The organism is Caldimonas tepidiphila (assembly GCF_003569765.1).
Classification (GTDB): Bacteria; Pseudomonadota; Gammaproteobacteria; order Burkholderiales; family Burkholderiaceae_C; genus Caldimonas; species Caldimonas tepidiphila.
In genome coordinates this window covers 1-91,160 of the sequence record NZ_QXMG01000019.1, presented here as the reverse complement: position 1 = coordinate 91,160, position 91,160 = coordinate 1, and the positions used below count along the sequence as shown (strand labels likewise).

Annotated in this window: 85 protein-coding genes and 2 pseudogenes; 42 read left to right on the top strand and 45 right to left on the bottom strand. The window is 71.7% G+C overall.

Annotated features, from left to right (window positions below):
- Window positions 1-143 precede the first annotated feature (143 nt).
- Window positions 144-1,094, top strand: coding sequence for a sodium-dependent bicarbonate transport family permease (locus tag D3A59_RS13980; RefSeq protein WP_119155552.1), 951 nt, complete (start codon window positions 144-146; stop codon window positions 1,092-1,094).
- Between the two features lie 2 nt (window positions 1,095-1,096).
- Window positions 1,097-1,408 (top strand): P-II family nitrogen regulator, encoded by a 312-nt coding sequence (locus D3A59_RS13975; protein ID WP_119155551.1) that lies wholly within the window; start codon window positions 1,097-1,099, stop codon window positions 1,406-1,408.
- Between the two features lie 149 nt (window positions 1,409-1,557).
- On the opposite strand, the gene D3A59_RS13970 is transcribed toward D3A59_RS13975, so the two are convergent.
- Window positions 1,558-2,058, bottom strand: coding sequence for an RNA recognition motif domain-containing protein (locus tag D3A59_RS13970; RefSeq protein ID WP_119155550.1), 501 nt, complete (start codon window positions 2,056-2,058; stop codon window positions 1,558-1,560).
- 448 nt (window positions 2,059-2,506) lie between these two features.
- On the opposite strand from D3A59_RS13970, the gene tldD reads away from it, so the two are divergent.
- The 5 genes from tldD (at window position 2,507) to D3A59_RS13945 (ending at window position 7,311) form a co-directional block, all read left to right on the top strand.
- Window positions 2,507-3,970 (top strand): metalloprotease TldD, encoded by a 1,464-nt coding sequence (gene tldD / locus D3A59_RS13965; RefSeq protein ID WP_119155549.1) that lies wholly within the window; start codon window positions 2,507-2,509, stop codon window positions 3,968-3,970.
- Window positions 3,971-4,284: 314 nt separating this feature from the next.
- The gene (locus D3A59_RS13960; RefSeq protein ID WP_119155548.1) at window positions 4,285-4,737 is read left to right on the top strand and encodes a hypothetical protein; all 453 of its coding nucleotides are present in this window, start codon (window positions 4,285-4,287) and stop codon (window positions 4,735-4,737) included.
- A gap of 268 nt (window positions 4,738-5,005) precedes the next feature.
- Entirely contained in the window at window positions 5,006-6,124 is a 1,119-nt protein-coding gene (locus D3A59_RS13955; RefSeq protein WP_119155547.1) for a 3-deoxy-7-phosphoheptulonate synthase, read from the top strand.
- Window positions 6,125-6,473: 349 nt separating this feature from the next.
- The gene (locus D3A59_RS13950) at window positions 6,474-6,785 is read left to right on the top strand and encodes a hypothetical protein (protein ID WP_119155546.1); all 312 of its coding nucleotides are present in this window, start codon (window positions 6,474-6,476) and stop codon (window positions 6,783-6,785) included.
- 118 nt (window positions 6,786-6,903) lie between these two features.
- Window positions 6,904-7,311 carry an EF-hand domain-containing protein gene (locus tag D3A59_RS13945; RefSeq protein ID WP_119155559.1) on the top strand — a complete coding sequence of 136 codons (408 nt, stop codon included), beginning with the start codon at window positions 6,904-6,906 and terminating at the stop codon, window positions 7,309-7,311.
- A gap of 56 nt (window positions 7,312-7,367) precedes the next feature.
- Here D3A59_RS13945 and D3A59_RS13940 read toward each other — a convergent pair whose 3' ends face one another.
- Window positions 7,368-7,943 (bottom strand): cob(I)yrinic acid a,c-diamide adenosyltransferase, encoded by a 576-nt coding sequence (locus D3A59_RS13940; RefSeq protein WP_119155545.1) that lies wholly within the window; start codon window positions 7,941-7,943, stop codon window positions 7,368-7,370.
- Window positions 7,944-8,070: 127 nt separating this feature from the next.
- Here D3A59_RS13940 and D3A59_RS13935 point away from each other — a divergent pair, with 127 nt between their 5' ends.
- Window positions 8,071-9,492: an FAD-binding oxidoreductase gene (locus D3A59_RS13935; protein ID WP_119155544.1), complete on the top strand. Its 1,422-nt coding sequence runs from the start codon at window positions 8,071-8,073 to the stop codon at window positions 9,490-9,492.
- A gap of 11 nt (window positions 9,493-9,503) precedes the next feature.
- Window positions 9,504-10,091, top strand: coding sequence for a methyltransferase domain-containing protein (locus tag D3A59_RS13930; RefSeq protein ID WP_119155543.1), 588 nt, complete (start codon window positions 9,504-9,506; stop codon window positions 10,089-10,091).
- A 78-nt stretch (window positions 10,092-10,169) separates the two neighbouring features.
- On the opposite strand, the gene D3A59_RS13925 is transcribed toward D3A59_RS13930, so the two are convergent.
- The 9 genes from D3A59_RS13925 to mnmG form a co-directional block, all read right to left on the bottom strand.
- Window positions 10,170-11,696 carry a SpoVR family protein gene (locus tag D3A59_RS13925; RefSeq protein ID WP_119155542.1) on the bottom strand — a complete coding sequence of 509 codons (1,527 nt, stop codon included), beginning with the start codon at window positions 11,694-11,696 and terminating at the stop codon, window positions 10,170-10,172.
- Window positions 11,693-12,973 (bottom strand): YeaH/YhbH family protein, encoded by a 1,281-nt coding sequence (locus D3A59_RS13920; RefSeq protein WP_119155541.1) that lies wholly within the window; start codon window positions 12,971-12,973, stop codon window positions 11,693-11,695. The genes D3A59_RS13925 and D3A59_RS13920 overlap by 4 nt, the downstream gene beginning before the upstream one ends.
- Before the next feature lie 37 nt (window positions 12,974-13,010).
- On the bottom strand, window positions 13,011-14,933 hold the full coding sequence (locus D3A59_RS13915; protein ID WP_119155540.1) for a PrkA family serine protein kinase: 1,923 nt from the start codon (window positions 14,931-14,933) through the stop codon (window positions 13,011-13,013).
- 474 nt (window positions 14,934-15,407) lie between these two features.
- Window positions 15,408-16,322, bottom strand: a complete 915-nt coding sequence (locus D3A59_RS13910) for a ParB/RepB/Spo0J family partition protein (RefSeq protein WP_119155539.1) — start codon at window positions 16,320-16,322, stop codon at window positions 15,408-15,410.
- A gap of 24 nt (window positions 16,323-16,346) precedes the next feature.
- On the bottom strand, window positions 16,347-16,916 hold the full coding sequence (locus D3A59_RS13905) for an RBBP9/YdeN family alpha/beta hydrolase (RefSeq protein WP_119155538.1): 570 nt from the start codon (window positions 16,914-16,916) through the stop codon (window positions 16,347-16,349).
- 4 nt (window positions 16,917-16,920) lie between these two features.
- A complete protein-coding gene (locus tag D3A59_RS13900; protein ID WP_119155537.1) occupies window positions 16,921-17,691 on the bottom strand; it encodes a ParA family protein in 771 nt (256 codons plus the stop codon).
- 200 nt (window positions 17,692-17,891) lie between these two features.
- On the bottom strand, window positions 17,892-18,503 hold the full coding sequence (locus tag D3A59_RS13895) for a LysE family transporter (protein WP_119155536.1): 612 nt from the start codon (window positions 18,501-18,503) through the stop codon (window positions 17,892-17,894).
- 21 nt (window positions 18,504-18,524) lie between these two features.
- Window positions 18,525-19,193, bottom strand: a complete 669-nt coding sequence (gene rsmG, locus D3A59_RS13890; RefSeq protein WP_240636057.1) for a 16S rRNA (guanine(527)-N(7))-methyltransferase RsmG — start codon at window positions 19,191-19,193, stop codon at window positions 18,525-18,527.
- 73 nt (window positions 19,194-19,266) lie between these two features.
- The gene (gene mnmG, locus D3A59_RS13885) at window positions 19,267-21,255 is read right to left on the bottom strand and encodes a tRNA uridine-5-carboxymethylaminomethyl(34) synthesis enzyme MnmG (RefSeq protein WP_119155535.1); all 1,989 of its coding nucleotides are present in this window, start codon (window positions 21,253-21,255) and stop codon (window positions 19,267-19,269) included.
- Window positions 21,256-21,507: 252 nt separating this feature from the next.
- Here mnmG and D3A59_RS13880 point away from each other — a divergent pair, with 252 nt between their 5' ends.
- The 5 genes from D3A59_RS13880 to D3A59_RS13860 all read left to right on the top strand — a co-directional run bounded on the left by D3A59_RS13880 (window position 21,508) and on the right by D3A59_RS13860 (window position 24,007).
- Window positions 21,508-21,861: a hypothetical protein gene (locus tag D3A59_RS13880; RefSeq protein ID WP_119155534.1), complete on the top strand. Its 354-nt coding sequence runs from the start codon at window positions 21,508-21,510 to the stop codon at window positions 21,859-21,861.
- Window positions 21,855-22,136, top strand: coding sequence for a YkgJ family cysteine cluster protein (locus D3A59_RS13875; RefSeq protein WP_240636056.1), 282 nt, complete (start codon window positions 21,855-21,857; stop codon window positions 22,134-22,136). The genes D3A59_RS13880 and D3A59_RS13875 overlap by 7 nt, the downstream gene beginning before the upstream one ends.
- A 91-nt stretch (window positions 22,137-22,227) precedes the next feature.
- On the top strand, window positions 22,228-23,037 hold the full coding sequence (locus D3A59_RS13870; protein ID WP_119155533.1) for an SDR family oxidoreductase: 810 nt from the start codon (window positions 22,228-22,230) through the stop codon (window positions 23,035-23,037).
- Window positions 23,038-23,123: 86 nt separating this feature from the next.
- Entirely contained in the window at window positions 23,124-23,726 is a 603-nt protein-coding gene (locus tag D3A59_RS13865) for a hypothetical protein (RefSeq protein WP_119155532.1), read from the top strand.
- Window positions 23,727-23,779: 53 nt separating this feature from the next.
- Window positions 23,780-24,007 (top strand): glycine zipper domain-containing protein, encoded by a 228-nt coding sequence (locus D3A59_RS13860; protein WP_119155531.1) that lies wholly within the window; start codon window positions 23,780-23,782, stop codon window positions 24,005-24,007.
- 73 nt (window positions 24,008-24,080) lie between these two features.
- On the opposite strand, the gene D3A59_RS13855 is transcribed toward D3A59_RS13860, so the two are convergent.
- The 4 genes from D3A59_RS13855 to otsB all read right to left on the bottom strand — a co-directional run bounded on the left by D3A59_RS13855 (window position 24,081) and on the right by otsB (window position 29,179).
- On the bottom strand, window positions 24,081-25,037 hold the full coding sequence (locus D3A59_RS13855; RefSeq protein WP_240636055.1) for a mechanosensitive ion channel family protein: 957 nt from the start codon (window positions 25,035-25,037) through the stop codon (window positions 24,081-24,083).
- The gene (gene otsA / locus D3A59_RS13850) at window positions 25,034-26,458 is read right to left on the bottom strand and encodes an alpha,alpha-trehalose-phosphate synthase (UDP-forming) (RefSeq protein WP_119155530.1); all 1,425 of its coding nucleotides are present in this window, start codon (window positions 26,456-26,458) and stop codon (window positions 25,034-25,036) included. Before otsA ends, D3A59_RS13855 begins: the two co-directional genes overlap by 4 nt.
- A gap of 118 nt (window positions 26,459-26,576) precedes the next feature.
- Complete coding sequence (locus D3A59_RS13845; RefSeq protein WP_119155529.1) at window positions 26,577-28,406, bottom strand: glycoside hydrolase family 15 protein; 1,830 nt, start codon at window positions 28,404-28,406, stop codon at window positions 26,577-26,579.
- A complete protein-coding gene (gene otsB, locus D3A59_RS13840; protein WP_119155528.1) occupies window positions 28,403-29,179 on the bottom strand; it encodes a trehalose-phosphatase in 777 nt (258 codons plus the stop codon). Before otsB ends, D3A59_RS13845 begins: the two co-directional genes overlap by 4 nt.
- Before the next feature lie 260 nt (window positions 29,180-29,439).
- Here otsB and D3A59_RS13835 point away from each other — a divergent pair, with 260 nt between their 5' ends.
- The 10 genes from D3A59_RS13835 (at window position 29,440) to D3A59_RS13790 (ending at window position 39,191) form a co-directional block, all read left to right on the top strand.
- Complete coding sequence (locus tag D3A59_RS13835) at window positions 29,440-30,138, top strand: Crp/Fnr family transcriptional regulator (RefSeq protein WP_119155527.1); 699 nt, start codon at window positions 29,440-29,442, stop codon at window positions 30,136-30,138.
- Between the two features lie 171 nt (window positions 30,139-30,309).
- Window positions 30,310-31,881 carry a methyl-accepting chemotaxis protein gene (locus tag D3A59_RS26705; RefSeq protein WP_119155526.1) on the top strand — a complete coding sequence of 524 codons (1,572 nt, stop codon included), beginning with the start codon at window positions 30,310-30,312 and terminating at the stop codon, window positions 31,879-31,881.
- Between the two features lie 95 nt (window positions 31,882-31,976).
- Entirely contained in the window at window positions 31,977-32,174 is a 198-nt protein-coding gene (locus tag D3A59_RS13825; RefSeq protein ID WP_119155525.1) for a YgaP family membrane protein, read from the top strand.
- 91 nt (window positions 32,175-32,265) lie between these two features.
- Window positions 32,266-32,571: a hypothetical protein gene (locus D3A59_RS13820; RefSeq protein ID WP_119155524.1), complete on the top strand. Its 306-nt coding sequence runs from the start codon at window positions 32,266-32,268 to the stop codon at window positions 32,569-32,571.
- A gap of 181 nt (window positions 32,572-32,752) precedes the next feature.
- Window positions 32,753-33,556 (top strand): enoyl-CoA hydratase/isomerase family protein, encoded by an 804-nt coding sequence (locus D3A59_RS13815; RefSeq protein WP_119155523.1) that lies wholly within the window; start codon window positions 32,753-32,755, stop codon window positions 33,554-33,556.
- 45 nt (window positions 33,557-33,601) lie between these two features.
- The gene (locus tag D3A59_RS13810; RefSeq protein ID WP_119155522.1) at window positions 33,602-34,162 is read left to right on the top strand and encodes a hypothetical protein; all 561 of its coding nucleotides are present in this window, start codon (window positions 33,602-33,604) and stop codon (window positions 34,160-34,162) included.
- Between the two features lie 50 nt (window positions 34,163-34,212).
- A complete protein-coding gene (locus D3A59_RS13805; protein WP_119155521.1) occupies window positions 34,213-35,748 on the top strand; it encodes a malonate--CoA ligase in 1,536 nt (511 codons plus the stop codon).
- A gap of 425 nt (window positions 35,749-36,173) precedes the next feature.
- The gene (locus D3A59_RS13800; RefSeq protein ID WP_119155520.1) at window positions 36,174-38,339 is read left to right on the top strand and encodes an ATP-binding protein; all 2,166 of its coding nucleotides are present in this window, start codon (window positions 36,174-36,176) and stop codon (window positions 38,337-38,339) included.
- Between the two features lie 17 nt (window positions 38,340-38,356).
- Window positions 38,357-38,731: a response regulator gene (locus tag D3A59_RS13795; protein ID WP_119155519.1), complete on the top strand. Its 375-nt coding sequence runs from the start codon at window positions 38,357-38,359 to the stop codon at window positions 38,729-38,731.
- Between the two features lies 1 nt (window position 38,732).
- Window positions 38,733-39,191, top strand: a complete 459-nt coding sequence (locus D3A59_RS13790; protein ID WP_119155518.1) for a chemotaxis protein CheX — start codon at window positions 38,733-38,735, stop codon at window positions 39,189-39,191.
- Between the two features lie 25 nt (window positions 39,192-39,216).
- On the opposite strand, the gene D3A59_RS13785 is transcribed toward D3A59_RS13790, so the two are convergent.
- The 3 genes from D3A59_RS13785 to D3A59_RS13775 all read right to left on the bottom strand — a co-directional run bounded on the left by D3A59_RS13785 (window position 39,217) and on the right by D3A59_RS13775 (window position 41,882).
- Window positions 39,217-39,981, bottom strand: coding sequence for a TSUP family transporter (locus tag D3A59_RS13785; protein ID WP_119155517.1), 765 nt, complete (start codon window positions 39,979-39,981; stop codon window positions 39,217-39,219).
- A gap of 517 nt (window positions 39,982-40,498) precedes the next feature.
- Window positions 40,499-40,924, bottom strand: coding sequence for a hypothetical protein (locus D3A59_RS13780; protein WP_119155516.1), 426 nt, complete (start codon window positions 40,922-40,924; stop codon window positions 40,499-40,501).
- A 67-nt stretch (window positions 40,925-40,991) separates the two neighbouring features.
- Window positions 40,992-41,882: a phosphoribosyltransferase gene (locus D3A59_RS13775; RefSeq protein ID WP_119155515.1), complete on the bottom strand. Its 891-nt coding sequence runs from the start codon at window positions 41,880-41,882 to the stop codon at window positions 40,992-40,994.
- Window positions 41,883-42,225: 343 nt separating this feature from the next.
- On the opposite strand from D3A59_RS13775, the gene glf reads away from it, so the two are divergent.
- The 4 genes from glf (at window position 42,226) to D3A59_RS13755 (ending at window position 46,857) form a co-directional block, all read left to right on the top strand.
- On the top strand, window positions 42,226-43,473 hold the full coding sequence (gene glf, locus D3A59_RS13770; protein WP_170162347.1) for a UDP-galactopyranose mutase: 1,248 nt from the start codon (window positions 42,226-42,228) through the stop codon (window positions 43,471-43,473).
- On the top strand, window positions 43,470-45,761 hold the full coding sequence (locus tag D3A59_RS13765; RefSeq protein WP_119155513.1) for a sugar nucleotide-binding protein: 2,292 nt from the start codon (window positions 43,470-43,472) through the stop codon (window positions 45,759-45,761). The genes glf and D3A59_RS13765 overlap by 4 nt, the downstream gene beginning before the upstream one ends.
- Window positions 45,762-45,789: 28 nt before the next feature.
- Window positions 45,790-46,224 carry a DoxX family protein gene (locus tag D3A59_RS13760; RefSeq protein ID WP_119155512.1) on the top strand — a complete coding sequence of 145 codons (435 nt, stop codon included), beginning with the start codon at window positions 45,790-45,792 and terminating at the stop codon, window positions 46,222-46,224.
- Between the two features lie 69 nt (window positions 46,225-46,293).
- Window positions 46,294-46,857: an NADPH-dependent FMN reductase gene (locus D3A59_RS13755; RefSeq protein WP_119155511.1), complete on the top strand. Its 564-nt coding sequence runs from the start codon at window positions 46,294-46,296 to the stop codon at window positions 46,855-46,857.
- Between the two features lie 61 nt (window positions 46,858-46,918).
- Here D3A59_RS13755 and D3A59_RS13750 read toward each other — a convergent pair.
- Window positions 46,919-48,568, bottom strand: a pseudogene (locus tag D3A59_RS13750) (GMC family oxidoreductase); the annotation flags it as partial.
- Window positions 48,569-49,041: 473 nt separating this feature from the next.
- On the opposite strand from D3A59_RS13750, the gene D3A59_RS13745 reads away from it, so the two are divergent.
- From D3A59_RS13745 to D3A59_RS13735, 3 genes are all read left to right on the top strand, one after another.
- Window positions 49,042-49,287: a hypothetical protein gene (locus D3A59_RS13745; RefSeq protein WP_119155509.1), complete on the top strand. Its 246-nt coding sequence runs from the start codon at window positions 49,042-49,044 to the stop codon at window positions 49,285-49,287.
- Window positions 49,284-49,667, top strand: coding sequence for a hypothetical protein (locus D3A59_RS13740; protein ID WP_119155508.1), 384 nt, complete (start codon window positions 49,284-49,286; stop codon window positions 49,665-49,667). The genes D3A59_RS13745 and D3A59_RS13740 overlap by 4 nt, the downstream gene beginning before the upstream one ends.
- Before the next feature lie 80 nt (window positions 49,668-49,747).
- Complete coding sequence (locus D3A59_RS13735) at window positions 49,748-51,007, top strand: cation:proton antiporter (RefSeq protein WP_119155507.1); 1,260 nt, start codon at window positions 49,748-49,750, stop codon at window positions 51,005-51,007.
- Between the two features lie 21 nt (window positions 51,008-51,028).
- Here D3A59_RS13735 and D3A59_RS13730 read toward each other — a convergent pair whose 3' ends face one another.
- The 5 genes from D3A59_RS13730 to D3A59_RS13710 form a co-directional block, all read right to left on the bottom strand.
- Window positions 51,029-52,117, bottom strand: coding sequence for an NAD(P)H-dependent flavin oxidoreductase (locus D3A59_RS13730; RefSeq protein WP_119155506.1), 1,089 nt, complete (start codon window positions 52,115-52,117; stop codon window positions 51,029-51,031).
- Between the two features lie 111 nt (window positions 52,118-52,228).
- Window positions 52,229-52,789 (bottom strand): hypothetical protein, encoded by a 561-nt coding sequence (locus D3A59_RS13725; protein ID WP_240636054.1) that lies wholly within the window; start codon window positions 52,787-52,789, stop codon window positions 52,229-52,231.
- Window positions 52,790-52,806: 17 nt separating this feature from the next.
- Entirely contained in the window at window positions 52,807-53,976 is a 1,170-nt protein-coding gene (locus D3A59_RS13720) for a zinc-dependent alcohol dehydrogenase (protein WP_119155505.1), read from the bottom strand.
- A gap of 87 nt (window positions 53,977-54,063) precedes the next feature.
- Window positions 54,064-57,264: an EAL domain-containing protein gene (locus D3A59_RS13715; protein ID WP_119155504.1), complete on the bottom strand. Its 3,201-nt coding sequence runs from the start codon at window positions 57,262-57,264 to the stop codon at window positions 54,064-54,066.
- A 69-nt stretch (window positions 57,265-57,333) separates the two neighbouring features.
- A complete protein-coding gene (locus D3A59_RS13710; protein WP_119155503.1) occupies window positions 57,334-57,591 on the bottom strand; it encodes a hypothetical protein in 258 nt (85 codons plus the stop codon).
- 208 nt (window positions 57,592-57,799) lie between these two features.
- On the opposite strand from D3A59_RS13710, the gene D3A59_RS13705 reads away from it, so the two are divergent.
- Both D3A59_RS13705 and D3A59_RS13700 read left to right on the top strand, forming a co-directional pair.
- The gene (locus D3A59_RS13705) at window positions 57,800-61,390 is read left to right on the top strand and encodes a PAS domain S-box protein (RefSeq protein WP_119155502.1); all 3,591 of its coding nucleotides are present in this window, start codon (window positions 57,800-57,802) and stop codon (window positions 61,388-61,390) included.
- Window positions 61,391-61,486: 96 nt separating this feature from the next.
- Window positions 61,487-62,014, top strand: a complete 528-nt coding sequence (locus tag D3A59_RS13700; RefSeq protein ID WP_119155501.1) for a hypothetical protein — start codon at window positions 61,487-61,489, stop codon at window positions 62,012-62,014.
- Window positions 62,015-62,087: 73 nt separating this feature from the next.
- On the opposite strand, the gene D3A59_RS13695 is transcribed toward D3A59_RS13700, so the two are convergent.
- Together D3A59_RS13695 and D3A59_RS13690 are read right to left on the bottom strand one after the other, a co-directional pair.
- The gene (locus D3A59_RS13695; protein WP_119155500.1) at window positions 62,088-62,297 is read right to left on the bottom strand and encodes a hypothetical protein; all 210 of its coding nucleotides are present in this window, start codon (window positions 62,295-62,297) and stop codon (window positions 62,088-62,090) included.
- A 155-nt stretch (window positions 62,298-62,452) separates the two neighbouring features.
- Window positions 62,453-63,235 carry an SDR family oxidoreductase gene (locus D3A59_RS13690; protein ID WP_119155554.1) on the bottom strand — a complete coding sequence of 261 codons (783 nt, stop codon included), beginning with the start codon at window positions 63,233-63,235 and terminating at the stop codon, window positions 62,453-62,455.
- A 142-nt stretch (window positions 63,236-63,377) separates the two neighbouring features.
- On the opposite strand from D3A59_RS13690, the gene D3A59_RS13685 reads away from it, so the two are divergent.
- The 3 genes from D3A59_RS13685 (at window position 63,378) to D3A59_RS13675 (ending at window position 66,031) form a co-directional block, all read left to right on the top strand.
- Complete coding sequence (locus D3A59_RS13685) at window positions 63,378-63,755, top strand: hypothetical protein (RefSeq protein ID WP_119155499.1); 378 nt, start codon at window positions 63,378-63,380, stop codon at window positions 63,753-63,755.
- Window positions 63,756-63,893: 138 nt separating this feature from the next.
- Window positions 63,894-65,063, top strand: a complete 1,170-nt coding sequence (locus D3A59_RS13680; protein WP_119155498.1) for a hypothetical protein — start codon at window positions 63,894-63,896, stop codon at window positions 65,061-65,063.
- A 29-nt stretch (window positions 65,064-65,092) separates the two neighbouring features.
- On the top strand, window positions 65,093-66,031 hold the full coding sequence (locus D3A59_RS13675) for a ferritin-like domain-containing protein (protein ID WP_205665196.1): 939 nt from the start codon (window positions 65,093-65,095) through the stop codon (window positions 66,029-66,031).
- A gap of 134 nt (window positions 66,032-66,165) precedes the next feature.
- Here the strand turns inward: D3A59_RS13675 and D3A59_RS13670 are convergent, their stop codons facing one another.
- The 3 genes from D3A59_RS13670 to D3A59_RS13660 form a co-directional block, all read right to left on the bottom strand.
- Window positions 66,166-67,038 (bottom strand): methylated-DNA--[protein]-cysteine S-methyltransferase, encoded by an 873-nt coding sequence (locus D3A59_RS13670; protein ID WP_205665195.1) that lies wholly within the window; start codon window positions 67,036-67,038, stop codon window positions 66,166-66,168.
- Window positions 67,031-67,933 (bottom strand): DMT family transporter, encoded by a 903-nt coding sequence (locus tag D3A59_RS13665; protein ID WP_119155497.1) that lies wholly within the window; start codon window positions 67,931-67,933, stop codon window positions 67,031-67,033. The genes D3A59_RS13670 and D3A59_RS13665 overlap by 8 nt, the downstream gene beginning before the upstream one ends.
- A 143-nt stretch (window positions 67,934-68,076) precedes the next feature.
- Window positions 68,077-69,597, bottom strand: coding sequence for a CoA-acylating methylmalonate-semialdehyde dehydrogenase (locus D3A59_RS13660; protein WP_119155496.1), 1,521 nt, complete (start codon window positions 69,595-69,597; stop codon window positions 68,077-68,079).
- 105 nt (window positions 69,598-69,702) lie between these two features.
- Between D3A59_RS13660 and D3A59_RS13655 the strand changes: the two genes are divergently transcribed.
- Complete coding sequence (locus tag D3A59_RS13655) at window positions 69,703-70,665, top strand: LysR family transcriptional regulator (protein ID WP_119155495.1); 963 nt, start codon at window positions 69,703-69,705, stop codon at window positions 70,663-70,665.
- A gap of 354 nt (window positions 70,666-71,019) precedes the next feature.
- On the opposite strand, the gene D3A59_RS13650 is transcribed toward D3A59_RS13655, so the two are convergent.
- Window positions 71,020-72,339 carry a D-amino acid dehydrogenase gene (locus D3A59_RS13650; RefSeq protein ID WP_119155494.1) on the bottom strand — a complete coding sequence of 440 codons (1,320 nt, stop codon included), beginning with the start codon at window positions 72,337-72,339 and terminating at the stop codon, window positions 71,020-71,022.
- A 227-nt stretch (window positions 72,340-72,566) separates the two neighbouring features.
- Between D3A59_RS13650 and D3A59_RS13645 the strand changes: the two genes are divergently transcribed.
- Window positions 72,567-74,141, top strand: a complete 1,575-nt coding sequence (locus D3A59_RS13645) for an alkaline phosphatase D family protein (RefSeq protein WP_119155493.1) — start codon at window positions 72,567-72,569, stop codon at window positions 74,139-74,141.
- 174 nt (window positions 74,142-74,315) lie between these two features.
- On the top strand, window positions 74,316-74,519 hold the full coding sequence (locus tag D3A59_RS25415; RefSeq protein ID WP_157991530.1) for a hypothetical protein: 204 nt from the start codon (window positions 74,316-74,318) through the stop codon (window positions 74,517-74,519).
- Window positions 74,520-74,571: 52 nt separating this feature from the next.
- Here the strand turns inward: D3A59_RS25415 and D3A59_RS13640 are convergent, their stop codons facing one another.
- The 3 genes from D3A59_RS13640 to D3A59_RS13630 all read right to left on the bottom strand — a co-directional run bounded on the left by D3A59_RS13640 (window position 74,572) and on the right by D3A59_RS13630 (window position 76,857).
- Entirely contained in the window at window positions 74,572-74,994 is a 423-nt protein-coding gene (locus D3A59_RS13640; RefSeq protein WP_119155492.1) for a universal stress protein, read from the bottom strand.
- A 145-nt stretch (window positions 74,995-75,139) separates the two neighbouring features.
- Window positions 75,140-75,898: a metallophosphoesterase gene (locus tag D3A59_RS13635; RefSeq protein WP_119155491.1), complete on the bottom strand. Its 759-nt coding sequence runs from the start codon at window positions 75,896-75,898 to the stop codon at window positions 75,140-75,142.
- Complete coding sequence (locus D3A59_RS13630) at window positions 75,895-76,857, bottom strand: LysR family transcriptional regulator (RefSeq protein ID WP_119155490.1); 963 nt, start codon at window positions 76,855-76,857, stop codon at window positions 75,895-75,897. Before D3A59_RS13630 ends, D3A59_RS13635 begins: the two co-directional genes overlap by 4 nt.
- Before the next feature lie 133 nt (window positions 76,858-76,990).
- Here D3A59_RS13630 and D3A59_RS13625 point away from each other — a divergent pair, with 133 nt between their 5' ends.
- Both D3A59_RS13625 and D3A59_RS13620 read left to right on the top strand, forming a co-directional pair.
- Window positions 76,991-77,254, top strand: coding sequence for a hypothetical protein (locus D3A59_RS13625; protein ID WP_119155489.1), 264 nt, complete (start codon window positions 76,991-76,993; stop codon window positions 77,252-77,254).
- 119 nt (window positions 77,255-77,373) lie between these two features.
- On the top strand, window positions 77,374-77,634 hold the full coding sequence (locus D3A59_RS13620; protein ID WP_119155488.1) for a hypothetical protein: 261 nt from the start codon (window positions 77,374-77,376) through the stop codon (window positions 77,632-77,634).
- A gap of 185 nt (window positions 77,635-77,819) precedes the next feature.
- On the opposite strand, the gene D3A59_RS13615 is transcribed toward D3A59_RS13620, so the two are convergent.
- The 3 genes from D3A59_RS13615 to D3A59_RS13605 form a co-directional block, all read right to left on the bottom strand.
- Window positions 77,820-79,685, bottom strand: a complete 1,866-nt coding sequence (locus D3A59_RS13615) for a phosphoenolpyruvate carboxykinase (GTP) (protein WP_119155487.1) — start codon at window positions 79,683-79,685, stop codon at window positions 77,820-77,822.
- Between the two features lie 505 nt (window positions 79,686-80,190).
- Window positions 80,191-81,027 carry a class III extradiol dioxygenase family protein gene (locus D3A59_RS13610; protein WP_119155486.1) on the bottom strand — a complete coding sequence of 279 codons (837 nt, stop codon included), beginning with the start codon at window positions 81,025-81,027 and terminating at the stop codon, window positions 80,191-80,193.
- Between the two features lie 2 nt (window positions 81,028-81,029).
- A complete protein-coding gene (locus D3A59_RS13605) occupies window positions 81,030-81,377 on the bottom strand; it encodes a protocatechuate 4,5-dioxygenase subunit alpha (RefSeq protein ID WP_119155485.1) in 348 nt (115 codons plus the stop codon).
- Window positions 81,378-81,485: 108 nt separating this feature from the next.
- On the opposite strand from D3A59_RS13605, the pseudogene D3A59_RS13600 reads away from it, so the two are divergent.
- Window positions 81,486-82,178: pseudogene (locus D3A59_RS13600) on the top strand (LysR family transcriptional regulator); the annotation flags it as partial.
- Between the two features lie 235 nt (window positions 82,179-82,413).
- Here D3A59_RS13600 and D3A59_RS26700 read toward each other — a convergent pair.
- The 9 genes from D3A59_RS26700 to D3A59_RS13555 form a co-directional block, all read right to left on the bottom strand.
- The gene (locus D3A59_RS26700; RefSeq protein WP_272868073.1) at window positions 82,414-84,021 is read right to left on the bottom strand and encodes a methyl-accepting chemotaxis protein; all 1,608 of its coding nucleotides are present in this window, start codon (window positions 84,019-84,021) and stop codon (window positions 82,414-82,416) included.
- Window positions 84,022-84,334: 313 nt separating this feature from the next.
- Window positions 84,335-85,345: a Bug family tripartite tricarboxylate transporter substrate binding protein gene (locus D3A59_RS13590; RefSeq protein ID WP_119155483.1), complete on the bottom strand. Its 1,011-nt coding sequence runs from the start codon at window positions 85,343-85,345 to the stop codon at window positions 84,335-84,337.
- 112 nt (window positions 85,346-85,457) lie between these two features.
- Window positions 85,458-86,444, bottom strand: coding sequence for an aldo/keto reductase (locus D3A59_RS13585; RefSeq protein ID WP_119155482.1), 987 nt, complete (start codon window positions 86,442-86,444; stop codon window positions 85,458-85,460).
- A 123-nt stretch (window positions 86,445-86,567) separates the two neighbouring features.
- Window positions 86,568-87,527, bottom strand: coding sequence for a Gfo/Idh/MocA family oxidoreductase (locus D3A59_RS13580; RefSeq protein ID WP_119155481.1), 960 nt, complete (start codon window positions 87,525-87,527; stop codon window positions 86,568-86,570).
- Entirely contained in the window at window positions 87,524-88,384 is an 861-nt protein-coding gene (locus D3A59_RS13575) for a class III extradiol dioxygenase subunit beta (RefSeq protein WP_119155480.1), read from the bottom strand. The genes D3A59_RS13580 and D3A59_RS13575 overlap by 4 nt, the downstream gene beginning before the upstream one ends.
- Complete coding sequence (gene ligA, locus D3A59_RS13570; RefSeq protein WP_119155479.1) at window positions 88,384-88,788, bottom strand: protocatechuate 4,5-dioxygenase subunit alpha; 405 nt, start codon at window positions 88,786-88,788, stop codon at window positions 88,384-88,386. Before ligA ends, D3A59_RS13575 begins: the two co-directional genes overlap by 1 nt.
- Window positions 88,789-88,808: 20 nt before the next feature.
- Entirely contained in the window at window positions 88,809-89,741 is a 933-nt protein-coding gene (locus D3A59_RS13565; RefSeq protein ID WP_119155478.1) for an amidohydrolase family protein, read from the bottom strand.
- Between the two features lie 4 nt (window positions 89,742-89,745).
- Entirely contained in the window at window positions 89,746-90,678 is a 933-nt protein-coding gene (locus D3A59_RS13560; RefSeq protein ID WP_119155477.1) for a DUF1932 domain-containing protein, read from the bottom strand.
- 23 nt (window positions 90,679-90,701) lie between these two features.
- Window positions 90,702-91,160 (bottom strand): Bug family tripartite tricarboxylate transporter substrate binding protein (locus tag D3A59_RS13555; RefSeq protein WP_272868072.1); only part of this gene is annotated, 459 nt, incomplete at its 5' end.

The window sequence follows — 91,160 nt, the reverse complement described above, 5'->3', positions numbered from 1 at the left end:
CTGAGACCGCGTTCATTACACGCAATGCGCGTTGCTCAAAACAGGAAGTAGATGCTGGACAGGCCCTAACAGGACTGCTTTCGTTGCATGGCCGAGGCTTCAAGCGGAGAGAGTGCGTGTGCTCTATGGCATGCTCCGCCCCCATGATCGACATCGTGGTTTTTTTCTTCGTCCTGGGCGTGTTCGCGCGCCTCGTCAAAAGCGACCTGCGCCTGCCCGAGGCGCTGTACGAAACACTTTCCATCTACCTGCTGCTGGCCATCGGCCTGAAGGGCGGGCTGGAGTTGTCCAAGCAGCCGCTCGGCGTGCTCGGGCCGCAGGTGCTGGTGCTGGTGCTGCTGGGCTTCGCGATCCCCTGCCTGCTCTACCCGCTGCTGCGCCTGATGCGCCTGGGCTCCTCGGACGCGGCGGCGCTCGGCGCGCACTACGGCTCCGTGAGCGTCGTGACCTTCGCGGTGGTGACGGCCGAACTCGCCCGCCAGGGGATGAGCTACGAGAGCCAGGCGCCGCTGTGGGTAGCGGTGATGGAGGCGCCGGGCCTGATCGCCGGCATCCTGCTGGCGCGCATGTCGCGGCTCAAGGACGTGCGCTGGGGCGTGCTGATGCACGAGGTGCTGTTCGGCAAGAGCGTGCTGCTGCTGCTGGGAGGCCTGCTGATCGGGGCGATCGCCGGCGATGCGGGGATGGCTCCGATCAAGGCGCTGTTCGTCGACCCGTTCAAGGGCGTGCTGGCGCTGTTCCTGCTGGAGCTCGGCCTGGTCGCCGGCGCGCGGCTTGCCGAGGTGAGGCGCTTCGGCCTGGTGGTGCTCGTGGTGGGCCTCGGCGTGCCGCCGGTGCTGGCGCTGCTGGGCGCCGGCGCGGGGCTGATGCTGGGACTGAGCACCGGCGGCGTGGCCATTCTCGCGACGCTGGCAGCGAGCGCGAGCTACATTGCCGCGCCCACCGCGATGCGGCTCGCGGTGCCCGAGGCGAACTCGGCGCTGTCGATCACCGCAGCGCTGGGCATCACCTTTCCGTTCAACATCGTCGTGGGCGTGCCGCTCTACATCGAGCTGGCGCGCCGCCTGACCGCTTCCACCTTGCCGGGGGCCTGAGGATGAGCCTGATCAAACACCCTAAGCAGCTGCTCGTGATCATCGCCGAGGCGGTGCTGGAGAAGTCCCTCGTGCAGGACGTCAAGCGCCTGGGCGCGCAGGGCTACACCGTCTACGACGTGCGGGGCGAGGGCTCCACCGGCGGCGTACGCGAGGGCGCCTGGGAGGCGGACCGCACGATCGAGATGAAGGTGATCTGCGAGCCGGCGGTTGCCGACCAGATCGCCGAGCACGTGCTGCGCAACTACGCGCCGAACTTCGCCGTCACGATGTTCTTCGCCGATGTGGCGGTGCTGAGGCCGCAGAAGTTCTGATCCCGGGGCGGCGCTGGTGCTTGCGGCAGCACGCACCAGCGCGCGCATGAGCCGGAAATGAAAAAAGCGGCACGCCCCGAAGGCGTGCCGCTTTTTGCTGTCGCTGCTTGCGGGCGGAGTGCCCGCAAGACTTCAATCAGATGCAGTGCTCAGTAGCCGCTGCGGCCACCGCCGCCGTAGCCGCCGCCACCCGAACGGCCACCGCCGCCGCCGTAGCCGCCGCCACCCGAGCGGCCACCGCCGCCACCACCGTAGCCACCACCGCCGCCGCCGTAGCCGCCGCCACCCGAGCGGCCGCCGCCACCACCGTAGCCGCCGCCACCACCGCCGTAGCCACCGCCACCGCCGTAGCCGCCGCCACCCGAACGACCGCCGCCGCCGCCGAAGCCGCCCGGACGATCTTCACGGGGACGAGCCTCGTTGACGACGAGGGCGCGGCCCGACAGGGACTGGCCGTTCATGCCGTTGATGGCCGACTGGGCCTCGGCGTCCGTGGCCATCTCGACGAAGCCGAAGCCCTTCGAGCGACCGGTGTCGCGGTCCATCATCACCTTGGCGGAGGTCACTGCGCCGAACTGCGAGAACGCCTCGTTGAGGTCTTCGTCGCGAACCGTGTAGGGCAGATTGCCCACGTAAAGCTTGTTGCCCATGAGAGAGCCCCTTTCAATATCGATCCGTCATGGAGCTTCTACCCATCGTGAACCATTCAACCCTGAGCGCCGCATCCAAACCGTGAGTGGCCATTATGGTGTACGGCTTCGTCGGCGGGCGCCTGCCGGCGTCAAAAGTGTTGTTTCGGCGCCGCCCTTGAGGAAATTCCGCCTTTTCTGAGGCTTCTTCGCTCGATCTCGAGAGAAACTCCAAAGTTTCTTCTTGGAAGCCGCAGGTGCTGCGGCCTACTTTGTGCCCAGGGGCAATGCCGGCAGTCGTGCCGGCCGCAGGGGAAGGGCGCGCGCGGCCTCCGCCAGGCGCCGACGCCGCCGCCATCCCGCCCGATCCGGCATGGGACGGGCGCGGCGCGCACGGCGGCTTCGCGGCCCGCCCGGGGCCCCATGTCCATGTGCAGCGCAGGCCCGGCGCGCTCCCTACAATGCCCCGATGATCTCGCGCGAACCCACCCTCGAACGCCTGGCGGTTGCGAAGTCGCTGCTGCTGGACCCCTTCGGCCTCGACGAGGCGAAACTCGCCAACGCGCTTCGCGTGATCGGCGAGCACCGCATCGACGACGCCGACCTCTACTTCCAGTACACCCGCAGCGAGGGCTGGAGCCTGGAGGAGGGCATCGTCAAGAGCGGCAGCTTCGGCATCGACCAGGGCGTCGGCGTGCGCGCGGTGGCCGGCGAGAAGACCGCCTTCGCCTACTCCGACGACATCTCCGAGGCAGCGCTGCTCGACGCGGCGCGCACGGTGCGCACCATCGCCGCGGGCGGCCAGAGCCGCCGCGTGAAGGTCGCCGGGGCGCCGACGGTGGCCGGCAGCCGCGTGCTGTACGCACCGATGGATCCGATCGCGACGCTCGACAGCACGCAGAAGGTGGCGCTGCTCGAGCGCGTCGAGAAGATGGCGCGCGCGAAGGATCCGCGCATCGTGCAGGTGATGGCCGGCCTCGCGGGCGAGTACGACGTGGTGATGGTGGCGCGCGCCGACGGCACGATCGCCGCCGATGTGCGGCCGCTCGTGCGCCTGAGCGTGACGGTGATCGCCGAGCAGAACGGCCGCCGCGAGATGGGCTCGGGCGGCGGCGGCGGGCGCTTCGGCTTCGGCTACTTCCACGACTCGGTGCTTCAGGAGTACGTCGACGACGCGGTCAACGCGGCACTGACCAACCTCGAGAGCCGCCCCGCGCCGGCCGGCGAGATGACCGTGGTGCTCGGCCCCGGCTGGCCCGGCGTGCTGCTGCACGAGGCGATCGGCCACGGCCTCGAGGGCGATTTCAACCGCAAGGGCTCGAGCGCGTTTTCCGGTCGCATCGGCGAGCGCGTCGCGGCGCCCGGCGTGACGGTTCTCGACGACGGCACGCTTCCCGACCGCCGCGGCTCCCTCAACGTCGACGACGAGGGCAACGCCTCGCAGCGCAACGTGCTGATCGAGGACGGCATCCTCAAGGGCTACATCCAGGACTCGCTGAACGCGCGCCTGATGAAGGTCAAGCCCACCGGCAACGGCCGGCGCGAGAGCTACGCGCACGTGCCGATGCCGCGCATGACCAACACCTACATGCTCGGCGGCGACAAGACCCCCGAGGAGATCGTCGCGAGCCTCAAGCGCGGCCTCTACGCGGTGAACTTCGGCGGCGGTCAGGTCGACATCACCAGCGGCAAGTTCGTGTTCTCGGCGAGCGAGGCCTTCTGGGTCGAGAACGGCAAGATCCAGTATCCGGTCAAGGGCGCGACGATCATCGGCAACGGCCCGGACGCGCTCACACGCGTGAGCATGATCGGCAACGACATGCGGCTCGACACGGGCGTGGGCACCTGCGGCAAGGAAGGCCAGAGCGTGCCGGTCGGCGTCGGCCAGCCGACGATGCGCATCGACGGCATGACGGTCGGAGGCACCGCCTGAAAGGCGGGCGTTCGGCGAACCGCGCGCGACAAGAGGAGGGGCCTGCGGGCCCCTTTCTCTTTTGGGCGCGGCAAGGTGTCCTCCTTCCCGGCCCCCTGGCGTCGGGCTGCCGGGCCGGCACGGTCCCGGCTCGAAAGCGGCCAGCGTGAAGGATTCGGCGCCGCCTGCGAGAACTCGTGTCTTTTTGTTGCCCGGTGGCGGGGGGCGGGCTAACCTTGCCGGCCCGCCCGGCTCACCATGATGCAGGGCGCAGCGAACCTGTCCTGCCCTGAATGTCCGAACCCCCACTTTCCCCGGCCTCGCCCGGCGCACCGGTGCCGGCCGATCCTCAGCGGTCCCTGCAGGAGGGCCGCGGAGCCGAAGCGCGCCGGCTGCTGCACCAGTTGCGTGCCGCGCCGCCGGCGGCGCAGGCGGGACTGCGGCTGCAACTGCGCGACAACCTCGAAGCGTTCCGCGCCGCGCTGCTGGGGCGCTCCAGCCGGGTGCCGGAGGCGCTGCGCCACCACGCGGTGAGCCTGACGGAAGTGCAGTGGCTGCTCGATGCCTGGATCGCCGGCAGCGGAGGCGGGGACGAGGCGCAGCTTCGGCACGATTTCTTCGACGCGGCCTCGCGCCTGTTCGACGACGGGGACGAGGAGGCGCCCCTGCAGGCGCCGCGTCGCGCGCGCTGGTGGGCACGCTGGTGGACGGCCCTGAGGGGGCCGCGCCGCGCTGTCCCCGCGGACGGCAAGGACGAGGGCGCCGCGGCGCCGGCCCGTCCGCTGTGAACCGGGTGCGGCCCGCGCGCCACGGACAATGGGTGCGGACTTGACGGGGTCGCGGCCCCGCGTGCTACAGTGCCTTCATGCGTTTCGCTGCCTTCGCCTTCTTTTACTTTTGGTTCTCGCACCGCACCGGCGGAGGAGAGGCGAGCGCGTAGGCCAACAAGGCGCACACCGAATCCAGAAAACCGCCGGGGATCCCCCGGCGGTTTTTTTTTGCCTTCGGCCCGCGCGCCCTCCCATCACTGTCATCACGAGGAAGGAACCCTGCTCCATGAATGCCAAGTCCGCCACCGCCTCCGAGGGTTGGTATGCCAGCGTCGACAAGACCTCACAGACCGACGACGAAAGGATCAAGGCCGTGAACCCCTTGCCTCCTCCGGAGCACCTGATCCGCTTCTTCCCGATCCGCGGCACGTCGGTGGAGACGCTGGTGGCCGACACCCGGCAGCGCATCCGCAACATCATGACCGGGCAGGACGACCGGCTGCTCGTGATCATCGGCCCGTGCTCGATCCATGATCCGAAGGCGGCGCTCGAGTACGCCGCGCGGCTGAAGGCGCAGCGCGAGAAGTACGCTGACACGCTCGAGATCGTGATGCGGGTCTACTTCGAGAAGCCGCGCACCACGGTGGGCTGGAAGGGCCTGATCAACGACCCCTACCTCGACGAGAGCTACCGCATCGACGAGGGCCTGCGCATCGCGCGCCAGCTGCTGATCGACATCAACCGCACCGGCATGCCGGCCGCCAGCGAGTTCCTCGACGTGATCTCGCCGCAGTACATCGGCGACCTGATCGCCTGGGGCGCGATCGGCGCGCGCACCACCGAGAGCCAGGTGCACCGCGAGCTCGCCTCCGGCATCTCGGCGCCGATTGGCTTCAAGAACGGCACCGACGGCAACATCCGCATCGCCACCGACGCGATCCAGGCCGCGGCGCGCCCGCACCACTTCCTGTCCGTGCACAAGAACGGCCAGGTCGCGATCGTGCAGACCAAGGGCAACAAGGACTGCCACGTGATCCTGCGCGGCGGCAAGGCGCCGAACTACGACGCGGCCAGCGTCGGTGCGGCCTGCGAGGAGCTGGCCAAGTCCAAGCTGCCGGCGACGCTGATGGTCGACTGCTCGCACGCCAACAGCAGCAAGCAGCACGAGCGCCAGCTCGACGTCGCGCGCGACATCGCCGACCAGATCGCGCACGGCTCGCGCCAGGTCTTCGGCGTGATGGTCGAGAGTCATCTGCAGGGCGGCGCGCAGAAGTTCTCGCCCGGCAAGGACGACCCGGCCAAGCTCGAGTACGGCCGCAGCATCACCGACGCCTGCCTCGCCTGGGACGACTCGCTCCAGGTGCTCGACGTGCTGTCCGACGCGGTCAAGCACCGCCGCGGCTGAGCCCGGCGCCGAGGCCGCTCGCCCGCTGTGCAAGGGTGCGGACATGGCGTTTCGCAAGGGGCGTCATGGGCCGCAAGAGCGCTGGCAGCGGCCGGGCTGCGGCGCTGAAATGCGGCGATGCCGCCACCTTCCCTCGCCGCCCGGCACCCGCTTCCGGATCAGGGCAGGGCAGCCTCGGCCGCCGCGTCGGCCGTGCCGGCTGTCATCTCCCGGCCGGCCCGCTTCCTTTCGGCCCGCACTCTCCCATCGCCGGCCTCCGTGGCCAGCGGTTTCTCGTCGTTTTCCGCTATTTCTCGCCCCGTCTCCCCTTGCTAGCATCGCCGCGCAACCCTGGCAGAGGAGGCGAGGCATGCGTAGCGAGGTGATGGTGGAGTTCGGTCCCGAGGAACAGTTCCATCTGGGGCTCGACGGCGTCGCGCCGATGGGCAGCGAGGAGGCGCGGCGCTGGCTCGACGAGCAGTTCGTCGCGCTCGATTGCGAGCCGCTGCGCGCCACCGGCAAGGTGCTGCTGGCGGACAAGGTGCTGGCGGTGGCCAGCGCCGCGGGCGTCGAGAATTTCGCCAACCCGGCCTGGGCGCAGGCCTTCGCGCGTGCCGTCGAGGGCGCTCTGCAGAAGCCGCTCGTGCGGGTGGACGTTCCCGGCGTGACGGTCGCCTACTGAGGCGGGAAGGTCCCGCCGCTTCCCTGTAACCCCCGTAAAGGCCGGCAAAAGTGCTGGCAGGGGCCCTGCTCCCGAGGTGGAATGCCAGTCAGCATCCTCCGTTCGAGAGACCCGCCCCATGACCCCTCGCGCTTCGTCGTGCCGCTCCGTTCCCGCCACCGTCCCGGCCTCGGCGAGACGCTGGCGGACAGCCGGCTTCGCCCTGCTGGCGCTGACGGCGGCACTGGCCGTCCAGGCTCAGCAACCCGATTCCCAGCCCCTGCCTCCCGAGGCCGGGGCGATCGTGCGCGACGGGGATGCGAGCGGCCGCCTGCCCGACGACCCGACCGGGACGCCGCTGCCGCAGGGCGGGAGCACGGTCGAACGGGCCTTCGTGCGCTCGGATCTCGACGGCGACGGCCGGCTCACGCGCCAGGAGGCGGCACGGCTGCCGGCGATCAGCACCCGCTTCGACGCGCTCGATGCGGACGGCAACGGGCAGCTCGACCGCTCGGAGTTCGAGGCCGGCGCGTCCACCCCGCCCTGACTCGGGGCCGCAACACCCCGCGCCCCCCCGGCCGGGGCGTGCGGCCGCCGCCGGCCTCAGCGGCCGTCGCGCTGCAGCCGCTCGCTCTTCCAGTAGACGTCGTCGCCGCCGAGCCCGTCGAGGTTGGCTCGGTTGAGCACGCGCGCGAGCACGAACAGCAGGTCCGACAGGCGGTTCAGGTACTGGCGCGGCGCCTCGCGCACCGGCTCGCCGGCGCCGAGGCTCACGAGCGAGCGTTCGGCGCGGCGCGCCACCGTGCGGCAGACATGCGCGATCGCCGCGCTGCGCGTGCCGCCGGGCAGGATGAACTCCGCGAGCCGCGGCAGTTGCGCGTTGTGCTCCGCGAGCGCCTCGTCGAGCCGCAGCACCGCGTCCTCCTTCAGCAGCTCGAAGCCCGGCACCGAGATCTCGCCGCCGAGGTTGAAGAGCTCGTGCTGCACGGTGAGGAGCAGCTCGCGCACCGCCTCGGGCAGCGGCTCGGCGAGCAGCACGCCGATGTGCGAGTTGAGTTCGTCGACGTCGCCCATCACCTGCATGCGCAGGTGGTCCTTCGGGACGCGCGAGCCGTCGCCGAGACCGGTGGTGCCGTCGTCGCCGGTGCGGGTGGCGATCTGCGTGAGTCGGTTGCCCATGAATGCGGGATCCTGCTGGTGGGAAGGGGGCGCCGCGGGCATCCGCCGCACGGCGCCGCGGAGCGCTGCCTAGAATCATCGCATCGTAGTACAGGCGCCTTCCCGGCGCCGACACCGGAGACACCCGATGAATGCTCCCCTGCCCGCGCGGCTGCTGCCGCAAGCCGCCTCCCGTCCGGTGCCCGCCGCACTGATCGAGGCGCTCAAGGCGCGCTTCGGCGAGCGCTGCAGCACCGCGCAGGCGGTGCGCGAGCAGCACGGCCGCGACGAGTCGCCCTTCGAGGTGCGTCCGCCCGATGCGGTGGTGTTCGCCGAGAGCGCCGAGGAGGTCGCCGCGGCGGTGGCGCTCGCCGCCGCGCACGAGGTGCCGGTGATCCCCTTCGGCGTCGGCTCCTCGCTCGAGGGCCACCTGCTCGCGGTGCAGGGTGGCATCAGCATCGACCTCGGCCGCATGAACCGCATCGTCGCGCTGCAGCCCGAGGACCTGACGGTGACGGTGCAGCCCGGCATCACCCGCTCGCAGCTCAACACCGAGATCCGCCACACCGGCCTGTTCTTTCCGATCGACCCCGGTGCCGATGCGTCGATCGGCGGCATGGCGGCGACGCGCGCCAGCGGCACCAACGCGGTGCGCTACGGCACGATGCGCGAGAACGTGCTCGGGCTGCAGGTGGTCACCGCCTCGGGCGAAGTGATCCGCACCGGCACGCGCGCGCGCAAGTCCAGCGCCGGCTACGACCTGACGCGGCTCTTCGTCGGCAGCGAGGGCACGCTCGGCGTGATGACCGAGATCACGCTGCGGCTCTACCCGCTGCCCGAGGCGATCTCGGCCGCGATCTGCAGCTTCCCGTCGATCGACGCGGCGGTGCAGACGACGATCCAGACCATCCAGCTCGGCGTGCCGATCGCGCGCTGCGAGCTGCTCGACGCGCATGCGGTACGCGCCGTGAACCGCCATGACGGCCTGAGCCTGCGCGAGGGGCCGATGCTGCTGATGGAATTCCACGGCAGCCCGGCGGGCGTGAAGGAGCAGGCCGAGACGGTGCAGGAGATCGCGCGCGAGTTCGGCGGCGAGGACTTCCAGTGGGCGACCACGCCCGAGGAGCGCACGCGGCTGTGGACCGCGCGCCACCACGCCTACTTCGCCGCGCTGCAGAGCCGCCCCGGCTGCCGTGCCGTCACGACCGACGCCTGCGTGCCAATCTCGCACCTCGGCGCCTGCTTGGACGAGACGGTGGCCGAGGCCGACGCGGCGGGGCTGCCCTACTTCATCGTCGGCCATGTGGGCGACGGCAACTTCCACGTCGGCTACCTGATCGACCCGGCGGACCTGCGGGAGCGCGAGCTCGCCGAGCGCCTGAGCCACCAGGTCGTGGCGCGCGCGCTGCGCTTCGAGGGCACCTGCACCGGCGAGCACGGCATCGGCCTGCACAAGATGGACTTCCTCGTCGAGGAGGCCGGGGAGGGCGGGGTGGCGCTGATGCGCGCGATCAAGCAGACGCTCGATCCGCGCAACATCATGAACCCCGGCAAGATCTTCGCGCTCTGAGGGCCGCGGCGATGGAAGCGCTGCGCTGGGGCTGGGGGGTGGTGCACCGCAGCGTGCGCCGGGCGCTTGGGCTGCAGGTGACGGTGGACACGCCCGACCGGCGCGTGCTGGAGGGGCGGATCCTGCCGCACTACGCAGCGCGCGAGGACGTGCGCGAGGTGCTCTTCGTCGGCACGCGCTGGTACACGCAGCCCTACGAGCAGCTGTTCGCGCGCCAGCGCTACGTGACGCTCGAGATCGACCCGGACGCGGCCCGCTGGGGCAGCCGCACCGAGCACGTCACCGGCTCGGTGGCCGACGTGGCGCAGCTTTTCGCGCCGCAGCGCTTCGACGTCGTGATCTTCAACGGCGTGTTCGGCTGGGGCCTGAACGAGCGCAGCGAGGTCGAGCGCACGGTGCAGGGCTTCCAGCGCGTGATGCGGCCCGGCGGCGAGCTGGTGGTGGGCTGGAACGACATCGCGCTGCGCCGGCCCTTCCCCTTCGAGGAGGTGAAGGCGCTCGACGGCTTCGAGCGGTTCCGGTTCGCACCGCTCGGCGTCCCGGTCTGGCAGCACCCGGGGGGCACGCGCCATCGCTTCGAGTTCTTCCGGCGGCGCTGAAAAAGACCGCGGGGACCGGGCCGACCGGGCTGTCCCCGGTGGCGCCGATCCCCGCAGCAGGCGAGGGACGGGCGGTTCTCAGGCCGCCGGCGCCGCGGCGGTCCAGCGCCGCGTCGTGTGGCCGCGCGCGTCCACGCTCTCCAGGTGCACCGCGAAACCCCACAGCCGCGCGACGTGCTTGAGCACCTCCTGCGTGTTGTCGCCGAGCGGGCGGCTGTTGTGCTGCTGGTGGCGCAGCATCAGCGAGCGGTCGCCCCGCAGGTTCACGCTCCAGGCCTGCAGGTTCGGCTCGCGGCTGCCGAGGTCGTACTGGCGCGACAGCGCCTCGCGCAGGTCGCGGTAGCCGGCCTCGTCGTGGATCGCGCGCACCTCGATCTCGGGGTCGCTCTCCTCGTCGCGGATCGCGAACAGCCGGAAGTCGCGCATCAGCTTGGGGCTGAGGAACTGGCCGACGAAGCTCTCGTCCTTGTAGTTGCGCATCGCATGGTCGAGCGTCGTCAGCCAGTCGCTGCCGGCGATGTCCGGGAACCAGTGGCGGTCCTCGTCGGTCGGGCTCTCGCAGATGCGGCGCAGGTCGCGGTACATCGCGAAGCCGAGCGCGTAGGGGTTGATGCCGCTGTAGCCCGGATGCCCCACCGGCGGCTGGTAGACGACGTTGGTGTGCGACTTCAGGCACTCGACCATGAAGCCGTCGGCCAACTGCCCCTGGTCGTACATCGTGTTGAGCAGCGTGTAGTGCCAGAAGGTCGCCCAGCCCTCGTTCATCACCTGCGTCTGGCGCTGGGGATAGAAGTACTGCGCGATCTTGCGCACGATGCGCACCACCTCGCGCTGCCAGGGCTCGAGCAGCGGTGCGTTCTTCTCGATGAAGTAGAGCAGGTTCTCCTGCGGCTCGCTCGGGAAGCGCTTGGCCGTCTCCTCCTCGCTGTCGCGGCCGGCGCGACGCGGCAAGGTACGCCACAGGTCGTTGATCTGCTGCTGCAGGTAGGCCTCGCGCTCCTGGCGCCGCGCCTTCTCCTGCGCGAGCGACAGCTTCTGCGGGCGGCGGTAGCGGTCCACGCCGTGGTTCATCAGCGCGTGGCAGCTGTCGAGCAGGTCCTCGACCGCGTCCACCCCGTGGCGCTCCTCGCACTCGGCGATGTAGTTCTTCGCGTAGACCAGGTAGTCGATGATCGACGACGCGTCGGTCCACATGCGGAACAGGTAGTTGCCCTTGAAGAAGCTGTTGTGGCCGTAGGCGGCATGCGCGATCACGAGCGCCTGCATCGCCATCGTGTTCTCCTCCATCAGGTAGGAGATGCAGGGGTCGGAGTTGATGACGATCTCGTAGGCCAGCCCCATCTGGCCGCGGCGGTAGTGTTTCTCGGTCGCGATGAACTGCTTGCCGTAGCTCCAGTGGCGGTAGATGACGGGCATCCCGACCGACGCGTAGGCGTCCATCATCTGCTCGGCGGTGATGATCTCGAGCTGGTTCGGGTAGGTGTCGAGCTTGTAGCTGCGCGCGACCGCGTCGATCGCGTCGTGGTACTGGCCGATCAGCTCGAAGGTCCAGTCCGAGGGGCTGGGCAGCGGCTCCCGGACGCGCTTGGGTGCTTCGATCGTCATGCGGGGGTCCCCTCCTTGCGGAACAGCTCGCGGAAGACGGGATAGATCTCGTCGGCGCTCGCGACCTTGCGCATCGCGAAGTGCTTGTGGCCGGCCGCCAGGCGCATGTACTCGTCCCACAGGTTCTGCTCGGCCTCGGCCACCTGCACGTAGGCGTAGTAGCGCACCAGCGGCAGGATCTGGTTCTCGAGCAGCTCGCGGCAGCGGCCGCTGTCGTGGTGCCAGTTGTCGCCGTCGCTGGCCTGCGCGCCGTAGATGTTCCACTCGGCGCTGCTGTAGCGCGAGCGCACGATCTCGCTCATCAGCTGCAGCGCGCTCGACACCACCGTGCCGCCGGTCTCGGTCGCATGGAAGAACTGGTCCTCCGTGACCTCCTCGGCCTGCGTGTGGTGGCGGATGAAGACCAGCTCGATCTTCTCGTAGTGCTTGGTCAGGAACAGGTAGAGCAGCATGAAGAAGCGCTTGGACATGTCCTTGCGCGCCTCGTCCATGGAGCCCGACACGTCCATCAGGCAGAACATCACCGCCTTGGCGCTCGGCACCGGGACGCGCACCCGGTTGCGGTAGCGCAGGTCGAGCGGGTCGAGGAAGGGCACGTGCGCGATGCGGCGCTTGAGCACCTCGATGCGCTCCTCGAGGTCCGCGATCTCGCGGGGCAGCACGTCGGGGCTCTGGCGCGCGAGCTCGAGCCGCTCCTCGAGGTCCTTGAGCTCGCGGCGCATCGGCATGCCGAGCGCGATGCGCCGTGCCAGCGCCCCGCGCATCGAGCGCACGATGTGCAGGTTGGTGGGCGTGCCGTCGCTGACGAAGCCGGCACGGTGGCTCTTCCATTCCGGCACCTCGGCGAGCTCGGTGCGGATCAGGTGGGGCAGGGCGAGGTCCTCGAAGAAGACCCGCATGAACTCCTCCTTGGTGAGGTGGAAGACGAAGTCGTCCTCCCCCTCGCCGGAGTCGCTCGCCTGCCCGCGCCCGGAGCCGCCCCCGCCGCCTCCGGGCGGCTTGGGGATGCGGTCGCCCTTGACGTACTCGGTGTTGCCCGGGTGCACCGCTTCGCGGGTGCCGCCCTGGCCGTGGCCGAACACCGGCTCGGAGACGTCGCGCTTGGGGATGCGGATGTCCTCGCCCTGCTCGAGATCGCGGATGCCGCGCTGGTTGACGGCGCGGCGCACCGCCTCGCGGATCTGGTCGCGATAGCGGCGCAGGAAGCGCTCCCGGTTGCCGATCGACTTGTTCTTGCCCGACAGGCGCCGGTCGATGATCTGCTGGAACATCGGCATGTGTGTGTCGCCTTTCGCTTCTGAGCGGCCCGGCCGCTCAGGAGCTCTTGCGCACGCGCAGGTACCACTCGCACAGCAGGCGGACCTGCTTGGGCGTGTAGCCCTTCTGCACCATGCGGTTGACGAAGTCCTCGTGCTTCTTCTGCTCGTCGGCGCTCGACTTCGCGTTGAAGCTGATGACGGGCAGCAGCTCCTCGGTGTTCGAGAACATCTTCTTCTCGATCACCGTGCGCAGCTTCTCGTAGCTCGTCCACAAGGGGTTCTTGCCCGCGTTGTTGGCGCGCGCGCGCAGCACGAAATTGACGATCTCGTTGCGGAAGTCCTTCGGGTTGGCGATGCCGGCCGGCTTCTCGATCTTCTCGAGCTCGGCGTTGAGCGACGCCCGGTCGAAGATCTCGCCGGTGTCGGTGTCGCGGTACTCCTGGTCCTGGATCCAGTAGTCGGCGTAGGTCACGTAGCGGTCGAAGATGTTCTGGCCGTACTCGCTGTAGCTCTCGAGGTAGGCCGTCTGGATCTCCTTGCCGATGAACTCCGCGTAGCGGTGCGCGAGGTGCTCCTTCACGAAGGCGAGGTACTTCTGCTCCTGCTCAGCCGGGAACTGCTCGCGCTCGATCTGCTGCTCGAGCACGTACATCAGGTGCACCGGGTTGGCGGCGACCTCGGCCGGGTCGAAGTTGAAGACCTTGGACAGGATCTTGAACGCGAAACGCGTCGAGACCCCGTTCATGCCCTCGTCCACGCCCGCGTAGTCGCGGTACTCCTGCAGCGACTTGGCGCGCGGGTCGGTGTCCTTGAGGTTGTCACCGTCGTAGATCAGCATCTTGGAGAAGAGACTCGAGTTCTCCGGCTCCTTGAGCCGCGTCAGCACCGAGAACTGCGCCATCATCTTCAGCGTGCCCGGGGCGCAGGGCGCCTCGGCAAGCGAGGAGTTGCGCACCAGCTTCTCGTAGATCTTGATCTCTTCCGAGACGCGCAGGCAGTAGGGCACCTTGACGATGTAGATCCGGTCGAGGAAGGCCTCGTTGTTCTTGTTGTTGCGGAAGGCCTTCCACTCGCTCTCGTTGCTGTGCGCGAGCACCACCCCGTCGAAGGGGATGGCACCGAAGCCTTCCGTGCCCTTGAAGTTGCCTTCCTGGGTTGCGGTCAGCAACGGATGCAGCACTTTGATCGGCGCCTTGAACATTTCGACAAACTCGAGCAGGCCCTGGTTGGCCAGGCACAGGCCGCCCGAGTAGCTGTAGGCGTCCGGGTCGTCCTGCGAGTAGCTCTCGAGCTTGCGGATGTCGACCTTGCCGACGAGCGAGGAGATGTCCTGGTTGTTCTCGTCGCCGGGCTCGGTCTTGGCGATGCCGATCTGCTTGAGGATGCTCGGATAGCGCTTGACGACCTTGAACTGGCGGATGTCGCCGCCGTACTCCTCCAGGCGCTTGACCGCCCAGGGCGAGAGCACGCGGTTCAGATAACGGCGCGGGATGCCGTACTGCTCCTCGAGCAGCGCGCCGTCCTCGGTGGCGTCGAAGAGCCCCAGGGGCGACTCGTTCACCGGGCTGCCCTTGATCGCGTAGAAGGGCACCTGCTCCATGAGTTGCTTCAGGCGCTCGGCGATCGAGCTCTTGCCGCCGCCCACCGGGCCCAGCAGGTAGAGGATCTGCTTCTTCTCCTCCAGGCCCTGCGCGGCATGGCGGAAGTAGCTGACGACCTGCTCGATCGCGTCCTCCATGCCGTAGAACTCGCGGAAGGCCGGGTAGATCTTGATGACCTTGTTCGCGAAGATCCGCGACAGGCGCGGGTCGTTGCGGGTGTCCACCAGCGAGGGCTCGCCGATGGCCTTGAGCATGCGCTCGGCGGCGGACGCATAGGCCAGCGGGTCCCGCTTGCAGACCTCCAGGTATTCCTGCAGGGTCAGCTCTTCCTGCCGCGTGCGCTCGTAGCGAGCCGCGAAGTTGCTGATGACGTCCATCGCACACCTCCAAAGGTCTCAAATGGGTGTCGACTCACACTGGCTGCACCGTCGCCACCCTTGTGTTCTGCAGCCTCGACCACCGGTCTCCGCTGCCCCTTGCCACGTCCGAAAGTGCCAGCTCTTTCGAGCGTTGCTGTCACCATAGTGCAAAGAGCGTGCCCTGTGCGTGTGAAGCGGGCCCGGGGGCCCTTCACTGGGAGGGGTCTTGCACGGGAGGAGTTTCTCGGGATTTGCGCTGTCAACGTGCGCAGTGCCCGTACGTTCTGCGGCAAAGAGGGCCGCTTTGGTGCACGGGGGCGGCCGTGGGGCGGGCCGGGGCCGTTGAAGGTGCGCGGTGCGGCCGCAGCAGGCGCGGCGCGCAGGGCGCTCGCCCCCGGGATGGGGGGCGGCGATGCCGGGAAAGAGTGGCCCGGGATCTTCCCGGGGGAGGCCGCGGAGGGCCTGCAGAGGACGCCTGCAGGCGAGGGGGCTTCAGGCGGGCGCGAGGCCGAGCTTGTCGAGCAGCCCGTTGAGCTCCTCGAGCGAGCCGAAGGCGATCGCCACCTCGCCCTGCTCGCCGCGCCGGGTGCGCTTCTTCACGCGGATCTGCACCGCCGCCGTCAGCCGGTCGGACAGCTCCTCCTCGATGCGCACGATGTCGCGCGACTTCGGCGGCTCGGCGCGCGGCGACGGCTGCGTGCGGCCCTCGGCCATGCGCGAGGCCAGCTTCTCCGCCTCGCGCACGCTGAGCTTCTTCGCGACGATCTCGTTGGCGCCGAGGATCTGCTGCGCGGGCTCCAGCGGCAGCAGCGCACGCGCATGGCCCATGTCGAGGTCGCCGGCCATCAGCATCTGCTGCACCGGCTCGGCGAGGTTCAGCAGCCGCAGCAGGTTGCTCGCGGCGCTGCGCGAGCGGCCCACCGCCTGCGCCGCCTGCTCGTGCGTCAGGCCGAACTCGACGACGAGGCGCTGCAGGCCCTGCGCCTCCTCGAGCGGGTTGAGGTCCTCGCGCTGGATGTTCTCGATCAGTGCCATCGCGGCGGCGGCCTCGTCGGGCACCTCGCGCACCAGCACCGGCACCTCCTCGAGGCCGGCGAGGCGCGCCGCGCGCGAGCGGCGCTCGCCGGCGATGATCTCGTACCTCGCGCTGCGGCCGCGCCCGCCGCCGATCGGGCGCACCAGGATCGGCTGCATGATGCCCTGCGCCCTGATGCTCTCGGCGAGCTCGTACAGCGAGCCCTCGTCCATGCGCGTGCGCGGCTGGTAGCGGCCGGGCTGGATCTGCTCGAGCCGCAGCGTGCTCGGCGCGCCTTCGGCCGCCGCGGCGGCGTTCGGCGCATCGCTGACTTTCGGGCCGAGCAGCGCCTCGAGGCCGAGGCCGAGGCCCTTGGGTTTCTTGGTCGCCATGGTGTGTCGGGTGTCCTTGGAAATTCAGGAGGCTCGCTGCACGAGTGCGCGCAGCATCTGCAGGCCCTCGGGCCAGTCGCCGAGGCCGGAGTCGCCGTTGAGGTGGCCGCGCGGGCCGAGCGCGACGAAGTCCGCGCCCCAGTCGGCCGCGAGCCCGGCGGCGCGGGCGAGTTCGCAGTAGGGGTCGTCGCTGCTCGCGAGCACCGTGGCGGCGAAGGGCAGGCGCGGGCGGCGCATCGGGCGCCAGTTGAAGAGGTTGGGCGGCAGGTCCTCGCGCTCGGTGTCGGGCGGCGCGACCAGCAGCGCCGCGCGCACGCGGTCGGTGTGCCGCGAGTGGTCGGCCCAGCTCGCGACGAGCTGGCAGCCGAGCGAGTGCGCGACCAGCACCGCCGGGCGTGCGTCTTCCTGCAGCACCTCGTCGAGCCGCGCCATCCAGTCGCCGCGGCGCGGCCAGTCCCAGTCGGCCTGCTCGACGCGCACGAAGCCGTGCTGCTGCTCCCACAGCGTCTGCCAGTGCCCGGGGCCGGAGTCCTGCCAGCCGGGCAGCAGCAGCACGCGCAGCGACGCGTCGATCACGGGGGGGCTTGCGTTCATCGCCTCACATCCGGCGCACGCGCTCGACCATCTCGCGCGCGAAGTCCACGTAGGCGAGCGCGCCCTTGGCGTTCGGGTCGAACACGACGCCGGGCTGGCCGTAGCTCGGTGCCTCGGCCAGGCGCACGTTGCGCGGGATCACGCTGTCGAACACCTTGTCGCCGAAGTGCTGGCGCAGCTGCTCGCTGACCTGCTGCTGCAGCGTGATGCGCGGGTCGAACATCACGCGCAGCAGGCCGATGATCTGCAGGTCGGGGTTCAGGTTGGCATGCACCTGCTTGATGGTGTTGACGAGGTCCGACAGGCCCTCGAGCGCGAAGTACTCGCACTGCATCGGCACGATTACGCCGTGCGCGCTCACGAGGCCGTTGAGCGTCAGCAGCGACAGGCTCGGCGGGCAGTCGATCAGCACGAAGTCGTAGTCGGCGTCGGCGGCCTGCAGCGCGCTCTTGAGGCGGCGCTCGCGGCGCTCGAGCTCGACGAGCTCGACCTCGGCGCCCGACAGCTCGCGGTTGGCGCCGAGCACGTCGTAGCGCCCATGCTCGGAGCGCGCGCGCGCCTCGGCGACCGACGCCGACTCGAGCAGCACCTCGTAGATGCTCAAGGCGAGGGTGCGCTTGTCGATGCCGGAGCCCATCGTCGCGTTGCCCTGCGGGTCGAGGTCGACGAGCAGCACGCGCTGGCCGACCTGGGCGAGGCCGGCGGCGAGGTTCACGGCGGTGGTGGTCTTGCCCACGCCGCCCTTCTGGTTGGCGACGCAGAAAATCTTGGCCATGTCGGTTCGGGTTCTGTTTTCGGTTGCGGAAGGCCGTCGCTCGGGGGGCGGCATTCAGGGGAAAGCGGGGCCGGGCGCGGCGGGCTTCGCCGGGCCGCCGTCGCAGCGCATGCCCCTGCGGGGCGCCGGGGTCGGGATTCTCGGGCGGTCGGCGGAGGGCATCGGGAGCTCCTGGGCGTGCGGCCTCTTCGTGGCCTTGCTCATTGCGTGCCGAGGCGCAGGCCGAAGGCGATCAGCGCGACGCCGGCCAGCCGCTCGAGCCAGCGCGCCAGGCGCCGGTGCGCGCGCACCTTCTGCGCCACCGCCTGCGCGAAGGCACACAGCAGCAGGCAGTAGGCGAGCGTCAGGGCAGCGATCGTCGCCGCCATCACCGCGAAGGTGAGCAGCCCGCGATGCTGCGCCGGGTCGATGAAGAGCGGGAAGAAGGCCATGTAGAACACGATCGCCTTCGGGTTCAGCAGCGTGATCAGGAAGGCTTGGCGCGCGTAGCGGCGCGGCTCGATGCGGATCGGCGAGGCGCCGCCCTCGCGCGTGCGCAGCAGCTGCACCCCGATCCACGCGAGGTAGGCGGCGCCGGCCCACTGCACCGCGTGGAACAGCGTCGGGTGGGCCTTCAGCAGCGCGGCGATGCCCGCCACCGCCAGCCACAGCAGCACCTGGTCGCCGGCGATGAGGCCGAGCGTCGCCGCGGCGCCGGCTCGAAAGCCGCCCTTCGCGGTCGAGTTCAGCAGCGCGAAGGTGCCCGGCCCGGGCAGGGCCAGGAAGACGAGGATGGCCGCGCAGTAGGCGCCGAAGTCCGCGATGCCGAACATGGCGGGAGCCGGGGCGGGGGGTCAGCCGGCCGGGCGCAGCCACACGAGGCAGCGCTGCGCGTCGAGCCGGGGCACGGCGAGCGGCTCCACCTGGAGCACGCCGACGTCGGGGGGCAAGGCGGCAAGTTCGTCGTCCGGCACGCGGCCCTTGAACGCGAGCCAGACGCCGTCGGCGGCGAGGTGCTCGCGCGTGAGCGCGACGAAGTCGTGCAGCGACGCGAAGGCGCGCGAGGTGACGACCTGCGCCGCCGCGGGCTGGAGCTGCTCGACGCGCGCATGCTCGGCGCGCAGGTTCGGCAGGCCCAGCTCGGCCGCGGCCTGCCGGATGAAGATCGCCTTCTTCGCCACCGTGTCGACGCAGGTCACCGAGAGCTCGGGACAGGCGATCGCGAACACGACGCCCGGCAGTCCCGCGCCGCTGCCGACGTCGAGCACGCGCGCCGGCGCTCCCTCGGTGTGGCGGCGTAGCGGCGCGACGCCGGCGAGGCTGTCGAGCAGGTGCTGCGACAGCATGTCGGCGGGCTCGCGCACGGCGGTGAGGTTGTAGACGCGGTTCCAGCGCGCGATCAGCGCGAGGTAGGCGAGCAGCTGGCCGACCTGGCGGTCGTCCAGCGCGAGCCGGAGCTGGAGCAGGCCCTCGCGCAGCGGGGCTTCGAGACGCGCGACTTCGGGGGGCAGGGCGGCGGACAAGGCGGCACTCGGTCGGTGGCGAAAAATCGATTATCGACGCTCCGCCGCCCGCCGAGGCCGCACCGGCCGCGCCTCAGGCGGTTTCGCGTGCCGTTGTTGGCTCGGCGGCGCCGGCCTCGAAGCCCTTGAAGCGGCCCTTCTTCAGGTGCACGAGCAGCAGCGAGATCGCCGCCGGCGTGATGCCGGAGAGGCGCGAGGCCTGGCCGAGCGTGGCCGGGCGGTGCTTCGCGAGCTTCTGGCGCACCTCGTGGCTGAGCGCCGTGACCTGCGCGTAGTCGAGCTCGGGCGGCAGCGGCATCTGCTCGTAGCGCGCCGCGCGCTCAACCTCCTCGTTCTGCTTGTCGATGTAGCCGGCGTACTTGATCGCGATCTCGACCTGCTCGATCACCTGGTCGGCGAGCGCCTCGCCGAGCTCGGCGCGCAGCGTGGCGCGCGACGCGGTCGGCGCCTCGCTGCCCTTGGCGCGCTGCGCGATCGCGTCGGCCTCGGCGGTGACGTCGAAGCTCACGCCGGGACGGCGCAGCAGGTCGGCGAGGCTGTACTCGCGCTCGAGCGCCTTGCCGACGAGCCGCTCGGCCTCGGCCGCGGGCAGGATGCCGGGGTGGACCCAGCTGCTCTTGAGGCGCTGTGTTTCACGTGAAACGGCGTCGCGCTTGCGGTTGAACGCGGCCCAGCGCATGTCGTCGACGAGACCGAGCTCGCGGCCGATCTCGGTCAGGCGCATGTCGGCGTTGTCCTCGCGCAGCTGCAGCCGGAACTCGGCGCGGCTCGTGAACATGCGGTAGGGCTCGGACACGCCCTTCGTGATCAGGTCGTCGACCAGCACGCCCAGATACGCCTGGTCGCGCCGCGGCGTCCAGGGCTCTCGCCCCTGCGCCTGGAGTGCCGCATTCAGGCCGGCGAAGAGGCCCTGCGCCGCCGCCTCCTCGTAGCCGGTGGTGCCGTTGATCTGCCCGGCGAAGAACAGGCCCCGGATCGCGCGCGTCTCGAAGCTCGCGCTGAGCGCGCGCGGGTCGAAGTAGTCGTACTCGATCGCGTAGCCCGGGCGCAGGATGTGCGCGTTCTCCAGGCCCGCCATCGACTGCACCGCGGCGAGCTGGATGTCGAAGGGCAGCGAGGTGGAGATGCCGTTCGGGTAGAACTCGTGCGTGGTCAGCCCTTCCGGCTCCAGGAAGATCTGGTGCGAGTCCTTGTCGGCGAAGCGGTTGATCTTGTCCTCGATGCTCGGGCAGTAGCGCGGGCCCACGCCCTCGATCACGCCGGTGAACATCGGGCTGCGGTCGAAGCCGCTGCGGATGATCTCGTGCGTGCGCTCGTTGGTGTGCGTGATCCAGCACGGCACCTGGCGCGGGTGCTGCGACGCGTCGCCGAGGAAGCTGAACACCGGCACCGGGTCGAGGTCGCCCGGCTGCTCGGCGAGCTTGCTGAAATCGATGCTGCGGCCGTCGATGCGCGGCGGCGTGCCGGTCTTCAATCGCCCTTGCGGCAGCTTCAGCTCCTTCAAGCGCGCCGACAGGCTCACCGCGGGCGGGTCGCCCGCGCGGCCGGCGGCGTAGTTCTGCAGCCCGACGTGCACCTTGCCGTCGAGGAAGGTGCCGGCGGTCAGCACTACCGCGCGGGCGCGGAAGGCGAGGCCGATCTGCGTGACGGCGCCGACGACGCGCTCGCCCTCGACCAGCAGGTCGTCCACCGCCTGCTGGAACAGCCACAAGTTCGGCTGGTTCTCCAGGCGCCGGCGGATCGCGGCCTTGTAGAGGATGCGGTCGGCCTGCGCGCGCGTGGCGCGCACCGCCGGCCCCTTGGAGGAGTTGAGGATGCGGAACTGGATGCCGCCCTCGTCGGTCGCGGCGGCCATCGCGCCGCCGAGCGCATCGACCTCCTTGACGAGGTGGCCCTTGCCGATGCCGCCGATCGAGGGGTTGCAGCTCATCTGGCCGAGCGTCTCGATGTTGTGCGTCAGCAGCAGCGTCTTCACCCCCATGCGCGCGGCGGCGAGCGCCGCCTCGGTGCCGGCATGGCCACCGCCGACGACGATCACGTCGAATTCCTTGGGAAACAGCATCTTGCACTCCGGAAGTGGGCGCCGCGAAAAGAATGGGAAGGCCTGCGGCAGGCAAACCGGTCATTTTAGTTGGCGGCCTTGCTCCTGACGTCGGCAGGGACAGCCCCTGCGCGCCGCGCGGACGGCCGGTTACGGGCGATACACGCGCTTGCCGGAAACCGGGCTTTCCCGGTCTTCCTCGCCTTGTTGCAGTGCAAGAAGCTCGCCGACAATCCTCGTCTGACGCGGCGGCGTCGAGGGAGGAGCCGGACCATGGACCGCTTGATTGCCCCACCGAAGATCGACCTGACGATGGACGGCCTCGCCGAGCGGCTCGGCATGTTCCGCATCGACGCGCGCGACCTGGAGCAGGCCTGGCAGATCACGCACCGCCCCGGCGCGAGCTTGCTGTCCTGGGGGCAGCGCTTCCTCGTGCTCAGCAGCCTGTTCGAGGGGCGGCCGACCTCCTGGGTGCTCGCGCTCGAGGCGCGGCTGTGCGCGCTGGAGGCCTGGGCCGAGGCCCGCGGCGACCTGCCGCCCGACGCACACGCCTTCGAGACCGCCGCGCAGGCCGCGCTGCAACCGCGCGGCGCCGAACTCCAGTTTCCTCCCGACACGCCATGGTGAATTCCGTGCCGGGCGCGACGATGGCCTGCCGCCCCGGCTGCGCCGCCTGCTGCATCGCGCCCTCGATTTCCAGCCCGATCCCCGGCATGCCGCAGGGCAAGCCGGCGGGCGTGCCCTGCGTGCAGCTCACCGCCGAGCTGCGCTGCGCGATCTTCGGCCGGCCCGAGCGGCCGGCCTGCTGCGCCGGGCTGCAGGCCGCGCCCGAGATGTGCGGCGACGCGCGCGAGCACGCGCTGCACTGGCTGGCGCGGCTGGAGCAGGCGACGCAGCCCTGAGCCGGCTCGCGGGCCGCCGGGCCCGCTGCCCCGGGAGCCGCGGCGAGCGCCGCTATACGATCGCGCGTCTTCCCTTCCTGCGAGCCGCGCGATGAGCCGCCCGACCGATTCCCCGTCCCCGAGCCTGCACCCCTTCTCGCTGCGCGGCCGCCGCGCGCTCGTCACCGGCGCCGGCCGCGGCCTCGGGCTCGAGATCGCGTGCGCGCTCGCCGCCGCCGGCGCCGACGTGTGGCTCAACGGCCGCGAGCCGCGGGGGGTCGCGGCGGCGGTCGCGCGTGCCGCGGCCGCGGGCGCGGGGCAGGGCGGCACGGCGCGCGCCGCGGTGTTCGACGTCGCCGACGAGGGCGCGGTGCGGCAGTGGATGGCCGAGCGCGCCGCGCCCGGCGGCGGCGGGCTCGACGTGCTCGTCAACAACGTCGGCGTGCGCGACCGCCGGCCGCTGCTCGAGCTCGACACCGACGCGGTGCGGCGCCTCCTCGACGTGGACTTGGTCGCGCCCTTCATGCTCAGCCGCGAGGCGGCGCGGCTGATGCTGCCGCGCGGCAGGGGCCGCATCGTCAACATCACCTCGATCGCCGGGCCGATCGCGCGCGCCGGCGACGCCGCCTACACCGCCGCCAAGGGCGGGCTCGCGGCGCTCACGCGCGCGCTCGCCGCGGAGCTCGGCCCGCACGGCATCACGGTCAACGGCGTCGCGCCCGGCTACTTCGCCACCGAGACCAACGCCGCGATGGTGGCGGACGCCGACACCGCCGAGTGGCTGCGGCGGCGCACCTCGCTCGGCCGCTGGGGCCGCCCCCACGAGGTCGCGGGCGCGGTGGTCTTCCTGGCGTCGGACGCGGCGAGCTACGTCACCGGCCAGGTGCTCGCGGTCGACGGCGGCTACCTCGCGCATTTCTGAGCCGGCCGACGGGCCTGCCGTTTGCCCGTGTCCCCGAAACGCCGCGCGCCATCCGGGCGCGGCCGCAACACCGCAAGGAGAGCGCGATGTCACGGGTACTGGTTGGGGTCTTCGACCACATGCAGGAGGCAAGGGGCCTCTACGAGGAGCTGGTGAATCAGCACGGCTTCCATCCGCGCGAGATCCGCGTCACGGCCGCGAGCCCGACGGCGCACGGCATCGCCGGCGGCGAGCACGCGCCGAGCGTGCAGGAGGCGGTGGACCGCAGCAACTCGGTGCAGAGCTCGATCGGCGACCTGTTCCGCTCGCTGTTCGTGCGCATGGGCGGCAAGAGCGACGACGAGCGGCTGTACGACGAGGCGGTGCGCCGCGGCTCGATCGTCGTGATGGTGCAGGCCGACAGCGACGCCCGGGTGCGCGCGGTGTCGGAGGCGATGCAGCGCCACAAGGTGGTGGACATCGAGTCGCGCGGCGAGCCCGCGCGGGCCGGGCGCCGCGACGAGGCCGCGGCCGCCCCATCTGCGGAGGACGACGACGAGCGGCGCCGCGTCGGCCGCTTCATGTCCGGCGACCCCGATGTCGAGAGCATCGGGGGCATCCGCGTCTACCGCAGCGCCGCCCATCCCCAGGCCACGCCCGGCGGGCGCAGCGAGCCGCCGCCCCCGGGCTCGCGAGGCGGCGCCTCCTGAGCGGGGCGGGCACCGCGACGCAGGCTCATCCCCATGAAGAAAGGCAGGACCCCATGAAGAAAGTTCGTTGGACGGCGCTCGGCGCCACCGCGGTGCTGAGCGTGGCGCTCGCCGGCTGCGCCGGCATGAGCCATCGCGATCGCAGCACCGCCACCGGCGCGGCGATCGGCGGTGCCGCGGGCGCGGTGCTCGGCGGCAGCACCACCAGCACGATCGGCGGCGCCGCGGTGGGCGGCATCATCGGCAACCAGGTCGGCAAGGATCGCGACCGCAAGCGCTGAGGGTTCGACGCCGGGAGGAGGGGTCCCGCAGCCCCTCTTCTCCCGGCCCGGCCCGGGCGGCGCGGCGCCGCGCTCAGGCCCGTTCCGGCCTCGGTGTGTCGTTGGCCGCCAGCGTCGGCCGCGCCGGGTCGCGCACCATCTGCGTGCGGAAGGCCGGCGCGCTGCCATCCTTGCCTTCGCCCGCGTACAGCGTGAGGTGCGGGTAGGGGATCTCGATGCCACGCGCGTCGAAGGCCGCCTTGAGCCGGCGCAGGTACTCGCGCCGCACCGTCCACTGCTGGCCGGCGCTCACCTTGAAGCGCGCGCGCAGGATCACCGCCGAGTCGTCCCAGCGCTCGACGCCGACGATCTCGGTCGCGTCGAGCATCCTGTCCGCGAAGGCCTCCTCGGCGCGCATCGCCTCGCCCACCTCGCGCATCACCTCCAGCACCTCGTCGGCGTTCTCGCGGTAGGCCACGCCGACGTCGCACACCGCCTGCGCGAAGCCGTGCGTCATGTTGATGACCTCGGAGATGCTGCCGTTGGGCACGTAGTGGACGTGGCCGTCGTAGTCGCGCAGCCGCACGTAGCGCAGCGTCATCTCCTCGACCAGGCCCGCGTGCCGCTCGGACAGCCGCACCACGTCGCCGACGCGGATCTGGTTCTCCAGCAGCAGGAAGAAGCCGTTGAAGTAGTCCTTCACCAGGCTCTGCGCACCGAAGCCGACCGCGACGCCGACGACGCCGGCCGCGCCCAGGATCGGCGCGAGCGAGATGCCCATCTCGCCGAGCACGAGCATGAAGGCCAGTGCCGAGATCACGACCGCGACGATGTAGCGCAGGGCGCGGCCGAGCGTCTCGGCGCGCCGCTGGGCCTCGATGTCGTGCAGGTGCGTCGACAGGCGCAGCCGCACGAGGCGGATCATGCGCTGCAGCACCGCGATCGCGAGCCAGGCGGCGAGCAGGATCGCCACCACCCGCAGCGCGGTCGAGGTCACGCCGCCGAGCCCGCCCCAGCGCAGCAGCAGGCTGTTCCAGACATCCGCGTTCAACGTGCCTCCTCCGCCGGCTCGTAGGACTCCTCCGACGGGGCCGACACCTCGTCGCCCAGCGCGGCGAGGAAGCTGCGCCGCCACCAGTGCACGTCCTGCGCGCGGATGCCCGCCAGCAGCGCGGCGTGGCGGCGCTGGCGCTCCTCCAGCGGCATCTTCAGCGCCTGGTGGATCGCGCGGGCGGTGCCCTGCGTGTCGTAGGGGTTGACCAGCAGCGCCTCGCGCATCTGCTCGGCCGCGCCCGCAAAGCGCGACAGCACCAGCACGCCGGGGTCGGCCGGGTCCTGCGCGGCGACGTACTCCTTGGCCACCAGGTTCATGCCGTCGCGCAGCGGCGTGACCAGCGCGACGCGGCTGGCGCGGCACAGCCCGGGCAGCTTGCGCCGCGGCAGCGTCCGGTTGATGTAGCGCACCGGCATCCAGTCGATCTCGCCGTAGTTGCCGTTGATGTGGCCGCACAGGCCCTCGAGCTCGCGGCGGATCGTCGTGTAGGCGCGCACGTCCTCGCGCGTCGGCGACGCGATCTGGATCAGCGTGGCACGGTCGCGCGTGTCGGGATAGTCCTGCAGCAGGTTGCGGAAGGCGCGCAGGCGCTGCGGCAGGCCCTTGGAGTAGTCGAGCCGGTCGATGCCGACGAGCAGCTCGCGCCGCGAGTACTGCTCGCGCATCGTCTCGTACATCTCGCGCGCCTCGCGCATCTGGCCCAGGCGCTGGAACTCGTCGACGTCGATGCCGATCGGGAAGGCGCGCGCGACCACGCTGCGGTCGTAGCAGCGGAAGCGGTCGCTGGCGAGCTTCTCGGCCCCGGCCTCGTTCATCACGAAGCGCTCGAAGTGCGAGACGTCGGCCTGCGACTGGAAGCCCACCACGTCGTAGGCGAACAGCGCGCGGATCAGCCACTCGTGGCCGGGCAGCGCGGCGAGCACCAGCGGCGGCGGCAGCGGGATGTGCAGGAAGAAGCCGATGCGGTGGCGGCTGCCGAGCGCGCGCAGCTCGTCCGCGAGCGGGATCAGGTGGTAGTCGTGGATCCAGACGATGTCGTCGGGGCGCAGCAGCTCCATCAGGTGGCGCGCGAACATCTTGTTGACGCGCCGGTAGCCGCTGAGGAAGCCCGCGTCGAAGTCGGCAAGGTCGAGCCGGTAGTGGAACACCGGCCACAGCACGCGGTTGCTGTAGCCGAGGTAGTAGGCGTCGTGGTCGCTCTTCGTCAGATCGACCGTGGCGAGCGTCACGCGGCCGGCGGGCTGCACCTGCAGCCCGTCGTCGGGGGCGCGGGCGGCGTCCTCGACGACCTCTCCGCTCCAGCCGAACCACAGGCCGCCGCTCTGGTTCAGCGCCTCGCCGAGCGCGACGGCGAGACCCCCCGCCGCGGCCTTGCGCGGGTCGGCGAGCCGGTTGGAAACCACCACGAGTCGGGCCATGTCATCTCTCTCCATGTCAGCGGAGCGCCCGGCGGGCCGTCGCAGCGGCACGGATCGGGGCTCCTGGGGGGCGGGCTCTGCACCCGCTGCGGCTCGCGCCGCCGGGTGTCCGCCCGGTTCAGATCAGCGTGTCCCACGGCTGCGACAGGCGGGTCGCGCCGTTGATGATGCCGACCATCGAATAGGTCTGCGGGAAGTTGCCCCACATCTCGCCGGTGACCGGGTGCGTGTCCTCGGACAGCAGGCCGAGCGGGTTGCGCGTGGCCAGCAGCGTCTCGAAGATCTCGCGCGCCTGCCCCTTGCGGCCGATGCGCGCGAGCGCGTCGATGCGCCAGAAGGCGCAGATGTTGAACGAGGTCTCGGGCTTGCCGAAGTCGTCCGGCGCCTCGTAGCGGCGCATGTAGGGGCCGTCGCACAGGTGCGTCTCGAGCGCGTCCACGGTGGCGACGAAGCGCGGGTCGCGCGGGTCGATGAAGCCGACCTCGGCCATCAGCAGCACGCTCGCGTCGAGGTCGCGCCCGCCGAAGCTCTCCGCGAAGGCCTTGCGTTCCTCGCTCCAGGCCTCGCGCAGGATGTGCTCGCGCATGCGCTCGGCGTGGCCGCTCCAGTAGGCGGCGCGCTCGGGCAGCCTGAGCGCCTGCGCGATCTTGCCCAGCCGGTCGGCCGCGGCCCAGCTCATCAGCGCCGACGAGGTGTGCACCCGCGCGCGCGTGCGCAGCTCCCACATGCCGGCGTCGGGCTGGTCGAACACGCGCAGCGCCTGCTCGCCGACGAGCTGCAGCGCCTCGAACTCCGCGCGCCCGGCCGGGCGCAACAGCCGCTTGTCGTGGAAGGCCTGCGCGGCGCCGAGCACGATGTTGCCGTAGACGTCGTGCTGGAAGTGCTCGCAGGCCTGGTTGCCCACGCGCACCGGGCCCATGCCGCGGTAGCCGGACCAGTGCGGCACGATGCGCTCGGTCAGCTCCTTCTCCAGCCCGATGCCGTAGAGCGGCTGCACATGGCCGCCGTCGGCCTGCGAGACGACGTTGGTCAGCCAGCGCAGGTAGTCCTCCATCGTGCCGACCTCGGACAGGCTGTTGAGCGCGCGCACGACGAAGAAGGCGTCGCGCAGCCAGCAGTAGCGGTAGTCCCAGTTGCGCTGCGTGTGCGGCGCCTCGGGGATGCTGGTGGTCATCGCGGCGATGATCGCGCCGGTGTCCTCGAACAGCGACATCTTCAGCGTGATCGCGGCGCGGATCACCGCCTCCTGCCACTCCGCCTGGATACCGAGCCGCTTGCTCCAGGTGCGCCAGTAGTCGCGCGTGCGCATCTCGAAGTCGCGCGCGGTGTCGTGGATCGCGCTGCCGAGCGTCTCGTCGGGGCCGAGCAGCAGGCTCAGCGGGGTGTGCAGGACGAAGGGCGTCTCGTTGAGCACGTAGGTCTGCGGCGCGTCGGTGTTCAGCCGCAGCGACAGGCCGGGGCCGTGGTAGGTGACGTGATGGCTGCCGAGCGTCAGGCGCGGGCGCTGCTGGCCGTACTCGAAGGCCGGGCGCAGCCGGATGCGGATGCGCGGCGCGCCCGAGACCGGGCGCACGCGGCGCACCATCATCATCGGGCGGAAGGTGCGGCCGCGCTCGATGAAGCGTGGCGCGAAGTCGGTGATCTCGACCGACTGGCCGCGGTCGTCGTGCAGCCGCGTGTGCAGCACCGCGGTGTTCGGCTCGTACCACTGCTCCGAGCGCACCATGTTCTCCAGCTCGATTGCGAAGAAGCCGGCGCCGTCGTCGCCCGCGGGCTCGTGCAGCAGCGAATGGAACACGGGGTCGCCGTCGAAGCGCGGCAGGCAGCACCAGACGATGCGCCCGTGCGCATCGATCAGCGCGCTGTAGGTGCAGTTGCCGATCACGCCCACGTTCAGCGAGGCGGCGGGGCGGGAGGCGGCGGTGGCAGGGGACTCGAAGCTGCTCATCGGGGCGGGGCTTTCATGGCGGAGGTTGGCTCGAGGCGGGCCAGCGCGTCGCGCAGCCAGTCGCGCAGCGCCTGCGGGCCGTCGAGCCGCTGCGCGGCGATCGACTCGCCCGGACCCACCTTGATCGTCGTGCCGCCGCAGGCCTGCACGGTGGCGAAACCGGCCTCGTCGGTGACGTCGTCCCCGGCGAAGACCGGACGCCGGCCGGCGAACGGCGGCTCCTGCAGGAAGGCAGCAATTGCCGCGCCCTTGTTCGCATGGGAGGGCTTGGCCTCCAGCACCATCTTGCCGTGCAGCAGGTTCAGCTCGGGCGTGGCCTGCGTGATCTCGCGCATCGCCGCCAGGCACAGCGCCTCGAGCTGCGGCGCGCCGCGGTAGTGCAGTGCCACCGCGCCGGGCTTGGCCTCGACGAGCAGCCCGGGGTGCTCGGCGGCGAGCGCCTCGGCCCGGCGCCGGGCCTCGGCGACTGCGGCGAGCACTGCCGCCGGCGCGTCGCCCGGCGTGCTGCGCCGGCCCTGCGCGTCGCGGCGCTCGCTGCCGTGCACGCCGGCCAGCGGCAGCACGAGCGGGGCGAGGAAGGCGTCGAGCTCGTCGATCGGCCGGCCCGACACCACCGCCAGCGCGCCGCCGAGCCGCCGCGACAGCGCTTCGAGCGTCCGGACCAGCCCCTCGGGCACCCGCACCGCGTCGGGCCGCGGCGCCAGGTCGACGAGCGTGCCGTCGAAATCGAGGAACAGGGCGGAATCGGAATCAATCGGCGGCAAGGGCTGCATGTCGCTCCTTTTGTTGCAATCGGCCGCGGCATCGCCCGCGGGGCCATCCGGGAGGCGCGGCACCGGCCCTGGCTGCAGGGCGGTGGGCCTTCCTGTCGCACCGGGACGCCGGGCGGGATCTCGCCGGCGGCGGCAAGCTGCCGCGTCCGGGATCCGGGGGCAGGTGCCGCTTGCCGGTTTCGCCTCCCGGTTTCCATCCGCGACAGGTCCGGTATCCCGAACTTACACTCCTGACTTTGGGCCTGCCACTTGCAAAGGACATGGCTCTTCCATCTCTTCCCGCCGAATCGGCCGCCCGGCTCGACGCGCTGCTGCGGCATTACGCGTGCCTGCAGGGGCTGCCGCACGAGCGGCTCGTCGAGGACCTCGCCCGCGAGGCGCGCTGGCTGGAGGCGCCCGCCGGCACGCCGCTGTTCGACGAGGGCCGGCCCTGCGGCGGCTTTCCCTTCGTGCTCGACGGCGAGGTGCGCGTGCTGCGCGCCTCGGCGGGCGGCCGCGCGCTCGAGCTCTACCGCGTCGCGCCCGGCGAGGTCTGCCTGCTGTCGGCCTGCTGCCTGTTCGGCGCCGCCGTGCTGCCGGCGCAGGGCGAGACGACGCAGCCGACGCGGCTGCTGGTGCTGTCGCCCGCCGCCTTCGAGCGCTGGGCCGCGCATGCGCCCTTCCGCCGCTACCTGTTCGGCCTCTTCGCCGAGCGGCTCGCCGAGCTGATGGCGCTGTCCGAGGCTGTGGCCTTCCAGCGCCTCGACCAGCGCCTGGCCGCGGCGCTGCTCGGGCAGGGCCCCGCGCTGCACACCACGCACCAGCAGCTCGCCGAGCGACTCGGCACCGTGCGCGAGATCGTCTCGCGGCTGCTGGAGCGCTTCGAGCGCGAGGGCTGGGTGCGCCTCGGGCGCGAGCGCATCGAGATCGTCGACGCGGTCGCGCTGCGCCGCCTCGCGCAGGGGGCCTTGCCGTCCTGAAAGCGCGCGTGCCGCGCCGCTGCCCCGTCCTTTTTCACGGTTGCCAGCACAAATCCTCCTTGGATGCCAGCAAATGCGTCAAGTTTTCGGTCCTTGCGCCGAAGACAGACGCGATCGAGGTGCCGCGCATGGGGCGGGTGCCGTCGCGCATGGAAGAGAAAGAACATCGGCATGTTGAGAAGGATGAGCTTCGGGAGGCAGATCGCCCTGCTGGTGGGCGCGGCACTGGCCTGCGTGGTGCTGGTGACGCTGCAGTCGGCCTGGAGCAGCCGCCAGGAGGTGAGGGCGGGGCGCGAGGTCCAGTTGCGCTCGGCGGTGGAGGCGGCCTACAGCATCATCGCGGGCTACGAGGCCCGTGCCGCGAAGGGCGAGATGACGCTCGAGCAGGCGCAGCACGCGGCACGCGAGGCGGTGCGCACCGCCCGCTACGGTGGCGCCGACGGCCGCACCGAGTACTTCTACATCTGGCGCATGGACACGGTCACCGTCATGCATCCGATCCGGCCCGAGTGGGAAGGCCGGACCGTGGAGGTGAAGTCCAAGGGCGAGCCGCTGGTCCCCCTGTTCGTCAAGAGCCTGCGCGACAGCAGCGACGGCCGCGCCTGGGTGATGTCCTACTTTCCGCGCCCGGGCCAGACCGAGCCGGTGCCGAAGCTGCAGTACCTAATGGAATTCAAGCCCTGGGGCTGGATGGTCGGCTCGGGTCTCTACATGGACGATGTCGCGGCGCAGGAGCGCGCGAGCATGCTGCGCGGCCTGGTGACGGGCGCGCTGGCGCTGCTGGCGCTCGGCCTGCTCGGCTGGGGCGTGGTGCGCGGCCTGCGCTCGCAGATTGGCGGCGAGCCGGCGCAGGCGATCCGCGCGATGGAGGCGGTGGCGCGGGGCGACCTGTCGGTGCGCCTGCACGACGCGCCGCAGGGCAGCCTGCTGGCGGCGCTGCGCCACATGGTCGACTCGCTGCGCGGCACCGTCGGCGAGGTGCGGCAGGCGGCCGACGGCATCTCGACCGCCTCGGGCGAGATCGCCACCGGCAACATGGACCTGTCGGGCCGCACCGAGCAGGCGGCGTCGAGCCTGCAGCAGACCGCCGCGAGCATGGAGCAGCTCTCCGGCACCGTGCGCCAGAACGCCGAGGCCGCGCGCCAGGCCAACGAGCTCGCCTCCAGCGCCGGCAGCGCCGCGAGCCGCGGCGGCGAGGTGGTGGCGCAGGTGGTGCACAGCATGGAGGAGATCACCACCGCGTCGCGCAAGATCGCCGACATCATCGGCGTGATCGACGGCATCGCCTTCCAGACCAACATCCTCGCGCTCAACGCGGCGGTCGAGGCCGCGCGCGCCGGCGAGCAGGGCCGCGGCTTCGCGGTGGTCGCCGGCGAGGTGCGCACGCTCGCGCAGCGCAGCGCGCAGGCCGCGCGCGAGATCAAGGCGCTGATCGGCAGCTCGGTCGAGCGCGTGGACGCGGGTGCGACGCTCGTGCAGCAGGCCGGCGGCACGATGCAGGAGATCGTCGACGGCGTGCAGCGCGTCACCGCGATCATCAACGAGATCAGCGCCTCGGCCAACGAGCAGTCGGACGGCATCCGGCAGGTGAACCAGGCGGTCATCCAGCTCGACCGGATGACGCAGCAGAACGCGGCGCTGGTGGAGCAGTCCGCCGCTGCGGCTAGCTCGATGAGCGAGCAGGCCGCGCGCCTCGTGCAGGCGGTGGCAGTGTTCCGGCTGGAGTCGCGCCCGGCTGCGTGACCGGGGTCACAGACCGGACGGTCCCGGACCCCCGACACTGCGAACGCCGGCTGCGGGCCCCTGGCCCGCGCGGCGTTCCTTGCGGAGGTCCTGTCATGAAATCCAACGTCGGCGGCATCGACCGCCTCCTGCGCATCGTCGCCGGCCTCGTGCTGCTCGCGCTGACGCTCAGCGGCACGATCGGCCTCTGGGGCTGGATCGGCCTCGTGCCGCTGCTCACCGGCGCGCTCGGCTTCTGCCCGCTGTACTCCCTGCTCGGGCTCGGCACCTGTCCGCTGCGGCGCAGGGACTGAGCAACTGCGGGTCGCGCCCGCTGGCATGCGTTTCGCATGGTTACGTTCACCCCGCACCGCGGTGGTGCGGGGGCCGTGCAGAGACAGACGAATGCCTACTTCCGAACGAATCGCGATTGCCGCCCATCTGCATGTCCTGCTGCGCCGCAAGCTCGGCCGCATCACCGACACCGAATGGATGGCCTCCAACGACGAGTACGCCCGCTGCATCGTGCGGCTGTGCCACGAGCAGGCCGACGCGGACCTGCGCCTGTGGGCCGACCGGCTCGACGCGCACTACGCCGCCGAGCGCGGCCGCCGCCGGCCCGAGCCGTCCCCGGTGCCGGCGCCCGCGCCGGACGCGCTCCTGAGCTCCGCGCAGGCGATCGAGCAGCGCTACATCGGCCGCCTGCGCTGACGCGGCGGCGCCGACGGCCGCCCCGGGAGGGGCGGCTGCGGGCCTGCACCGATGCGGCGGGCGCCGAATCTGCGCAATACTGCCGGCCCCGCAAGCGCGCGCGGGCCGGCCCCGAGGGAAGCCGCCCGGCGCGGCGACACAATCGGAGCGCCCCGCGGCTCCGGCTCCGTGCCCCTCGTCCATGATCGATTCCCCTTCCTCCGGCCTCGTGCGCCTCGAGGCGCATGCCGCGCTGCCCGACGTGGCGGTGCTCACGCTGTCCAACCCGGCGCGGCTCAACGCGATCACGATCGCGATGTGGCGGCAGCTGCGCGAGCTTGCGGCGCAACTGCATGCCGACGCGCGGCTGCGCTGCGTGATCGTGCGCGGCGAGGACGGCCATTTCGCCGCCGGAGGCGACATCGCCGAGATGCAGGGCTTCCGCTTCGAGCCGGCGCGCCTGCGCGAATTCCACGAGGAGATCGTCGCCCCGGCGCTGCATGCGCTGCTCGGCTGCGAGGTGCCGCTCGTCGCGCAGATCGACGGCCACTGCATCGGCGGCGGGCTCGAGGTCGCGGCCTGCTGCGACCTGCGCGTCTGCGCTGCGGACAGCCGCTTCGGTGCGCCGATCGCGCGGCTGGGATTCCCGATGGCGCCCGGCGAGCTGGAGATCGTGCTCGGCGTGCTCGGTGCCGCCACCGCGGCCGAGATGCTGCTCGAGGCGCGGCTGCTCGATGCGGCCACCGCGCTGCAGCGCGGGCTCGTGCACCGGGTCGTGCCGGCCGGCGAGGTGGCCGCCGAGGCGCAGGCCAGCGCGGCGCGCATCGCCGCCGGGGCGCCGCACGCCGCGCGGCTGAACAAGCGCACGCTGCAGCTGCTGCGCCGCCCGGGCGGGCCGACCCCGGCCGAGCGCGCCGCGCTCTTCGACTACGCGCCCTGTGCCGATCACCGCGAAGGCGTGAACGCCTTCCTGCAGAAGCGCGCGCCGCGCTTCAGCGGCGCCTAGCCCGTGCCGATGTCCACCGCATCTCTGCCGAAGAGGGACCAGAACATGAAGAAGACCCTGTCCGCCGTCCCGGGCGCGCTGTGCGCCCTGGGTCTTGCCGTGCTCGCGCTGCCGGCCCTCGCGCAGCAGCCGCTCATCCACCGCTGCATCGAGGACGGGCAACCCGTCTACCAGCAGGATGCCTGTCCTGGCGGGGGCGAGCGGCTGGTGCCGGACCGCCGCGGCGAGCTGGTGCCGCTGCCGCCCGAGCCGGCACGGCCCCCGCGCCCCGCCGCCTCGGCGCCTGCCGCCGCTGCGCCTTCCGCTCCCGCACGGCCCCGTCCGCAGCCCGCGGCGTCCCGGCCGCTGTCCGCGGCGGAGCTGCGGGCCGAGGCCGAGGCCTGCCTCGAGTGGTACCGGGCGATGCTGCCCGACCCCCACACGGCCTACTCCTCCCGCCCGCGCAAGGAGGGCCGCGAGCTGATCATGATGATCCACGCGCCCGACGGCCAGGGCGGTTTCCGGGGCCGGGTGGCGAGCTGCGGCTTCGAGGCCGGCAGGCTCGACGCGGCCGAGACGCAGGCCCACGCGCAGCGTCGCGGCTGGACGACGGCGGCGCGCCGCTGAGCGCGCAGGGGCGCGGCACAATCGCCGCTCTTGTGCCGAGGAACCTCCCGATGAACGACAGCGCGAACCTTTTCGCGGCGCTGCGCGCCGCCTGGCCGGCCGACCTGGAGCTGCCCGCGCTCGAGACCGAGCACGGCGCCGTTTATTCCTGGCGCGACCTCGAGCGCGGCACCGCGATGATCGCCAACCTGCTCGCCTCGCTCGGCCTGCCCGAGGGCGCGCGCATCGCGGCGCAGGTCGAGAAGTCGCCCGAGGCGCTGATGCTCTACCTCGCGGTGCTGCGCGCCGGCTACGTCTACCTGCCGCTCAACACCGCCTACCAGGCCGCCGAGGTCGAGTATTTCATTCGCAACGCCGAGCCGGCCGTGGTCGTCTGCAGCGGACGAAACTTCCAGTGGGTCAGCCGCCTCGCCTTCACCGCCGGAACGAAGCATGTCTTCACGCTGAACGAGGATCGCAGCGGCTCGCTGCTCGAGCGCGCCGCGCACATGAGCGACGCGCACGAGATCGCCGTGAAGCAGCCGGGCGACCTCGGCTGCATCGTCTACACCTCCGGCACCACCGGCCGCAGCAAGGGCGCGATGCTCAGCCACGGCAACATGCTCAGCAACGCGCTCACGCTGAAAAGTCACTGGGACTGGCGGCCCGGCGACGTGCTGATCCACGCGCTGCCGATCTTCCACGTGCACGGCCTCTTCGTCGCGATCCACGGCGCGCTGCTCAACGGCAGCAAGATGATCTGGCTGTCGAGGTTCGAGCCGGGGGCGGTGGTCGAGCGCCTGCCGCGCGCCACCGTCTTCATGGGCGTGCCGACGCTCTACGTGCGGCTGCTCGCCGAGCCCGGGCTCACGCGCGAGGCCTGCGCGAACATGCGGCTCTTCGTCAGCGGCTCGGCGCCGCTGCTGCCCGACACCTTCAAGGCCTTCCGCGAGCGCACCGGCCACACCATCCTCGAGCGCTACGGCATGAGCGAGACGGTGATGCTGACCTCCAACCCCTGCAAGCCCGAGCACGGCGAGCGCATCGCCGGCACCGTCGGGCCGGCGCTGCCGGGGGTGGGCGTGCGCATCGTGCGCGACGACGGCAGCGCCTGCGCGGTCGACGAGATCGGCCACGTCCAGGTGAAGGGGCCGAACGTGTTCTCGGGCTACTGGCGCATGCCGGAGAAGACCGCCGAGGAGTTCACCGCCGACGGCTGGTTCCGCACCGGCGACGTCGGCCGCCTCGACGCGAAGGGCTACCTGACCATCGTCGGGCGCAGCAAGGACCTGATCATCAGCGGCGGCTACAACGTCTACCCGGCCGAGGTCGAGGGCTTCATCAACGAGCTGCCCGGCGTGGCCGAGTCGGCCGTGATCGGCGTGCCGCACCCGGACTTCGGCGAGGGCGTCGTGGCGCTGGTCGTGCCGCGGCCGGGCGCCGCGCTCGACGAGGCCGCGATCACCGCGGCGCTCAGGGAGCGCATCGCCAACTTCAAGCGCCCCAAGCGGGTCTTCCTCGTGCCCGAGCTGCCGCGCAACCAGATGGGCAAGGTGCAGAAGAACCTGCTGCGCGAGCAGCACGCGGCGCTGTTCGCGGCGGGCTGAGCCGCCCGAGGGCGCGATGCACCGTGCCGAGGCCCGCGCCGCACCGTTTGCGGGTGCGGCACGGGCCCGCCGCCCCTTGCTCCCGGTCAAGGTGCAGCCGGGCTCCTGAAACATTGGCATACATGTTGCGTTGATCCTCCTCGAGGGGGTCAATGGCGACCTCCCCGCGGATCGGCCACGGCGGCCCTTCCCTCCGGACAACGGCGTCCTTTCGTCCTGCCGGCGCTCGCGCGCCGCGACGGGCGGAAGGGCGTTTTTTTTTGCGCGGCGGCGCGGGCGGCCCACGGCATCCCGCGACCGGGGAAGTGCCGCGCACGGTGAGGCCGCCGCACGACCCGCTTCGACCCGAGCCCTTTCGAACCCCGACCGGCCCGGTCCCGCCGCCCTCGCGGGCGCAGACCCGGCACCTGACTGGAGCCTCATCGATGTCCGTCCCACTGAACGCGTCGCCGCCACCGCTGCTGGCGCCTCCTGCCGCCGATCCGCCGGGCCGCGGCTCGCCTGCCGAGCGGGCGAGCCGGCCGCGCCGGCGCGGCGCCCGCCTGCTCGGGAAGTACCGCGAGATCGTCATCGCGGTGGCCTTCTTCCTGATGTTCGACCTCGCCGTGCTGGTGCTGAACTTCTACACCTCGTTCCAGATCGACCAGGACACGGTGGCGATCAACCTCGCCGGTCGCCAGCGCTACGTGTCGCAGCGCATCGCGCGCACGCTGCTCGAGCTCGACGCGGCGCGCGCGGCCGGGCAGCCCTACCGGCCCGAGACGCTCGCCGAGTTGCGCAACGGCGCCCGGCTCTTCCAGCTCTCGCAGGGAGCCTTCGTCGCCGGCGGCGTGGTGCCGGGCGGCGACGGCAAGCCGGTCTACCTCGCCGCGGTGGAGTCCTCGCGCGGGCGCGAGCTGCTCGGGCAGGTCGAGGCGCTCTGGACGCCCTACCACGAGGCGCTGCAGCCGCTGCTGGCCGGCGACGGCTTCACCGCCGCGCAGCTCGGCGCCGCGCTCGGCTACAGCCAGGCGCAGAACCTGCGCCTGCTCGATACCGCGAACGACTTCGTGACCGAGACGCAGCGCATCGGCGCCTCGCGCGCCGCGGTGCTGCGCATGGTGCAGGCCGGCGGCATCGTGCTGGCGCTGCTGAACTTCCTGTTCATCCTCTTCAAGTTCATCCGCCGCATGAAGGCCTCCGACGAGGCGGTCGAGGCGGCCAACGAGGAGAACCGCCAGATCCTCTCGGCGGTGCAGGAGGGCCTGTTCCTGCTGACGCCGCAGATGCAGCTCGGCACGCAGATCTCCCGCTCGGTGAGCCGCATGTTCGGCCGCAGCGTGCGCGCGGGCGAGGACTTCATCGAGGTGCTGCGCCCGCTCGTGTCGGACAAGGTGCTCGAGGACGCGCGCTCCTACGTCGAGCTGCTGTTCTCGCCGCACGTGCGCGAGCACCTCGTGCAGGGCATCAACCCGCTCACCGAGGTCGAGCTGCAGGTGCGCGACCGGCTCGGCCAGCGCCAGCTGCGCCACCTCGCCTTCCAGTTCCGGCGCGTGCAGCAGGACGACGGCACGACCGGCCACCTGCTCGTCACGGTGCAGGACGTCAGCGCGCGCGTCGAGCTCGAGCAGCGCCTCGGCGCCGAGCGGCAGAAGGCGCAGCGCGAGTTCGGCCTGCTCGTGAAGGCGCTCGAGATCGAGCCCGACACGCTGCGCGGCTTCGTCGAGCGCTCCGAGGCCGCGCTGCTGGAGGTCAACGACGTGCTGCGCGGCATCTCCGCCGGCAGCGGCGAGCGCGAGGTGGCGCGCGGCCTCGACCGCATGTACCGCAGCATCCACGCCTTCAAGGGCGAGGCGGCGATGCTGGGGCTGGAGCTGCTGGCGGGCACCGCGCACCAATTCGAGTCGGTGCTGCGCTCGCTGCGCGAGGCCGACGCGCCGCGCGGCGAGGCGCTGCTGGGCATCCCGGTGCCGCTGGAGGAGCTGCTCAACCGGCTCCAGGCGCTCAAGCGGCTGCTGCAGCGCGCCCCGGCGGCGCGCGACGGCGCGGAGAGCGCGGAGCGCCTCGCGCAGCGGCTCGACGCGCTGGCGCGCCGCATCGCCCGCGACGGCGGCAAGCGCGTGAGGCTCGACGCGCGGCTCGACGGCTTCGAGGCGCTGCCGACCGCGACGCGCGTGAGCCTGGTCAATGTCGCGATCCAGCTCGTGCGCAACGCGGTGGTGCACGGCGTCGAGCCGCCTGCCTTGCGCCAGGCGGCGCGCAAGCCGCCCGAGGGGCTCGTGACGGTCAGCCTCGAGACGCGGCAGGACGAGGGCGGCATCGCGCTGGTGGTGCAGGACGACGGCGGCGGCCTGCCGATGGCGCGCATCCGCCGCCGCCTGGTCGAGCTCGGCTGGTTCACGCCGGCGCAGGTCGAGGAGATGGGCGACGCCCAGGTCGGCAACCAGATCTTCCGCCCGGGCTTCTCCACCGCCGAGCAGGCCGACGAGCATGCCGGCCGCGGCGTGGGGCTCGACGTGGTGTCGCAGCAGGTCAGGGCGCTCGGCGCGCGGCTGGTGCTGTCGAGCCGGCCCGGCGCGGGCACCGCGTTCCGCGTGTGCGTGACGATTTGAGGAGGAGGAAAGTGCAGATGAAACTGATGATCGTGGACGATTCCAGCATGGTGCGCGGGCGCGTCGCCCGCATCGTGGCGCAGGGCCGCCTGCCCGGCATCGCGCAGACCGCGCAGGCGCGCGACGGCCGCGAGGCGCTGCAGATCGCGCAGCGCCTGCGGCCCGAGCTGGTGACGATGGACCTGACGATGCCGGAGCTCGACGGCCTCGCCTGCATCCCGCCGCTGCTCGAGCTGCTGCCCGACGCGAGCGTGCTGGTGCTCAGCGCGCTCGACGACAAGTCCACCGCGATCCAGGCGCTGCGCCGCGGCGCGCGGGGCTTCCTCTCCAAGCCCTTCGGCGACGACGAGCTGGTGCTGGCGCTGATGGACCTGATGGACGGGAGGCGCTGAGATGGGAACCCTGAACGAAAGCGACCTGCGGCTCTTCGTCGACTCGGTGCGGCGCTACTTCCAGGTCACCACCCGCATCGAGCCGGAGATCACTTCCGCCTACCTCGCGGTGGAGGATCTCGAGGGCCACGAGTTCAACGGCATCGTCTCCTTCTCCGGCGCCTACAACGGCCACGTCATCGTCTCGATGCCCACCGCGGCGCTCAAGGAGCTGCTGGTGCTGCAGCAGGAGCAGGACCTGTCGGACTCGGCGCTGCTCGACGCGGTGGGCGAGGTCGCGAACACGCTGGCGGGCAACGCACGCAAGCATTTCGGGCCGGGACTCGACATCTCGGTGCCGGTGCGTATGCAGGGGCGCAGCGGCACGCACGCGCGCGTGCGCCGCCACCCCTACGTGATGACGCTGCGCTGGAACTCCTACCCGGCCACCGTCTGGGTGGACCTCGAGCGTACGCACTGAGGCGCGGGCAGCGGCCGGGACGCGCTCAGGGCAGCCGCAGCGCGTCCCAGCCGGTCTTGAGGATCAGCGCCGAGACCACGGCGATGAACATGCCGCGCACGAAGCCGGCGCCGTGGCGCAGCGCCAGCCGCGTGCCCAGCAGGCTGCCCATCACGTTGGCCACCGCCATCGGCACCGCGAGGTGCCACCAGACATGGCCCTTCGCGGTGAACAGCGCCAGCGCCGCGATGTTGGTCGCGGTGTTCAGCAGCTTCGCGCTCGCCGACGCGTGCAGGAAGTCGTAGCCGAGCAGGCGCACGAACAGGAACACGAAGAAGCTGCCGGTGCCGGGGCCGAAGAAGCCGTCGTAGAGGCCGATCACGCCGCCCACCGCCGAGGCGACCAGCGCCTCGTGCCGCCCGGCGAAGCGCGGCGCATGCGAGCGGCCCAGGTCCTTGCGCGCGAGCGTGTAGGCGAGCAGCGCGATCAGCACCAGCGGCAGCGCGCGGCGCAGCTGGTCCGCCGGCACCAGCGTCACGGCCCAGGCCCCGGCGAAGCTGCCGGCGAGCGCCGCGGCGGCCGCCGGCAGCAGCGCGTGCCAGGAGATGCTCACGCGGCGCGCGTACTGCGCGCTGGCCCAGGCCGTGCCCCATACCGCGGCGCCCTTGTTGGTGCCGAAGAGCGTGGCCGGCGCCGCGGCGGGGAAGGTGCCGAAGAGCGCCGGGGCGAGGATCAGGCCGCCGCCGCCGACGATGGCGTCGACGAAACCGGCCAGCAGCGAGGCGAGCGTGACGATTGCGAGTTCGAGCATCAGGACCAGGAGAGGGGGGGCGGGCGCGCTGCTTGCAAACCCTCTCGGGCGCCGCCGCCGGGCCGGCAGCCGCACCATCCATGCAGGGAGAGCGATGAGCACGAAGCCCCGAAATGACGAAAGGCGCTGGCCACGTCAGTGACCAGCGCCTTCGGTATTTTGGCATCCGCTCCAGGCAGCGCCTTTTATTGCTAGCTTATTTATGTCTCCTCGGACCCCCGCTTTGAGCGCCGTCCCTGGGGGGCGACGCTGCGAGTGACGTGAATGTACGGTCCGCGGCCAAGCCGTGCACTAGGGGTTTTCCTGCACCAATTTGCAGCATTTTCGACACTGACGACGAACTGAAAAGCCTGAAAAACCCCAATGAATATTGGGCACGGCATGCCGATCCCGGGAGGGCGTTACGGCCTGCAGACAGCGCATTCGCACACCCGGGAGGACGGCCTGCGGAGGCCTGCGCCTTACGGCGCCTGTTTCCCGGTGGCGGGGAGACGGTGAGCGCCTCGCCGGGGGCGGCTCAGCGGTGGATCGCGGCCTGGTGCGGCCCGTCCCGGTCGAGGCCGTTGCCGCCCGGGACGTCCGGGCCGCCGGACGGCGGCTCGTCGCCGTGCAGCTGCCGGCGCAGGTCGCGCACCTCGCGTAGCGCGTCGTGCAGCGCCGACTGCAGCCCGTGATCGGTCGGCGCGGCGCCGGCGGTGTCCGGGCAGGCCTCGCAAGCTTCCACCAGCGCCCGCTCCAGCTCGACGAGCTCCCTGCACAGCGGCGACTCCCCGGCCGCGAGCGTGAAATCGCGCTTGGCCCGGGTGGCGGCCGCATGCAGCGAACGCACGCGCTCGCCGGCCACGCGCTCGATGCAGGGATCGGCGCGGCACAGCAGGTCGGCCCGCTCCATCGCGTGCTCGGTCTGCGTCAGGTGCTGGTAGATCTCGCAGTCCATGTCCATCGCGTCCCTCCTCCTGGGTGCAAGGGCTACAGGCTAGTATGAAAAAACTGCGGCGGGCGCATCCCCCTCAGTGTGGAGGGTGCGGCGCGGGCGGTGCGGGCGGCTCGGAGTCGCGCAGCGGCCAGGGTTGCAGCAGCGCCGGCACCGGCTGCGGGCCGCGCGCCGGCAGGCTCGCCAGCGGCGAGCTCGGCTCGGGCTCCTCGTCGATGTCGGGCGCCACGTCGGGGTCGCCCCAGCGCTCGTCCCTGTGCCGCAGCTCCGGCGGTGCGGCATGCGCGGCCGGCATCGACGGCGGCGCTGCGGCGCGCGCGGCCTGCAGCAGCTCGATCACGCTGTCGTCGGGCACCTGCGTGAAGTCGCCGTAGCAGGCGCCCACCGATGCGAAGTGCAGCGGCGAGTGCAGGCAGACCAGGTCGTCGCAGGACTCCTGGAGCGACTCCAGCAGCTCGCGCGGCGCCACCGGCAGCGCCAGCACCAGGTGCCGCACGCCGGCGCGCGCGAGCGCGCGCAGCGCCACCCGCGCGGTGCCGCCGGTGGCGACGCCGTCGTCGGTGAGGATCACGGTGCGCCCCTCGACCGGCGTCATCGGGCGGTCGCCGCGGTAGTGGCGGCGGCGGCGCTCGATCTCCTCGAGCTGGCGCGCGGTCTCCTCGTCGAGGTAGACGTCCGAGGGCTGCACCGCCTCCATCACGCGGTCGTTGAGCACGCGCTGCGGGTGGCGGCCCTCCACCACCGCGCCGATCCCCAGCTCCGGGAAGCCCGGCGCGCCGAGCTTGCGCACCAGCAGCACGTCGAGCGGCGCCTCCAGCGCGCGCGCGATCTCGTAGCCCACCGGCACGCCGCCGCGCGGCAGCGCCAGCACCACGGGGTGCGCGTCGCGGTAGCGGGTCAGCGCCCGCGCCAGCTGGCGGCCGGCGTCGCGCCGGTCGATGAAGTGGGCGATGTGCAGTTCATCCATAGCCCTTCACACGGGCAGATGGCGTGCCCGCCGACGCTCCCCGCCCGTTCCGGGCGGCCTGCGGTGCGAGGGTGCGTGCCGCCCCTGCCTGCTGCCGCGCGGCACGGGTCGCCCGTCCGGCTCCGTGCGCCACGCCGCGGTGCCGGCCGCTCCACCCCTCGTTACAAGTCGCCGGCCGCGCCTGCCGCAAGCCCGGGATGCCTTTCGCGCCACCCGGCGACGCCGCAAGACCCCTGTTCCGGACGGCGGCACGCCCCAGGGCGGCACACCGCTTGCCCTTCCTGAGCCGGTGTCGCCGCAGTGCAGCAAAAGGAGATCGGCTTTGAGCGAATTGAACGGAATGATGGCTCCCGAAGGGGCCGCAGCGCAGGCCGGAGCGGAGCAGGGCTTCGACTACCTGATCGTGGGCGCCGGGTTCGCCGGCAGCGTCCTTGCCGAGAGGCTCGCCACGCAGCTCGGCCTGCGAGTGTTGATCGTGGACAAGCGCAGTCATATTGGCGGCAATGCTTACGACCGCCACGACGACGCCGGCATCCTGATCCACCCCTACGGGCCGCACATCTTCCACACCAACTCGGCGGACGTGTTCGACTACCTGTCGCAGTTCACGCAGTGGCGGCCCTACCAGCACCGGGTGCTGGCCAACGTCGACGGGCAGCTGGTGCCGATGCCGATCAACCTCGACACCGTCAACAAGCTCTACGGCCTGAAGCTCACCAGCTTCGAGCTCGAGGCCTTCTTCGAGTCGGTGGCCGAGAAGCGCGAGCAGATCCGCACCTCCGAGGACGTGGTGGTCGCCAAGGTCGGCCGCGACCTCTACAACAAGTTCTTCCGCGGCTACACGCGCAAGCAGTGGGGGCTGGACCCCTCGGAGCTCGACGCCAGCGTCACCGCGCGCGTGCCCACCCGCACCAACCGCGACGACCGCTACTTCGCCGACACCTTCCAGGCGATGCCGCTGCACGGCTACACGCGCATGTTCGAGAAGATGCTCGCTCACCCGAACATCAAGATCATGCTCAACACCGACTACCGCGAGATCCAGCACTGCATCCCGTGGAAGCACATGGTCTACACCGGCCCGATCGACACCTTCTTCGACTGCAAGTACGGCAAGCTCCCCTACCGCAGCCTGGAGTTCCGCCACGAGACGCTGCCCCAGGAGCAGTTCCAGGAGGTCGGCACCGTCAACTACCCGAACGACTACGGCTACACGCGCATCAGCGAGTTCAAGCACATCACCGGGCAGAAGCACCCGCACACCTCGGTGGTCTACGAGTACCCGCGCGCCGAGGGCGATCCCTACTACCCGGTGCCGCAGCCGCAGAACGCCGAGCTCTACAAGCGCTACGAGGCCGAGGCCGAGCTGCTGCCGCACGTGACCTTCGTCGGGCGGCTCGCAACCTACCGCTACTACAACATGGACCAGGTGGTGGCGCAGTCGCTCGCCACCTTCAAGAAGCTGCGCCAGCGCCACGAGGCCGACGCCGCGGTGCCGGCCGGCCTCTTCAGCAGCGCCGGCGCGACGCGCGCGGCCGCAGGCGCCGGCCTCGCCAGCCCGAACGCGACGAGCGCCAGCACGACGGCATGAGCGCGGGGCCGGAACTCTGGGTCGGGATCGAACCGACCGTCAGCCGCGTCGGCGACGCGTACATGGACCAGATCGAGCTCAGCGGCTTTGCGCAGCGGCTCGACGACCTGGACCGGCTCGCCTCGCTGGGCGCGAAGCGCATGCGCTTTCCGCTGCTGTGGGAGCGCACCTCCCCGCAGCCCGGTCGCTACGACTGGGACTGGGCCGACGGCCGGCTCGCGCGCATGCGCGAGCTCGGCCTCGCGCCGATCGCCGGCCTGCTGCACCACGGCAGCGGTCCGCGCCACACCGACCTGCTCGATCCCGCCTTCCCTGAGAAGCTCGCCGAGTACGCCGCCGCGGTGGCGCGGCGCTACCCGTGGATCGACATGTGGACGCCGGTCAACGAGCCGCTGACTACCGCGCGCTTCGCCGCGCTCTACGGCGTCTGGTACCCGCATCGCCGCGACGACCGCAGCTTCGTGCGCGCGCTGCTCAACCAGGTGCGTGGCACCGTGCTCGCGATGCGCGCGATCCGCGCCGTCAACCCGGCGGCGCAGCTGGTGCAGACCGACGACCTCGGCCACACTAGCAGCACCGAGCCGCTGCGCTACCAGGCCGAGTTCGAGAACGAGCGCCGCTGGCTGTCCTACGACCTGCTGTGCGGCAGGGTGGGGCGCAGCCACCCGCTGTGGAAGTACCTGACCTCCTCCGGCGCGGGCCCCTCCGAGCTCGACGAGCTGCAGCGCGCGCCGTGCCCGCCCGACATCGTCGGCATCAACAGCTATCTGACCAGCGAGCGCTTCCTCGACCACCGCCTCGAGCGCTACCCGGCGCACCTGCACGGCGGCAACGGCCGCGACCGCTACGTCGACACCGAGGCGGTGCGCGTGCTCGGCCGCCACATCGGCGGCTTCGAGGCGCGGCTGCGCGAGGCCGCGGTGCGCTACGGCCGCCCGCTCGCGATCACCGAGGTGCACCTTGGCTGCACCCGCGAGGAGCAGCTGCGCTGGCTGCTCGAGGGCTGGCGCGCGGCGCAGACGCTGCGCGGCGAGGGCGTGGACATGCGCGCCGTCACCGTCTGGTCCGCGATGGGCGCCTTCGACTGGGACAGCCTGCTGACGCAGGCGCGCGGCCACTACGAGCCGGGGCTGTGGGACGTGCGCGGCCCCGAGCCGCGGCCCACGGCGCTGGCGCGCGTGGCGCGCCAGCTCGGCCACGGCATCCGGCCCAACCACCCGGTGCTGTCGGTGCCGGGCTGGTGGCGGCGCGAGCTGCGGCTGATCTACCCGGCGCACGGCGAGGTGCAGGCCCGCGAGGTGCAGGGCGGGCGGCCGATCCTGATCACCGGCGCCACCGGCACGCTCGGGCAGGCCTTCGCGCGGATGTGCGCAGTGCGCGGCCTGCCGTTCCGGCTGCTGACGCGCACCGAGCTCGACATCGGCGAGCCGGCCTCGGTGCAGGCCGTGCTCGACCGCTGGCAGCCCTGGGCGATCGTCAACACCGCCGGCTTCGTGCGCGTTGACGACGCGCAGAACGACCCGCGCCAGTGGCGCGAGAACGCGGAAGGGCCGGCGGTGCTGGCGCGCGCCTGCGCGCAGGCCGGCGTCGAGCTGCTGACCTTCTCGTCGGACCTCGTCTTTGACGGCCGCCAGGACCGGCCCTACGTCGAGAGCGACACCCCGCGCCCGCTCAACGCCTACGGCGAGGCGAAGCACGCCGCCGAGCAGTGCGTGCTCGACGCGATGCCGCATGCGCTGGTGGTGCGCACCTCGGCCTTCTTCGGGCCCTGGGACCGCCACAACTTCGTCACGCTGGCGCTCGAGGCGCTGCGCCGCGGCGAGCGCTGGACCGCGGCCGAGGACCAGATCGTGTCGCCGACCTACGTGCCCGACCTCGTCGGCGCCTGCCTCGACCTGCTCATCGACGGAGAGCAGGGCCTGTGGCACCTCGCGAACGACGGCGCGGTGAGCTGGGCCGGTTTCGCGCGGCTGGCGGCGCGCATGGCGGGGCTGCCGCAGGAGCTGGTGCAGGGCGTGCCCTGCGCGACGCTCGGGCTGCCGGCGCCGCGCCCGGCCTACGCGGTGCTGGGCACCGAGCGCGGCCGTCTGATGCCCTCGCTCGAGCACGCGATGGCGCGCTACCTCCGCGAGGTCGACACGGGACTCGGCGCCGCCGCCCCCGAGCGGGTGTTCGGCTGCCTCACCCGCGGCGAGGACGTGCACGACGTGCGTCCGGAGCTCGGTCCCCGCGAGGCCGCGAACCCGCCGCTGCAGCCACAGCGTGCGCAGCGCGCGCAGGGCGGCTGAGCGACAGTCCCGCGAAAAGGAGCGAACCATGGCCAGAGTCACCCGGTCTCCTGCCTCCGCGCACGCTGGCGACGATGCCGGCAAGCTGGTGCTGCGCCTCACGGTTGGCCTGCTGATGCTGCTGCACGGCGTCGCCAAGCTCACCGGCGGCGTGACCGGCATCTCGGGCATGCTGGCCAACGTCGGGCTGCCCGGCGTGCTGGCCTACGGCGTCTACATCGGCGAGGTGATCGCGCCGCTGCTGATGATCGTCGGGCTGTGGACCCGGGCGGCGGCGCTGGTGGTCGTCGCCAACATGATCGTCGCGGTGGCGCTGGTGCATGCCGGCGAGCTCTTCACGCTCGGCAAGCAGGGCGGCTGGGCGCTGGAGCTGCAGGGCCTGTTCCTGTTCGGCGCGCTCGCCGTCGCGCTGCTCGGCGCCGGCCGCTACAGCGTGGGGGGCGCCAACGGGCGCTGGAACTGAGGCGAGGAGCGCGGGCACGCCCGCCTGCGGTAGAACGGGAGCCCCACCCGATCCAGGAGTCCTCCCCTCATGAGCGATCCCGTCCGCATCCTCGGCATCCCCGGCAGCCTGCGCCAGGGCTCGTACAACCGCCTCGCGCTCGAGGCCGCCAAGTCGCTCGTGCCCGAGGGCGCGACGCTCGAGATCCACCCGATCGACGGACTGCCGGTCTACAACCAGGACCTGGAGGTCTCCGCGCCCGAGGCGGTGCTGCGCCTGAAGGACGCGGTGCGCGCCGCGGACGCGATCCTGTTCGCGACGCCCGAGCACAACTACTCGATCCCCGCCGCGCTGAAGAACGCGATCGACTGGGCCTCGCGCCCCTACGGGCAGGCGGCCTGGACGGCCAAGCCTGCGGCGATCATGGGCGCGTCCACCGGCCTGCTCGGCACCGCGCGGGCGCAGTACCACCTGCGCCAGGTGCTGGTCTTCTTCGACATGCCGGTGGTCGCGCAGCCGGAGGTGATGATCGGCAGCGCCGCGCAGCGCTTCGACGCGCAGGGCCGCCTCACCGACGACAAGACGCGCGAGAAGATCGCGCAGCTGCTCGCGAAGCTCGTCACGCTGACTCGGACGCTGCGATCCGGGGCCTGAGGGCGCCGGGCGACGCGGCCTCCACCGACAGCGGCAGCTGCGGCCGGGCCGCATCGGCCAGGATCCATTCCGCGGCGCGCTCGGCGATCATCAGCGTCGGCGAGTTGGTGTTGCCGCTGGTGATCGTCGGCATCACGCTCGCGTCCACGACGCGCAGGCCCCGCACGCCGCGCACCCGCAGCCGCGTGTCCACCACCGCCTGGTCGTCGGAGGCAGAGCCCATGCGGCAGGTGCCGACCGGGTGGAAGATCGTCGTCGCGATGTCGCCGGCGAGCCGCGCCAGCTCCTCGTCGCTCTGGTACTGCACGCCCGGGCGGAACTCCTCGGGGCGGTAAGCGCTCAGCGCCGGCTGCGCGGCGATGCGCCGCGTCAGGCGCAGCGAGTCGGCCGCGACCTTGCGGTCCTCGGGCGTCGAGAGGTAGTTCGCGAAGATGCGCGGCGCGTCCTGCCAGCGCGGCGATCTCAACCGCACGTGGCCGCGCGACGTGGGGTTCAGGTTGCACACGCTCGCGGTGAAGGCGTCGAAGCGGTGCAGCGGCTCGCCGAAGGCGTCGAGCGACAGCGGCTGCACGTGGTACTCGACGTTGGGCCACTCGAACTCGGGCGAGGAGCGCGTGAAGGCCCCGAGCTGCGAGGGCGCCATGCTCATCGGGCCGCTGCGCCGCAGCAGGTACTCGAGCCCGATCATCCCCTTGCCCCACAGCGAGTTGGCCATCGTGTTGAGTGTCTTGACGCCCTGCACCTTGAACACGGCGCGGATCTGCAGGTGGTCCTGCAGGTTCTCGCCGACGCCGGGCAGCTCGTGCTGCGGCACGATGCCGTGGTCGGCGAGCAGCGCGCCGCTGCCGATGCCCGACAGCTGCAGGATCTGCGGCGTGCCGATCGCGCCGGCGGCCATCACGACCTCGCGCGCGGCGCGCACCGTCAGCGCCTCGCCGCGCTCGTCGATCAGCTCGACGCCGCCGGCGCGCAGCACGCCGTCGCCGTCGCGCTCCAGCACGAGCTTCGTGACCTGCGCCCCCGTCATCAGCGTGAAGTTCGGCCGCGCGTGGCAGGTGGGCCTGAGAAACGCCTTGGCCGCGTTCCAGCGCCAGCCGGCCTTCTGGTTGACCTCGAAGTAGCCGACGCCCTCGTTGGTGCCGCGATTGAAGTCGTCGGTGGCCGGGATGCCGGCCTGCACCGCGGCGGCGGCGAAGGCGTCGAGCACGTCCCAGCGCAGCCGCTGCTTCTCGACGCGCCACTCGCCGCCGTGGCCGTGCAGCGCCTTGAACTCCTCGCTCGCCTGCGCCGCCTGCTGCGGGTCGAGCCGCCAGTGGTTCTCGTGCTTCCTGAAGTAGGGCAGGCACTGCGACCAGCCCCAGCCGGCGTCGCCGCTGAGCCGCGCCCACTGGTCGTAGTCGCGCGACTGGCCGCGCATGTAGATCATGCCGTTGATGCTCGAGCAGCCGCCGAGCACCTTGCCGCGCGGGTAGCGCAGCTGCCGGCCGTTGAGCCCCGGGTCGGCCTCGGTCTTGTAGAGCCAGTCGGTGCGCGGGTTGCCGATGCAGTAGAGGTAGCCGACCGGGATGTGCACCCAGTGGTAGTCGTCCTTGCGGCCGGCCTCGATCAGCAGCACCCGCACCGAGGGGTCGCGGCTGAGGCGGTTGGCGAGCAGGCAGCCGGCGGTGCCGGCGCCGACGATGACGTAGTCGAAGGTGGGTGCGTCGCTCATGGACCTGTCCTCGGGGCACGGCGGCCGGATGGTGCCGATCTGGCCGCAGCATAGGCGCATGCCGGCCCGCTGCACAGGCCGGGGTCGCGATCACATTGTTCAGCGCCGTGAACAATCGGGGCCGGGCACGGCAGACGGTGCGGCGCAGTGCGCCGCGGACTGCTCCCAGCGCCGGGACCGGGGTGCTGCCGGATGCAGCTGCGGCCGGCACGGGTTTTGCCCGGCCGCAAGCCGCGCCCGGCCGGTACGCGCGACAATAGCGGTCTTGTCGCCGCCCGCCCCGGCCCCTGCAGCCCGCGGGAGGCTCCTGTCCATGGGGGACCGGGCGGCGGGCAGCGGGATGCGTGCGACGTCCCGCATCGGCCCCCCCGGGGCGCCCCGTCGTGACAGCGTGCCGGCTTGAACCGGCGCCTGCCGTCCCCATCTGCAGCGATCGCGCGCTTGCGCGCCTCGCAGTGAACACAAGGCTGAAGATGAAGAAACCCGTCACCACCCAGGTCCGCGACGACGGCCTGCGTTATCGCTCCAAGCCCGGCGGCTCGCCCTTCTCGGTGGGCGCCACGACGCGTTCGTGCTTCAAGTGCGGCAAGCACCGCACTGCCGACCAACTCCAGTCCAAGCGCCTGCTGGGCAAGAACGAGATGGTCTGCAAGCCGTCCTGCAAGGAGCTGGCCGTGCAGCTCGGCGAGGTCGTGCCCAGCGCCCCGAGCGAGGCGTGAGATTGCTGCGGCGGGTCTGGGCACTGCCCGCGAGCCTGCCGGGCCTGCTGCTGGCGCTGCCGATGTGTGCCGGCGGTGCCAGTGTGCGGCTGAGTGAAGGCACCCTCGAAGTCTGCGGCGGCACCCTCGGCCGCCTCGCCGGCCGGCTGCCGCCGGCCTGCCGTTTCGATGCCATCACCCTCGGCCATGTGATCCTCGCGCGCGACGCCCGCGCGCTCGACGCCTGCCGCGCCCACGAGCGCGTGCACGTGCGCCAGTACGAGCGCTGGGGCCTGCTCTTCTACCCCCTCTATCTCGGCGCCAGCCTGTGGCTGTGGCTGCGCGGCGGCCGGCCCTATCTCGACAACCCCTTCGAGCGCGAGGCCCGCGCGCTGAGCTGACGCGGCCCTCGCCGCCCAAGGCACCGTGATTGCTCTCCCGGTGCCATGAAGAACAATCCGCCCCGCTCCCGAGGTGCCGCATGGTGACCTGGTTCATCCTGGTCGGCGCCGTGCTGGTCGTGATGGCGCTGTCGCGCCGCATCGTCGAACGCCTGCCGCTGTCGCCGGCGCTGATCTATCTCGCGATCGGCTGGGGCATCAGCCAGGAAGGCTCGGGGCTGCTCGCGCTCGATCCGGTGCGGCACGCGAAGGTGCTGGAGGTGATCACCGAGATCGCGGTGCTGATCACGCTGTTCGCGGTGGGCTTGCGCATGCGCATGCCGCTGTCGGCGCCCCGCTGGCGCGCGCCGATCCGGCTCGCTGGCGCCGGCATGGTGGCGACGACCTTTCTTGCGGCGCTGGCGGGCTACGCGCTGCTCGACCTGCCGGTGGCGGCGGCGGTGCTGCTGGCGGCCGTGCTGTCGCCCACCGACCCGGTGCTCGCCTCCGAGGTGCAGGTCCACTCGCCCGACGACCGCGACGCGGTGCGGCTGTCGCTGACGGCCGAGGGCGGCATCAACGACGGCACCGCCTTCCCGGCGGTGATGCTGGCGCTGGGCCTGTTCGGCGTGCACGAGATCGGCGACTGGGGCTGGCGCTGGTTCGCGGTGGACGTGCTGTGGGCGATCGCCGCCGGCATCGGCCTGGGCTGGCTGTGCGGCATCGGCGTCGGGCGCGCCGTGGTGGTGCTGCGCGCACGCGGCCTCGCGATCGAGTCCGAGGAGTTCCTGGTGCTCGGCGTGATCGCGCTGACCTACGGCCTCGCACTGCAGATCCACAGTTACGGCTTCCTCGCAGTGTTTGCTGCGGGTGCCGGAGTGTTTCACGTGGAACGTCAGAGCCTTGCTGGGGTGATCGCGGCCGCGCCGCCGAGCGAGACCGAGGCGACGCACTCGTCGCGCCTGGTGCGCTTCGCCGGGCAGTGCGAGCACCTCGTCGAGGTGACGGTCGTGCTGCTGATCGGCGCGCTGCTCGCCACCGTCGAGTGGTCGCTGCTGCTGCTGGCCTATGCGGCGGCGATGCTGCTGGTGGTGCGGCCGTTGACGGTGCTGCTGGTGCTGCCGCGGCAGCTGATGCCCCCGCACCAGCGCCGGCTGGTGGCCTGGTTCGGCATCCGCGGCGTCGGCTCGATCTACTACCTGAGCTATGCGATCGCGCACGGCGCGCCGGCCGACTGGGCCCGCGAGGTCGCCGACGCCGCGCTGGTCACGATCGCGGTGTCGATCATCGTGCACGGCGTGTCGGCGACGCCGCTGATGGAGCGCTACCGCAAGCGCCGCGAGCAGGAGCAGGGCGCCTGAGGGGCGCCTGCCGCGCAGGCCTCAGCCCGCCGTGCGGTCCCAGCCTGTCGCGAGTTCGCGCAGGATCTCTGCCGCGGGCCGTGCCCGCGCGAGCCCCACCGCCTGGCCGGCCCACAGGCTCAGCAGCCCGGCACGGCCCGCCTTCGCGGCCGCCTGGCGCATCGGCCGCGTCAGCGCGTTCGGAAGCGGGAAGTCCGGCAGCTCGCCGCGCTCGGCCGCGCCTTCGAAGGCGCGCGTGAACTCGTTGCCGAGCCCGCGCGCCCAGCGTCCCGAGAACGCGGCCGTCAGCACGGTGTCGGCGCCGTCGGCGCCGAGCAGCGCCTCGCGGTAGGGCGCCGACAGCGGGCATTCGTCGGCGACGAGGAAGGCGGTGCCGACCGCCGCCGCGGCGGCGCCGAGCGCCTGCACCGCGCGCACGCCCCGCGCGTCGGCGATGCCCCCGGCGGCGATCACCGGCACTGGCGCGCGGCCCTGCGACTGCGCCGCCTCGGCCAGCGCGTCGACGAGCTGCGGCACCAGCGCGATCGTGCCGATCAGGCCGGCGTCGCGCGGGCCGATGAAGCTGCCGCGGTGGCCGCCGGCTTCCGCGCCCTGCGCGATCACGGCGTCGACGCCGCTGGCCTGCAGCCGCAGCGCCTCGGCCGCGTGCGTGGCGGTGCCCCAGACCTGCGCGCCTGCGTCCTGCAGCGCGCGGATGCGCCCGGCGCCGGGATCGCCGAAGGTGAAGCTCACGACCGCCGGCCGGGCCTCGAGCACCGCGGCGAACTGCGCGTCGAAATCCTCCTCGACGCGCCCGGGCAGCGCCGGCGGCGGCAGGCCGAGCTCTGCGAACCAGCCGGCGAGCCGCGCGTTGAAGGCCTCGACGCGCGCGGCGTCCACCGAGTGGGGCAGGGGGCAGAACAGGTTCAGCGCGAAGGGCCGCGAGGTGAGCGTGCGCAGCTCGGCCGCGAGCGCCGTGATGCGCGCCGGCGCCAGGTAGGCGACGCCGACGCTGCCGAGCCCGCCGGCCTCGCTGACGGCCGCCGGCAGCGCCGCGCAGCTGGCCTCGCCGGCCATCGGCGCGAGGATGATGGGGTGCTCCAGCCGGAGCCGTTTCAGGAGGTCGTGCATCGGGGCCTCGTGTGCGGGAGGAAGTGGGCGGAACGCCGATTCTCCTCCCCGGCACGGGGCCGCCGGAACGATCCCCCGCGGCCCGCAGGCCCGGGGATCGTCGGCTTCCGCTCAGGCGGTGCCGTAGGGCCGCATCGCCTCGGGCGCGCGCATGTCGCGCGGGATCACCCCGTCGTTGGCCGCCGCGCCGCGCATCTCGGCGGCGGGCTTGGGCAGGCCGCTGCGGTCGCTGTAGTCGCGCCAGACGGCGTTGCGGCGCTGCTGCTCGGCGGCGAGGCGCCGCTCGCAGTACCAGTCGAGCGCGGCGATGCCGGCCACCGCGGTGATCGCGGAGGCGGCGGTGAGGCGGCGCGGATGCAGGCCGCGCACGAGCGGCAGCAGCGTCGCGAGGTCGAGCGCGTCGCCGGCCATGCGGCCGATCACCCACGGGCGCGGGTTGTGGCTCGCGAGCAGGCCGACGCCGGTGGCGATCTCGCGCAGCCCGTAGGCGCTCACGAGGCGCGAGCGGTCGCGGCGCGCGCCGAGCGTGCGCGAGATCGCGCGCGGGAACAGCAGCTCGGCGATGCCGAGCCCGATGCTGAACCAGCCCAGGCGCCGCGCGAACGCGCGCGGCGGCGAGTTCGGGTTCTTCACCGGGCGGTAGGCGGGGTGGGAGGTGTAGGAGGTTTCCATGGCTCGGTCTCTCCGGTTCAGGGCTTGAGCACGACCTTGATGCAGCCGTCGTGCTTGTCGCGGAAGGTCTTGTACATCTCGGGCCCCTGCTCGAGGCCGACGCTGTGCGTGATGACGAAGGACGGGTCGATCTGCCCCTCCTGGATGCGGCGCAGCAGGTCCTCGGTCCAGCGGTTCACGTGGGTCTGGCCCATGCGGAAGGTCAGGCCCTTGTTCATCGCCGCGCCGAAGGGGATCTTGTCGACGATGCCGCCGTAGACGCCGGGGATCGAGATCGTGCCGGCCGGGCGGCACACGTAGATCATCTCGCGCAGCACGTGCGGGCGGTCGCTCTCGCTCATCACCGCCTGCTTGGCGCGGTCCATCACCGAGTCGAGCGAGCGCGTCACGTGCGCCTCCATGCCGACGCAGTCGATGCACTTCTCCGGGCCCTTGCCCTGGGTCAGCTCCATCAGCCGCTCGACCACGCTCTCCTCCTCGAAGTTGATCGGGATCGCGCCGCCGGCCTGCGCCATGCTGAGCCGGTCGGGCAGCCGGTCGATCATCACCACCTGCCTGGCGCCCAGCAGCAGCGCACTGCGCGCGGCGAACTGGCCCACCGGCCCCGCGCCCCAGATCGCCACCGTGTCGGTGGGCTCGATGTCGCACTGCACCGCGGCCTGCCAGCCGGTGGGGAAGATGTCGCCGAGGAAGAGCACCTGCTCGTCGGTGAGGCCGTCGGGGATCTTCACGTGCGTCATGTCCGCGAAGGGCACGCGCACGTACTCGGCCTGCCCGCCGGCATAGCCGCCGGTGAGGTGCGTGTAGCCGAACAGGCCGGCCGTGGTGTGGCCGAACACCTTCGAGGCGAGGTCCTTGTTGCGGTTGCTGCGCTCGCAGACCGAGAAGTTGCCGCGGCGGCACTGCTCGCATTCGCCGCAGATGATCGTGAAGGGCACGACCACGCGGTCGCCGACCTTCAGCTTCTTGTTGTCCGCGCCGACCTCGACCACCTCGCCCATGAACTCGTGGCCGACGATGTCGCCCTCCTTCATGCCCGGCATGAAGCCGTCGAAGAGGTGCAGGTCGGAGCCGCAGATCGCGCAGCTCGAGACCTTGATGATCGCGTCACGCCCGTGCTCGATGCCGGGGTCGGGCACCGTGTCGCAGCGGATGTCGTGCTTGCCGTGCCATCTGAGTGCTCGCATTTGTCGGTTCTCCCTGGGGTGGTTGAGAAAAGGGGGCGATGCACGAGCGCGAGGCAAACGGCGCGCCGGCCGCGGGGCGGGAGGGGCTCAGGCGCCGGCCTCGGTCTCGATCTCGGCTTCCAGCCGCACCGGCCGGCCCACGCCCCAGCCCTGCGCGAAGTCGATGCCCAGGCGCCGCAGCACCTCGAGCGTGGCCTCGTCGGGCACGAACTCGGCGATGGTCTGGCGGCCCATCTCGTGGCTGATGTCGTTGATCGCGCGCACCATGCTCAGGTCGATCGCGCTGGTCGCGAGCGACGTCACGAAGGAGCCGTCGATCTTGATGTAGTCCACCGGCAGCTGCTTCAGGTAGGCGAAGGACGCCATGCCGGTGCCGAAGTCGTCGAGCGCGAAGCGGCAGCCGATCCAGCGCAGCCGCTCGACGAAGGCCTGCGCGCGCGGCAGGTCGGCGATCGCCGCGGTCTCGGTGATCTCGAAGCAGATCTTGGCCGCCGGCACGCCGGTCTCGCGCAGCAGCCGCTCGACGTGCGCGGCGTAGCCGGCGTCGCCGAGCGTGCGCGCCGACAGGTTGATCGTGCACAGCTTCAGCTGCTCGAGGCGCCGGGGCATGCGCGCGAGCGCACGCAGCGTCTTGTCGACCACGCGCCGGTCGAGCTCGGGCATCAGGTCGTAGCGCTCGGCGGCGGGCAGGAAGCTCGCGGGCGGCATCAGCGCGCCGTTCTCGTCGCGCAGCCGCAGCAGGATCTCGCAGTGCTCGCCCTGCTGGTGCTGGCGCGAGGCGTCGACCGCGACGATCGGCTGCGCGTGCAGCTCGAAGCGGTCCACGCGCAGCGCGTCGTCGAGCCGGTGCAGGATGTCGGAGTCGCGCTGGCGCTGCTCGATCAGCGCCTCGCCCGGCCCGTGCACCACGGCGCGGTTGCGGCCGGCCTGCTTGGCGGCGTAGGCGGCATGGTCGGCGCGGCGGATCAACTCCTCGGCGTCGTGCTGCTGCGACGTGAAGGGCACCACGCCGATGCTCGCCGCGACCTGGAAGGCGCGGCCGTGGCAGACGAAGCGCCAGTCGCGCAGCGCGGCGAGGATGTTGTCGGCCACGGTGCGCGCGTGCGGCAGCGAGCAGTGCTCGAGCAGCACCGCGAACTCGTCGCCCCCCATGCGCGCGAACGAGTCGCGCTCGCGCAGCCGACCCTCCACCAGCCGCGCGAGCTGGCGCAGCAACTCGTCGCCGGCGGCGTGGCCGCAGCTGTCGTTGACGACCTTGAAGCGGTCGAGGTCGAAGTACAGCAGCGCGTGCTGCGCGCTGCGGTCGGCCTGCGCCAGCACGCGCGCGAGCCGGCGGTCGAACTCGCGCCGGTTCAGCAGCCCGGTGAGCGCGTCGTGGCTCGCCTCCCAGGCCATGTCGCGCACCAGGCGCCGCGCCTCGCTGACGTCGCGGAACACCAGCACCGCGCCGCGGCGCTCGCCGCCGATCTCGATCGACGCCACCGAGGTCTCCAGCGGGATCTCGCGGCCGTCGCGCGCGAGCAGCCGCGCCACGTGCGCGGCGTGCCCGGGCCCGCTTCCGCCCGGCTCCAGGCAGGCGCCGACCGGGTCGGGGAGGGCGCGGCCGCTGAGCTCGTCGACGAGCCGCAGCACCTCGCCCACCGGGCGGCCGCGCGCCTCGTCCTCGCTCCAGCCCGTCATCGCGCAGGCGCTCTGGTTCAGCTGCTCGACACGGCCCTGCCGGTCGGTGACGATCAGGCCCTCGCCGATCGAGTGCAGCGTCACGAGCGCCGCCTCGCGCTCGGCGGCGAGCCGCTGGTTGGCCTCGATCAGCGCGCTGATGTCCAGGTGCACGCCGAGCAGCTGCGCGCTGCCCGGCGCACCGGGCGGCGCGTACCACTCGCCGCGCGTCAGTGTCCACTGCCAGCTGCCGTCGCGCCGGCGCAGCCGGAAGGTGTTCTCGTAGCCGCCGCGGCGGTGCTCGCGCACCTCCCGCGCCATGTTCCAGGCCTGCTCGCGGTCGTCCGGGTGCAGCAGCGCGTCGAAGGTGGCGAAGGAGCTCCCGATCTCGTGCGGCATGTAGCCGAGCTGGGCCTTGAACGAGTCGGACCACCAGACCTCCTCGGTCTCGGGGTTCCAGCGCCACACGCCGATGCGCGCGGCCTGCTGCACGAACTCGTTCTGCGCCAGCGCCGCGCGCAGCCGCTCCTCGAGCTCGAAGCGCGCCGAGATGTCGTGGCAGACCTGCACGTAGCCGCGCACGCTGCCGTCGCCGGCATGCAGCGCCGAGAGGCTCATGCCGGCCCGGAAGCGCCGCCCGTCGGCGCGCAGCTGCCAGCAGTCCTCGGCATGGCGGCCCTGGCGCGCCGCCGCCTCGAGCATGCGGTGCGGCAGGCCGGCCTCGCGCTCGGCCGGCGCGAAGAACAGGTCGAAGGGCTCGCCGATCACCTGCGCCTCCTCGTGGCCGAGGATGTGGCGCGCGCCGGCGTTCCAGCTCGCGACGCGGCCCTCGCGGTCGAGCTGCACGATGGCGTGGTCGATGACCCCCTCGAGCGTCAGGCGCAGCTGCTCCTCGGAGCGCCGCAGCGCCTCGAGGACCTCGCGCGTGGCGCGGTGGCTCTCGCGACTGCCGTGCAGCAGGCCGCGATAGGTCCAGATCGCCAGCGCCGCCGAGGCGAGCAGCAGCGCCAGGCTGCTCCAGCCGAACCAGGTCGCGGCGCGGTCGAGCCGTGCGCTGCGCTCGCGTGCCGCATCGAAGCGATCCTGGTGCAGCGCGGCCTGCTCGGCCAGCCGCTGCTGGAAGCGTTCCTGTGCCGGCTGGATCTCGGTGCGCCACAGCCACATCGGGTCCCGCACCTCGGCCTCGGCGAGTGCGCCCTCGACGTAGCGGGCGATGCGGTCTGCGCTGGCCGCGTACTGCCGGAACGCGGCCTGCGCGGCGTCCGCGACGCGGCGCGACTCCTCGTCCTGCGGCCCCTGTCGCGACAGCGTGCGCTGCACCTCGTCGCGCGCGGCCTCGTACTGTTCACGGTAGCCGGAATCCCAGGACAGGAGGTAGGCGCGGCTCGCCGCCGCCATGCGCGAGGCCGCGCCCTGCAGTTGCAGCGCGAGCGCCAACTCGCGGGCCTCGTGGTCGAGCCCGGTGCGCGCCTCGCGCCCGGCCCCCTGCTGCAGCGACAGGGCCAGCAGCCCGCACAGCAGCATCAGCCCGAGCAGCGCCGCGAAGCTCAGCGTCTGCCGCCGCAGGCCCGCCAGTGCCCGTCCGGGAGGCGCGGGCGGGGCGGGGAGGCGGGACGCCGGCGGGCTCATGCGTCCCGCCGGGAAGGCGCGCGCCGGCCTCCCGCAGCGCCGCGGGAGGCGCCTTGCCGGGGTGCCGCGTCACCGCTTGGCATTTTCCCGGTTGAAGCCGCGCGTGGGCGCGACGGTGGAGGGCAGGCCGCGGTCGTCGGGACGGCACGGCGCCTGCCATTCGCGCAACTCCTGCGCGATCAGCGCGTTGCCGTCGCGCTCGGCGCGCTCGATCAGCGCGAAGACGTTGTCGTCGTTCACGTGCTCGTGACCGATGCCCCGCTTCAGCTGGCGGTAGATCTCGTCGAGGTCGCTCCCCGGGCCCGGCTGCTGGTCGATTTCCTGCATCTGCAAGCTCCTTTTTGAGTGAGGTTGGCGTCGGGCTTGCGGCAAGGCATGTGCCCGCAGGGCCGTCGTGTCGAATATTTCCTGTGCACGGCCCCCTTTGCGCTCAGGAAGGCCGGGGGCGAGTCGAAAACGCCGGAAGGCGAGTCCTGCGGGTGCGCCGGTCCTGCGGCGCGCCGCGCCGGGGACTGGTCGTTGAGGAGATGCATCGATGAAACCAATGGAAAAGTGGGTGGGCGACGGGAGCGGGACGGCAGGCACGGAGGCGGCGATGCGCCGGCTCGCCGACCGGGTGCGGCTGCTGGTCTGGACCACCGACGAGAACCTGGTCTGCATCCAGCTCAATCGCGAGGCGCGTGCCTACCTCGACCGCGCCGAGCAGTTCTCGACGCAGGTCTGGCGCCGGTTCATGCATCCCGAGGACCGGCCGCAGGTCGTCGACTTCGTGACACGCGCACGCAACGCGCGCGAGGACTACGAGGTCGAGTACCGCATCGTGCGCAGCGACGGCACGATCCGCTGGATGAAGAGCATCGGCGCGGCCTGCGTCGACGCCGCCGGGCGCTACATCGGCTACACCGGCACGATCTGCGACGTCACGCACTGGTACGAGCTGCAGGACCAGCTCGCGCGCAGCGAGGCCGAACATCGGCTGATCGCCGAGAGCGCGAGCGACCTGATCGCGCACTACGATGTCCACGGCCACCATGTCTATGTCTCGCCCTCGTGCCGGCAGCTGCTCGGCTACGAAGGCGTGGAGATGCTCGGCCGCAACGCCTACGAGATGATCCATCCCGCGGACGTGCCGACGGTGCTCGCCGAGGTCTCCGCGCAGGTGCGCACGCGGCGCGCGCCGGCGCCGCTCGAGCTGCGCGTGCAGCGCAGGGACGGCAGCCATGTCTGGGTCTCCACGCTCACCCGGGTGCTGTTCGACCCGCATGGCGGCGAGATGGTCGGCGCGATCGCGATCTCGCGCGACATCACCGAGGCGCGCGCCATCCGCCAGCAGCTGCTCGAGCGCGAGGAGCGCTACCGCCGCCTCACCCGCCTGTCCTCCGACTGGTACTGGGAGACCGATGCCGAGGGGCACTTCACGCTGGTAAGCGACGGCGCCGCCGGCTGGCTCGGCGGCAGCGCCGAGGTGCTGCTCGGCAGGACGCGCCAGGAGATCGCGGCGGACCCGCAGGACCCGGGCCTGCGCGCCTACCTCGACAGCTTCTCGCGGCGGGAACCCTTCCGCGACATCGTCTACGTCGCCCATCCGCACCGGGACCTGGGCGTGCGCCACGTCTCCATCATCGGCGAGCCGATGTGGCGCGACGGCGTCTTCGCCGGCTACCGCGGGCTCTCGCGCAACGTCACCGAGCAGCGCGAGATCGAGCAGCGGCTGCAGGCGCTGAACGACGAGAACCGCAAGCTGGTCGACAACTCGCTGGACCTGATCTGCACCGTGGACGGGGAAGGGCGCCTGCTGCGCGTCAACCCGGCGGGCTGCCGCATGACGGGCTTCGAGCCGCAGGAGCTGCTCGGACGCCGCTGGCACGAGCTCGTGCATCCCGAGGACCTGCAGCAGGCCCTCGCCGCGTGGCGCGGGCAGCTGGCGGACGGCCCGGGGGAGCTGCGCGACTTCGAGAACCGCTGGCTCAGGAAGGACGGCACGACGATCCACCTGTCCTGGTCGGCCAAGTGGGTGCCGCAGCAGGGCATGCTCTACGCGACCGCGCGCGACGTCACCGAGCAGCGCCGCGCGAAGCAGGCGCTGCAGCAGGCCAACGAGCGCCTGGAAACGGTGCTCGAGAGCATCGACGACGCCTTCTTCTCGTTCGACCGCGAGCTGCGCGTCACCTACTTCAACTCCGCCGCCCACCCCTGGACCGACATCCCGCCCGAGCGGCTGCTCGGCCGCCACCTCTTCGACGAGGTGGAGCCGGGACTGCGGGGCACGGTCTTCGAGCGCGAGTTCCTCGAGGTGGCGACGATGCGGCAGTCGGTGCAGTTCGAGGCCTTCTACGCGCCGCGCGGAGTCTGGTTGTGGGTGCGCGCCTATCCCTCGGGCGACGGCGGCCTGTCGGTCTTCTTCCACGACATCACCGAGCGCAAGGCGGCGGAGATCGCGCTCGCGAGGAGCGAGGCCCGCTTTGCGCGGCTGATCGACAGCACCACCGAGGGCTACTTCGTCGCCGCGGCCGACCTGAGCTTCGCCGAGGTCAACCCGGCGCTGTGCCGCATGACGGGTTACGCACAGGCCGAGCTCGTCGGGCAGCCGCTGTCGGTCCTGTTCAGCGACTGCCCGCTCGGCGGCGCCTTCCTGCCCGGGGACCGCAGCGGCCGCAACACCTTCGAGCTCGACGACGTGGCGCTGCGGCACCGCGACGGCAGCGAGGTGAGCGTGCTGATGAACGCCCACATCGAGCGCGACGCGCAGGGCGCGCCGCTCACGCTCACCGCCTTCCTCAACGACATCACCGAGCGCAAGCGCACCGAGCGCCGGCTCGAGCAGCTCGCCACGCACGACCTGCTCACCGACCTGCCCAACCGCAGCCTGCTCAACGAGCGCACCGACGCGATGATCGGCGCCGCGGCGCTGCGCGGCGAGTCGCTCGCGGTGCTGTTCATCGACCTCGACCACTTCAAGGAGGTCAACGACTCGATGGGGCACGAGGCCGGCGACCGGCTGCTCAAGGACGTCGCGCAGCGGCTGCGCGAGCACCTGCGCCCCGGCGACCTGGTGGCGCGCCTCGGCGGCGACGAGTTCGTCGTGGTGCTGCCCAGCAGCCAGGGCGCGAAGTCGGCGGTGGCGGTGGCCGAGAAGCTGCTCGAGCGGCTCGCCAGCCCGCTCGAGCTCGGCGCGCAGGAGGTCTTCGTGGGCGCCTCGATCGGCATCAGCCTCTACCCGCGCGACGGCTGCACGAAGGAGGCGCTGTTCCAGAACGCCGACGCGGCGATGTACCGCGCCAAGGCCGCGGGGCGCAACGGCTACCGCTTCTACACGCCGCAGATGCAGGAGGAGGCGCGCACGCGGCTCACGCTCGAGAGCGCGCTGCGCCGCGCGCTCGAGCGCGAGGAGTTCGAGGTGCACTACCAGCCGCGGCTCGACGTCGCCACGCTCGAGGTGGTCGGCAGCGAGGCGCTGCTGCGCTGGCGGCACCCGCAGCTCGGCAACGTGCCGCCGGCGCAGTTCATCCCGCTGGCCGAGGAGACCGGGCTGATCGGGCCGATCGGCACCTGGGTGCTGCAGCAGGCCTGCCGGCAGAACCAGCAGTGGGTGCGGGACTTCGGCCGGCCGCTGAGCGTGTCGGTGAACCTGTCGCCGCGCCAGCTGCACGACCGCGGGCTGGTGGCCAAGGTCGACGAGGCGCTGCGCAGCGCGGGCATGGCGGCGGCGCTGCTCGAGCTCGAGCTGACCGAGAGCTCGCTGATGCAGGATCCGGACAGCGCCGCGGGCACGCTCGGGCGGCTCAGGGCGTTGGGCCTGCGCCTCGCGGTGGACGACTTCGGCACCGGCCACTCCTCGCTCGCCTACCTGCGGCGCTTCCCGCTGGACGTGCTCAAGCTCGACCGCAGCTTCCTGAGCCAGCCCGCCGAGGAGGTCAGCGTGGGGCCCCTGGCGCAGGCCATCATCCACCTCGCCCACACGCTGAAGCTGCGCGTGGTCGCCGAGGGTGTCGAGACCGCCGAGGTGTTCGGCTTCCTGGCGGAGGCCGGCTGCGACGAGGCGCAGGGCTACCACCTCTGTCGCCCGGTGCCGCCTGCGGAGTTCGAGCGCTTCCTGCGGCAGCGCGGGGCGGGCTCGGCGGGCTGAGCGCCCTGCGGGCCGGGAACTCCGATTGCTGGAACTCCGGGAGCCGTCCGAATCGGATTTCGGACGCCCCGAACCTCACAGCAAAGGAGTTCAAAGATGCCCAATACCCGAATCGTCACCGGGCTGTTCCGCGACCGCGACAGCGCCGAGCGCGCCTACCAGTCCCTCACCGCGCGCGGTTACGGCAACAATGACGTCGACGTCGTCATGTCGGACGCGACCCGGCAGCAGCATTTCTCCGGCGCGGGCGCGCAGCAGCAGCAGACCGAGCTCGGCAACAAGGCGGCCGAGGGCGCCGGCATCGGCGGCGCGATCGGCGGCACGATCGGCGCGATTGCCGCGGCGGTGGCGGCGGTCGGCACCTCGATCGCGATTCCCGGCCTGGGCCTTGTGGTGGCCGGCCCGATCGCCGCGGCGCTCGCCGGCGCCGGGGCCGGTGCGGCCAGCGGCGGCCTGCTCGGCGCACTGATCGGCTGGGGCATCCCCGAGGAGCGCGTCAAGCACTACGAGGAAGGCGTCAAGAACGGCGGCATCCTGATGGGCGTGCGTCCGCGCTCCGAGGAGGATGCGGACTACTTCGAGCGCGAGTGGAAGTCCTACAACGGCGAGCACGTCCACCGCTGAGCCCCTGACCGGGCGGCGCGCCGCGCCGCCTGCCCCGTGAAGGACGCGCCCGCGCCCCGGGCGCGGGCGCGCCTCAGCGCTGCGTCCGGCGGGAGCGGAAACGAGCGAGCAGCTGCCGCAGCAGCGGCACCATCAGCATCAGCGCGGCCGAGGAGCCGAGCGCGAGCGGCAGCATCGAGCCGCTCTCCTCGGTGCCCCAGGCGCCGAGCAGGATCGCGACATGGCCGAGCAGGTACAGGCCGAGCCTGGGCTGGCGGCGCCAGACCTTCCAGATGAAATCCATGGGAACCTCGTGAACCGCGCGCCATCGGGCCGATCCCGGCGGGCGTGGGCACGAATTGTCCCGGCCGCCCCCGGCGCCGCGTCGCCGCTGTTTCACGTGAAACGCGCGCGGCGCGATTCCGTCACGGTCGCAGTTGGCGGCACGCCGACTTTCGTTCAGCGCCCTCCCGACACGTCGAGCAGCGCGCCGGTGGTGTAGCTCGCCGCGTCCGACAGCAGCCAGAGCACGGCCTGCGCGATCTCGTCGGCGCGGCCCGGGCGCCGCAGCGGGATCTGCGGCGCGAGCTCCCAGGCCCGGCCGGGCTGGCCGCCGCTGGCGTGGATCTCGGTGTCGGTGACGCCAGGGCGCACCGCGTTGACGCGCACGCCCTCGTCGGCCACCTCGCGCGCGAGCCCGACCGTGAAGGTGTCGATCGCGCCCTTGCTCGCCGCGTAGTCCACGTACTGCCCGGCGCCGCCGGTGCGCGCCGCGCTCGAGGACAGGTTCACGATGCTGCCGCCCGTGCCGCCGTGGCGCGTGCTCATGCGCCGCAGCGCCTCGCGCGCGCAGTGGAAGCTGCCGAACACGTTGACCGCGAACATGCGCTGCAGCCGTGCAGCGTCCATCGCGTCGACGCGCGCCGCGACGTCCACCACGCCGGCGTTGTTGACGAGGCCGCGCAGCCGCAGCCCGCGCGCGACGGCCTCGCGGTCGAGCGCGTCGAACAGGCGCCGCACCTGCGCGTCGTCGGCCACGTCGGCCTGCAGCGCGAAGGCGCGCCCGCCCTGCGCCTCGATCTCGCGCACCAGCGCCTGCGCCGCGTCGGCGCGGCTCGCGTAGTTCACTGCCACCGTCCAGCCGGCGGCTGCGGCGAGCCGCGCGCAGGCCGCGCCGATGCCGCGGCTCGCGCCGGTCACGAGCAGCAGGGGGGAGAGGGGTTCGGAAGTCGTCGTGTCCATGCGCCGATTCTGGCGCAGCGGGGCGCGCCCCTCGCGCAGCCCGGGCGCGCCGGGCAAGGGGCTTGCTGCCGGTCTTGCATCTCCGCCGTGCATCGGAGGCGCCCGCTCCGGAGGCGCCGTGCCGGCGTCGCGAGGATTCCCGATGAGCAGCACTCCCCAGAAATCCCAGATCCTCTCCCCCGAGGGCTACGACCTGCCGCCCGAGGCGGGCGACATCAACGACCCGCGCTTCGACCCACAGGACGGCTGGCTGCGCGATGCGCCGCCCGAGTTGCAGATCCGCGCGATGCGGCGCTGGTTCGCGATGCGCTACCAGGATCCGGCGATCTCGACGCCGCACGACGACAAGGGCGACTACCTGTACGTCGAGGACGGGCCCTACCGCCCGAAGAAGGTGCTGGGCAAGCGCTTCGGCGAGGTGGTCGACGAGGCGGTGATCGACGAACTCGCCGAGATGCTGCGCCAGGAGGTGGGCGACGAGTGGGCGCCGCGCAACGACGACCCGGGCATCTCTTCCTGAGGGCCTGAGGGGACGGCCCCGGCGCGCCGCCGCCGCGGGTCTCCCGATTGCTGACTCCCCCGAACGGGGGGCGGCGCCGGCGCGAGGGTCGGCGCCGCGCGCCTTCTGCACCACCTTTTCCGCTTCCCGGAGGTTCCGATGATCTTCTCCCTGCTCGACAACAAGGGCTGTCCGCTCGAGAGGCAGCGCTTCACGTGGCGCGACATGGTCCAGAAACCCATCAGCAAGCTCGACGACGACGCCTACACCCGCATCAACGTGATCCTGCTCAACGGCCTGGAGATGGAGGCGCTGCGCTTCTCGCACTCGGCCGCGCGCATGAACGCGGATCCGGCGCTGCGTGCCACGCTCGCGCGCGTGCGCCGCGTCGAGCAGCACCAGGCGACCACCGTCAACTGGCTGCTCGGCCCTGACCACTCGCCGCTGGAGACCACCATCGCCTACGAGCAGGTGGCGATCGACGTGACCGCGGGCGTGGCGCTGCGCGAGCCCGACGAGTACCTCGCGCAGGTCTACCGCTACGGGCTGCTCGAGGACTTCGACCACATGTACCGCTACTCGGCGCTGCTCGACCGGCTCGAGGGCAAGGATGCCAACAACATCCTGCAGAGCTACACCGACATCCTGCCGGGCCGCCCGACGATCGACGAGCACCGCCACCCGGAGGACGACCTGCGCGCCCACTACGACCGCACCAAGGCGCACCCGCTGTCGAAGATGCACGCGCTGACCATCATGGCCGCGGAGCAGCAGACCCACAACTACTACATGAACATCGGGCCGCTGTTCGCGGACCCGGTGGCGCGCCAGCTCTACGCCGAGATCGCCTCGATCGAGGAGCAGCACGTCACGCAGTACGAGTCGATCATCGACCCGAACGAGACCTGGCTCGAGAAGTGGGTGCTGCACGAGGCCAACGAGGTCTACAACTACTTCTCCTGCGCGCACGCCGAGACCAACCCGCGGCTGAAGGCGCTGTGGGAGCGCTTCCTCGACTACGAGCTCGGCCACCTGCACGTCGCGATCGAGATGTTCCAGAACATCGAGCGCCGCGACGCGGCCGAGATCCTGCCGGCCAACCTGCCCGAGCCGATGCCGATCAAGAGCCAGCGCGAGTTCGTGCGCCAGGTGCTCGCCAACGAGGTGGACCTGCGCGCCGACGGCTCGCAGTTCGTGAACAGGGCGCAGGAGCCGCAGCGCTCGCTCGACTACCGCGCCCAGCTCAACGCCGACGGCTCGCCGTCGCAGATGGTGGCCGCCGGCTACGTCTGGCGCCCGGGCACCGAACTCAACCGGCGCGCGGCCTGAGCCGTCGCCGACCGCGAAAGGAACATTCCATGGCCATGAAACCGCAGACCCACGTCGGCCGCAACCGCACCGGCATCCAGATGTCGCCGCTGGACATCCGCGAGATGCGCGAGGGCACCGACCACACCGTGCCCACCTCCCTCGGCGACAAGGAGGCGGTGTCCGAGATGCGCCAGCGCTACATCAGCGAGTCGGACACGATCGGCTCGGTGCCCGTGCCGGGCACGCTGACCGGCATGCTCGAGACCGGCAAGGGCTTCCTCACCGGGCGGCGCCCGCAGGTGCTGATCGACAAGCTCGGCGAGCGCCTCGCCTTCGAGCGCTCGGGCGTGCGCCTCTACGACGCGCTGCTCGCCAAGTGCGAGGCCGACCCGGCGAGCCTCGGCGCCGGCGCGGCGGACCGGCTGCGCCATTTCCGCATGGAGGAGGCGCAGCACTTCGCGATGGTCGCCGACGCGCTCGACTCGATCGGCGCCGACCCGACCGCCCAGACCCCCTGCGCCGACATGGTCGGCGTCGAGGGCATGGGCATGATGCAGGTGCTGACCGACCCGCGCACCTCGGTGTCGCAGTGCCTGCACGTGATCCTCGACGCCGAGCTGGTGGACAACGCCGGCTGGGAGCTGCTGATCACGCTCTCGCGCCAGTCGGGCCACCCGGAGCTCGCCGAGCGCTTCGCGCAGGCGCTGCACCAGGAGAACCAGCACCTCGTCGAGGTGCGCCGCATGTACGAGGCCTCGGTGCTCGCCGAGGCGACCGGCAGCCTTCCGGCTGACCGCGACCGGATCGCACCGGGCTCCGAGGCGATGCCCACCGCGGGCGGCGGCCTGTTCCACGATTCGAGCCCCGGCGAGGACAACCCGCCGATCAAGGGCACGGTCGGCGGCGGCTCGGCCAACGGGCTGGACCCGACCGCGCCGCGTGGCGCCCCGGGCTCCGAGGGCCAGCGGGACCAGGGCAGCAGCTGACCTCTCGGTCGCAGTGCCGTGATGCCCGGAATCCCGTCGGGCATCGCCTGCGGGCCCGGCGCGCCCGGCGCGAGAATGGGCTCGCGTTCCTTCTTTTCAGGTGCCGGTCGAGTTCCTTCTCGCCGGCACTTTTTTCATCGGCCTGCCTCGGCCACCGCCGCGGCGCGCGCCGCCTCCCAGCCCTGCAGCGCGAGCTTGCGCACCACGCCCCAGCGGTAGTCGCTGCAGTCGCCGCTGCCGCGGATCACGCGGTGGCAGGGGATCAGCACGCCGAGCGTGTTGGCCCCCACGGCGCTGCCGACTGCGCGCGGAGCGCGCGGCAGGCCGGCCATCGCGGCGAGCTGCGCGTAGGACAGCAGCTGGCCGGGCCGCGTGCGCAGCAGCGCCTCCCAGACCTGGATCTGGAAGTTCGTGCCGCGCAGCACCAGGTGCAGGCGGCGCGGTGCCGGCAGGCGCGGGAAGACCTGCCCGGCGAGCGCCGCGGCGCCCGCGTCGTCGCGGCGCAGCGTCGCGTGCGGCCACAGCGAGCGCAGCGCGGCGAGCAGCGCCTCGCGCGTGCCGTCGCGGAACTCGAGGTGGCACAGGCCGCGCGGCGTCCAGCCGAGCAGCGCCTCGCCGAAGGGCGTCGCCGCGAAGCCGTGGCCGATCTCGAGGCCGGCGCCGAGCGCCCTGACCTCGCCGGGCGTCATCGCCTCGCAGCTCACGATCAGGTCGTGCAGCCGGCCCGGCCCGGACAGGCCCGAGGCGAGCGCGGCGTCGAGCACGTCGGCCGAGGCGCGCAGCGCCGCGAGCGCGTGCGCCTTCGTGAGCGACTGCAGGAAGCGCTTCGGCGACACGCCCGCCCATTCGCTGAACACGCGCTGCAGATGGTGCTCGCTCAGCCCCACTGCGGCCGCCACCTCGACGAGCGGCGGCTGGCGCAGCGCGTTCGCCCGCAGGTAGCCGATCGCCTTCGCGACCTGCTCGTAGTGCCGGGCCTCGACCCCGGGCAGGGTGTCCTCATCCATGGGCGGTCTCCTTTCTGGCGAGCAGGCCGGCCGGCGAGAAGCCGGTGACGAGCGCGGTGCCGGCGAGCACCAGCGCGGCACCCGCCGCGGTGTGCCAGCCGAGCGGCTCGCCGAGGAAGAGGTGTCCGAACAGCATGCCGAACACCGGGATCAGGAAGGTGACGGTGAGCGAGCGCGTTGCGCCGATGTCGGCGATCAGCCGGAAGTACAGCAGGTAGGCGACCGCGGTGCACAGCACGCCGAGCGCGAGCACCGCGGCGAGCGCGCCGGGCGCGGCCGGCGCCGGAGCGGGGAAGAAGGGCAGGGCGGGCACGAGCAGCAGCGTCGCGGCCCACATGCTGCCGTGCGTGTTCGAGAAGGGGTCGACCCCCTGCGCACGCGGCGCGGTCCTCGCGTAGACCGAGGCGATGCCGTAGCAGCAGGTCGCCCCCAGGCAGGCCAGCACCGAAAGCGCCGCGCCGGGGTGCAGCACCGCGGTGTCGAGCCCGACCAGCAGCGCGACGCCCGAGATGCCGAGCGCCAGGCCGACGAGCGTGCGCGGCGACAGCGCGGTGCGCGTCCACAGCGCGCCGATCACCGCGCCCCAGATCGGCGCGGTGGCGTTGAGCACCGACAGCAGCGAGGCCGGCAGCGTGCGCGCCGCGAAGCCGTAGAGCAGGAAGGGCAGCGCGGAGTTGAAGAAGCCGAGCACCAGGTAGTGGGCGCGGCGCTCGCGCAGTCGCAGCGGCCGGCGCAGCGCGAGCGCGATGCCGGCGAGGAAGAGCGCGGCGAGGCCGACGCGCGCCTCCATCAGCCACGCGGGCCCGAAGGCCGGCGCGCCGATGCGCATGAACAGGAAGGACGCGCCCCACAGGGCGGCGAGGGCGAGGAGCCGGAGGGTGCTGGCGGTGTTCACGGGAGTGGGACCTGAGGTTCAGGAGCGCCAGTATCCCGGCGTCCGACCCGGCGGGCCACCCGATTCTTGCTCGCCCGGGCAGGCCGGGCCATGAAGAAAGGCCGGCGTCGGCCGGCCTCTCGGAGCTCAGCGTGCCGCGGCGCTCACTTCGCGGTCGGCATCACGAACTCGGCGCCCTTCGGGGTGCTCTCGGGCCAGCGCTGCATCACGCTCTTCTGGCGGGTGTAGAAGTGCACGCCTTCCTCGCCGTAGGCGTGGGTGTCGCCGAACAGGCTCTTCTTCCAGCCGCCGAAGCCATGCCAGGCCATCGGCACCGGGATCGGCACGTTGATGCCGACCATGCCGACCTCGATGCGGCGGCCGAACTCGCGCGCGATGTGCCCGTCGCGGGTGAAGCAGGCCACGCCGTTGCCGAACTCGTGCGCGTTGACGAGCTCGACCGCGCGGGCGAAGTCCGGCACGCGCACGCACGACAGCACCGGGCCGAAGATCTCCTCGCGGTAGATCGTCATCTCGGGGCTGACATGGTCGAACAGCGTGCCGCCGGTGAAGAAGCCGTTCTCGTGGCCGGGAACCTTCAGGCCGCGGCCGTCCACGACGAGCTGCGCGCCTTCCTCGACCCCCTTGGCGATGTAGCCCTCGATGCGCGCGAGCGCCTCGCGCGTGACGATGGGACCCATCTCGGCGTCGAGCTCCATGCCGTTCTTCACCTTCAGCGTCTTCGCGCGCTCGGCGAGCTTCGGGACGATCCTGTCGGCGACGTCGCCGACCAGCACCGCCACCGAGATCGCCATGCAGCGCTCGCCGGCCGAGCCGTAGGCCGCGCCGATCAGGGCGTCGACCGCCTGCTCGAGGTCGGCGTCGGGCATCACCACCATGTGGTTCTTGGCGCCGCCGAGCGCCTGCACGCGCTTGCCGTGGCGCGCGCCGGTCTCGTAGATGTACTGCGCGATCGGCGTCGAGCCGACGAAGCTCACCGCCTTGACGTCCGGGTGCGTCAGCAGCGTGTCCACCGCGAGCTTGTCGCCCTGCACGACGTTGAACACGCCGTCGGGCAGGCCGGCCTGCTTGAGCAGCTGCGCGATGAACAGGCTCGGGCTCGGGTCGCGCTCGCTGGGTTTCAGGATGAAGGTGTTGCCGCAGGCGATCGCCACCGGGAACATCCACATCGGCACCATCACGGGGAAGTTGAAGGGCGTGATGCCGGCGACGACGCCGAGCGGCTGGCGCATGGTCCAGTTGTCGATGCCGCTGCCGACCTGCTCGGTGTGGTCGCCCTTGAGCAGCTGCGGGATGCCGCAGGCGAACTCGACGATCTCGATGCCACGCGTGACCTCGCCCTGCGCGTCCGTGAAGACCTTGCCGTGCTCGGCGGTGATCATCGCCGCGAGCGTGTCGCGCTCCTGGTTGAGCAGCTCGAGGAAGCGGAACATCACGCGCGCACGGCGCAGCGGCGCGGTGTCGGCCCAGGCAGGGAAGGCGGCCTTCGCGGCGGCGACCGCCGCGTTCACCTCGTCGGCGCTCGCGAGCGCCACCTGCCGCGCCACCGCGCCGGTGGCGGGGTTGAACACGTCCTGCGTGCGGCCGCTCGCGCCCGCGACGGCCTGCCCGGCGATGAAGTGGCCGATGCCGGCGGTGGCGGTGAAGGCTTCGGGTGCGCCCATGGCAGTCTCTCCTGTTGCGTTGCTGCATCGAGCATAGGCGCGGGCGGGGCCGCTGCACAGCCCGCGGGCGTGACCACATTGTTCAGTTGCGTGAACAATCGCGGCATGACGACGCCACACGATACGCCGCCCGCGAGCCGGGCCGAGACCCTCTGGGCCCACCTGCACGCGCTCGGCGTGATCGCGCAGCAGGGCAGTTTCACGAAGGCGGCGCAGCGGCTCGGGCTGTCGAAGGCGGCGGTGAGCCAGCGCGTCGCGGAGCTCGAGCGCGCGGTCGGCCTGCCGCTGGTGCAGCGCACCACGCGCAGCGTGCGGCTCACCGACGCCGGCCAGCGGCTGGTGGACTCGACCGCGGCGAGCTTCGCGCAGATCGAGCAGGGCCTGCTCGGCGTGCGCGAGCTCGCCGGGCGGCCGCGCGGGCTCGTGCGGCTCACCGCGCCGGTGGCGCTCGGACGCCAGCATGTCGCGCCGCACCTCGAGGAGTTCCTGCGCCGCTGGCCCGAGATCCGCATCGAGCTCGACCTGTCGGACCGGCTCGTGAACCTGGCGCAGGAGGGGTTCGACCTCGCGGTGCGCCACACCAGCGCGCCGCCGGACAACCATGTGGCGTGGCGGCTGTGCGGCTCGCGCGCGCTGCTGGTGGCCTCGGCCGGCTACCTGCGCCGCCGCGGCGTGCCGCGGCATCCGTCGGAGCTCGCCGCGCACGACTGCCTGCCCTACCTGCGCGGCGGCCCGGCGCAGTGGATGTTCGAGCGCGGCGCGAGCGGCGAGGAGCCGGAGCGGGTGAGCGTGGCGGTGGGCGGGCCGCTGCGCGCGAACAACTCGGAGGTGCTGCGCGACGCGGTGCTCTCCGGCCTCGGCGTGGCGCTGCTGCCGGACTTCAGCGCCGCCGCCGCGCTGCGCGCGGGCCGACTGCGCGAGCTGCTGCCCGACTGGCGCCCGGTCGGCTTCTTCGGCGAGGGCGTCTACGCGATGCGGCCCTGGAGCCCGCAGGTGCCGCGCGCGGTGCAGGAGCTGGTCGCGCACCTGCGCGCGGCGCTCGCCGCCGGCTTCGCGCCTGCCAGCTGAAGCGTGGCCGGGCAGCCGCGCAAAAAAAAGCCCATCCGGAAGGCCGGATGGGCTGACGGAAGTCCTGAAAAGGACGTCGTTGGGAGCCTGTAGTGTTCGACAGCTTTGGCGAGGCCGGCTGGTTGGTATCGCTCTTGATGGCGCAGCTCGGCACCTGCCTCGCAAGATTCGATCCGGATCGGCTCTGACCCCGTGTGACAGCTACTGGGAACGACTGTACTGAGCGCCCTCTGACGCCCCCATCCCTCATCTGGGGGATGAAAAGAGATAAAGAGTGAAATAATTGTGAAGAAATGAGGCTGCCGCTGCCGACCGGCTGCGCCGGTCGCCTCTTCCTCGCTCCTGTGCAGGCCTTCAGCCCGCCATCGCCGACTCGGGATGCGTGCTGCCGCGGCCGCTGCCCGGCACCGCGCCGCAGAAGTCGAAGTCGAGCGCCGGGCGCCGCCCGCTCATCAGCTCGGCAAGCGCGCGGCCGGAGCCCGCACCGTGCGTCCAGCCGAGCGTGCCGTGGCCGGCATTGATCCACAGGTTCGCGATGCGGCTGCGGCCGATGTAGGGGATGTTGTCGGGCGTGCTCGGGCGCAGCCCGGCCCAGAACTGCGGCTGCGAGGTGTCGGCCACGCCGGGGAACAGCTCCTCGTAGCGGCGGATCAGCGCCTGGCAGCGCAGCTGCGCGGTGCGGCCGTGCAGCGAGGTGTCGTAGCCCGCCATCTCCGCGGTGCCGGCGATGCGGATGCGGTCGCCGAGCCGCGAGATCGCGATCTTGCGCGAGTCGTCGAGCAGGCTGACGGTGCTGGCGCGCTCCGGGTGGCGCAGCGCCATCGTCGCCGAGTAGCCCTTGGTCGGGTAGATGTCGAGCCGGATGCCGCAGGGGCGCAGCAGCGGCGCCGTCCAGGAGCCGAGCGCGGCGACCACCGCGTCGCCCTTGAGGCGCAGCGCCTCGCCCCCGCGGGGCGCGAGATGCACCGCCTCGACGCGGCCGCCCGCCACCTCGAGTGCATGCACGCGGTGCTCCCACAGGAAGCGCGCGCCGCGCTCGGCGCAGTGCCGCGCGAGCTCGCGCGTGAAGACATGTGCGTCGCCCGACTCGTCGCTCGGCGTGTGGATGCCGCCGTGCAGGCGCGGCGCGAAGGCGGCGAGCGCGGGCTCGACCGCCAGCACCTCGTCGCGCGTGAGCACGCGGCGGTCGACCCCGTACTCGCGCATCAGCGTCGCGGCGCGCACGCCGTGCTCGTAGTCCTCGCGCGTCGAGAAGAAGTGCAGGATGCCCTTCTGCAGCCGCTCGTAGCGGATGCCGGTGGCGTCCACCAGCGCCTTGAGCGACTCGTGGCTGTAGCGGCCGAGCGCGACCAGGTGGCGCACGTTGCGCGCGAAGGCCGCGTCGTTGCACTGCGCGAGGAAATGCAGCCCCCAGCGCCACTGCTGCGGGTCGAGCCGCGGGCGGAACAGCAGCGGCGAGTCCTCGTGCAGCAGCCACTTCGCCACCTTCAGCGGCGCGGTCGCGCTGGCCCACGGCTCGCAGAAGCTCACCGAGATCTGCGCGCCGTTGGCGAAGGTGGTCTCGAGCGCCGCGCCGGGCTGGCGGTCCACCACCGTCACCTCGTGGCCTTCCTCGAGCAGATACCAGGCGGTGCTGACGCCGATGATGCCGGCACCCAGGACGATGACCTTCATGTACGACTCCCGACCCGCACGGGGCTTGTGTGTCCATGGGACGGGATGCAAGTCCCGCGCCGACCGCGACGCCCCGCTCGCGGGGGGGCATGCGCCGATTGTTGAACGGCGCGCGGCGCAGCGGAAGCCGGGCGGCTGCGGGTGCGGCGCCGCCCAGGACCGATCCCGGTCAGGCAGGGGACCCCGGCGTGGGGAACTTGTCGCATGCGGCACCGCACAATGCAGCCATGCCCTCGATGCCCCGTCGCCAGACCCTGACCCTGCTCGGCCGCAGCGCCGCCGCGCTCGCGCTCGGCAGCCTGTTCGGCCCCGTCGCCGCGCCCGTCTCGGTGGCGCGGCCGCGCTACGGCAGCTATCCCTTCTCGCTGGGCGTGGCCAGCGGCATGCCGCGGCCCGACTCGGTGGTGCTGTGGACGCGGCTCGCGCCGCAGCCGCAGCTGCCCGGCCACGGCCTGCCCGACGCGCCGCTGCCGGTGCGCTGGGAGCTGGCCGACGACGAGGGCTTCGCGCAGCTGCGGGCGAGCGGCGAGCTGCTCGCGCTGCCGCAGCATGCGCACAGCGTGCATGTCGAGGTGCGCGAGCTGCCGCCCGGCCGCTCCTTCTTCTACCGCTTCATCAGCGGCGACGCGGTCAGCACGGTCGGGCGCACGCGCACCGCACCCGCGCCCGACGCGGCGGTGCAGCGCCTGCGCCTGGCGCTCGCGTCCTGCCAGCACTACGAGCACGGCCGCTACGCCGCGCACCGCGAGATCGCCGCGCGCGAGCTCGACTTCGTGCTCTTCGTCGGCGACTACATCTACGAGTCGAGCAGCCGGCAGCCGGTGCTGCGCCCGCACGACGGGCCCGAGCCGCTCACGCTCGAGGCCTATCGCCGCCGCCACGCGCACTACAAGCGCGACCCCGACCTGCAGGCCGCGCACGCCGCGCATCCCTGGTTGCTGACCTGGGACGACCACGAGGTGCAGAACGACTACGCCGACGCCTACTCGGCCGGACTCGTGCCGCCCGAGGACTTCCTGCGCCGCCGCGCGGCCGCCTACAAGGCCTACTTCGAGCACATGCCGGTGTCGCCGGCGATGGCGCCCGACGGGCCAGCGATGCGCATCCACGAGCGCTTCACCTGGGGCCGGCTCGCCGAGTTGTGGACGCTCGACGGGCGGCAGTTCCGCAGCCCGCAGGCCTGCGGCGACGGCCGGCGCGGCGGCGGGCGCGTGCTGATGCACTGCAGCGAGCTCGACGACGAGCGCCGCACCCTCCTCGGCACGGGGCAGGAGCGCTGGCTGCACGAGGGACTGCGCGCGAGCGCCAGGCGCTGGAAGCTGATCGGGCAGGGCTCGCAGATCAGCTCCTCGTCGGTGCAGACGCCCTTCGGCCGCGCCGTCTACTCCGACGCCTGGGACGGCTATCCGCGGGCGCGCGAGCGGCTGCTCGCGGCGATCGCCGAGGCGCGCGTGTCCGACGTGATCGCGCTCGGCGGCGACGTGCACCGCCACGTCGCCGCGCAGTTGCGGCTGCGACCGAACGACGCGCGCTCGCCGATCCTTGCCAGCGAGTTCGTGACGACCTCGCTCAGCAGCCGCGGCATCGCCGAGAACACGGTGGCGATGATGCAGCGCTCCAACCCCGACGTGGTGCACGCGCGCGGCGACCAGCGCGGCTATGCCTTCGTCGAGCTGACGCCCGGTGCGGCGCTGTGTGATTTCCGTGCCACCGACTTCCCGCTGCTCGAGAATGCGCCGCTCCACAGTCAGGCGCGCTACGTCGTGGAAGCCGGCCGCCCCGGCGTGCAGCACACGGGCTGAGGCGGGATGCCGGCCGCCGCCGGAGCTCCCGTCTGCCCGTTCGCGGGGACTGGCCTGGAAATCCCCCTCATTTCGGGGTGGTCGGTGTTTCAGGGCACCCTCAGACTGGTAACAACGCGCACCGGCACAGTGCATCGTGCGCAACAGTCCCGAAGCCGAGCGACGAGGTCTCACATGCTTGCCCTGAAACTCCCTGGCTGGCTCCATCTGCCGATGCGCCGTCGAAAGTCGGTGGCCGCGGCCACCGACGACCCGGCCGCGTTCGGCGCCGAACTGGGGCTGGATCTCAGCCTCGCGCCGCGGCCAGAGGCGCCGCCGCGCACCCTGCCGCGCAGCGCCGAGGAGTTGCGCGAACTGCGACGGCGCTGCGCGCGCTGAGCGGCGCAGCGGGCGCGTCGCGGACCGCCCCGTGGCGGGGCGGCGGGCCGCGTCAGCGCACCAGCAGCACCGGCGTCTTGCAGTGCGCCAGCACCTGGGTGGCGACCGAGCCCATCACGAGGTTGCCGAGCGCCGAGTGGCCGTGCGAGCCCATCACGACCAGGTCGTACTTGCCGCTGGTGGCGACCTTCGAGATCACCTCGGCGGGATGGCCGACCTTGTGCTGGCTCTTGATCTTGTAGCCCTGCTTCTCGAAGAAGGTGCGCACCGGCTTGAGCACCTTCTCGGCCTCGTCGACGTAGTACTCGGCCAGCGACTCCTTGCCGATCACCGCCGCGGCGCGCGGCGGCACCGCCGGCACCGCGGTCAGCACCGTGTACTCGTTGCCGGGGGTGAAGAGTTCGTCGTGGGCGGTGACGTAGCCGAGCATGCGCTTGGTGAAGGCGCTGCCATCCACGGCGATCAGGATCTTCATTCGGGGACTCCTTCCATCAGGGGGGTTCTTCGAGGGCCGGACGGGGCGCGCAGGCGCCCGGCGCTCCGGGCTGACCCGATCATAGGCGGCAATGCCCACGCCGCCGCTGAGGGCAATGCTTACATGGCACGGCCCCGCGCCCGCCTCAGACCTCGACCGTGAAGAGCCCGTCGTAGCCCTCGGCCTCGCCGCGCGGACTGTGGCCGCGGGCGTTGGAGACCACGCGGCTGCGGCCCTCGCGCCAGTCCTGGCGGCAGTGCAGGTGGCCGTGGATCCACAGCTCGGCGCGCGCGAGCAGGTCGTCGTCGGCATTGCAGAAGCTCGCGGTGCCGGGCTGCGCGCCGTAGCGCGGGTCGGCGCTGCGCAGGCTCGGGCCGTAGTGCGTGACGACGACGGTGCGGTCCCAGTCGCCGCGCGGCCGCCTCAGCTCCCCCTCCAGCCAGGCACGGCAGGCGAGCGCCTCCTCGCGCACCGCCGTCGCGTCGAAGGGCGCGCCGTCGCGCGTCGAGCGCATCACGTCGACGAAGTAGCGCGCGGCGCGCATCACCTTGTCGCGCCGCAGCGCACCGAACAGGTCGAAGTCGCTCCAGCGCACGGTGCCCAGGAAGCGCACGCGCTGCCCCTGCGCGTCGACGAGCGTCAGGCTCTGGCGCTCCAGCAGCACGAGGCCGAGCGCCTCGCAGCGCTCGCGCAGCGCCGGCCAGGCGCTGCGCAGCTCGCGCCGGTCGAACTCGTGGTTGCCGGCGACGAAGATCACCGGCACCGGCCAGCCGGCGAAGCGCGCCAAGCCCTCCCAGCCGCTGTCGATGTCGCCGGCGAGCACCAGCGCCTCGGCGCCCGGCGCCGGCTGCGGATCGAACTGCTCGGTCTCCAGGTGCAGGTCGGACAGGATCTGCAGTTTCATTTCGTGGCGTCTCCGCTGCGCTGGCCCGTGTCCACCTCTCGGGCGCTGTCGAGCACCCGGTCGAGCAGCCAGCGGTGTGCCGGCTGGCGTTCGTTGCGCTGGTGCCAAAGCACCTCGACATGCACGCTCTGCACCGTCAGCGGCAGCGGCCGCACGACGAGCTCGTCCTCGTAGCCGGTGGCGGGCAGGAAGTCCCGAGGCAGCACGGTCAGCAGGTCCGACTGCAGCACCACGCGCCCGGCGGTGAAGAACTGGTTGACGGTCAGCACGATGCGCCGCGTGCGCTTGAGCGACGACAGCGCCTGGTCGACGAAGCCGTGCGCGCGGCCCGAGAAGCTCACGAGCAGGTGGTGCGCCTCGCAGAATGCATCGAGCGTCAGCTCCCGCTCGGCGAGCGGATGGCCGGGGCGCATCGCGCAGACGTACTCGCTGTCCCACATGCGCTCGTGCCGCAGCGTGGCCTGCGGGCCCTGCGTCACGAGCGCCGCGACCGCGTCCGGGAAGTAGCCGACCGCGAAGTCCACCTCGCCGCGCTCGAGCAGCGGGCGCGGGTCGCGCGTGGCCAGCGGCTGCACGCGCAGGTTCACCAGCGCCTGCGCGCGCTCGATGCGGCCCACCAGCGCCGGCATCAGCTTCGCGGCGGTGGCGTCGGCCATCGCGAAGCGGAAGCTCACCTCCTCGCGGCGCGGGTCGAACTCGGCCGGCTCGATCGCATCGCGCAACTCCGCGAGCGCGCTGCGCACATGCGGCCACAGCGCCTCGGCACGCGGCGTGGGACGCACGCCGAAGGCGGTGCGCACCAGCAGCTCGTCGCCCAGGGCCTCGCGCAGCCGGCGCAGCGCGTTGCTGACCGCGGGCTGCGTCATCGCGAGCCGGTCGGCGGCGCGCGTCAGGTTCTGCTCGGCCATCACCTGGTCGAACACCCGCAGCAGGTTCAGGTCGAGGGTGCGGAAGGGCATCGGGCGTCTCCGTCAGGTCGAAGAAATACGAAACGTGAATGTCAAAGATTCCATCAATTCATTGGCTTCATATCAAGGGTTTACCCTAGACTGCGTTCCATGGTCGGTGTCCGACCGGAAAAAGGAAAGCAAGATGGCCTCCACCACTGTCAATCTCCACGTTGCCGCACGTCACGTCAGCCCCCGCGGTGCCCGCCCGCTCGGCGAGCTGGCCGCGCTGGTCTTCCGTGCGGTGGGCCGCTCGCTGACCCGCGCCGCCGAGCGTCGTGGTTCGCGGCTCGCGGCCGTCGAGTTGCGCCGCCTCGCCTGGAGCTTCGAGTCCTCGAAGCCCGAGCTCGCCGCCGACTTGCGCGCAGCCGCGAAGCACTGCGAGAGCGTGGCGCAGGCAGAACGCTGAAGCGGACCAAGAAATGCTTGGCGTGAATGTCTAGGATTCACGCAATTCATTGGAAAGATACCTAGGGTATACCCTAGAATTCATTCCACGGTCGACGAAGGACCGGAAAGGAAACAAAGATGGCTACCACTCTCACTCTTCACGTTGCCACCCGCGACATCAACCCCCGTGGCGCCAAGGCGCTGGGCGAGTTCGCCGCGCTCGTGTTCGGTGCTGTGGGCCGTTCGTTCAGGCGGGCGGCCGAGCGCCGCGCTGCGCTGCGTGCCGCGCAGGAAATGCGCTGGGTCGCGCGCAGCTTCGAGGCCTCGCAGCCCAACCTGGCGGCCGACCTCCGGGCCGCCGCGATGCGCTGCGAAGGCATGCTCGACGAACGGCGCTGAAGCGCCGAGAGGCGGCCCGAGGGCCGCCCGCTCCCGGAATCAGGGCCCGCGAGGGCCCTTTTTCATGCCTGCCGGACTGCCCGCGGCAGCGAAGGAGGCGGGCGGGCAAAAGAAAAGGCCCCGCGAGGGGCCTTGTCGCTGGTGCAGGCAGGAGGGCCGCAGCCGTCCTGCGAGGCACGGGGGGCTCAGCCCTGCAGCTGCGCCTCGATCTTCGCCTTCACGTCGCGCAGCGCCTGCGGCACCTTGGCGCCGAGCTGCGTGAACAGATCGTCGTGCAGCTTCATCTCCTGCTGCCACGCGGCGCGGTCGATGCCGATCACCTTGTCGAACTGCTCGGGGCCGAAGTCCAAGCCGCTCCAGTGCAGGTCGCCGTAGCTCGGCGACACGCCGAACACGTTCGCCTGGCCCTGGCCCCGGCCCTCGACGCGCTCGAGGATCCACTTCAGCACGCGCATGTTCTCGCCGTAGCCGGGCCAGACGAACTTGCCGTCCTCGCCCTTGCGGAACCAGTTGACGCAGAAGATGCCGGGCAGCTTCGCGCCCTGGGCCTGCAGCTTCTCGCCGACCTTGAGCCAGTGCGCGAAGTAGTCGGCCATGTGATAGCCCATGAAGGGCAGCATCGCGAACGGGTCGCGGCGCACCACGCCCTGCTGGCCGAAGGCGGCGGCGGTGGTCTCCGAGCCCATCGTGGCGGCCATGTAGACGCCCTCGGTCCAGTTGCGCGCCTCGGTCACGAGCGGCACGGTGGTCGAGCGGCGGCCGCCGAAGATGAAGGCGTCGATCGCCACACCTGCGGCGTTGTCGTACTCGGGGTCGAGCGCCGGGTTGTTGGTCGCGGCGACCGTGAAGCGCGCGTTCGGGTGCGCGGCCTTGGCGCCGGTCTCCTTGGCGATCTGCGGCGTCCAGTCCTTGCCCTGCCAGTCGATCAGGTGCGCCGGGGCCTCGTCGCTCATGCCTTCCCACCACACGTCGCCGTCGTCGGTCAGCGCCACGTTCGTGAAGATCACGTCGCGGTCGAGCGAGCGCATGCAGTTGGGGTTGGTCAGCATGTTGGTGCCCGGGGCGACGCCGAAGTAGCCCGCCTCGGGGTTGATCGCGTAGAGGCGGCCGTCCGCGCCGGGCTTGATCCAGGCGATGTCGTCGCCGATGGTCGTGACCTTCCAGCCCTCGAAGCCCGCGGGCGGGATCAGCATCGCGAAGTTGGTCTTGCCGCAGGCGCTCGGGAAGGCGGCCGCGACGTGGTACTTCCTGCCCTCGGGGTTGGTCACGCCCAGCACCAGCATATGCTCGGCGAGCCAGCCCTGGTCGCGGCCCATGGTGGACGCGATGCGCAGCGCGAAGCACTTCTTGCCCAGCAGCGCGTTGCCGCCGTAGCCCGAGCCGTAGGACCAGATCTCGCGCGTCTCGGGGTAGTGGACGATGTACTTGGTCTTGTTGCAGGGCCACTTCGCGTCGGCCTGGCCGGCCTCGAGCGGCGCGCCGACCGTGTGCACGCAGGGCACGAACTCGCCGTCCACGCCCAGCACGTCGTAGACGGCACGGCCCATGCGCGTCATCAGCCGCATGTTGACCGCGACGTAGGGGCTGTCGGAGAGCTCGATGCCGATGTGCGCGATCGGCGAGCCGAGCGGGCCCATGCTGAAGGGCACGACGTACATCGTGCGGCCCTTCATGCTGCCCTTGAAGAGCGCGTTGTTGCCGGTCTGCAGCAGCGCGCGCATCTCGGCCGGGGCCATCCAGTTGTTGGTCGGGCCGGCGTCGTCCTGGTTCTGCGAGCAGATGAAGGTACGGTCCTCGACGCGGGCGACGTCCGACGGGTCGGTGATCGCGAGGAAGCTGCCCGGGCGCTTGGCGGGGTTGAGCTTCTTGAAGGTGCCGGCGTCCACGAGTTGCTGGCACAGGCGCTCGTACTCTTCCTGGCTGCCGTCGCACCAATAGATGTCCTTGGGCTGCGTCAGCGCGGCGATCTCGGCCACCCAGGCGAGCAGCTTGGCGTTCTTGACATAGGTGGGCGCGTTGAGCTCGACGCCGCGCATCACGGGCTGGTTCATGGTCTCTCCGAACGTTGGAATCACGGGATTCGGGAAGCCTCGGGACGACGGGACGGGCGGTGGGCGCGGGCCGGAGGTGTGCGGGACTTGCCGAATGCCGCGAAGGCGGACGGGTTTCAAGCGGGTTACGTAAGAGCTCCCTAGGGTAGGGCCCGGATGCCGGAAGCCGGAACCGCTGCATCGGGTGGATGCACGGTGCGGCTCCCCGGCGCCGCAGGTGGTGGACTTGCGTGCGCGCGAGACGGGGGCAACCGGAGGGGCAGTGTAATCCTGAGGTAACGCGGCCGAACGCGCACCTTATGCAAATTCCTCATGGGAGGATGCAGGGAAGTTCTGGGCAGCGGCGGGGATCGGGGTCGTCGCCGGGAAGGGGCCGGGCTGTCCCCGCCGCGACATCTTCCGGGGGAGGGAGGGCGCCGCAGGCCGGCCCCCGCAGGCGGGGGGCCGAGCGTGAAGTCTGGCACGAAAGCCCGCTTCCCGGAAGCACGGGGGGCGGGCGCGACGCTCAGCGGTTCTCGAACAGCATCAGGCCAGCGGCCGTGTTCGAGATCGGGATGTGGTAGTTCTCGTGCAGCTTGCGCACCTCGCCGCGGAGCGCGGCGCGCGTCGTCAGCCACATCAGCAGCTCGATCCCCTGCGTGCCGGCGTGCTCGACCAGGTCCTCGGTGGAGAACCGTGTCGCCCACGTCGGGTCCTCGCTCATGCTGCGCATGAACTTCAGGTCGAATTCCTTGTTGATGAAGCCGGCGCGGCGGCCGTCGAGCTGGTGCGACAGCCCGCCGGTGCCGAGCACCAGCACCCGCTCGTCGGCCTGCCAGGACTGCACGGCGCGGCCGATCGCCTCGCCGAGCTTCCAGCAGCGCCGCGCCGAGGGCAGCGGCGCCTGCACCGTGTTGATGCACACCGGCACCACTTTCACCGGCCAGTCCTGCTGCGGCCACAGCAGCGCCATCGGCAGCGTGAAGGCGTGGTCGACCAGCATCTCCTGGCAGGTCACCGGGTCGAACTCCTCGTCGACCAGCGACTCGACCAGGTGCCAGGACAGGTCGAGCTGCCCGGGGAAGGGCGGCACCTGCGGGATGCCCCAGCCCTCGTCGGCATTGCGGTACTCGGGTGCGCAGCCCACCGCGAAGGTCGGCATGCTATCGAGGAAGAAGTTCAGGCCGTGGTCGTTGTAGACCACCACGACCGTGGTCGGCTTCACCTCGGCCAGCCACTGGCGCACCGGGATGAAGCCGTCGAAGAAGGGTTTCCAGTAGGGCTCGTGCTGCACCTTGCGCGCGATCGCGCTGCCGATCGCGGGCACGTGGGAGGTGGTGATGCCGCCGATGATCTTCGCCATGTTCACTGCCCCTGGGCCACGAGGTGGGCCTTGAATTCTTCCTTGCTCATGCCCGTCTGCTGGGCGCCGATGTCCTGCATGTCCAGCCCGAAGATGCCGGCGAACTTCGCGAGGTAGTAGGCGTTGCCGCCGGCCTCGATCAGCGCGAGCACGTCGCGCGAGCGGATCGCCTCGCGCTGCTGCGCGTTCAGGCCGTACTTCGCGCAGTACGCGTCCTCGTCGGCGACGAAGGCCTCGCGGTTTTCCTTGTCGTTGAACGAGAAGCACATCTTGTTGAGCGCGTAGCCCTTGCGGGCCTGCTCGCCGTCGAAGATCGTCGTGCCCTCAATCTCGCGCTTGGGCTTGCTCATGTCTCTCTCCTGGTTTGACCTGTGTCAACGCCGGGGCGGGAGGCGGTCCGGCTGCGCACCGCAGGGAGTATTCAGGGCGGCGAGCCAAAGATAAACGCATCGATACTGATGCGATCCATGAGCAAGTTCGATCATTTGGACCTCGACGGACGGCTGCTGCAACTGCTGCTGGCGGTGATCGAGGAGAAGTCGGTGACGCGCGCCGCGCAGCGGCTCGGCGTGACGCAGTCGGCGGTGAGCCACCTGCTCGACAAGCTGCGCGCGATCGTCGGCGACCCACTGTTCGTGAAGTGCGGCCGCGGCATCGTGCCGACGGCGCATGCCGAGGCGCTGGCACTGCGCGCGCGGCGGCTGCTCGACGAGATGCGCGGCTTCGCCACCGCCACCGGGTTCGATCCGGCGACGCTGTCGATGACGCTGACCGTCGCGGCCAACGACCTGCAGCGCGACCTGCTGCTGCCGGCGCTGCTGCGGCGGCTGCGCGCGCAGGCGCCGGGGCTCGTGCTGCGCGTGATCGCGTCGAACGCGCCGACCGCCGAGATGCTGCGCGAGGAGCACTGCCAGCTGATCGTCACGCCGCGCCCGCCCGACGGCAGCGACATGCTGCTCAAGCGCCTGTTCGAGGACCGCTACCGGGTGTTCTACGACGCTGGCTGCCGCGACGCGCCGCGCGACCTGGGGGAGTATCTGGAGGCCGAGCACGTCACCGTGCTCTACGAGCCGCGGCGCGCGCTCGACCTCGACCGGGTGCTCGCCGAGCGCGGGGTGAGGCGGCGCTTCGCGGTGCAGGTGCCCGGCTTCGCCGGCATCCGGCCCTTCCTCTGCGGCAGCCGCATGCTCGCGACGCTGCCCGGGCTGCTTGGACCTGCTGCGCGGCCTGGCGCATGCGGAGGTGCCGCTCGACTGCCCCGCGATGCCGATGTACATGGTCTGGCACCGGCGCCACCAGGCCGACCCGGTGCAGCGCTGGGTGCGCGGCGAGCTGGAGGCGGTGGCGGCCGCCGCGCCGAGCGCGGCGGCGCTGCCGGCCTGAGGCTCAGGCGGCGATCCACTCCCGCCCGGCGCCGGCGCCCACGCTGCCGGTGGCGGGCGCGGCCGGCGCGTGGCTGCCGCTGCCGGCGAGGCGGAACACCGCGACCGCCTGCACCAGCTGCCCCGCCTGCTGCTTCAGGCTCTCCGACGCGGCGGCCGACTGCTCGACCAGCGCCGCGTTCTGCTGCGTGGAGCGGTCCATCTGCGCCACCGCCTCGCCGACCTGCGCGACGCCGGCGCTCTGCTCGCTGCTCGCGGCGCTGATCTCGCCGACTACGTCGGTGACGCGGCGGATCGAGGCCACCACCTCGCCGATCGTCGCGCCGGCCTGGTCGACCTGCGCGGTGCCCTGCTCGACGCGCTCGACGCTGGACGTGATCAACGACTTGATCTCGCGCGCCGCCTCGGCGCTGCGTTGCGCGAGCGTGCGCACCTCGCCGGCGACCACCGCGAAGCCGCGGCCCTGCTCGCCGGCGCGCGCGGCCTCCACCGCCGCGTTGAGCGCGAGGATGTTGGTCTGGAAGGCGATGCCGTCGATCACGCCGATGATGTCGGCGATCTTGCGCGAGCTCTCGCTGATGCCGCGCATCGTCTCGACCACTTGGCCGACCGCCTCGCCGCCCTGCGCGGCCACCGACGACGCGGCCATCGCGAGCTGGTTGGCGAGCTGCGCGTTGTCGGCGTTGGCCTTCACGGTGCTCGCGAGCTGCTCCATCGACGCGGCGGTCTCCTCCAGCGCGCTCGCCTGCTGCTCGGTGCGCGCGGACAGGTCGCTGTTGCCCGACGCGATCTGCGCCGACGCGGTGGCCACGCCCTCGGCGCCGTCGCGCACCTCGCCGACGATCGCCGCGAGGCGGCTCTTCATCTCGTCGAGCGCGGCCAGTAGCTGCGCGGTCTCGTTGCGGCCCTCGGCGCGGATCTGCATCGACAGGTCGCCGGCGGCCACGCCTCGGGCGATCTCCACCGCGTGGTTCAGCGGCGCGACGGTGGCGCGCTGCACCGACCAGCCGATGAAGCCGGCGAGCGCCGCGGCCAGCGCCAGCAGCGCGGCGACGATGTTGCGCGTGTTGTTGACCTCGGCTTCTGCGGCCAGCGCGGCGTCCGCCATCAGCTTGTTGCCGATCTCGATCTGCAGGTCGAGCACGGCCATGTATTCCAGTTGGCGGGGTCGCATCTCCTCGAGCAGCAGGCGCCGCGCCTCGTCGACCTGGCCCGCCTTCAGCGTGGCGAGGAGCTTGTCGCGCGGCACGAGGTAGGCGTCGCGAGCCGCCTTGAGCTTCGCGAACCCTTCCTTGCCCTTCGGGGTGCTCATGATGCCCTCCAGCTTGGCGAGCAGCGCGTCGATTTCCTCGCCGTTCTTGCGGATCGAGGCGTACTCTCCCTCGATCTGCGCCGGGTCGGTCATGATGAAGAGGTTGCGCAACGAACGCGCCATCTCGTCGGCGTTGGCCTTGACCGCCTGGAACTGCTGGATCTTCGGGTAGCGGTCCTCGAGCGCGAGCTCGAACAGTGCGTCCACGCGGTTGACCTTCAGGATCGCGACCGCGCCGATCAGTGCGATCAGCGCGAACATCGCGGCGAAGCCCAGCGTGAGCCGGGTGGAGATTTTCATGTCGGCGAGTGCCATTTCCTAGACGCCTTCTTTCCTGTGGGGGAGCCGGGATGCAGCCGGTGGTGGGCGCGGCCCGCTTTTGCGCGCAAAGATTGATCTTCGTCAAAGACCGGTCGATCTGATTCGGCAAGGCGGACTCGTTTCTTGAGTCCTGCGTCGTGACTTATGTCCGGAAACCGGCACCGATCGCGCGATCGGCCTGCTTCGGCTTCGGGCTTGCGAGCCTGGCGGCGTGCTGGGGCCGCAACGCGTCGCTCAAAGAAGAAGGGGCCGCAAGCGCGGCCCCTTCCTCATGCTGCCCGGCGGGGCGGCTTCACTCCGGCTGGATCTTCGCCGCGGTGATGACCTCGCGCCAGCGCTTGATCTCGCTGGCGAGCAGGGCCTGCTGCTCGGCCGGCGTGCCGGTCTGGCCGCGCATGCCGAGCTCCTTCATGCGCTGCTGCACCGCGGGCGAAGCCACCGCCTCGCGCGCCGCGGCGTTGAGCTTGTCGATCACCGCCTTGGGCGTGCCGGCCGGGGCGGCCAGCGCGTTCCACGACGCGACGTCGTACTGCGGCACGCCCGCCTCCTGCACCGTCGGCACGTCCGGCAGCGTCGCGTTGCGCCTGGACGAGGTCACGGCCAGCGCGCGCACCGCGCCCCCGGTGATCTGCGGCAGCGTCGGCCCGAGGATCTCGAAGGCGACATCGATCTCGCCCGAGCGCAGCGCGGTCAGCACTGCCGGCGAGGCCTTGTAGGGCACCACCAGCGCATCGATGCCGGCGCGCGTCTTGAACAGCTCGGCCGAGAGGTGCTGCGTCGAGCCGATCGCGATCGTGCCGATCGTCAGCTTGCCGGGGTTGGCCTTGGCGTAGGCCACCAGGTCCTTCAGCGACTTGAAGCGCGAGTTGGCGTCCACCGCGAGCACCAGGTCGAAGAAGCCGAGCGTCGTGACCGGCACCACGTCCTTGGTGATGTCGTAGGGCAGCTTCTTGAACAGGCCTTCGCTGACGGCGTTGGCGTTGCTCATCAGCAGCAGCGTGTGGCCGTCGGGCTGCGCCTTCGCCACCGCCTGGGTCGCGACGATGCTGCCGGCGCTCGGCCGGTTGTCGATGACGATGGTCTGGCCCAGCGTCTTGCCCATCGCCTCGGCGACCGCCCGGGCCGTGATGTCGGCGATGCCGCCCGGCGCGAAGGGCACCATCAGCGTGATCGGCTTGCTCGGGAAGTTCGCCTGCGCGAGGGCGGCGCCCGGCAGCACGGCGAGTCCCGTGCCGGCGGCGGCCGCGCCGAGCAGCGCGCGCCGCGTCAGGCCGGAGGAGGAAGGAGACTTCTTCGCATGCATGGAATACCTCTCGTCGATCAAGCTGCGCCGGGGCGCAGCGGGGGCGGTTGTGGCCGTGCGCGGGGCGACGGGCCGGATCGGGGGCGGCGGTCGTGGGGGACGCCGCTTCGGTTCAGAACTCCTCGGTGTCGATCTCCTGCTGCGTGGCGGCCGGGTAGCGCGGCCCGGCCACCGTGTGCCGGTTGAGGAGCGCGCCCGCGCGCTCGAGCAGCGCCGCGTCGATGCGCAGCGACGCGGCGGCGAAGTTCTCCTCCAGGTGCGCGATGCGCGTCGTGCCCGGGATCGGCACGACGTGCTCCCCTTGCGCGAGCAGCCACGCGAGCGCGAGCTGCGCCGGGGTGCAGCCGGCCTCGCGCGCGAGCGCCTCGAAGCCGTCGAGCAGCTTCAGGTTCTGCGCATAGTTGTCGGGGAAGAAGCGCGGCATCGCGCGGCGGATGTCCTTCGCGTCGAAGCCCGACACGTCGCGCAGCGCGCCGCCGAGGAAGCCGCGCGCCAGCGGGCTGAAGGCGACGAAGGCGGCGCCGAGCTCGCGGCAGGCCTCGAGCACCGCGATCTCGGCATTGCGCGTCCACAGCGAGTACTCGGTCTGCACCGCGGCGATCGGGTGCACCGCGTGCGCGCGCCGCAGCGTCGCGGCCGAGACCTCGGACAGGCCGATCGCGCGGATCTTGCCCTCGCGCACCAGGTCGGCGAGCGCGCCGACGCTGTCCTCGATCGGCACCTGCCGGTCCCAGCGGTGCAGGTAATACAGGTCGATCACGTCCGTGCGCAGCCGCCGCAGCGCCTCTTCGCAGGTGTGCTTGAGCGTCTCGGGCCGACCGTCGATCACACGCTTGCCGTCCACGCCCGTCATGCCGCACTTGCTCGCCAGCACGAAGCGCGAGCGGTGGGGGCCGAGCACCCGGCCGACCAGCTCCTCGTTGGCGCCGAAGCCGTAGAGCGCGGCGGTGTCGAAGAAGTCGACGCCGAGCTCGAGCGCGCGCCGCAGCAGCGCCTCGCCCGCCTCGGGCGAGGGCGGCACGCCGTAGGCGTGGCTGAGGTTCATGCAGCCGAGGCCGATGGGCCGAACGCTGAAGGGGCCGACTTTGCGCGGGGTCATGGGGGGCGTTTCTCCGGTATCACGGGGACGCGGCCCGCCGTCCTCGCAGGGAAGAGGGCAGGCCGGCGGTGGATGGGGCGCGTGGCATCGGGGGAGGGGCGCTTTCGCGCGCCCGTCCCCGCGTCAGCCCGCGTCGAGCTGCTGCTCGAGCTGGTGCAGCACCTCGTAGCAGGGCAGTACCTTCGCGACGCTGGCGTTGGGCTCGCGGCCCTCCTTGATCGCGGCGAAGAACTCGCGGTCCTGCAGCTCGATGCCGTTCATCGACACGTCGACCTGGCTGACGTCGATCTTCTCCTCCTTGCCGTTGAAGAGATCGTCGTAGCGCGCGATGTAGGTGCCGGTGTCGCCGATGTAGCGGAAGAAGGTGCCCAGGGGCCCGTCGTTGTTGAAGGACAGCGACAGCGTGCAGATCGCGCCGTTGGCCGCCTTGAGCTGGATGCTCATGTCCATCGCGATGCCGAGCGTTGGGTGGATCGGGCCCTGGATCGCGTTGGCCTTCACGATGGGGCTGCCGCACTGGTAGGCGAACAGGTCCACCGTGTGCGCGGCGTGGTGCCACAGCAGGTGGTCCGTCCACGAGCGCGGCTGGCCCAGCGCGTTCATGTTGGTGCGGCGGAAGAAGTAGGTCTGCACATCCATCTGCTGGATGTTGAACTCGCCCGCCTCGATCTTCTTGTGCACCCACTGGTGGCTCGGGTTGAAGCGGCGCGTGTGGCCGCACATCGCGACGAGCCCCGTCTCCTGCTGCAGCCGCACCACTTCCTGCGCGTCGGCGAGCTTGTCGGCGAGCGGAATTTCCACCTGCACGTGCTTGCCGGCCTTCAGGCACTGGATGGCCTGCGCGGCGTGCATCTGCGTCGGCGTGCACAGGATCACCGCGTCCACTTCCGGCAGCGCCAGGCTGTCGGCGAGGTCGGTGGTGACGTGCCCGACGCCGTACTTGTCGGCGACCTCGCGGGTCTTCTCCAGGTCGCGGCTGATCAGCGACACGACCTCTACGCCGTCGATGTTCCTGATGCCGTCGAGGTGCTTGATGCCGAAGGCGCCGGCGCCGGCCAGCGCGACCTTGATCGTCTTGCTCATTGTTGGTTCTCCAGGATCAGATGGCCCACCGCGGTGTTGCTCGCGGGCACGTGATAGAAGCGGTGCGCGACCTTCGGCGGTGCACCGCCCGCGTCCACGTCGGACATCGCGCCACGCGCGATGAGCCACATGACGAGCTCGATGCCCTCGGAGCCCGCCTCGCGCACGTAATCGATGTGCGGGATCGACGCGGCGGCCTCGGGGTCGCTGATCAGCTTGTCGAGGAAGGCGTTGTCGAATTCCTTGTTGATGAGACCCGCGCGCGGGCCCTGCAGCTGGTGGCTCATGCCGCCGGTGCCCCAGATCTGCACCTTCAGCGGCTGCTCGAAGCTCTCCACCGCGCGGCGGATCGCGCGGCCGAGGTTGAAGCAGCGGCGGCCCGACGGCACCGGGTACTGCACCACGTTGACCGCGAAGGGGATCACCGGGCAGGGCCAAGCCTCGGGCTGGCCGCACATCAGCGACAGCGGCACCGTCAGGCCGTGGTCCACGTCCATCTTGTTGACGATGGTGAGGTCGAAGTCGTCCTGGATCACCGACTGAGCGATGTGCGCGGCGAGCTCCGGATGGCCGATCACCTTCGGCACCGGGCGCGGCCCCCAGCCCTCGTCGGCCGGGTTGTACTCCGCGGCGCAGCCGATCGCGAAGGTCGGGATCATGTCGAGGCTGAAGGCCGTCGCATGGTCGTTGTAGACGAGGAAGATCACGTCGGGCGTGTTCTCCTTCAGCCACTGCTTGGAGGGCTCGTAGCCGGCGAAGAGGGGCTGCCAGTAGGGGTCGCCGGTCTTGCCGAGGTCGAGCGCGGCGCCGATCGCCGGCACGTGCGAGGTGTAGACGCTGGCGGTGATCTTGGCCATCACTTGTTCTCCTGCGGTTTCTGTTCGCCGGCGTAGCGGTTGCCCTCGGGCGAGCGGCCGCCCTTGAGCATCATCTGCGCGTACTCTTCCTGGGTCACGCCGGTCATGCTGGCCGCCATGTACTGGAAGCTCTTGCCGTCGGTGGCGCCGATCTTGGCGAGGAAGTAGATGTTGCCGCCGAGCTCGATGCAGCGGTTGAGGTCGCGCGCGAGCACGGCCTGCTTCTGCTCCTCGCTCATCGGCCACTCGTCGAGGTAGGCCCGCTCGTTCGCCTTGAAGCGCTCGCGGTTCTCGGCCTTCATCAGCGACATGCAGAACTGGTTGAGGTGGTAGCCCTTGCGCGACTGATCCGCATCGAAGATCGTCGTGCCGGGCACGTCCTGGTAGGGCTTGTTCAGGGCCATGGATCTCTCCTTGAAAAGGCTCAGGCCTCTTCGGGCCAGTAGAGACGCATCGGGTTGTCCACCAGCAGCTTGCGTTGCAGCTCGGCGGTGGTCGCGATGTGCGGGATGAAGTCGACCAGCAGGCCGTCGTCGGGCATGTGGTCCTTCAGGTTCGGGTGCGGCCAGTCGGTGCCCCACAGCACGCGATCCGGGAATTCCTCGACGATGCGGCGCGCGAAGGGCACCACGTCGCGGTAGGCCGCCTGCTCGCCGTCGAGCGCCTTCGGGCCGGTGACGGACAGGCGCTCGGGGCAGCTGACCTTGCTCCAGACGTTCGGGTTGTCGCGCATGAACTTCACGAACAGCTCGAACTCGGGGCCGTCCACCGGCTTGCTCACGTCCGGGCGGCCCATGTGGTCGACGACCACGGTGGTGGGCAGTGCGGTGAAGAAGTCCCACAGCTCGGGCAGGTCCACCGCCTCGAAGTAGATCACCACGTGCCAGCCGAGCGGCGCGATGCGGTTGGCGATCTCGAGCAGCTCGTCCTTCGGGGTGAAGTCCACCAGGCGCTTGACGAAGTTGAAGCGCACGCCGCGCACGCCGGCGGCATGCATGTCCTGCAGCTCCTGGTCCGTCACGCTACGGCGCACGGTCGCGACGCCGCGGGCGCGGCCATTGCTGTTCACCAGCGCATCGACCATCGCGCGGTTGTCGGCGCCGTGGCAGGTGGCCTGCACGACCACGTTGCGCGCGAAGCCGAGGTGGTCGCGCAGCGCGTAGAGCTGCTCCTTGCTCGCGTCGCAGGGCGTGTACTTGCGCTCGGGCGCGTAGGGGAACTCGGCGCCGGGGCCGAAGACATGGCAGTGCGCGTCGACGGCGCCAGCCGGCACCTGGAAGCGCGGCTTGGACGGACCGGTGTACCAGTCCAGCCAGCCCGGGGTCTTGGTGAAGTCACCGGTGGTGGGTTTGCTCATGGATTCAGTCCTTGTTGGATGCGGGGGTGCGCACATGGCCCAGGATGCGGTCGGCCTCGGTGCGCCAGTCGGGGCTGCGCGCGAACTCCTGCGTGCCCTTCGGCCCGAACAGGCCCGCGTCGGCGAGATCGGCCACCCAGGCCTGGCGCTCGGCGGTGCCGGCGGCGGACCAGGGCTCGAGCCCGGCGTCGCGCACCGTCTCGGCGACCTCGCGCACCTCTTCGCTGCGTCGGCGGCCGTGCTCGATGACGCGCTGGAAGAAGTAGGCGGCCTGCTTCTCCCAGTCGATGCCGGGGAAGGTCTCCTGCAGCGACGCGATCACCGCGTCCTCGACGCCGTAGTGGCGCGCGGCGGTGAAACTCTCGATGACCATGGCCTCCAGGCCCTTGATCATCACGCTGCGGCACATCTTGGTCGCCGACGCGACGCCGAGCTTCTCGCTCGCGACCTTGGCGTCGAAGCCGAGCGTGTTCAGGAGCGGCGCGAGCTCCGCCGCCGAGGCGCCGCCGAGCAGCAGCGGCACCCTGATGCGGTAGGGCGGGATCGAGGTCATCACCGCGCCCTCGACGTAGCGGCCGCCGGCCGCGTCGATCAGCGCGGCCGCACGCTGCTTGGCGCCGGGCGAGGCCGAGTTGAAGTCGAGGAAGAAGGCCCCTTGCCGCACTGCCGGCGCGCAGGCCTCGGCCACCGGCACCGCCTGGCTCGCGGTCACCGCGCTGACGACGAAGTCGCTGCGTGCCGCAAGCTCGGCGTGCGAGCCTACGAGCCGCACGCAGTGGGCGGCTGCATGCTCGCGCAGCGCGCCCGCGGTCTCGTCGCGGTCGAGCTTCAGGTCGTAGGCCGAGACGCCGACGCCCTGCGCGCGCAGGTCCTCGGCCAGGATGCGGCCGACCTCGCCGTAGCCGACGAGGCCGACCTTCCATTGCAGGGGATTCATGGAGTGGCTTCCTTGCAGCGGAATCAGTCCAGCGCCACGTCGGCGCGCCGGATCACGTCCTTGTACTTGGCCGATTCGGCCGCGACGAAGGCGTTGAAGAGCTGCGGCGTGGTCGGGAAGCTGTCGTAGCCGAAGGCGGCGTAGCGCTCCTTGACGTCGGGCTCGGCCAGCGCAGCCTCCACGTCCTTCTGGATCTTGTCCGCCACCGCCTTGGGCACGCCCTTGGGCGCCGCGATCGTCGTCCAGCCCGTCAGCTCGTAGTTCGCCGGCCCGCCCGACTCGGCCACCGTCGGCACGTCGGGGAAGGCGGGGTGGCGCTTGGGCGCGGTGACGGCGAGGAACTTGATCTTGCCCGCGCGCATCATTGGGCCGGCGGTGGCGAGCGAGCCGAGCGCGAAGTTCAGCTCGCCGTTGGCCACGCCGGTGTAGAGCATCGACGTCTCCTTGTAGATGACGTGCTGCATCTGCGTGCCGGTCATGCT

What these genes read in the sequence shown, in the direction of transcription:
- D3A59_RS13905 (WP_119155538.1), bottom strand. Translation starts at nt 16,916, where the DNA reads ATGAACGCAAGCCCCCCCGTGATCGACGCGTCGCTGCGCGTGCTGCTG.
- D3A59_RS13825 (WP_119155525.1), top strand. Translation starts at nt 31,977, where the DNA reads ATGAAATCCAACGTCGGCGGCATCGACCGCCTCCTGCGCATCGTCGCC.
- D3A59_RS13630 (WP_119155490.1), bottom strand. Translation starts at nt 76,857, where the DNA reads ATGCCCTTCCGCACCCTCGACCTGAACCTGCTGCGGGTGTTCGACCAG.
- D3A59_RS26705 (WP_119155526.1), top strand. Translation starts at nt 30,310, where the DNA reads ATGTTGAGAAGGATGAGCTTCGGGAGGCAGATCGCCCTGCTGGTGGGC.
- D3A59_RS13670 (WP_205665195.1), bottom strand. Translation starts at nt 67,038, where the DNA reads ATGGATGAGGACACCCTGCCCGGGGTCGAGGCCCGGCACTACGAGCAG.
- D3A59_RS13560 (WP_119155477.1), bottom strand. Translation starts at nt 90,678, where the DNA reads ATGAATCCCCTGCAATGGAAGGTCGGCCTCGTCGGCTACGGCGAGGTC.
- D3A59_RS13635 (WP_119155491.1), bottom strand. Translation starts at nt 75,898, where the DNA reads ATGAAACTGCAGATCCTGTCCGACCTGCACCTGGAGACCGAGCAGTTC.
- D3A59_RS13920 (WP_119155541.1), bottom strand. Translation starts at nt 12,973, where the DNA reads ATGCCGATGTTCCAGCAGATCATCGACCGGCGCCTGTCGGGCAAGAAC.
- D3A59_RS13810 (WP_119155522.1), top strand. Translation starts at nt 33,602, where the DNA reads ATGAAGAAGACCCTGTCCGCCGTCCCGGGCGCGCTGTGCGCCCTGGGT.
- D3A59_RS13585 (WP_119155482.1), bottom strand. Translation starts at nt 86,444, where the DNA reads ATGACCCCGCGCAAAGTCGGCCCCTTCAGCGTTCGGCCCATCGGCCTC.
- D3A59_RS13870 (WP_119155533.1), top strand. Translation starts at nt 22,228, where the DNA reads ATGAGCCGCCCGACCGATTCCCCGTCCCCGAGCCTGCACCCCTTCTCG.
- D3A59_RS13815 (WP_119155523.1), top strand. Translation starts at nt 32,753, where the DNA reads ATGATCGATTCCCCTTCCTCCGGCCTCGTGCGCCTCGAGGCGCATGCC.
- D3A59_RS13865 (WP_119155532.1), top strand. Translation starts at nt 23,124, where the DNA reads ATGTCACGGGTACTGGTTGGGGTCTTCGACCACATGCAGGAGGCAAGG.
- D3A59_RS13590 (WP_119155483.1), bottom strand. Translation starts at nt 85,345, where the DNA reads ATGCATGCGAAGAAGTCTCCTTCCTCCTCCGGCCTGACGCGGCGCGCG.
- D3A59_RS13625 (WP_119155489.1), top strand. Translation starts at nt 76,991, where the DNA reads ATGGCCTCCACCACTGTCAATCTCCACGTTGCCGCACGTCACGTCAGC.
- D3A59_RS13735 (WP_119155507.1), top strand. Translation starts at nt 49,748, where the DNA reads ATGGTGACCTGGTTCATCCTGGTCGGCGCCGTGCTGGTCGTGATGGCG.
- D3A59_RS13615 (WP_119155487.1), bottom strand. Translation starts at nt 79,685, where the DNA reads ATGAACCAGCCCGTGATGCGCGGCGTCGAGCTCAACGCGCCCACCTAT.
- D3A59_RS13945 (WP_119155559.1), top strand. Translation starts at nt 6,904, where the DNA reads ATGACCCCTCGCGCTTCGTCGTGCCGCTCCGTTCCCGCCACCGTCCCG.
- D3A59_RS13655 (WP_119155495.1), top strand. Translation starts at nt 69,703, where the DNA reads ATGACGACGCCACACGATACGCCGCCCGCGAGCCGGGCCGAGACCCTC.
- D3A59_RS13675 (WP_205665196.1), top strand. Translation starts at nt 65,093, where the DNA reads ATGGCCATGAAACCGCAGACCCACGTCGGCCGCAACCGCACCGGCATC.
- D3A59_RS13765 (WP_119155513.1), top strand. Translation starts at nt 43,470, where the DNA reads ATGAGCGCGGGGCCGGAACTCTGGGTCGGGATCGAACCGACCGTCAGC.
- D3A59_RS13575 (WP_119155480.1), bottom strand. Translation starts at nt 88,384, where the DNA reads ATGGCCAAGATCACCGCCAGCGTCTACACCTCGCACGTGCCGGCGATC.
- D3A59_RS13610 (WP_119155486.1), bottom strand. Translation starts at nt 81,027, where the DNA reads ATGGCGAAGATCATCGGCGGCATCACCACCTCCCACGTGCCCGCGATC.
- otsA (WP_119155530.1), bottom strand. Translation starts at nt 26,458, where the DNA reads ATGGCCCGACTCGTGGTGGTTTCCAACCGGCTCGCCGACCCGCGCAAG.
- D3A59_RS13695 (WP_119155500.1), bottom strand. Translation starts at nt 62,297, where the DNA reads ATGGATTTCATCTGGAAGGTCTGGCGCCGCCAGCCCAGGCTCGGCCTG.
- D3A59_RS13565 (WP_119155478.1), bottom strand. Translation starts at nt 89,741, where the DNA reads ATGAGCAAACCCACCACCGGTGACTTCACCAAGACCCCGGGCTGGCTG.
- D3A59_RS13580 (WP_119155481.1), bottom strand. Translation starts at nt 87,527, where the DNA reads ATGAGCAAGACGATCAAGGTCGCGCTGGCCGGCGCCGGCGCCTTCGGC.
- D3A59_RS13660 (WP_119155496.1), bottom strand. Translation starts at nt 69,597, where the DNA reads ATGGGCGCACCCGAAGCCTTCACCGCCACCGCCGGCATCGGCCACTTC.
- D3A59_RS13915 (WP_119155540.1), bottom strand. Translation starts at nt 14,933, where the DNA reads ATGGACGTCATCAGCAACTTCGCGGCTCGCTACGAGCGCACGCGGCAG.
- D3A59_RS13970 (WP_119155550.1), bottom strand. Translation starts at nt 2,058, where the DNA reads ATGGGCAACAAGCTTTACGTGGGCAATCTGCCCTACACGGTTCGCGAC.
- D3A59_RS13680 (WP_119155498.1), top strand. Translation starts at nt 63,894, where the DNA reads ATGATCTTCTCCCTGCTCGACAACAAGGGCTGTCCGCTCGAGAGGCAG.
- D3A59_RS13835 (WP_119155527.1), top strand. Translation starts at nt 29,440, where the DNA reads ATGGCTCTTCCATCTCTTCCCGCCGAATCGGCCGCCCGGCTCGACGCG.
- D3A59_RS13925 (WP_119155542.1), bottom strand. Translation starts at nt 11,696, where the DNA reads ATGACGATCGAAGCACCCAAGCGCGTCCGGGAGCCGCTGCCCAGCCCC.
- D3A59_RS13910 (WP_119155539.1), bottom strand. Translation starts at nt 16,322, where the DNA reads ATGGCGACCAAGAAACCCAAGGGCCTCGGCCTCGGCCTCGAGGCGCTG.
- D3A59_RS13930 (WP_119155543.1), top strand. Translation starts at nt 9,504, where the DNA reads ATGGAAGCGCTGCGCTGGGGCTGGGGGGTGGTGCACCGCAGCGTGCGC.
- D3A59_RS13950 (WP_119155546.1), top strand. Translation starts at nt 6,474, where the DNA reads ATGCGTAGCGAGGTGATGGTGGAGTTCGGTCCCGAGGAACAGTTCCAT.
- D3A59_RS13720 (WP_119155505.1), bottom strand. Translation starts at nt 53,976, where the DNA reads ATGCGAGCACTCAGATGGCACGGCAAGCACGACATCCGCTGCGACACG.
- D3A59_RS13645 (WP_119155493.1), top strand. Translation starts at nt 72,567, where the DNA reads ATGCCCTCGATGCCCCGTCGCCAGACCCTGACCCTGCTCGGCCGCAGC.
- D3A59_RS13955 (WP_119155547.1), top strand. Translation starts at nt 5,006, where the DNA reads ATGAATGCCAAGTCCGCCACCGCCTCCGAGGGTTGGTATGCCAGCGTC.
- D3A59_RS13605 (WP_119155485.1), bottom strand. Translation starts at nt 81,377, where the DNA reads ATGAGCAAGCCCAAGCGCGAGATTGAGGGCACGACGATCTTCGACGGC.
- D3A59_RS13975 (WP_119155551.1), top strand. Translation starts at nt 1,097, where the DNA reads ATGAGCCTGATCAAACACCCTAAGCAGCTGCTCGTGATCATCGCCGAG.
- D3A59_RS13685 (WP_119155499.1), top strand. Translation starts at nt 63,378, where the DNA reads ATGAGCAGCACTCCCCAGAAATCCCAGATCCTCTCCCCCGAGGGCTAC.
- mnmG (WP_119155535.1), bottom strand. Translation starts at nt 21,255, where the DNA reads ATGCTGTTTCCCAAGGAATTCGACGTGATCGTCGTCGGCGGTGGCCAT.
- D3A59_RS13700 (WP_119155501.1), top strand. Translation starts at nt 61,487, where the DNA reads ATGCCCAATACCCGAATCGTCACCGGGCTGTTCCGCGACCGCGACAGC.
- D3A59_RS26700 (WP_272868073.1), bottom strand. Translation starts at nt 84,021, where the DNA reads ATGAAAATCTCCACCCGGCTCACGCTGGGCTTCGCCGCGATGTTCGCG.
- D3A59_RS13760 (WP_119155512.1), top strand. Translation starts at nt 45,790, where the DNA reads ATGGCCAGAGTCACCCGGTCTCCTGCCTCCGCGCACGCTGGCGACGAT.
- D3A59_RS13790 (WP_119155518.1), top strand. Translation starts at nt 38,733, where the DNA reads ATGGGAACCCTGAACGAAAGCGACCTGCGGCTCTTCGTCGACTCGGTG.
- D3A59_RS13800 (WP_119155520.1), top strand. Translation starts at nt 36,174, where the DNA reads ATGTCCGTCCCACTGAACGCGTCGCCGCCACCGCTGCTGGCGCCTCCT.
- otsB (WP_119155528.1), bottom strand. Translation starts at nt 29,179, where the DNA reads ATGCAGCCCTTGCCGCCGATTGATTCCGATTCCGCCCTGTTCCTCGAT.
- glf (WP_170162347.1), top strand. Translation starts at nt 42,226, where the DNA reads ATGGCTCCCGAAGGGGCCGCAGCGCAGGCCGGAGCGGAGCAGGGCTTC.
- D3A59_RS13805 (WP_119155521.1), top strand. Translation starts at nt 34,213, where the DNA reads ATGAACGACAGCGCGAACCTTTTCGCGGCGCTGCGCGCCGCCTGGCCG.
- D3A59_RS13935 (WP_119155544.1), top strand. Translation starts at nt 8,071, where the DNA reads ATGAATGCTCCCCTGCCCGCGCGGCTGCTGCCGCAAGCCGCCTCCCGT.
- D3A59_RS13745 (WP_119155509.1), top strand. Translation starts at nt 49,042, where the DNA reads ATGAAGAAACCCGTCACCACCCAGGTCCGCGACGACGGCCTGCGTTAT.
- D3A59_RS13845 (WP_119155529.1), bottom strand. Translation starts at nt 28,406, where the DNA reads ATGAGCAGCTTCGAGTCCCCTGCCACCGCCGCCTCCCGCCCCGCCGCC.
- D3A59_RS13725 (WP_240636054.1), bottom strand. Translation starts at nt 52,789, where the DNA reads ATGGAAACCTCCTACACCTCCCACCCCGCCTACCGCCCGGTGAAGAAC.
- D3A59_RS13940 (WP_119155545.1), bottom strand. Translation starts at nt 7,943, where the DNA reads ATGGGCAACCGACTCACGCAGATCGCCACCCGCACCGGCGACGACGGC.
- D3A59_RS13875 (WP_240636056.1), top strand. Translation starts at nt 21,855, where the DNA reads ATGGTGAATTCCGTGCCGGGCGCGACGATGGCCTGCCGCCCCGGCTGC.
- tldD (WP_119155549.1), top strand. Translation starts at nt 2,507, where the DNA reads ATGATCTCGCGCGAACCCACCCTCGAACGCCTGGCGGTTGCGAAGTCG.
- D3A59_RS13820 (WP_119155524.1), top strand. Translation starts at nt 32,266, where the DNA reads ATGCCTACTTCCGAACGAATCGCGATTGCCGCCCATCTGCATGTCCTG.
- D3A59_RS13715 (WP_119155504.1), bottom strand. Translation starts at nt 57,264, where the DNA reads ATGAGCCCGCCGGCGTCCCGCCTCCCCGCCCCGCCCGCGCCTCCCGGA.
- D3A59_RS13900 (WP_119155537.1), bottom strand. Translation starts at nt 17,691, where the DNA reads ATGGCCAAGATTTTCTGCGTCGCCAACCAGAAGGGCGGCGTGGGCAAG.
- D3A59_RS13640 (WP_119155492.1), bottom strand. Translation starts at nt 74,994, where the DNA reads ATGAAGATCCTGATCGCCGTGGATGGCAGCGCCTTCACCAAGCGCATG.
- D3A59_RS13650 (WP_119155494.1), bottom strand. Translation starts at nt 72,339, where the DNA reads ATGAAGGTCATCGTCCTGGGTGCCGGCATCATCGGCGTCAGCACCGCC.
- D3A59_RS13690 (WP_119155554.1), bottom strand. Translation starts at nt 63,235, where the DNA reads ATGGACACGACGACTTCCGAACCCCTCTCCCCCCTGCTGCTCGTGACC.
- D3A59_RS13730 (WP_119155506.1), bottom strand. Translation starts at nt 52,117, where the DNA reads ATGCACGACCTCCTGAAACGGCTCCGGCTGGAGCACCCCATCATCCTC.
- D3A59_RS25415 (WP_157991530.1), top strand. Translation starts at nt 74,316, where the DNA reads ATGCTTGCCCTGAAACTCCCTGGCTGGCTCCATCTGCCGATGCGCCGT.
- D3A59_RS13755 (WP_119155511.1), top strand. Translation starts at nt 46,294, where the DNA reads ATGAGCGATCCCGTCCGCATCCTCGGCATCCCCGGCAGCCTGCGCCAG.
- D3A59_RS13780 (WP_119155516.1), bottom strand. Translation starts at nt 40,924, where the DNA reads ATGGACATGGACTGCGAGATCTACCAGCACCTGACGCAGACCGAGCAC.
- D3A59_RS13785 (WP_119155517.1), bottom strand. Translation starts at nt 39,981, where the DNA reads ATGCTCGAACTCGCAATCGTCACGCTCGCCTCGCTGCTGGCCGGTTTC.
- D3A59_RS13705 (WP_119155502.1), top strand. Translation starts at nt 57,800, where the DNA reads ATGAAACCAATGGAAAAGTGGGTGGGCGACGGGAGCGGGACGGCAGGC.
- D3A59_RS13880 (WP_119155534.1), top strand. Translation starts at nt 21,508, where the DNA reads ATGGACCGCTTGATTGCCCCACCGAAGATCGACCTGACGATGGACGGC.
- D3A59_RS13980 (WP_119155552.1), top strand. Translation starts at nt 144, where the DNA reads ATGATCGACATCGTGGTTTTTTTCTTCGTCCTGGGCGTGTTCGCGCGC.
- D3A59_RS13775 (WP_119155515.1), bottom strand. Translation starts at nt 41,882, where the DNA reads ATGGATGAACTGCACATCGCCCACTTCATCGACCGGCGCGACGCCGGC.
- D3A59_RS13860 (WP_119155531.1), top strand. Translation starts at nt 23,780, where the DNA reads ATGAAGAAAGTTCGTTGGACGGCGCTCGGCGCCACCGCGGTGCTGAGC.
- D3A59_RS13620 (WP_119155488.1), top strand. Translation starts at nt 77,374, where the DNA reads ATGGCTACCACTCTCACTCTTCACGTTGCCACCCGCGACATCAACCCC.
- ligA (WP_119155479.1), bottom strand. Translation starts at nt 88,788, where the DNA reads ATGGCCCTGAACAAGCCCTACCAGGACGTGCCCGGCACGACGATCTTC.
- D3A59_RS13895 (WP_119155536.1), bottom strand. Translation starts at nt 18,503, where the DNA reads ATGTTCGGCATCGCGGACTTCGGCGCCTACTGCGCGGCCATCCTCGTC.
- D3A59_RS13710 (WP_119155503.1), bottom strand. Translation starts at nt 57,591, where the DNA reads ATGCAGGAAATCGACCAGCAGCCGGGCCCGGGGAGCGACCTCGACGAG.
- D3A59_RS13795 (WP_119155519.1), top strand. Translation starts at nt 38,357, where the DNA reads ATGAAACTGATGATCGTGGACGATTCCAGCATGGTGCGCGGGCGCGTC.